The organism is Mycobacterium sp. BK086 (assembly GCA_004362315.1).
Taxonomy (GTDB): Bacteria; Actinomycetota; Actinomycetes; order Mycobacteriales; family Mycobacteriaceae; genus Mycobacterium.
Window position 1 is genome coordinate 1 of the sequence record SNWL01000005.1, and the last position, 115,343, is coordinate 115,343.

Below are 115,343 nucleotides of genomic sequence, written 5' to 3' on the forward strand. Positions count from 1 at the left end.
AGGCCTGCCGCCCCAGCGGCCAGACCTAAGACACACACAAGAGTGTCAAGGATCAACCGAACTAGATCCGTCAACCATCAACCCACTCTGAACAGCCCTACTCCAGACGTGTATGACCTCCGTCGATCCTTACCTGGCGGATAGGAAACCCTGCCCTCGCGTCCGCGGATTCTGGCTTCGCGGCGATTCCCCGGCCTATTTGTTGAGCGCGACTATTGCCGCACGGGTTGAACAACAAGGGAACCCACCTACCTCAAGGACAAGACCATGACAACCACCGATCAGAACCGTGCCTGTTGGCCCGGTCAAACCATCGCCGCGATCCTGCTGACCGTGGCCGCAACCGTCGTCGCAATGGTGGGCGCCGCTCCGCAGGCGCACGCAGCCAACCAGTACATCGCACTGGCTCTCGGATACATCAACGAGAATCCGCCCGTCACGATGGCCGGCGGCTCGGCGATCAGCGGCAGCCAGGATCAAGCGGCGCAGGGAGCGTTGACGAACTGTGCCAACAACGGCGGCGGCCACTGCGTGACCATGGTCATCGGCACGAACGAGTGCGCCGCGGCCGCGTCGAACAACTACGGCGAAGAGGTCGGTGCTACGGGCGCTTCGGTTGCCGCGGCTTCGAGCAATGCCAAAGCCAAGCTCCAGAACCAGACGGGCGCGAAGGTCATCGTGTCGGGTTGTGCGAATGGCTCCACCACGCCGCCGCCGAACGACCCGCCGCCACCGCCGCCCGCGCCGAAGCAGGGGCCGACCGTCTCGTTCAACAATGTCGTCGGTGGCATCGAGGCTCACATCACCGACCGCAGTGGAGTGTCGTCGCAGTGCACGTACACGACCGACAACTACAACCGCAGCTTCGCTCTGCCGGCCAACGCGAAGTACGACCTGAGGATCGTCCCGGCGATTCCGCGATTCCGGAACTGGACCGTCACGATCACATGTGACAACGGCACGAAGACGACGGCGACGACGTTCTTCTGAGGATCGGCGTTGCCGTTGACCCGACAGCCCGGGCCGTGATGACACGGTCCGGGCTGTCAGGGATCCGGCCCGCCCAATCAAGCCGGGAACATTCCGTTCGCCGTCCCGAGTTCCTATCGTTTGACCATCCGCGAAAACCAGGAACGAGGCGTCGACGATGACCGCAGAACTCCCTGATACAGCCCTAGAACTGCGCTCGCTTGTCACCTCCGCCGGCACCCTGGAACTTTCGCTCCACGAGGTCGACGTTCCGAAGCCACAGGACAACGAGGTTCTCGTCCGGATCGAGGCTTCGCCGATCAACCCCTCCGACTTGGGCCTTCTCGTCGCCAGTGCCGACATGACCAAAGCGGAAGTGACGGGCACGAAGGACCGTCCCGTCGTGACCGCGCCTATCGAATTATCACCAGCCCTGAAGACGAGACTCGACCAATCCCTTCCGGTCGGCAACGAGGGCGCGGGCACCGTGGTGGCCGCAGGCAAGTCCGACAAAGCCCAAGGCCTCCTTGGCAAGACGGTCGGCATCGCCGGTGGCGCCATGTACTCCCAATACCGAGCGGTCGACGCAAACATGGCTCTCGTCCTGCCCGACGGAGCAACCGCCCGAGAGGGAGCGTCGTCGTTCGTCAACCCACTCACCGCCCTCGGCATGACGGAAACCATGCGGCGCGAAGGACATTCGGCCCTCGTGCACACCGCCGCCGCATCCAACCTCGGGCAAATGCTCGTCAAGCTCTGTCAAGAGGACGGCATCCCGCTGGTCAACATCGTGCGCAAGCCCGAGCAAGAGGACATCCTCAAGAAACTCGGCGCCACCCATGTCCTCAACTCGACGTCTCCGACCTTCAAACACGATCTCGTAAACGCCATCGCCACAACGAAAGCCACGCTCGCGTTCGACGCCACCGGCGGCGGCACGCTCGCCAGCGACATCCTCAACGCCATGGAGGAGGCGGCCAGCGCGACGGCGGCCGAGTACTCCCGATACGGGTCCAGCGTGCACAAGCAGGTCTATATCTACGGCAGCCTCGACACCAGCCCGACGGTGCTCACCAGAAACTTCGGCTTGGCATGGGGGATCGGCGGCTGGCTACTGACCCCGTTCCTCGCCACCGCGGGCGTCGAGACCATCGGCAAGCTGCGTGCCCGGGTGGCCGCCGAACTCACCACCACCTTCGCGAGCAACTACACCCGCGAGGTGTCCCTGGCCGGCATGCTGCAGCCCGAGGCGTTCACCGAATACGTCAAACGGGCGACCGGGGAGAAGTTCCTCGTGACCCCGCAGGATGACTAAGCCGCCCGCAATCCGTTTGAGTTCTCATGACGGTCATCAGCCCGAGCAGACCGGAGGCCCGGCCGTCACTACGATCGACACCTGTGAACCTTCGTGGTCGCGACCGCGAATGCCGGGCCCTTGACGCGCTGATCGCCAATGTCAGTGAGGGCTCGCAGGTCCTGGTCCTGCGAGGCGAAGCGGGCGTCGGCAAGTCCGCGCTTCTCGACTACGCCGCGGCACAAGCGAACGACGCCAAGGTCCTGCGCGTCATCGGCGTCGAATCCGACATGGAGTTGGCCTTCGCCGGGCTTCAGCAACTGTGCGCACCCCTCCTCGACCACATCGACGACCTGCCGGAACCCCAAAAAGCGGCACTCAACGTCGCCTTCGGGCGCGGACTCGGGGCCGTTCCCGACCGCTTCCTCGTCGGACTCGCGGTGCTGGGTCTGCTGGCCGCCGCGAACCAGCCGCTGCTCTGCATCATCGACGACGCCCAATGGCTCGACCAGGTCTCGGTGCAGACCCTCGGCTTCGTCTCGCGCCGACTGCTGGCCGAGCCCGTCGCCGTCCTCTTCGCCGTCCGCGACCGCCCCGATGTCCTGGCCGGACTGCCCGAGCTCAACGTCGAAGGGCTGTCCGACGCCGACGCCCGCGACCTGCTCGACGCGGTGATGCTCGGCGGTATCGATCCCCGCGTCCGCGACCGCATCGTCGCCGAGACCCGCGGCATCCCGCTGGCCATCTTGGAGGTGCCGCGTAGCGCATCGGCGACCGAGCTCGCCGGCGGATTCTGGATCTCCGGCAAGCGATCGTCGACCGCCGCCATCGAAGAGGACTTCGTCCGCCGGATCAAGACGCTTCCCGCACAGACCCAGCACCTGATGGTCGTCGCGGCTGCCGACCCCACCGGCGACGCCGCATTGTTCCTGCGGACAGCCGCAGCACTCGGCATCGCGGTCGACGCCCTGGGGCCCGCCGAAGCTGCGGGAATCATCGAATTCGGTCCGCGCATGCACTTCTGCCACCCGCTGATGCGCTCGGCCGCCTACCGCGCTGCCGACCTCACCGACCGCCGCCGCGTCCACCAGGCGCTGGCCGCATCCACCGACCCGCAAGACCCTGATCGCCGGGCCTGGCATTCCGCAAACGCGGCGCTCGGACCGGACGACGACGTGGCCGCCGAACTGGAGGCCTCGGCAGGCCGGGCGGCGAGCCGCGGCGGGGTGGCCGCCGCGGCTGCCTTCCTCGAACGGGCGACGGCCCTGACCGCCGATCCCGAGTTGCGCGGCACGCGGGCCATCGCCGCCGCCCACGCCAAGCGGGAGGCCGCCGCGCCCGATGCTGCTCGCGATCTGCTCGCCATTGCCGAGCAGGCGCCGCTGTCCGAATTGCAGCGCGCGCAAGTGGTCCGGATGCAGGCGCAACTTCAATTCGCCCGCAGCCGGGCCGGCGAGACCGGCGCCCCCCAAACCGGTGAAGCCGCCGCGTTGTTGCTCGCCGCCGCCCGCGGGCTGGACGGCCTCGACGATGAGCTGGCCTGCGAGACGCACCTCGAGGCACTGGCCGCCGCCATGTACGCCGGGCGGCTGGGGGAGCCCGGTCTTCTGGCCGACGTCGCCCAGGCTGGGCGCGAGGCGATCGCGCGCATCGGGGAGCCGCGGCGCCCGATCGACTTGCTGCTCAGCGGGATGGCCACCCGGATACTCGACGGGCCCGGCGCCGGTTCTGCGCACCTGAGCGCGGCTCTGGAGTCGTGGAACACGAACGCGCGCAACGAAACCGGGCCGGTCCAGCACTGGCCGTTCCCGATCGCCCAGGAATCGGCCGCCCACGAGCTGTGGGACGACGCGGTGCTGCAGCAGATCGCCACCGACATGGTGCAACGGGCCCGCGACGGCGGCGCTCTGGCGGTGCTGCCCTCGGCGCTGGTGTATCGCGCGGGTGTACACGTCTACACCGGCGAATTCACTGCGGCGGCAGCACTTCTCGAGGAGGCCGACGCGATCACCGCCGCGATCGGCCACACGCCGATGAAGTACCACTCGCTGACCCTGGCCGCCTGGCGCGGCGTGGCCGCCGAAGCGGTCGAGCGGATCGAAGCGGCCGCCGCCGACGGCCTCGCCAAGGGAGAGGGCCGACTGCTCGGTGTCAGCGGGTTCACGGCGGCGGTGCTGTACAACGGCCTGAGCCGGTACGACGAGGCGCTCAAATCCGCCCAAAGATGCTCTGAATACGAAGATCTCGGGTTTCACGGCTGGTGCCTGTTCGAACTCATCGAAGCCGCGGTACACGTCGGCGACCGCAAGTCCGCGCAAGCCGCGCTGCCACGGCTCGAGCAGCGACCCGGGACCAGCGGAACAGACTGGGGGCTCGGCGTGGTGGCCGCCGCCCGCGCCCTGCTGGCCGACGACGACGATGCTGAGCGGCTCTTCGTCGAAGCCCTCGACCGCCTCGAGGCAGCGGGCATCGGTCCGCACGCCGCGCGCGCCCGGCTCTGCTACGGCGAGTGGTTGCGCCGGATGAACCGCCGCACTGACGCCCGCGCGCACCTGGGCGAGGCCTACGCCGCGTTCACCCGGATGGGCGCCCAGGCCTTCGCCGAGCGGGCCCGTCGCGAGCTCGCCGTCACCGGCGAGAAGGTTCGCAAGCAACCGGTCAGCTCGGGAACCGAGCTCACCGCGCAGGAGGCGCAGATCGCGCGGCTGGCCGCCGAGGGGCACACCAACGCCGAGATCGGCGCCCAGCTGTTCATCAGCGCGCACACCGTCGAATGGCATCTGCGCAAGGTCTTCGCCAAGCTCGGCATCACCTCCCGCAGGCAGCTGCGCCACACCGCGGCGGCCGGGTACTGATTTATGCAACGAATCTGTGAAATAAACTCGCCCGTCCACCTCGTCGTTTACGCTCACTCTGGCCCTCCAGCGGGGGGTGGCCAGATGGGAGCGCGCCCTTATGAGTCCTGTTCACACGCGAGGAATCGTTCGAGTGACGGCAGCGGCCGTCGCGCTCGGACTGGTCGTGGCCGGTTGCGGTAAGGACGAAGAGAAGTCCACGTCGACGAGCACGTCGACCTCGACGTCAACCAGCACGTCGACGTCCACCACCACCAGCGCCGCGGAGCCGACGCCTGCGGCTGCCGGCAACTACGAGTCGCTGCTGATCAAAGCCGCCGACATCCCGGCTATCGGCAACGCGCCCTGGACGGGTGATGCGCCGAAGACCACCCTGGATCCCGCGCCGCCGGACGTCACCCAGACCTTCTCGTCCGGGACCAACGCGATCAACGTGTCGATCATCATCGCCGACGACGCCGCGCAGGCCGCGACGGCGCTGACCGGTGCCGCGAACAGCGTCCCGTCCCAGGTGACCGGTTCGCCGGTGCCGCTGCCGGCCGTCACTCCCGACGCCACCGTCACCATCGGTACGTCGCCGGACGGCAAGTCAGCGATGGCGGCCCTGCTGTTCACTGTCGACCGGACCGTCGCGGTGATCGTGTTTGGCAGTGGGCCCGGCGATCTCAGCCCGGTCCCGCAGGACTACGCCGAGGCTGTCGGTAAGGCTCAGGTCGCCGCGATCCAGGCGGCCCTGCCCAACCTGAAGTAACACGTCGCGAAAAAAGGCCAGGGGCGTTGCGCCCCTGGCCTTTTCGCGTCTAAGTACCCAGCGAGTGTGCATTGCGATCCGCGCGCAGCGGCGTGTTGCGTACGAAACCGCACACTCGCGCTGTTCTAGATGCCCGACTTGGAAGGCCCGCGGAACCTGCGGAACCGCGCATTCAGGCTCGGCGGCAACGCCTGACTCAGGGGCGGATGCGGCGTCACCGGAATCGGCATCGTCCGGCCCCGCGCGCGCACGACGACCGGCACGTCCATCATGTTGCCCAGGACGCGGATCTCCCGTTTGGCTTGCTCGCGCGCGATGAACAACAGATCGAGCGGGTACCAGAGGCCGACCCACGCCACGACCAGGAACACCCCGTTTCCGAGTAGGCCGTGCACCACTTCGCCCATGACCGGGCGGGTGAACTCGTAGGACAGCGCGACGCCGATGAAAAACAGCAGCGAACCGCTGAGCAGCGCCCGCTTGCCCTGCCGCCAGATCAGGTTGTGTTCACGGATGGCCCGGCGCATGCGCAGTTGGCAGTAGCGGCGCACGGCCAACACCACGTTCGCGGCCGTTTCCTCGGGCACCTCGCCGGCGACGTTCAGCACGATGCGCTGCTCGGGCAATACCTGCCGCTGCGCCAAGAACCGCTCCACCAGCTCGTCCATCCCGCTGTCGATGCGGTGCGCACCGGACAGCAGATCGCGTGGATCGACGGAGAACAGCTCGTCCACGGTGTCGAGCTCAACCACCACATCAGTCGGGGGCACCCGCGGTGTGCCGAATAGCTTCATCGCGCCCCCTCAATAGCGTTGGCGCACGCCCTACTTGACGCTGAAGACGTCGAACATCGGCTCTTCGCGCTCGAAGACGAAACCGGCGTTGGCCAACTGCTCGCGCCACCACTCCTTGGGCCGGGTGGTCTTGCGCCACACGTCGGGCAGGTCCTGGCGAGTGCCCTCGTAAAAGATCGACGCCAGCAGATACCGCCGGGTCAGCCGGCGAAGGCCCGCCAAGACCTCGGGAATCTTGTCCTCGTCGACGTACATCAGCGATCCGAGCGAGAAGTTGGCGTCGACTTCACGTCCGCGGCCGTCGGCAGCCCCCTCGTATCCCATGACTTCGCAGGGCAGGCCGTTCTCCCGTGCGATCTCGACGGCGTACTCGCTGACGTCGTACCCGACGGCGTCGACCCCGGCCGCGATCAGCTCCTCGACGAGATACCCCTTGGCGCAGCCCCAGTCGTTGGCCGACGTCACATTGTTCTGCTCGCAGAACTCCCGGCCCGCCGCCCACGGCAGGTAGTTGTCGTCGCCGTTGCCGTCTTTGCGGTATCCGCGATAGCCGGTGGCTTTCAGGTCATCGAAATAGTCGAAGCCGAAGTCCGTCCGAACCGAGTCTTCCGAGGTCATGGGGGGCACGGTACCACCCGATGGGCGACAACATGTTTGACTTCCTGACGAATTCTCAGTGTGTCAGCAGCATTGCGCGGATCTTCTCCGCCAGCACGCTCGCCATCGTTTCCAGCGACTCGGGTCGGTGGTTCGGGCGCGTGTAGAACAGGTCGATCCGCAGACCGTCGTCCATCAACGACGCGTATACATGCTTGTGGAAATCGGCCGGATTGTCCGACCCGACGCTGTCCTGCATATCGGCGAGCCGGGCCGACATCGGCGGGGTGAACATCTCGCCGTCATAGCTGGCTTCCCAGATATCGCCGACGTAGTTGAGCAGGGTCGTGACCTGATCGAAGCGGGCCAGCTCGGCAACCCGCGGATCGTCGGAAAAGTACCGCAGCGCACTATGTCCCAGCCCGTGGTGCGGCACCGCCTCCCACTGCTCGGTCACCTGCTCGAGAATGCGCGGCAGGTCGTCGAGGGGACCGTCCGGAAGCCGGACGGTGATCGGCGTGTGCGTGACGAACCACCCGACGGTGCGCGACACGTCGGCGCCCGGGATGCAGGTCTCGCGGCCGTGGCCCGCCAGATGGAACACCAGGCTGCGCTGACCGGACATCTCGTGCGCCGTCAACGCCAACCCGGCCGTGATCGCGTGGATGGCGGTCGGGTGGAACAGCCCGCCGAGCCGATCCCGGGCCTCGTCGACCTCGTCGGGGGACAGCAGCGGGATCCGCAGGTGTGCCAGGTCGTGCTGGAACGCGACCGCGTCGGCATCGTCCTCGGGGAAGGGGGCGACATCGCGGGCCTGCTCCAGCCAGTACTCCCACTGCGCGTCGCCGGCCGGCCCCCGCGCATAGTCGATGAGCGCGTCGACCCACTGGAAGAACGGTGTCGACTGCGGCGGCAGAGCGGGCTCGCGTCCGCGCGCGCAGGCGATGTAGGCGGTCCGGAGATCTTCCAGAATGATCTCCAGCGACCTGCCGTCGTTGATCAGGTGATGCACGGCCAGGGCGAGGTGATGCCGGGTGCCATTGGGATCATCGAACAGGACCGCGGCGATCGTGGGACCGTCGTCGATATCGAGTGAATCATGCAGGCGCTCAACCTCATCGTGGATGACGTCGATCTGCTGGTCGTCGTCACCGGCGGGCAGCTTGACGGTGCGGACCAACACCTCCAGCTTGGCGGTGTCGAACTCGTGGCGGGCGTGCACCTGGCCGTCTGTCGTGCGGTGGAAGCGCAGCCGCAGAGCTGAGTGATGGTCGATGACGTATCGGAACGCGTCGCGCAGGATGTCGGGATCCAGCAGGGCAGGCAACCGCGCCACGAAACCGACATTGAATTTGTTGGGATTGACGCGGGCCCAGCTGAAGTAATACTGCTGCATGGGATTCAGCGGTGTATCACCTTGCGGTACAGGAAGATTGACAGCGGGCGGCGCGGAGCGCGCTCGCTCGGCCAGCTCCGCGAGCGTCACGTGGTCGATGAGGTCCCTCGGCGTCAGCCAGTAGCCGGCAGCCCTGGCGAAGATGCTGATCCGCGCCGCGAGAAGGGAATCCCCGCCGAGTTCGAAGAAGTCGTCGTGGATGCTGACGGCTTCGAGTCCCAGGGTCTCGCACCAGATCTTGGCCAGCGTCTCCTCGACCTCGTCGCGCGGGGCGATGAGGTCGTCGCGGATACCCTCCTGGGCTGCTGAATCCGGTGGCGGCCACGGCAGCGCGCCGCGGTCGACCTTGCCCGACGTGCGCACGGGCAACTCGTCGAGGCGGACCAGGCGTGGTATCAGTGCGGCGGGCAAGGTCTCGGCCAGCAGGCTGCGTACACCCGGCAGGTCGAATTCCGTTTCGGCACTGGCGATGTAGCCGACCAGCAGGGGAGTGCCGTTGGCGGTGTGGCGCACCGCCGAAGCGCCTGCGACCACGCCCGGCAGCCGCATCAGTGCGGCGTCGATCTCACCCAGCTCGATGCGGCGCCCGCCCAGCTTGACCTGATCGTCGGCCCGTCCGACGAAGTACAGCCCGCCGGGTTGCTGGCGCACCAGATCTCCGCTGCGGTAAGCCCGCGTCCAGCCCAGCGTCGGCATCGCCGCGTACTTCATGGCGTCCTGATCGGGATCGAGATACCGTGCCAACCCGACGCCGCCGATCACCAGCTCGCCCGTCTCGCCGTACCCGACCGGGTTTCCATGGGCGTCGACCACCGCCAAATCCCAGCCCGCCAGCGGCAGCCCGATACTCACCGGCCCCGCACCGTCGAGCCGCGCGGCGCACGCCACCACGGTGGCCTCGGTGGGACCGTAGGTGTTCCAGACCTCGCGACCGGCCGAGTTCGCGCCGGCCGCAAGCCGTTCGGCGAGCTCGGCGGGACACGCCTCGCCGCCGAAGATCAACAGCCGCACCCCGCTCAGGGCCGCACTCGGCCACAGCGCCGCCAGCGTGGGCACCGTGGACACCACGGTCACACCGCGGCCGGCCAGCCACGGGCCGAGGTCGGGGCCGCTGCGCACGAGGGACCGCGGCGCGGGCACCAGGCACGCACCGTGCCGCCACGCCAGCCACATCTCCTCACACGAGGCGTCGAAGGCGACCGACAGTCCCGCTAGCACCCGGTCGCCGGGCCCAATCGGGTTGTCCTGCAGGAAGATCTGCGCTTCGGCGTCGACGAACGCCGCGGCGTTGCGGTGGGTGACGGCGACACCCTTGGGCGTGCCGGTCGATCCCGAGGTGAAGATGATCCAGGCATCGTCCTCGGGTGACGGCGCCGCGGTGTCGTGGCGCGGGGATGCGCCCGCGATGCCCGTGTCGGTGACCACCGCGACGACGCCGGCCTCGCCGAAGACCAGCGCGGCCCGCTCGTCGGGATCGTCGGCATCGACCGGTACATAGGCCGCACCGGCGGCGAGGATCGCCAGGATCGCCACATAGAGCTCGGCCTTACCCGACGGCATCCGGACGCCCACCCGATCGCCCCGACCGACGCCGTGAGCGCCCAGACGTGCCACCTCGGCGTCGATGCGCCCGATCAGGTCGGCATAGCTCAGCTGCACCGTTCCGTCGTCGATCGCGGCGGCGTCGGGGTATCGCGCGGCGGTGTCGTGGAGGATCTCGATCAGGGTGCGAGGGGCCGGCGCGTGCGATGACAGCAGGTAGTGGGCTGGCACGTCAGGCGTCGGCACGCCTAACGCCGCTGGATGTAGACGAACTGCGTCTCATCGATCTGTTGTGGGGGGAAGACCGCCTCCAGCGGCGACCCCAAGCCGCTGGTGGTCGATCGGGTGACCGCCCCCAGCTCGAGGACCGATGTCGAGGTCTCGATGGCGATGCTGCAGTAGGACTCGAACGTGCCGCCCTCGGGTTCCTTGAACCAGAAGGCGCAGCCCGCGGGCCAACCCGTCAGCCAGGCATGTCGCCCGCCCTTGACTTTGGCCGTCCCACCGGGCGGGATCTCCATTCGCTCGAGGTGGTGGGCGGCGTCATCGGAGGTGACAGATTCCTTGACGACCTCTTGGTCGAAATGAACCTCGGTCAACGCAATGTCGACAATGTTGTCGTCCGCCGAGATCTTTCCCACGACGATCGGTTTGTCGTACTTGTTCACGATGGAAAATTCCCAGCCATCGGAATTCGAACCGAAAGTCATGTCCCGGTTGCCGACTCGTGTCAGGAGCTCGTTCATCGAGTCGATCGCCTCTGACGTCCATTGCGTGCCCTCGGCCATCACGGTCCTTCCTGTCGCGGGAAACCCCGCTGACAACCTACGACGCAATCACGCTCGGCGGGGAGATGGCCGCGAACTGGCATCTGATCAGCGCCAGAAATTTACTCCGGAGCCGCACCCAAACCCGGCATGGCTGCGGTACCTTCACTGCGAATCCGCAGGTGACGAGTCCGAAAAGGAAGCTCACATGACAATCGACCGTCCCAGCACCGACACCCTGGCGATCGACGGCGGCACTCCGATCCGGACGCAGCCACTGCCATGGGAGCTCCCGGGTGCCCATTGGATCGGTCAGGAAGAGCGCGATCTGGTGCTCAGCGTCGTCGACGCCCAGAGCCCGTTCCGCTTCTACGGCCCCGACCCGCAACATTGCGTGGAACGGCTGGAGTCGGCGTGGCAGGAGAAGTTCGGCCATCCCTATGCGCTGGCGGTGAACTGTGGCACCGCAGCCCTGCACATCGTGCTCGCCGCGATGGGCGTCGGCCCGGGCGACGAGGTTCTGGTTCCCGGCTACATGTGGGTGAGCTGTCTGGGCGCGGTCGTCCGGCTGGGGGCGATCCCGCGGCTGGTCGACATCGACGACACCTTCTGTATGGACCCGGCCGACGCCGAGGCCAAGATCAACGACCGCACGAAGGCGATCCTCTTCGTCAACATGTCAGGCGCGCCGGGCCGCAATGCCGAGATCGCCGAGATCGCCAGCCGGCGTGGGGTTTACCTGCTCGAAGATTGCGCCCAGGCGATCGGAGCCTCGCAGAACGGCAAGCCGGCGGGCACGTTCGGGGACGCCTCGATCTTCAGTTTCCAGCTCAACAAGAACATCACGAGCGGCGACGGCGGCATGATCGCCTGTAAGGACGAGGACCTCTACAAGCGCTGCTATGCCATCCACGATCTGGGCTATCCGCGCAACGACGCGGGCCGGCTGGACACCGTGGACCCGCGCTACCAGCTGTGGGGTGTGGGCGCCCGGATGTCCGAATTGCAGGGTGCGATGGTGCTGGCGCAGCTCGGCAAGCTCGACCAGATCACCCGTGCGATGCGCTCGGCCAAGTGGGACATCCGAAAGGCGTTGAGCGAGATCGACGGTCTGGGATTCCGCAATGTCATCGATCCGGCCGGGGACAGCGGACCGTTCCTGATCACCACCTACCCGGATGCCGAGACCTGTGAGAGGTTCACCGCCGCACTGCGGGCCGAGGGTATCGAAGGCCCACCCGGGAGCCTGACGTGTGTGCCGATGTCGGGCTGGGGGTTGCACTGGTACTTCAACAATCCCAGCCTGGTGCACAAGCGCTCGTTCTCTGAGCAGGGGTTCCCGTGGACCCATCCCGCCAACGCCTTCGCGGCCGAAATCGACTACAAGCGTGGGCTTCTGCCGGTCTGCGACGAGATGAGCGATCGCGCCGCGCTGCTCTCCATCGCGTCGAACCTGGCCGGTGGCGACGTCGACGACATCGTCGCCGCCTTCCGCAAAGTTGCGAGTGCCGTTCTCTGACTTGCCATTACCGCCGACCCCCCTCACTGACCGCTGGAAAGGTACATCGGAAGTGCACATCATGGAAAGCGTCGTCGAGAGCAGTCTGGACTCGATCGCGGCGGCGTCCGACAAGATCGACTGTCTGGTCATCGGCAGTGGCACCGCCGGTGTGACCACCGCACTCTCTCTGGCCAAACAGGGGCTCAGCGTGGTGATCCTCGAGGCCGGGCCGTGGGTACTTCCCCAGCATGTCGGCACCTCGCCGCTGCGCAGCCAGGAGGAGATCGTTCCGCAGATTCACCATCTGGTGAAGTACGGCACCGCCTGGCATGACAGCGAGACCATCGAGAACACGCGAGGCATCCTGCCGTCCAACAACAACGCGTGGTCGCTGGTCGGTGGCCGCACGGTGTTCTGGGGCGGCTGCACACCACGCTTCATCGAATCGGATTTCGCGGATTGGCCGTTCGATCTCGCCGAGCTCGAGCCGTATTACGAACGGGCCGAGGAGATCATGCACGTCTCCGGCAGCGGCGGCGACGACCGGCCGCCGTTCATGGACAGCCCGGCCCAGGCCCGGCTGCTGGACGCGCTCAACGATGGTGGCATCGAAGCCCGTCCGGTGCCGCTGTGCGTCGACACCGGTGCGGCCCGAAACGGCTACATCGCGCGCGGCTTCGACTGTTCCATCGACCGTCTGCTGCGCAGCGGTCGGTTGGTGCAGTTCGACGGCAGGCCCGGCGTCTCACTGGTGGCCGAGGCTGTCGCGACGTGCCTGCATCAGGATGGCGACCGCATCTCGGCGGTGACGGTGCTGGACCGGCGCCGGGACCGCAAGGTCGACCTGCACCCACGCCACATCGTGCTGGCCGGCGGCGCGATCCAGTCGACCCGGCTGGCCATGTACTCCGAACTCGACACCGGCAGCCCCGATCTCGGCAAGTACATCGACGACCACCTCTTCGTGCAGAGCGTGATCAAGCTCGACAAGCCACTGGAAAGTGCGGCGGCCTACCTCATGGTCGACCCCACCGACGAACGTCGGTACCACGTCCAGATGCAGGGCGCGTTCAAGGAGACGTGGTACTCGCCCTACCACGCCACGGTGTGGCTGGACACTGAAGAGGACGGCGAATACTTCCTCTGCTATTGCTTCGGCATCGCCGACAACCAGCGCGACAACCGGCTCGAGCTCTATCGCCAGGCCGATCCGACGTCGGGTGGCATGCGTGACTACCACGTCGTCTACGACCGTTCGCCCGGCGACGTCGCGCTGCTGCAGGAGATGCAGGACTTCATGCCGAAGGTCGCCGAGCTGATGGGCGGCAAGATCCACAAGATCCAGGTCAACAAGCCCGGTGCGGCGCTACACGAAGTCGGCGGGCTGCGGATGGGTGCGACCCGCGACGACGGCGTGACCGATTCGGCCGGACGGTTCTGGGGCATCCGCAATCTCTCGGCACACGACTCCAGCATCTGGCGCGGCCAGGGCACGGCCAACTCCTACCTGACGATCACCGCGGTCGCGCTGCGCTGCTCGGAGTACCTGGCAGCCGATCTCATCTCCGCCGGCTAGGACCGTCGGCCGTGTCGGTAGCGCCCCAATCCAGCCAGGGCCCAACGCGTCTCGCAGCGTTGCTCGCGGCGGTGGCGGCCATCGCTGGATTCCTCATCGGCTATCACACGGGAGTCATCGCGGGCGCCCTGGAATTCATCGGCGAGGAGTTTCATCTCGGGGACCTGGCCCGCGGCGCTGTCGTCACCGCCGTTCTGGTCGGCGGCCTGGTCGGTGGCATCGCGGGCGGTCCGCTCGCCCGGCGGCTGGGCCAGCGGCCCGCGCTGATGATCACCGCCGTCGTCTTCGCCGTCTGCGCGGCGGGCAGCGCGTGGGCGTCGGGTCCGTGGGTGCTGGGCGCATGGCGGTTCGGGCTCGGCCTGGCGGTCGGCGGCGCGACGATGGTGGCGCCGCTCTACGTCGCCGAGACGGCACCGAGCCGCTGGCGGGGTGCGCTGGTGTCGGCGTTCCAGCTGGCCATCACCAGCGGCATTCTGGTCAGCTACCTCGTCGGCCTGGCTTTCACCGGCTCGGGTGACTGGCGAATGATGTTGGGGCTTGGTCTGATTCCGGCCGTACTGCTGCTCATCGGCCTGGTCTTCCTGCCGGAGAGTCCGCGCTGGCTGCTGTTGGCCGGTCGCGAGGACGAAGCACGCAACGCCTGGAACACGCTGAGCCGCGAACCCTGGTCCGAGGACGACATCTCCGTCATTCGTGCCGGCGTCGGCCAAGGGCACGGACGGTTCCGGGATCTCTTGACCCGCCGCATGCGGCCCGCGCTGATCATCGCGGCCGGTCTGTTCGTATTCACGAATCTGTCTGGTATCGACGCGATCCTGTACTACGCGCCCGTCATCTTCCGGGAGGTCGGGTTGGGCGAGACCGGGCCGATCCTCGCGACGGTCGGCTTGGGCACCATCAACGTCGCCGCCACCGTGCTGGCCATGTGGCTGGTCGACCGGGTCGGCCGCCGGCCGCTGCTGCTGTGGGGCCTGGCGCCGATGGCGATCTCTCTGGTGATTATGTCGGCATGCCTGCTGCTGGATTCCAGCGTCGGCGGGCTCGCGACGATCGTGTGCCTGGCCATCTTCATCGTCGCGTTCGCGGTCAGCCTGGGTCCGCTGCCCTACGTGCTGATGTCGGAGATCTTCCCGTCGGCGGTGCGCCCACTGGGGATGGCGGTGGCCGCCGCCACCGCGTGGGGCGTCAACGCCGTTGTGTCCGTGAGCTTCCTGCCGCTGGCCGGCGCGATCGGCATGTCCGGCACCTTCTTCGTGTTCGCCGGCGTGTGTGCCGTCGCCTTCGTCTTCGTCTACCGGCTGGTGCCCGAGACGAAGGGTCGCACGCTGGAGGAGATCGAACGCAGCCTGCTGCACGCCGGCTGACTCACACCGTCGCGGGCACCCGCTCTCGCGCCGCCGTGCTGCGCATCTCGGCCCGCAGGGTGGTGAAGTCCGAGATCGTCTTGGCCGCAATGGTGGCCACCGGGCGCGCGTTGCGACTCGTCGCTTCGGTCTTCGACACCATGATCACGCTGTCGATGTAGGGCTGAATCGTGGTGGCGTTCTGCACGGTCGCCACAATGACGAGCTGGAAGCCGAACTTCCGGAACGCCTGCAGCGCCTGCTGGGCGAACTGCGGATCGGATTTGGAGAACGCCTCGTCGAGCATCAGCTGCGCGAAAACCGGCTTGTTGTCCGCGCTTTCCGGATTGGCGAGGTTGAAGCTGAGCGCACCCGCCAGGCAGAACGCCATCAGCTTCTCCTGCTCACCACCGGAGTTGTCACCGGCGTTGCTGTGCGTGCGGATCAGCTCCTCGGTGCGGACATCCCATTCGGCGCAGTCGAACGTGAAGCGGTTGCGGACGTCCAGCGCGTCCCGTGTCCACGCCTTGTCCTCCGGCGCCGTCGACGCGAGCCGGTTGCGCAGCCGCAGGATGTCGGCGTACTGGTCCAGGATCGCCTGCTTGTCACCCAGACCGACCTCGGCGATGCGCCGGGAGATCGCCCGCACGATCTCGGTCAGTTCGGCGACCGCGGTCAGGCTGCGGGGAGTGGCGCGCAACGTCAGCCGGGTGCCGCTGTTGAACTCGACCGCGCCCAGACCCGTGTTGACCCGGTCGATCTGCTCGCTGATCCGCCGCGTCTCCTGCTCGGCCACCCGATGCAGCGTGAGGATCGCGTCGGGCGCCTGCTCGGTGACCAGCCGCATCATCCGCTCGTAGGCCTCGGGCAGCTCGCGCTCGTCGATGTGGCGACACAGCGCCACGTAGTCGTGCACCCGCTCATCGAAGACCTCGCTGTCGTTCGGGATCGCGTCGGGAAACGCGGTGTCGAACGTGTTGAGGATCCGGGCCAATTCGTCATACGACCGCCTGCGGCTTTCCCGTAGTTGTTCGCGTTCCCGGCGGATCGTGTTGAACACCGCCTCGCGGTGCGGTTCGGGATTGAGCACCTCCAGCGACACCGGCACCAGCACGGCATAGCGGTTCAGCAGCTCGGTCAGCGGCTCGGAGACGAACGGGGGCGCCAGCCGGTCCTGCAGGTCGAGCAGCTGGGTGCGCCGCGCGTCCAGATCGTCGCGCCGGGTCTGGATGGCCCCGCGCCGTGTCATCAGCGTCTGGATGTCCTCCCACACCTCGTCGGCGCGGGCGTTGAGCGCCTCGATGTCGGGGTTGTCGGCGAGCAGCAGTTCGTACTGCTCGCGCAGCCGGTCGGCGTGCCCGTCGGCGGTGTCGATGTCGACCTGATTCCACTGCGGGAACTGATCGCAGATCGCCTTGCACGCCGCGGACCGGTCCCGCCACTGCTGCCGTTGTGCCGCAATATCATCGGCGGCCCGCCGCGCCTGCTGAAAGGCCTCTTCGGCATGAGCCAGATCGACAGTCAGGGCGTCGATCTTGGTGGCGAGCTCACCCTGGTAGATGTAATCGGACTGTTTGAGCGGACGCCGGTCGTCCTTGATGGCCAGCCGGTCGGAATCCTTGTACAGGCCGGCGTCGGTGACCGCACGCCGGAACCGGGAGAACACATCGGGGGTGTCCACGCAGATGTGGTCGCCCGCCGCGGCGATGACATCGGCCGCTTCGGCCGCGCACGGGTGGGTCGGGTCGACCAGAAACAGCTTGCCAGCCAACGTGTTCGGGTCAGCTTCGACCGGATCGGTGCCGACGAGCGAAGCGCGCACATGATGCAGCTGCAGCCGCCCGCCCATGTTGGTCTCGTTGACGAACCGCAGCACCGCGGAGTACTGCTCGTCGGGCACCAGCAGTCGCAGTCCCACGCCCCGCAGCACCTTCTCCACGGCCACCCGCCAGCGGCTCTGGTCGGGTCGCAGGTCCATGAGCTCGGCGATGTAGGGCAGCTCGCCGGGGTCGACACCGACTGCGGCGCAGATGTGTTCGCGCATGGTGATGGCGAACTCGGGCAGGGCCGAGCCGACGTGCTCGACCCGCTTGAGCTCCTTGGCGGCATCGTCGCGGGCGATCCGCGCGGCCTTCTGGGCGTACTCGGCGTCGGTGGACGCCTCGCGGCCCCGGTCCAGTTTGGCCAGCAGTTCGGTGACTTCGCCCGCGAGTTCCTCACGCAGATTCCAGAACTCGTCGGCATCGTCGGGCACGTCGATGTCCTGGGCGTTGAGCATCGATTCGTAGGCGGCCCGCCGGCGCGACACCTGCTCGGCCTGCGCCTCGGCGCCGGCCACCTGCGACTGCAACGGTCCCAGGTTGGCGCTGGATCCGCTGATCTGCGCGTTGAGCGAATCACCCTCGGCCTTCGCGAGATTCAGCTGACGGGTGACGTCCTCGTACTCGTTGCCGAGCTGATCGATGGTGGTGTCCAGCGAGGCGATCTGCGGCGAGCACTGTGCCAGCCGGACGTGGTCGGTGTAGGCCCGCACCATCGGCTGGTCCACCAGGTCGATAATGCCCAGATCGGAGGACTCCGAGGCGTAGCGCTGCTGGATCTTCTCGATATCGCCGAGGATCTTGCGCTTGCGCTGGGCGACGGCCAGCAGCTCGCGGGCCTCGACCAGCGGGTCGATCTGCTTGAGGGCTTCGGGCAGCCGGGTCAGGCTGCTGGGCTCGTCGAGCATGAATTCCCGGACGAACTGTTCCAGTCCACCAACGCTTTTCAGTGACTTGGCCTTGCCGAGCAGCTGCTGGGCGGCGTCGGAGGCGCGGATCCCGATGGTGGCGTACAGCTGGGCCAGATACTGCGATTCCACCTTGGTGGAGAACCGCCATTCGTCGTCCTTGAACACCCCGGAGTCGAAACGCCCTGCCGCCCAGCGGTTGCAGACGTCCTCGATATCGCGCGGTCCGTCGGCCAACACGAACCGGCTCGACGAATCCGAGCGCGATTCACCGGTGAGCCATTTCAGCACCAGCCCGGTCACGGTCCGGCCGGTGTTGGAGGTGTAGCTGACCGCGATGGCCGACCATGCGGTGCCTTCCCCGCGCAGGTACATCACCTTGCTGGTGCCGCCGTCGCTGCGCTGCCCCCACGCCCCGCGCACGTATTTGTCGACGGTGCGACGCCCCGCGCTGGAGCCGGCGGCGGTGTTATCGCCGGAGGCATTGAAGTTACGCCGGTTGAAGGGCAGGAAGCCGAGCGAAATCGCGTCCAGCAGAGACGATTTCCCGCTGCCGGAGGCGCCGGCGATCAGGGCGCCGCCGTCGCTGAACGGGATGTCGTGGTACCCGTCGAACACACCCCAGTTGATGACCTGCAGTCGCGACAAGTGGAACTGTTCAGCCATCAAGCTGGGTCTCCTGTTCGTCGCGCTCCGGTGTGGCGCCGCCGGACAGCAGCAGTTCGAACTGCTGCTGCAACTCGGCGATCACCGAAGCGGTCATCACGGCGTTGATCACCGGGCTGATGGTGTAGCTGTCTTCGTCGTCGCGGGTCTTGCGCAAGATGTCGAGCCCGGCAAGGCGGGCGATCGCGGCGTCGATGCGGGCGGTGAAGGTGACGGTGTCGCGGTCGACGTCGTTGAGCACGCCGGCGAACAGCCCGTGCACCTCGTCACGACTGATCAGCACGGCCTGGCCGCCTGCGGCGCGCATCATCTGCGCCAGGTGCAGCGCCAGGATGGAGTCGTAGGTACCCAGCGGTTCGCGGCGCAAAAGCTTGACGCCCCTTGCGGATTCGTAGCGCGCCTGTTCGATGAATGCGATATCGGTGCCGTCCACGATCCGCAGCATCAGATCGAGCTCGCTCAAGCGCACCGACAGCTGCGCACGGTATTCCAGCACCCAGCTGTACAGGTCCTGGTCGGCTTCGGCGCTGATGTAGCGGCGGGTGAGTAGCTGTTGCAGTGCCCAGCAGGCCCGGTCGGGCAGCTCGCTGACGTCGCCGTCGAAGCGCGGACGCCGTTGGTGCGGGGTGCGGGCGGTCTGGTCGACCTGGGGCAGCGCGTTGAAATCGATATCGGCGTCGGTTGTCGTCATGCGCTGGCTCCCAACAGGCTGGAGATCGGTTCGGTGAACACCAGGTGTGGAACCTCCATCTCGCGGTCACGTCCGTCCAGCGACTGGAACCGCACGGTGACCGACTCCGCCGGCGCCGCCGCGTCCGGTTGTTTGAGCGCCCAGGACCACAACACGATGACATGACCCAGATACGCGGCATCCAACATCTCCACAGCGTCGGGCAGGGACAGCCGCCCGCCCGCGTCGATCGCGGTGTTGATCATCTCCGACATCGCGGGCGCGTCGACCTGGGTGGTGAGCGCGGCGAAGCTGGACAGGTCGAGCTCGCCCTCCGCGGCCTGGGCGGGCTTGGGATTGGACAGGTCGCCGATCCGAAAGCTCAGTGCGCCAATCGAACTGATGGCGTGCCGGGCCAGCGGGAGCTCGATGTCGAGGCGCGAGTCGGTGAGCGAGCTCTTGAGAAGTGCTCGTGCGGCGCCGATCGCGTCGCCCAGCTGACGGGCCACCCCGCGGCTCTGTTCCAGGGTTCCGAACGCGGTGAACCGCTTGACCCGCTGGGCGCAGCGCTGCTGGATGCGCTCCACCTCGTCGATCTGCTGGCCGACGAGCTCGAAGAACCCGGCCATCACCTTGCGCAGCGCGGGGTCCAGCGCGGGCAGGGCGTGGGCGACGGCCAGGACGTCGGCCTCGAACTCGGCGCGCTGATCGGGATCGTTGATCATCCGCAGGAAGGCGCGGTGGCTGTCGCGGCCCTGGGAGTCCCAGGCGGCCTGGTAGTCGGCGTACATCTGCCGCTGCCGGTCGCGGTAGGCCAGGTTGGAGTCGATCGGCTCGTCCAGGGCTGCGGTGGCCCGCTCGATCATCGTGCCGTACTGGCCGATGTCGGTGATCAGCCGTTCCATCTGCAGGGCGATGGCGTGGGCTTCGTCGTACATGTCGGTCATATCGACGTCGGCGGAGCGATCGCCGAGGTCCTCGCCGCGTTCCAGGGCGTCGAGCTCGGCCTGCAGCGCCTCGATCTCGGCCTGGATGCCGGCGCGGATGCGGACCGGGTCGTTGCCGACGCGCAGGGCGATCTGCTTGAGCCGGGCGGCGATGCCGTTGATGGACCCACCGGTGGCGATGGTGTCCTGGCGGCGCAGTCCGCGCAGGAAGTCCAGGGCGCGTCGGGCGTCCTGGGTGAGGTAGCAGAGGTTGCGTTCGATACCGCTGCGCTGGTCGGCCACCCGGTGCAGCCAGCCCTGGCTGGCCCAGCTCTTGATCAGGCCGAGGCCGGACTGCTCACCGCCGGGGCGGCCGAGGTCGTCGAGGTCGCGTTCCAGGCGCACCACCAGCTCGGTCTCCGGGATCACGCCGTCGCTCAGATGGCGTTCCATCAAGGTGGCGTAGCCGCCGAGGTTGAGCGTGGCCAGCAGCCGGATCGTGGGGGAGCCCTGGATGTCGCGATTGATTTCGAGGAGGTCTGCGGCCGACAAGGTGGTGTCGTCGTCCACGCCGTTTCCCCCTCGATGTAGTTGGTCGGACGGTCCAACATAAGGGATCGCGGGGACATCGGACGACGCCCGTGGGCGGGTGTCGGGAGCGGATCTGGAAAGCTCTGTCACAGGTGTCTCAGGAGTCCGCCTGAGTCACCCTAGCCCCAGTTCTAGGTCAGTCGGTGAAGTCGATCCGAACGCTGATGGGGTCGGACTGCAGTGCCTTGAACGTGGCGGTCACCAGGGGCGTCAGCATCGCGGACGTGGCAAAGGTCCGTGCTCGCGCGGCCGGGTCGTCATCGGGAACGAAACGTGCTGTACCGCTTCGCCATCGATTGCCCTGCCGGATGCGGACATTCGGGTCGTCGGCAACATTGAGCGCCCATCCGGACCGCCGCCCGTGCTGGGAGATCACCCACGCGCCGGTCTCGTCGAAGCGTGCCGACACGGGCACCGGCCGCCACTGGCCCGACTTGCGGCCCATGGTCTGTAGTTCCGTCGCGAACGTGGTGCGCAAGCCAAGGCGTCCGAGCAGCGCGACAGTCGGGTTCGCGACGTAGCGACCGACGAACCGCTCGCGGCGAAACTTTCGTAGTGCCTGATTGGCCGTGCTCATGACGGTCTCCCTCTTCGATCAAGTAGACCGATCGATCTACTATGACTGTGAGGATAGTAGACTGATTGGTCTAGTGCAACGGACGGAGACTGCGATGTCTGCTCGACAACGCTTCATCGACACCACGATCGCGCTTGTGCGCCGGCGCGGAGTGGGCAGCGCGAGCGTCTCGCAGATCCTCGAGAACAGCGGGCTGGCGCGCCGGACCCTCTATCTGAATTTCCCCAATGGAAAGCCCGAATTGGTCGCAGCCGCAACGGAATCCGCTGCGGCTGGGTTTACCTCGATGCTCGAAGAGATGGTCGCCGATGGAGACCCGATCGCCTCCGTCGAGGCGTTCGTCGGGGCGTGGGAGGCTGCGCTGGCCGGCGATGATTACTGCGCCGGATGTCCGATGGTCGCCGCCACCTTGGGTGGTACAGAGGCGCCTGCGGCGGCTCAGGCGGCGGCGAATGCCTTCACGCAGTGGGTGCGCCTCATCGCCGGGCCGTTGGAACGAGCCGGACTCGAGCCGGAGTCCGCCGAGGACCTGGCCACCACCGTGGTCGCGACCATTGAAGGCGCGGTCATTATGGCGATCGCGGCTCGATCGGCAATCCCGTTGCAGCGTGCTGGGCGGGATCTGGCGACGCTGATCCGGGTCAAGCTCGCGGCCTAATTCGGCGCCGCGAGTGTGCGTTCCCATACGCCGGCAGCGGCGTGTCGCGTACGAAACCGCACACTCGTGGAGGGGGCCGCGCTGAGAGCTACCGCAGCAGCTTGCCGCTGTGCCGGGTGGCGAGCGGCCGGGGCCGCACGGTTCGCGGCCACCAGAACCAGCGGCCCATCAGCGCGGCGATCGACGGCGTCATGAACGCCCGCACCACCAGCGTGTCGAACAGCAGGCCCAGGCCGATCGTGGTTCCGACCTGAGCGACCACGATCATGCTGGACAGCGACATCGCCATCATCGTGAACGCGAACACCAGGCCGGCGGCCGTCACCACCGAGCCGCTGCCGCCCATGGCGCGGATGATGCCGGTGTTGATGCCGGCCGGTATCTCTTCCTTCATCCGGGCGACCAGCAGCAGGTTGTAGTCGGCGCCCACGGCCAACAGGATGATGACGGCCATCGCGATCACGACGAATTGCAGCGGCATCCCGAGGATGTGCTGCCACACCAGGATCGACAACCCGAACGACGTCCCCAGCGACAGCACGACGGTGCCGACGATCACCGCCGCCGCGACCAGGCTGCGGGTGATCAGCAGCATGATGATGAAGATCAACGACAGCGCCGCCAGCCCGGCGATCCGCAGGTCGTACTTGTTGCCGTCCTGCATGTCCTTGAACGCCGATGCGGTGCCGCCCAGATAGACCGTGGAGCCTTCCAGGGGCGTGCCCTTGATGGCTTCGAAGACGGCGGCTTTGATCGCGTCGATACGGCTCATACCCGCCTCCGACATCGGGTCGTCCTCGTGGGAGATGACGAAGCGGGTCGCGTGGCCGTCGGGGGAGATGAAGTTCTTCATGCCCCGTTTGATCACCTCGTTGTCGAAGATCTCCGGCGGGGCGTAGAACGTGTCGTCGTTGAGCGAGTTGTTGAACGCGGCAGCCATGGCCGAGGAATCCTCGTTCAGCGCGGCCATCTGATCCTGCATCCCGGACTGCGACGCCTGCAGTGTCAGCATCATGATCCGCATCCGCTTCATCGACTCGACCGACGACTTCATCAGCGGAATCATCTGGGGCATAACCGAATCGAGCCGATGCATGTCGGGAAGCAACTCTTGGATGTCGTCGGTCATGGTGTCGACTCCGTCGAGTGAGTCGAACGTCGACCGCACCGCCCAGCACAGCGGGATATCGAAACAGTGCGGCTCCCAATACAGGTAATTGCGGAGCGGGCGGAAGAAGTCGTCGAAGTCGGCGATGTGGTTGCGCAGGTCGGCGATATCGACGTACATGTCGTCGGTCTTGGCGACCATGTCGTGCATGGTGCCGCTCATCTTCTGCATCAAGTCGATCATCTGCGTCATCGTGTTGATGGTGTTCTGCATGTCCTCGCCCTGGACAAGCATGTCGGCCATCCGGTCCTGCATGTAGGAGCGGTTCATCGTCTGCAGCGACCCGCTGATGCTCATCTGAGCTGGAATTGTGCTGTATTTCAGCGGCTTTCCGTCAGGCCGGGTGATGGACTGCACGCGGCCGATACCGGGGACCTTGGCGACGGCCTTGGTGATCCGGTCGATCACCAGGAAGTCGGCCGAGTTGCGCAGATCCTGATTGGTCTCGATCAGCAGCATCTCGGGATTCATCCGGGCGGCGGGAAAGTGTCGCGCCGCGGCCGCCAAGCCCTGGTTGGCCGGCATATCGGCCGGAAGATACTTGGCGTCATCGTAATTGGGCTTGTAGCCGGGTATCGCGACAAGGCCGATCAGTGCGACCATGACCGTCGCGAACAGCACACCGGCGGGCCAGCGCACGACGAGTGCGCCGAGCTTGCGCCAGAACCGGATCCGCATGGCCCGCTTGGGTTCCAACAGTCCGAAGCGGCTGGCGACGGTGACAATCGACGGGCCGAGTGTCAGCGCCGAGAGCACCGCGACGACCATGCCGATGGCCAGCGGGACACCCAGCGTGCTGAAGTAGGGCAGCCGGGTGAAGGACAGGCAGAACGTCGCACCGGCGATCGTCATACCCGAGGCCAGCACCACATGGGAGGTGCCGCGAAACATGGTGTAGTAGGCCGACTCCCGGCCCTCGCCATCGGAGCGGGCTTCCTGGTAGCGGCCGATGAGAAAGATGGCGTAGTCCGTGGTCGCGGCGAGCGCGAGCGGCACCAGGATCTGCGTGACGAACGTCGTCAAGCCGATCACGTTGTGCCAGGCCAGGAATGCGACCGCACCCTGGGTCACCGACAGGCCCATGACGAGGATCACCAGCACGAGCCCGACGGTGACGACCGAACGGTAGAAGAACAGCAACATGAAGATGATGACGGCGATGGTGGCGATCTTCACCACCTGAATGCTCTTGGCGCCCTCCAGCAGCTGGTCGGCCTGCATGGCCGAGCCGCCGGTCACGAAGACCTTGACGCCCGGGGGCGGAGGCATGTCCTTGACGATCTTCTGGACCGCCGCCACAGACTCGTTGCCCAGGGATTCACCCATGTTCCCGCCGAGCGCGACCTGGACGTAGACGGCCTTCTGATCGGCGCTGAGCGCACCGGCCTCGGTGAGCGGATCGCCCCAGAAATCCTGGACATGCTTGACGTGGGTGGTGTCGGCCCGCAGGGCGGCGACCAACTCGCCGTAGTAGCGGCGCGCGTCGTTGTCCAGGGGGCGGTCGCCCTCCAACACGATCATCGCGGCGCTGTCGGTACTGGATTCCTCGAAGACCTTGCCCGAGCGCATCATCGCGATCACCGCGGGGGCATCCTTGGGAGACACCGACACCGCCCGCTCCTCGCCCACGACGTCCAGCGACGGGACGAACACGGTGAGAAGGCCGATGAGGACGAGCCAGCCCAGGATGATCGGCACCGCCAACCGGCGGATCCACCGGGCAACCCCCGGTCGCCGTGGCTGATCGGCGGAGAGCTCACCGTGCCGATGCGGCACCTCGGTGTCAGTCCCCACGGCGACAGTCATAGCAGACCGCGACGCGTCCCGGGGGACGTCGATCAGATCGTTAGCGCAGTTAGCGCAGTAATTCGCCGTGCGGACGCGTGGACAGCGGCTTGGGTCGCACGATCTTCGGCCACCAGAACCACGGCCCCATCAGTGCGGCGATCGCCGGTGTCATGAATGCCCGCACCACCAGGGTGTCGAACAGGAGGCCCAGGCCGATCGTCGTGCCCACCTGGGCGACCACCACCATGGCGCTGACCGACATCGAGATCATCGTGAACGCGAATACCAGGCCGGCGGCCGTCACCACCGAACCGCTGCCGCCCATCGCGCGGATGATGCCGGTGTTGATGCCTGCCGGTATCTCTTCCTTCATCCGGGCGACCAGCAGCAGGTTGTAGTCGGCGCCGACCGCCAACAGGATGATGACGGCCATCGCCATCACCATGAACTGCAACTCCATACCCAGGATGTGTTGCCACAGCAGCACGGACAGGCCGAAAGACGCCCCGAGAGAGAGCACCACGGTGCCGACGATCACCGCGGCTGCCACGATGGCGCGCGTGATGATCAACATGATGATGAAGATCAGCGACAGCGCAGCCACGCCGGCGATCAGCAGGTCGTACTCATTGCCTTCCTGCATGTCCTTGAAGGTCGACGCGGTGCCGCCCAGATAAACCTTCGAGCCTTCCAGCGGCGTGCCCTTGATGGCCTCGAAGACGGCGGCCTTGATCGCGTCGATCCGGTTGATGCCGTCGGCCGAGAGCGGGTCTTCCTCGTGGGAGATGATGAAGCGCGCCGCGTGGCCATTCGGGGAGATGAAATTCTTTATGCCGCGCTTGAATTCGTCGTTGTCGAAGATCTCCGGCGGCAAGTAGAAGGTGTCGTCGTTGAGCGCGTCGTTGAATGCACTGGCCATCGCCGATTGGTTCTGGCTCAACGCGGCCTGTTGATCCTGCTGGCCGGCCTGGGTGGCTTGCTGGGTCAGCATCATGATCCGCATCCGCTTCATCGACTCGATCGACGACTTCATCAGCGGAATCATCTGCGGCATCATGGCATCCAGCCGGTGCATGTCCGGCAGCAGCTCTTGGATGTCGTCGACCATGGTGTCGACCCCGTCGATCGTGTCGAACACCGATCGCGTCGCCCAGCACAGCGGGATGTCGTAGCAATGCGGTTCCCAGTACAGGTAATTGCGGATCGGCCGGAAGAAGTCGTCGAAGTCGGCGATGTGGTTACGCAGGTCGGCGATGTCGACGTACATCCCGTCCATCTGGGTCACCATGCCGTGCATGGTGTCGCTGAGCCGCTCCATCAAGTTGATCATCTGCGTCATCGTGTTGATGGTGTTCTGCATGTCCTCGCCCTGTTTGAGCATGTCGGCCATGCGGTCTTGCAGGTACGAGCGGTTCATCGTCTGTCCAGTGCCGCCCATGGCGATCTGGGCGGGAATCGTGCTGTACTCCAACGGCTTTCCGGCGGGTCGGGTGATCGACTGCACCCGGCCGATACCCGGCACCTTGGCGATGGCCTTACTGATGCGCTCGATGATCAGGAAGTCCGAGGAGTTGCGCAGATCCTGGTCGGTCTCGAGCAACAGCATCTCGGGGTTCATCCGCGCGATCGGGAAGTGCCGCTCGGCGGCGGCGAAGCCTTCGTTCGCGGGTAGGTCGGCGGGCAGGTACTGGCGGTCGTTGTAGTTCGGTCGGTAGCCCGGCAGGGTGATGAGACCGATCAGGGCGACCAAGATCGTCGCGAACAGAACGCCCGCCGGCCAGCGCACGACGAGCGCGCCGAGCTTGCGCCAGAACCGGATCCGCATGGCGCGCTTGGGCTCCAGCAATCCGAACCGGCTGGCCACCGTGACGATCGCAGCGCCCAGCGTCAGCGCCGAGACCACGGCGACCACCATGCCGACGGCGAGCGGAACACCCAGCGACTTGAAGTACGGCAACCGGGTGAACGACAGGCAGAACGTCGCACCGGCGATCGTCATGCCCGAGGCCAGCACCACGTGCGCGGTGCCGTGGTACATCGTGTAGTAGGCGTCCTCTTTGCTCTCGCCGATCGAACGGGCCTCTTGATATCGCCCGATCAGGAAGATCGCATAGTCGGTTGTCGCGGCTATCGCCAGTGTCACCAGCAGCTGGGTTGCGAATGGCGACAGGCCTATGAGGTTGTGATAGCCCAGGAACGCCACCGCGCCGCGGGTCACCGTCAGACCCAAGATCAGCATCACCAGAACGAGGACGACGGTCATGATCGACCGGTAGAAGAACAGCAGCATGATGAGGATGACGGCGATGGTCGTCATCTCGATGATGCGGATGCTCTTGTCACCGGCGAGCTGCTGGTCGGCCTGTAATGCCGGCCCGCCGGTCACGAAGACCTTGACGCCAGGCGGCGGCGACAGACCTCGAACGATCTTCTGGACCGCCTCCACCGAGTCGTTGCCGAGCGTCTCGCCCATGTTGCCGGCGAGGTTCACCTGTACGTAGACGGCTTTTTGGTCGGTGCTCAGGGCACCGGCCTCGGTGAGCGGATCACCCCAGAAGTCCTGGATGTGCTGCACATGGACCTTGTCGGCCCGCAGTTTGGCGAGCATGTCCAGGTAGAACTGGCGTGCGTCCTGGCCCAGCGGTTTGTCGCCCTCGAGGACGATCATCGCCGAGCTGTCGGAGTCCGACTCCTCGAAGACCTTGCCCGAGCGCATCATCGCGATCACCGACGGCGCATCCTTCGGCGACATCGAGACCGCCCGCAGCTTGCCGACCTCTTCGAGCTGTGGAACGACCACGTTCAGCACGATGATCAGGCCGATCCAGGCCAGGATGATCGGCACCGCAAGCCGGCGGATCCACTTGGCCAAAGCCGCACGCTGTGGCGGCTCGGTAGTGACTTCGCGCTCTACGGTGGGCGTGCTCACCAAGCCCCCTTGGCTCGACGTCCGGCAATTTACTTAGATAGTTTTACCAGACGCCCAGTCTTCTTTGTCAGGTGAGGTAACGCGGTTCTACCCGGCCCTGGCGCAGAGTTCGACGTCGAGTGGGCCGGCCCGGACCGCCGAAAGTGAAACCTCTGCGAGAAATCGCGCGAAATCTCGCAAGTCGTTCACACTCGCGGTCACGCCGCGGCGGCCTTGACGGCCCGGCTGACCTCCTGGCGCAACCGCACGTATTCGGCGCTGCGTCGCAGCTCGTCGGGGTCGATCCCGCTACGGGGCAGGTCGACCGAGAGGTCGAGGGCGACCCGCCCCGGGCGATGGGTCAGGACCACGATGCGTGAGCCGAGGAACGCGGCCTCGTCGGCACTGTGAGTGACGAAGACGGTCGTACGCCCCGACTCCGCGCTCACCTCACGGATGTCTTCCTGCAGGCGCTCCCTGGTCAGGGCGTCCAGGGCGGCGAACGGTTCGTCGAGCAACAGCAGCGAGGTCTCCGGCCGCTCGGACGCCAGCGCCCGAGCGATCGCGACGCGCTGCTGCTGGCCCCCGCTGATCTCCCAGATCTTGCGGTGTGCCATGTCTTCCAGCCCGACGCGGTGCAGGAGTTCATCGCGCCGTGCGGTCCGGTGCTCTCGGGGAGTGCCCGCGTACTTGAGCGCCAACTCGACGTTGCCGCCGACCGTGCGCCACGGAAACAGCCGCGGCTGCTGGAACACCACCCCGGCGGTCTGGCCGGGCACCGGTCGCCGACCGGACACCGTGATCTCACCGCTACTCGGTGATTCGAAGCCGGCGATCAGGCGTAGCAATGTGCTCTTGCCGCAACCCGATGCGCCGACCAGGACCAGGAACGAGCCGGGTTCGACGTCGAGATCGACCGGTCCCAGCGCCGTCGTCGTGCCGTAGCGGTGCTCGACGTGCCGAACCTGGATTCCGCCGTCGGTGTGCGCAGACGACACCGGCGCCGACGCGGCCGCCGTCCTACTGGGTGACGACATCCGGCAACCCCTGGGTATAGATGGCGTCCTGGAATGTCTTGAGGGGTGCGGCCGCCGGGATCTGCTTCTGGTCGGCCAGGAACTGCGACGCGCTCTGCAGGTTGGCCGCGATGTTGCCGGGGCTGCCCTGGCTGCCCAGCCACTGCGGGGAGGCCACTTCCTGCGGGGTCAGATACACGCCCTGCTTCAGCTGGCCCTCGACATCGGCTGGTGACAAACCGATTTCGGCGGCGATGGCCTTGGCCGCCGCGGCCGGGTCGTTGTGGATGACGGTCAGTGCCCGGGCCTGCTGCTTGCGCCAGACGTCGACGACCTCGGGGTGGTCCTTGGCAAAGGAGTTGGCCACCGCGGCCAGGTCCAGCGTCGGCTTGCCGTCCTTGGCCAGCTGACGGCTGGTGATCAGGTCCTTGCCGGTCTTGCGCAACTGGTCCAGCGTCGGCAGCCAGGTGTATGCGGCCTCGATGTCACCGCGCTCCCAGGCCGCGAGAATCGCCTGCGGCTGCAGGTCGATCAGCTGAACTTCGCTGGGCGACAACCCGTTCTGGGCCAGTGCGGCGAGCAGACTGTAGTGCGCGGTCGAGGCGAACGGGGTGGCGACCCGCTTGCCCTTCAGGTCGGCGATCGAATTGATACCGCTGCCGTTACGGGCGACGAGCGCCTCGTTGTCACCGGCGACGTCGAGCACGAACGCGACGCTGTAGGGGATGTTCAGCGGCGCCGACAGACCGCGAGCGACCGGGCTCGAGCCGAGGCTGCCGAAGTCGAGTTCCTTGGCGATGAACGCGGTGTTGACGTCGGCGCCCGAGTCGAACTTGACCCACTTGATGTTGTAGTCCGGCAGCGCGTCTTCCAGCCATCTGTTGTTCTTGACGATCAGATCGCCGCTGGGGAAGGTCTGATACCCGATCCGGAGCGTGGGCTTGCCCGCCTCCGACTTCGAGTGATCGACCGAGCAGCCGGCCATGCCGATCATGGTGACGGCGGCGGCAGCCACGGCGATGAGCTTGCTGAAGTTCATACCTTTCCTCTCCAAGGGACGGCGCGACGCTCGACAGCGCGCAGTAGACCGTCGATCACGAGCCCCGAGACGCCGATGGCGAAGATGCCGACGAGCACCACGGGAGTGTTGTTGTAATTGCTGGCGTCCTTGACCAGACCGCCGATGCCGGGAATGCCGTTGAACAACTCGGCGGCGACCACCGAGGAGTAGGCCATCCCGACTGCCAGCCGGATTCCGGTGAACGTCTCCGGAAGAGCCGAGGGAATGACGATGTCGCGCACCACATCACGTCGTGACGCGCCCAGCGCGCGGGCGGCCTCGACAAGGCTGACCGGCACGGCCACGACAGCCGCGGTGGTGGCGACCGCCGCCGGCGGCAGCGCGGCCAATGCCAGCAGGGTGACCTTGGGTGCCTCGTCGATGCCGAGCCAGATGACGAGCAGGAAGAAGTAGGCCAGCGGGGGCAGCGCCCGTAAGAACGTCAGCCACGGTTCGAGCACGCTGCGGACCCAGGGAATCGAGCCCATCAACAGGCCGAGGAGCAGGCCGGCGGCCACACCGATGACGACACCGGCGAAGACGCGACGCAGCGTCATGTAGAGGTGTTCGGCCAGAAGGTAACCCGCGTAGCCGCGCACCCCGTCGTGGGTGGTCGACACGTCGACGAAGGCTCGCCACACCGTGCTCGGGTACGGCACGAAGGTCTGGTTCCAGATCCCGCTGGCCGCCGCGAACTGCCAGACGCCGAAGAACACCAGCAGCGACAGGAGGGGAAGCGCGAGGCGAGTCAGCCACCCGGGCCACCTGCTGCCGCCGGGCGGTTTGGTGGCGCCGGCGGGCGCTACGTCGACGAATACGGACACTCGGATACCTTTGCCTGCTGGGAACCCGCTGTGAATGTCTACGCTCAGCGCGAATCAAATTCCGCGCACGTTAGTTGCGCTCACGCCGACGCTAAACCTTTTCCCCTCACCGGCCCACGGGAGAGTGTGGTGGCCACCCGACTTGATTCTCGTGTCCTAGGAGGCCCCGACAGTGACGCAGGTGCACGATGCCGAGGCGGAGCTGTTGCGCCGGCTGCATGACGGTTCGCTGACCGAGGTCGAGGTGGCCTGGAGCGACCCCTTCGGCCATGCCGCCGGAAAGCGCATCCCCGCAAAGCAATTCATCGACCGCGCCAAGCACGGATTCGCATTCTGCGAAGCGGCGCTGGGGTGGAACACCGACGGTACCGTGATCGACGGCCTGCGGCTGACCAACTGGGACGACGGCTATCCCGACGTTCACGCCATCCCCGATTTCTCCACCTACAAGCCACTGCCGTGGCGTGCCGGTGTGGGGCACGTGATTTCGGACATCGTTCGTCCCGACGGGTCGCCATCGCTGCTTGATCCGCGCGGGGTGCTGCGCAGGGTGATCGCGCGGCTGGGCTCGCTGGGCTTCACCGCGAAGGTGGGTGTCGAGTTCGAGTTCTATCTTCTGCAGCCCGACGGCTCGCCGATCCAGAACGACATCCAGGCCTACTCGCTGCAGAACGCAAACGGCTTGGATCCGTTGCTCTCCGACCTGCACGACACCCTCGGCGCGTTCACCCGCTTGGAAGGGGTCCAGACGGAATACGGGCCCGGCCAGGTGGAGACCAATCTGGTGTACACCGACGCGCTGGCCGCCGCCGACGACGGTGCCCGGCTGAAGTACGCCGCCAAGGAGGTCGCCCGAAAGCACGGCAAGGTGGCCAGCTTCATGCCCAAGCCGTTCTCGGACCAATCGGGAAGCTCTGCGCACCTGCACATCTCGTTGTGGCGCGGCGACGAACCGGCCTTCGCCCCGGTCGACGGCAAGGAGGGGGAGCTGACCCTGTTCGCCATCGCCGGTCTGCTCGACCACCTTTCGGCGATCACCCTGTTCGGCGCGCACTCGGTGAACGCCTACCGGCGCTACACCCCGGACTCATTCGCCCCCGACACGGTGAACTGGAGCCGGGACAACCGCAGCGCGGCCATCCGCTCACTGGTGGAAGAGTCACCGGGTGCATCCCGCATCGAATTGCGTTCGGGCGCTTCAGATGCCAACCCGTATTGGCTGATCGCCTCGGCGCTGGCCGCGGTGGTGGCCGGCCTGGAAGCCGGCCGTCCGCCCGCGGCTGCCGGGACGGGCAACCTGTACGGAAAGGGCACACCGCTGCCCGACTCGCTGGGCACTGCGCTGGCGCTCACCGAACAGGACGACACGATCCTGGAGATCCTCGGCAGGGACTCGGTGCTCGACTTCGTCGCGATCGCCCGCAGCGAATGGCAGGCCTACGCCAGTCACGTCAGTGACTGGGAGCGGCACCGCTACCTGACCACCTCATGAGCGGCCCCCGATTCGGCGTGTGGGCGCCGGTCTATGGCAATCACGGCGCTCGCCTGCACCCCGACGATCTGCCGGATGCCGGCTATCGGCGCACCCGCGATCTTCTGGTGCACGCCGAGAGTCGTGGCTACGACGCGACATTGGTGGCCCAGCACGTGATCCACCCCAGCGACACCGAGAACGACGTGCTGGAAACCTGGTCCACCTTGGCGGGTCTGGCCGAAGCCACCGAACGGATCGAGCTGATCGGGGCGATCAAGCCGCTGCTGTTCAATCCGCTGGTGTTCGCCAAGGTCGCGGCCAATATCGCCGAGATCTCCGGTGGGCGGCTGTCGATCAACGTGGTCAGCGGCTGGTTCCTGCCCGAACTCGAGGCGCTCGGCATCGATCCGCCGGCCCACGACGACCGCTACGCCTACACCCAGCAGTGGCTGCAGACCGTCCTGGATCTCTGGAGCGGTAAGCACGTCGATATCAGTGGGCCCGGGGGACAGCAGGCTCTGGTGCGACCCGTGCCCAAGGATGTCCCGCCGGTGTACGTCGGCGGCGAATCGGAACCGGGCCGGGCGCTCGGCGCCTCCCATGGCGACGTGTACTTCATCAACGGCAGGCCCCTTGCCGACACCACCGCCCTCATCGAGGACCTGCGCGCCCGGCCCCGCGACCGCGGGCCGTTGCGATTCGGGTTGTCGGCCTTCGTGATCGCGCGCGAAACCGAAGCGGAGGCCAAGGCCGAGGAAGCTCACCTGCAGGCGTTGATCGACGCCGAATCGCGCCCCGAGATCTCCAGTGGCACCGATCCGAACACCGCGATGTACAAGGTTCTTGCGGGCACCTCTCGCATCGGCTCCAACGGCGGAACGCTGGCCGGTCTGGTCGGCAGCTACGAGCAGGTGATCGAGCGCATCGACGCCTTCCACGCGGCCGGCATCGAGCTGTTCATGCTGCAGTTCCAGCCGATCGAATCCGAACTGGACCGCTTTGCCGACCACATCATCAGCCACTACCGGGGAGATTCATGAGCGAGGCAGTCCGGCCGGTGGCTCCGCGCCCGAGGTTCACCACTGACCCGCTGGACGGCACACCCGCCGACCGGCTCGACCGGCTCACTGCCGTCGTCGAGGAGCTGCGTGGCGGCGACGCCGCCGCCGAGCGAGACCGGGTGCTGCAGTACGACGCCGTCGAGGCGATCCGCCAGACCGGGGTGCTGGCCCTGCGGGTCCCGGCTCGCTACGGCGGTCCGGGAGGTTCGGTGCGCGACGTGCTGACCGCCGTCATCCGCATCGCGCGCGGCAGTTCCAATGTGGCCCAGGCACTTCGGCCGCATTTCGGCTTCTCCGAGCGACTGCTGAGCAACCGCGCCACCGAAGCCGAACGCGAAGAGTGGTTCCCGCGGGTCAACGCAGGTGTGGTCGTCGGCAACGCGATCACCGACGCGAAAGGCAAGACGCCGGCCGGGGCGGACACCACACTGCTCGCCGACGGTGCGGGCGTGCTGCGGCTCAACGGTTACAAGTTCTATTCCACCGGAACGCTTTTCGCGGATCTGATCGCGGTGTCGGCAAGCGACGTCGAGGGCCGCGACCTGCAGGCGATCGTGCCGGTCGACCGGCACGGCGTCGAACTCTTCGACGACTGGGAGGGTTTCGGCCAGCGCACCACCGCCAGCGGCGGCACCCGGTTCACCAATGTGGAGGTCCGCCCGCACGAGGTGACCACCGTGTCCGACGGGAAGCATCTGGGCCACAGCACGGCGTTCCTTCAGTTGTATCTGGCCGCGGTGGCCGCGGGTATCGCAGCAGCGGCCCGCGACGACGCCGTGTGGTACGTGCAGACCAAGGCGCGTCCCGCCTCGCATTCGCTGGCCGACACCGCCAACGCCGACCCGTTCACCCTGCACGCGGTCGGCGAGATCGCGGCGAACGCCTCCGCCGCCGAGGCGCTGGTGCTGAGCGCGGCCGACGCCCTCGACGCCGTCGTCGACTCGGGTCGCATCGGCGATGCCGACGAACTGGCCCGGGTGGCGATCGTCGTCGCCGAGGCACAGCTGATCGCCGAGAAGCTGACCCTGGCCGCCGCCGAACGGCTCTTCGACACCGGTGGCGCCTCGGCCACCGCCCGCGCACTCAACCTCGACCGGCATTGGCGCAACGTCCGCACGGTCTCCACCCACAGCCCGCTGGCCTACAAGGCCCACGCGGCAGGTAACTACGTGGTCAACGGCGCGTGGCCGCCGGCCAACGGATACTTCTGATCACAGGCTGCCGATGTCGTCGGGCACGTCGACGGCGTACTCCTGCAGGGTCTCCAACGGGACCACGTCCAGGGTCCGTTCGTGGGTGCAGGCCAACACCACGGGCGCGGCGTGGCCGTCGGTGTGGGCGCGCAACCAGTTCAGCGCGGTGACACACCACCGGTCGCCCGGCGTCAGGCCGGGGAAGCGGTACTGCGGCATCGGGGTCGACAGGTCGTTGCCGATCGAGCGCTGGTGTTCCAGGAACTCGGCCGTCACGACCGCGCAGATGGTGTGCCGCCCGGCGTCCTCGGGGCCGGTCGAACAGCAGCCGTCGCGGTAGAACCCCGTCATCGGGTCGGTTCCGCAGGGTTCGAGGGGACCGCCGAGCACATTGCGATCAGCCATGGGAGTCAGTATCGCGTGACGGGGGAAGCGATGAGGGACGTCGACGGTTATTAACGGCAATGGTTGACGTTTTGCGCGGCCGTGACTGCGAGCTGATCGCTGTCGCGGCCGTGCTACAGCAGGTAGAGGAGACCGGCCGAGGCGCGGTCATCCATCTGTGCGGCGAACCGGGAATCGGTAAGACCGCCCTGGTGCAGGCCATCGCCGCGCAGGCGGCCGACGCCGGCTTCGCCGTCGGATCCGGAAAAGCCGAGGAGCTCCACCAGATCGCCGCCGGGGCACCGCTGCTCGTCGCGCTGCGGTCTGGACCCAGCCCGCTGTTGGACGCCGACACCTTCATGGGACTGGCGCCGCTGCACCATCAGCCGCTGTGGCTCATCGACCGCATCGCCTCGGTACTCGAGGGCCTTTCGGCGCGTACACCCGTCTTGATCGTGATCGACGACGCCCAATGGGCGGACCAGGTGACCCAATTCGCCCTCGACACCCTGCCGGGCCGGCTCGCCGGATCCCCGGTCGTCTGGCTCATCGCGAGCCGCGAGGTTTCCCCCGGCAGCACCGACACAGTCGACCGGCACCTCCTGGTGTTGCGCCCGCTCAGCGATGCCGACCTGGACGAGATCGCACACGACTACCTGGGCGGGCCCGCGGAAGGCCTGACGCGCCAGCGCCTGTACGCCGTCGGCGGCAATCCGTTCCTGGCGGTTCAGCTGCTGGCCGGGGTGGCCGCCGGAGATGGTGCCGACGACATCCCGGCGTCATTCGCCGCCGCCATCGACGCCCGCCTGCACGGCCTCGGTGCGGGGACCGGCGAGCTGATCGAGCTCGCCGCGGTCTGGGGGCGGCCGCTGGATCTGTCCGACGCCGCCGAGCTGCTCGGCGAATCCTCGGTTGCGGTAATCGGGGCATGGCGACGGGAGGCGCATCAGCGCGGTCTGCTGGCCGACGATCGCGACCACATCGTGTTCGCCCATGACCTGATCCGCGAAGCGAGCTATCAGAATGTGCCCGCCGCACGGCGCCGCGAGCTGCATCTGCGCTGCGCGAAATATCTTGTCGCATCCGGCAAGGGCGCGGTGGCCGCGGCACCCCATGCCAGCGCCGGGGCCCGGTACGGCGATCCTGAGGTGGTCGAGATCCTGCGCGCCGCCGCCGCACAGACATCGCTGACCATGCCCGCGGTCGCCGCGGGGCTGATCGTCGAGGCATTCGAACTGCTGGATCCCCACGACAGTCGGCGGTTCGAGATCGGCGAGCAGTGCGCGGAGATTCTGATCCGCGCCCAGCGCGGCAACGATGCGGTCAGCGTTATCGATGCGCTGCTCGCCGCGACCTCCGACACCAACGCGCGAACCCATCTGCAATCGCTTGCCGCCCAGGCACTTTGGCTGACCGGTCGGCTCGCCGAGATCGACCGGCGAGTCGTCGAGGCGCGGGCCCGTCCCGGGCTGTCCCCACGCTGTGTGGCCCGTCTGGCGGCCGTCGAGGCGTTGGTGCTCACCCGCACCGGGACCGCGAGGGACGCCATCGAAGCGGGCGAGGCGGCGCTCGCACGCGGGCGTGCGCTCGGCGACGAACGCACGCAACTCCTGGCACTGCAGGCGCTGGCGGAGGCCGGCACCGCCGAAGGTAGACACGCATCGGCTCGCGGGCACTATCAGGCATTGCGGGCGCTCGGCGGCACCACCTATCTCGCGGGCGAGGTCCTGGCGCTGCAGCAGCTGGACCGCTTCGCCGAAGCCGAAGAGCTGCTTGTCCGCGCACACCAGGGGAGTCCCGGCGAGCACAACCTGCCGTCGCTGGCGTTCGCTCAGCTGTTGCAGGACTTCAAGCTCGGACGCCTGGCCGAAGCCGAGGCCGGTGCGCTGGCCGTGATCCGGCTCTGTGAACAGACCGGCACCTACGTCCACAATTTCGAGGCCTGGCTGATCGCCGGCATCGCGGCCGTGATTCGCGGCGATCTCGCGCTGGCGCGCGAGCGGCTACGTGCGGCCGAGGAGACCGGCCTCGCCGACGACGCCGTGCGCCAGCCGCCGATGCTGTTGATCAAGGGCCGGATCGCCGGCGCGGAAGGCCGGTACGACGACAGCGTGCGAATCCTCAAGCCGCTGATGGATTCACTGTCGCAGTCGCGGTCGTGGTGGCCGCGCAACCCCGAGCTGTTGCGGGTACAGGCCGGGATCGCGGTCGCCGCAGACGATTACGAATTCGCCCACCAAACCGTCCAGCGCGCCAAGCTCGCGGCCGAGCGCAATCCCGGCGTCGCCAGTTTCGAAGGGGTGGCGCTGCATGTCGAAGGGTTCGTCGCACGCGACCCGGACACGCTGCGCAGCGCCGTCAAGATCCTGCGCGAATCGCCGCGGCCTCTTCTGCTGGCCGGTGCGCTTGCCGACTACGGCTCGGTCCTGCTGGACGCCGGCGATCGGCACTCCGGCGTGGCGGCGTTGTCGGAGGCCTTCGATGTGTTCTCCGGGCTCGGTGCGAACCACTACCTGCCCGGGGTTGAACGCGATCTGAGCCGGGCCGGCGAATCCGCCGACGAGCACGAGCCATTGACCAAATCCGAAGAGCGGGTGGCGCAACTGGTGAGCGAGGGGCACACCAACCAATCCGTGGCGTCGGCGCTCGGGGTCTCGGTCCACACCGTCAACACCCATCTACGTGCGGTGTTCCGCAAGATGGGGGTTCGCTCGCGGGTTCAGCTCGCCAACGCGATGAGTGCCAGGGCGCCGCGGCGCTGACGATCTCATCAATTTGTGCGATAGCGACCCGAACTTACTCAGCAGTAGCTTCTCGGATTGTCAGTACAAATCCTCAACATTTCGGGACCCCTCATGCAACGTGCTGTTCGCTCCTCCGTCACGTCTGGCGTGGCGCTGCTCGGTGCCGGCGTCATCGCCGCCTCGCCGATCGCGCCGCCGGTACCTGACATCCACCTGCCGGCGATCCACATGGACGCAAGCCTCGCGGCAGCGGTTGGCCCCATCGACTTCTACAAGCAGGTCTTCGACACCGCGCGCACCAACCTGCAGGCCTTGGCCGATGCCGCCGACCCGGGCGCGGTCCTCAAGCAGATCGTCGCCAATCAGACCGCGAGCTTCACCGCGCTGGGCTCGGCGCTGGGTACCAGTGGCAACGAGCTGATCACCGCTCTCACCAAGACGGCACCTGAGCAGCTGCAGACCGTACTGACGTCGCTCGCGAGCGGCAACGTCGAAGCCGCCACCAACGCGCTGCTCTTCCTTCCGTTGGCGGTGGCACAGCCGCTGATCAACCTGCTGCCGGCGATCCAGGCATTCATGACCCAGCCGATCCAGAACCTGATCAACGTCGCCCACATCTTCAACGACCCGGTCGGCGACGCGATGATCGCGGTCGGTCTGCTCAGCCCGGTGATCGAGGGCCTCGCCGCGACCGGCACCGCGGTGCAGAACGTCATCGACGCGTCCCGCACCGGTGATGCGCAGAAGATCGCCAACGCCATTGTCGAAGGTCCGGCGACCATCATCGACGGCATCCTCAACGGTGGGTACGGTCCTGATCTCGGCCCGCTGGTTGGCGGTGGTATCTCTGTGCTGGCCGGTGGCCTGCTCAGCCAGTCGACGATCGTCTTCAACCCGGATGGCAGCTTCTTCATCAAGCTGGGCGGCCCGATCGGAACCCTGCAGACGCTGGCCACTCAGATCGTCAACGCGATCAAGCCGGCTGCCGTCAAGACCGCCGCTGTCAAGGCCACGGCGCTGCCTGCCGCGACGACGACCACCGAGGCGTCGACGACCGAGACCTCGGCCACCACCGACACCCCGGGCAAGTCGACCGAAGCCCCCAAGGCCGCGGCAAAGCCGGTGCACCACAGCGCCTCTGCGACGCCGGCGAAGGATGGCAACGACAGCAAGGGCGACTCGTCAGGCGGTCCGAAGCATCAGCACAAGGCCGAGGGCCGCGGCCACAGCGCCCGCTAGCCGGACGACCTGGGTCGGCGCGTTCGCCGCCAGCCGCGATATCCGCGGTGAGCGGCGAACGCGCCGATGATTGCCGTGATGCACCAGATCGCGACCGCGACGTAGGCCAACGGTGAGGATAGGTCCGAGATCGACGCTCCCAGTGCGGTATACACGAACGCCCGGGGTGCCGAGCCGATGAAGGCCCCGATCGCCATCTGCCACAACGGCATTCCGAAAGCGCCGAACGCATAGGACGCGAGCGCGTCGGAAATGCCCGGCACGAACCGCTGGCCCACGACCGCCCACAACCCGCGGCGCTGGATCTGGGCATCGATGCGCGCCGACCAGTCGGGTCCGATCACCGCCCGGGCGCTGTCGCGACCGGCCCGCCGTCCAAGCAGCGCGGCGATCACCGCCGTCGTCACCGTCGACCCCAGCGTCACGAACGTGCCGAGCACCGGCCCGAACAACACTCCGCTGCCCGCGGCGAGCAGCGGGCCGGGGACGAACACCGCGGCCAGCAAGGCCGACACCGCCAGGTAGACCAGGGGAGCCAACGGACCGGTCGAGGCCACCGCGCCGCGGATCTGCTCCACGTCGATGACCCGGGATACCGCCACCAGATAGAACAAGCCCAGCAGGAACGCGACGAACAGCGCGAGCCGCAGGATATGGGGCCACCGGCGGGCCGCCGGCGGATCGGTGGTGTCGGCCATTCAGTCTTTGTAGTAGACGATCTGGTGACTTGTCGCCAACAGGGTCGCGTCGCGGCCCCAGATCTGTGCGGTCTGGTCGAAGTAGCCGCGCGCGAAGCGCTGCGCGTGCGCGGTGGCCAGGACGTAATCGGTGCCCTGGGCGGCGAGCTCGGCACCGTCCACGTGGAAGTACGTGGTCAGCGAGATCGTGCCCGCCGGCAGCATGCGGCCGCGACGCAGGAACACCCTCGGGTAGAACACGTCGCTGAGCGCGGTCAGCGCCGCGAAGTCCAGTACCCGGGCGGGTCGCTGGCGCACCCACAGCGTCGTCGTGGACGACGTGCTTTCCTCCGGATCGGTGGGCACGCCGCCGGCCACGTAGTGCATGTCGTAGTTGCGCATCCACGGGACCGGTCCGGGAATCGTTGTGTGCGCGATGCTTTCGGGCTCTGGAACCGCTGGCATCAGGGCCTCGGTGTCGGACCAGGCCTCGCGACGCACCCCGAACACTGCCGTGGCGGTGGTGGTCGGGCCGTGTTCTTGGCTCACCTCGGCGGTCCAGTGCTGGTTGGTCCGGTTGGTGCGGACGGGCCGCACGACGATGTCGAAGTCGCCGTCGGTGACCGCGGCGAGATAGTTGACGGTCAATGCGACCGGTTCACCGATCCGCTCCGGGTGCCGCTCGATGGCCCGTACGATCGCCGCCGCCGTCACCCCGCCGAACGGGCCGACCATGTTCGCGTACTCCGGCGTGGTCTGGCCGGTATGGTGCCCGATCCCGTTGTCGGTCAAGCTGATTGCGGTGTCGAAGGTGTGAGCGGTGGTGGTGGTCATCGGATCGTCTTTCCGGTCTTGGCGGATCGCGCACCGGGGCCGGGTCGTGGCTCGGTGTCATAGGCGGTCAGGGGAGTCTGGTCGGCGCTGCAGCGCAGTGTGAGTTCGACGGGATGGCCGCAGTCGCGGTGGGTGACTTCGACCGGCGGGCCTGCCGCGTCGGCCTCCCACTTGTCGCCCCACTGCATCAGGGCGATCACCGCGGGCAGCAGATCGCGGCCCTTCTCGGTGAGGCGGTATTCATGGCGTTCGCGTTGGCCTGGCTCCTGATACGGCACCCGCCGCAGCACGCCGGCAGCCACGAGGGTGCCGAGCCGGTCGGTCAGGACCTGGCGGGGACAGCCGATGCGGGCCTGGAACCGCTCGAAACGCCGTGCGCCGTAGAACGCCTCGCGCAGGACCAGCAGCGTCCACTTTTCGCCGACCACGTCCAGTGCCCGTTTGACCGAACAGTTTTCGGCGCTGATCAGATCGCGGGCGGCGGACATGAGGGCCAGCCTAGCAGAGTCTGAATTCTGGACTCAGATAGGCGGTGCGCCGTGGCGCGATGAGCGAGGGGGCTCAGACCAGCGTGGCCTTGAGCGACGACAGGTCGGTCTTCATCAGGACGACGTTGTAGTTGCCCCACAGCGACATGTTCCAGTACAGCGTGCTGTCGTCAGGATTGCCGTTGCTGTCGACCAGCTTTCCGGTGCCCGACCACGGGTGGATCATCGGGGCGTACAGCCCCGGATACGTCGCCGAGGTCGCGACGGTGATCGGAGCGGACCACGCGCCGTTGGGCTCGTCGGCGTAGCGCATCTTGACGTTGTTGTTGCCGTCGGCGTACATCATCACGTACTTGCCGAGGTAGTCGTTGTACTGAACCGACATCTCGCTGACGTTGCCGCCCGTCTTCGCGCCGAACAGGCCGCCGAGCATGCCGCCCAACACGTTCGGGTTGTTGGCCCAGTCGATGACGGGGCCGAAAAGGCCTGCGGAACGGGTGGAGTCGCCGATGATCGGGGTGGCGGCGACGGGCTTGCCGGTCACCCAGTCGTTGCCGTTCCAATACTGATACTTGGCCAGATTGGTGACGTCATCGACCGCGACCCGGGACAGGTAGGCCGAGCCGGCCCGACCCGACGGAGTGCCAAAGGCGTAGAGGTACTGGGTCTCTCCGGGCGCGACCTGATCGGCGGGCTCCAGCACGAAGGCCGACTGCTGGAAGTTCTGGTTGCCGGGGACATACGCGTGCGAGGAGCCGAACCAGCTCGCCGAGCGGATCGTCGAGGGCGCCAGCACCCACTTGTCGGTGGCCTCGTTGTACACCGAGATCCCGGCGTAGTTGGTGGTCCAGCGGCCCGGGGTGTCCCACGACTTCACCGACATGTAGCTGACGTACTGCTGATCGAGCACCGAGATCGCCGAGGTCGGGATGTTGGTGACCTCGGAGCCGAAGAACGGGAACAGCGCACTGGGGGCGCTCGGGATGAACTGGTAGGCGTAGCCGGTCTGCAGCAGGCTCAGGCCGTTGGTGAGGTTCTTGTCGGTGCTCAGCAGCAGGACGTTGGAGCGCCAGTCGCCGGTCATGTTCGGCCCGCTGAAGGTGTCACCGAACGCCAGCTGGATCTTGCCGGTGAGGGTGTTCTCCCACATGATCCCGAGGTCGGTACCCCAGATCCCGAAGCCGGCGGTGTTGTTGGTCTGCGGCCAGCCGATGCCGGGATAGGCGGTGTTGGACTGCCCGGTCACCCAGCCGACCGGATACGAGGGGATGACGGTGGGCGCGGTGGTCACCACGGCGGCTGTCGAGACGGTGGCGGCCGCGGATGCGGGGGCGACCTCGCGCCGGCCCGATGATGCCAGTCCGGTGCCGACCAGGTTGAGACCGACAGCCGACAGCAGCCGGTTGGCCCCCTTCGCCGGGCTGGGTTTGGCGGCGGCCGCCGCCGGAGCCTTGCTGGCGACAGTGGTGGAAGAGACGCTCTGCACAGTGGGCTTCTTCGGGGTGCGGGCCGAGGATGCGGTGGACTTCGCCTTGGCCGGAGCCGACGAGCCGGTGCTCGACGCGGCGCCGCCGCTGCCGGAGTCCGACGGTGCGGCCCAGGCCATTCCGGCGCCGCTGAGGATCGCTGTACCGATGCCGAGGGCTACCGCCAGGCCGCCGAGGCGGCCCACATACGCCGAGGCATTATTCGTCGAACTCATGACCATCTCCCCTTGGTAATGAGGTGACGGTACCGCATCTGGCAAACCTCATGGCTCACTCTGGACACGAGTGCGCAAACAAATTCCCCGGTCAATTGATTGCGAGATGCCAGCGCGCCGATACGATCACGGCCCGCGCGGCACAACGTCGGCGAATCGTGACGCGACCGTGATCCCGGCGCGAGGAAACTCGAGGATATTGCCTTCGTCGTGAATTTCTGGAATGATCTCGTACTCGAACAGGCATTCAGGCCTATCTAAGGCCCCCGGCGAGGGCGAGTTCGCCACCTTTGAAAAGGAATCTCATGAATTCGCCCACTGTTGGTGCCCGTATTGCCGCCGTTGCCGGTGGCGCCGCTCTCATCGCCATGGCGTCATTTGTCGCCTCCTGCAGCAAGAGTGAGAACCAGGCTCCGTCCCCGTCGACCTCGACGGTCGCTCCGACGACGACGAGCAGCCCGCCTGCGACGCCCACCGAGAAGGTGCTCAGCCCCACCGACGGCAACAAGTTCAGCCCGACGGTGATCGCACCCCCGGCTCCGACCGAGTCGGGCGGCAACCACCATCACGGACTCAACGGGACGTCGTAAGCTCCCGCGCGATCGCGGCGTGATAGCGGTCGATGTTGGCGGGATTGACGATTCGAAAGAAGCCGTCAGGCATCGGTGCGTCCTTCGGCGCCTCGATGGTCATCGTGCGGGTGAACAACGTGACACCTTCACCGGGTGTGGTGAAGTGGTACTGCACGGTGATCCGGCCCTCCATGCCGCCGTTGCCCTCACGATCGTGGCCGAGCCTGCCCACCGAGGTGAACACCCACAGTTTGGGCCGCACGGCGATGGCCAGATGCCAGGTGAAGATGCGGTCGCCGTCGGGGCCGCCCTCTTCCCAGGTGTCGCCGACCGCCAGCGGCAGCGAGTCGAGCTTGCCCACGTAGTTGCTTCCGGGATACGTCTTGGTCCAGTTGGCCGGATTGGTGACGAAGTCGTAGAGCGTCTCCGGTGACTGGCTGAAGGCCGTCTCCGAGCTCGTGGTCACGATGCCCAATTGCGTTGCCTTTCTTGTCTGCTGTGTGGGCAGTTTACACATTCGCGTGATTTTGTAACTGCACGCGGTATGGTCCAACGGTGCGTTCGGTTGTGCGCTTCGGCGCCCATGTTGGCCGCGGTGTGCGGCGTCTCGCCCTTGACAGTGCGTTGGGACAGAGGAGGTCGTTTCCGCGCCGGATCGGTGACCTCACGCCCGAGGCGCTGTCGGCGATCCTTCGGCGGCCTGTCGAGTCGGTGAGCCATCTCGACGGCGCGGCGGGCACGTCCAGCCGGGCCCGGCTGGCGCTGCGCGGTGACGGCGTGCCGTCATCGGTGTTCGTGAAGATGTCGGCCGCCGGCGCGGGCATCCGGATGCTGGGGGAGTTGGCCGGCCTCGGCGAGACCGAGGCGCGGTTCTATCGCGAGCTGGCACCCGAACTCGGAGCGGGCATCCCGCGCTCGTACGGGTCGGCTTTCGACAGCCTGACGGGTCGCTTTGTGGTCGTTCTCGAGGACATGTCCACCACGCCGTGCCAATTCCCGGACACCTTGCATCCGCTGGCGGGCGATCAGATGGCCCAACTCGTCGAGGTCCTGGCCGGACTGCACGCGACGTTCTGGGGCAGGCTGCCGCAAAAGTCCAGCGGCGGAGGGCAATTCGGCTGGCTGATGGCACCGTCGGAGGACCCGGCCAATCTCATGACGCCGTCGGTGCTCCGGATGTCGGCCCGCCGGCTGGCGGGCACGATGTCGGTGCCGGAGCGGGCCGGCCGCTACATCCAGGAGAACTTCGCCGCCGCCGTCGCCGCGATCGACAGCGGGCCGCACACCGTGTTGCACGGCGACTCCCATCCCGGGAACACGTACTTCCGTGACGGGCGGGCCGGGCTGCTGGACTGGCAGGTGGTCCGGCGCGGACATCCCTCCCGCGACCTCGCCTACGCGATCGTGCTCGGCACGCCCGCCGCTGACCGCGCGCTTATCGAACGCGACCTACTCGACACCTATCGCAGCGCGCTGGCCGCGCAGGGCGGCCCGCAGCTGGATCGCGACGAGCTGTTCACGCGCTACCGGCAAGCCGTTGTGCACCCGTATGTTTCAGGCCTGGCCACCGCCGGCCTCGGGGGGATGCAGGACGACGGCGTGGCGCTGGAGGGTCTGCGCCGCGCGGTGACGGCCATCGAGGAACTCGATACCGTCGCCGCGCTACGAAACCCGCGCTGACGCTACTTGTCGCAAGTGACGGTGACGTAGGCGATGGCCTGGCTGCCCGCCGGTCCCAGCGTGTCGATATCGGTCACGGTGCACTGCGACAGCCCACTGTTCGGGACGCCGTTCTCGTATTGCAGGGACACGTCGTAGCCCGCGGCATCCAGGTCGCGAATGGTGGCAGCGGCCGATTCGGATCCCGGCTCGGGGATGCTCGGGGGATCGGCAACGGCCAACGGGGCCAGCACAATCGACGCACCGACGCCGATAGACAGCAACGCGATGTAGCGCAGGGGGAGCGACATCAGGGTCCTTCCTCGACGGCCGGCTCTTAGGGTCGCAGTCAAGGATGACAGCAAAGTCATGGCCGGACTTGCCACTGTGCGAACGGCAGCTGAACAGGTTTCGAACAGCCGACGACTCGTCAGGTCTGCGGAGGCGCGCTTGCCTCGACGGACGTGCGGTCCGTCGAATCCTTTGGCTCCGGCCATGGTTGCGGCACCGGACGCTGGCGCACCCGCTGGGGCCACCAGAACCACTTGCCGAGCAGGGCCGCGATGGACGGCGTCATGAACGAACGCACCACCAGCGTGTCGAACAACAGGCCCAGTGCGATCGTCGTTCCCACCTGGCCACCCACCCGCAGCGGGCTGATCGACATCGATGCCATGGTGAAGGCGAACACCAAGCCGGCCGAGGTCACCACGGACCCACTGCCCGCCATCGCCCGGATGATGCCGGTGTTGAGCCCGGCGTGTATCTCTTCCTTGAACCGGGCCACCAGAAGCAGGTTGTAGTCGGATCCCACCGCGAGCAGGATGATCACCGCCATGGCGATCACCAGCCAGTGCAGCGGCTGACCAAGGATGTGCTGCCAGAGCAGGACCGATAGGCCGAACGAGGCGCCGAGAGACAGCACCACCGTGCCCACGATCACCGCCGCCGCCACCACACTTCGGGTGAGCACCAACATGATGATGAAGATCAGGCACAGGGCCGCGACCCCGGCGATCATCAGGTCGTAGTTGGCCCCGTGCTGCATGTCCTTGTAGACCGACGCGGTACCGCCCAGATAGACCTTCGAGCCTTCCATCGGGGTGCCCTTGATCGCCTCGAAGGCGGCGTTCTTGATCTTGTCGATGTGCGAGATGCCCTCGGGGGTCGCGGGGTCTCCCTCGTGGGAGATGATGAACCGCACCGCTTTTCCGTCCGGCGAGACGAACATCTTCAGGCCGCGCTTGAACTCCGGGTTGTCGAACACCTCGGGCGGCAGATAGAACGAGTCGTCGTTCTTCGACGCGTCGTATGCCTGCCCCAGCGCGGTCGCGTTCTGCTGCATGGCGTCCATCTGATCCTGCAGGCCGCCCATCGTCGACTGCATGGTCAGCATCGTCGACTTCATGGTCTTCATGGTTGCGATCATCGGCGGCATGATCTCGACCATCTTCGGCATCAAGACGTCGAGTTTGTCCATGTCGACCACCAGCGCGCCGAGATCGTCACTGAGAGTGTCGATTCCGTCCAGCGCATCGAAGATGGACCGCATCGAGAAGCACAGCGGGATGTCGTAGCAGTGCGGTTCCCAATAGAGGTAGTTGCGGATCGGCCGGAAGAAATCGTCGAAATTGGCGATCTGGTCCCGGATTTGGTTGGTGTCGAGAACCATCTGCTTGGTCTTGCCCACCATGCTGTGGGTGATCCCGACCATCTCTTTGGTCAGGACCAGCATGCGTTCCATCGTGTCGATGGTGACCTGCAGCTCGTCGCCCATCTTCAGCATGTCCTTCATGCGGTCCTGCAGGTAGGACATGTTCATCGTCTGGTTGGTGCCCTGCATGCTGATGATGAACGGGATCGAGGTGTGTTCGATCGGGGTGCCCAGCGGGCGGGTGATGGTCTGGACCCGGCCGATACCCGGAATGTGGAAGACGGACTTGGCAATCCGGTCGACGACCAACATGTCGGACGGGTTGCGCACATCGTGGTCGGTTTCGATGAGTAGCAGCTCGGGATTCATCCGGGCCTGCGGGAAGTGCCGGTCGGCGGCCGCGTAGCCCTGGTTGGCGGGGATGTCGCCGGGCAGGTAATAGCGGTCGTTGTAGTTGGTCTTGTACGTCGGCAGCGCCAGCAGTCCGATCAGGGACAGGGCGATCGAGGCGACGAGAATCGGTCCGGGCCAGCGCACCACCGCGGCACCGACGCGCCGCCAGGTGTGGGTGTTCATCTTCCGCTTGGGCTCGAACAGCCCGAACCGGGCCCCGATCGAGATGACGGCGGCACCCAGCGTCAGTGCCGCGAACACCACGACCAACATGCCGATGGCCAACGGGAAGCCCAGCGACTGGAAGTAGGGCAGCCGGGTGAAGTGCAGACAGAAGGTCGCACCCGCGATCGTCAGGCCCGAGCCCAGAATCACGTGGGAGGTGCCGTGGTACATCGAATAGAACGCGGTCTCTTTGTCTTCGCCGGCTAGTCGCGCCTCGTGGTAGCGGCCGATGAGGAAGATCGCGTAGTCGGTGGCTGCCGCGATCGCGAGCGTCGCCAGGAGGTTCACCGCGAATGTCGACAGCCCGATGATCTCGTAGTTGCCGAGGAAGGCGATGACGCCGCGGGCCGCGGTGAGTTCGGTGAACACCATGACGAGCACGAGGATCACCGTCGTGATGGACCGGTAGACCAACAGCAGCATCACGAAGATGACCGCGATGGTGAGGCCTTCGATCATCTTCACCGCGGAGTCGCCCGCGTTGTGCTGATCGTGGCTCAGTGCCGTCGGGCCGGTGACGTAGACCTTGATCCCGGGCGGCGGGGGATTGTCCTTGACGATCTTGGAGACGGCGTCGATCGACTCGTTGGCCAGCGCCTCACCCTGGTTGCCGGCCAGGTACAGCTGCACGTAGGCGGCCTTGCCGTCGGCGCTCTGGGAACCGGCGGCGGTCAGCGGATCGCCCCAGAAGTCCTGGATGTGCTCGACGTGCTTGGTGTCGGCGCGCAGCTTCTGGATCAGGCTGTCGTAATAGTGGTGTGCCTCGGCGCCCAGCTGCTGGTCGCCTTCGAGCAGGACCATCGCACTGCTGTTGGAGTCGAACTCCTCGAACTTCTTGCCGACCTGCTTCATCGCCTTCATCGACGGCGCGTCCTCGGGCGCCAGCGACACGGTGTGCTCCTGGCTCACCTGTTCCAGGGACGGTACGGCGACGCTGAGGACCACGACGAGTCCCAGCCAGAGCAGCACGATCGGGACCGAGAACGCCCGGATGAAGCGGGGGATCAGCGGGTTCTTCTTCGGCGGGGACTGGAGGTCGGTCATGCGGACTTCACCAGGCAGAAGGTCTGGGCGTTAACACCGGTCGAGGTCTTCTCGTCCTTGAGCACACCGTCGACCAGAATCCGGCAGCCGATGGTGTCGGTGTCGCCCTGGGCCACGATGTTGGCGCTGGCGGCCGGCGCGGTCGTGGTCAGCGTGAGCGCCCACGGCAAGGTGACGTCACGCGCGATCTGCGGCTGTGCGTCGAGGTCTAGGTAGTTGATGGTTGCCACCGCGCCCTCGGGGCCGAAGATCTGATACGTCACCTGCTTGGGGTTGAACGGTTTGGTGTCATTGGCCAGCCCGCTACCGGGCCGGGTCAGCTCGGTCTTACCGAACACGCCGTGCAGCCGGAACACCCCGAATGCGGCGATGGCCACGACGATGGCGATAACCAGCGGGATCCATCCCCGCCTCAATAGCTTGACCATAGGATTCCCCGACGAGATTACGGCGCCGGCACGGACAGCGCGGTGACTCCTTCAGCGCCGTTCGTGAGCGTGGCCGTCCGTCTCATCCCAACCCCATTTTCTTCGCGTCGCGTCGCAACAGCTTAGCTGATTTAACGTAAGAGATTAGCTCACTTAATTGATCGGACGATACCCCCGGGTAGCTCCGAGATTCGATTCCCGTCGGGCAATCGTGGGTGAGGTCACATCCTTGTGCAATGTGACCCACGCATCACGCCATCAATTGTGCGGGATGCCTCTTGCGACAGTGTTTAGCTGTCCTACAATCTTGGCCATGAACGTTACGAGGCTTGCCATGGCCGCCATTGCGGCCGTCGCGGCGCCGATCGTCCTGGCCGCGCCGTCGCACGCCGATCCCGACACCGATTTCGCCAATCAGCTGCACACCTTCGGGATCTACGGGCCTCGCGACTACAACGCCTGGATCGGCAAGATCACCTGCAAGCGACTGGCCACCGGCTTGGACAAGGACACCTACGCGTCCGCCAAGTTCATCCTGACCAACCTGCCGCTGAACAGCACCCAGGGCCAGGCGATCCAGTTCCTCGGCGCGGCGATCGCCACGTACTGCCCGGATCAGGTCGGCGTTCTGCAGCGGGCGGCCGTTCAGTAGTTCGCCATGGCCGGCCCTGTCGATCGGGTTCTCGCGCAGGATGTGCCCGGCATGCCCGACGACGTTCGGGCTCACTACGTCGATCTGAACAACATCAGGGACGTTCACCCGCTCGTGGTGTCCGTCGAGACCCTGTCGCGTACCGATACCGGCGACGGCTATGTCCAGGTCTACCGGGTCCGTGACCGCATCCCGCTGGGGCCGTTGACCCTGCCGACCACCTATACCGCCCGGTTGGAGGTGCCGTCGGCAGGCCCGGTGCTCACCGAGGCCCGCCAGTTCCCGGCGGTCCGGCTGGACTCGGTGGTGTCCTTCGACCCGATACCGACCGGGACCCGGCTGACCGAACGGATCCGGTTCACCGCGCCGTGGCCGCTGCTGGCCATCACCGTGCGCCAGGCGGTCGAAGCCCACAGGGAGATGCTGGACGGTATCCGCAGGCACTTCGAGGCGGTCGGCTAGCCCGCGGTCTTGCCGTTGTCGACGTTGTACACGGCGCCGTGGATGGTGACCGCGTCGTCACTGGCCAGGAAGGCGATCACCTTCGCCACATCGGCGGGCGCCATCATCCCGCGCGGCGCAGCGATCCGCATGATCAGGTTCCAGTCGGCGTCATCGGGCGTCTTGAAGTCGGTGACCTGCGGGGTGAGCATTCCGCCCGGGCAGATCACGTTCACCCGCAGTTGCTCTTTGGTGTACTCGATCGCCAGCGCCTTGGTCATCCCGACCAGTCCGTGCTTGGCAGCGCAGTACGCCGACGAATACACCTCGCCCTCGATACCCGCGATCGAGGCCACGTTGACGATGTTGCCGCCGGCTTCCAACAGGTGCGGCAGTGCGGCCCGGATCAAGTAGAACGGCCCGTTGAGGTTGACGGCGAGGTCGTAATCCCAGTCCTCGTCGGTGACCGATGCGGTGTGCCGCATCTGGTGAAAGCCCGCGGCGTTCACCAATACGTCGAGCCGGCCGAACCGTTCGACGCACGCGGCGACCGCGTCGCGGCAGGCCTGCGCGCTGGTGATGTCGACCGACGCGTACCCGCCGCCGGGAACGGTCTCGAATACCGTCGCCATTCGGTCGGCATCCCGCGCGATGCCGAACACCGTGGCTCCTCGTTCGGCGAACAATTGCGCGGTCGCGGCCCCCAGGCCCGACGACGCTCCCGTCACCAAGGCGACTTTCCCGTCCAGCTGTGTCATTGCCCGACCCTTTCTGGTGGGCTAGACGTGTACGTCCCTCAGTCCCACCGCGTTACGCAGTCCCGAGCAGTTGTAGCACCCAACGCACCCGACGCAGTCGGTACATCTCACACAGCCGACACACGCCGTGCAGCGCTGGCAGGCGACGCAGGCAAGACAGGCCACGCACTTGCGCAACCGCACCGACAGAACCGAGAGCACGCTGCCGACGATGAGGGCACTGCCCGCGGTGGCGACCGACCCGACGACGAGGGCGCTGCCCGCGGTCGCGATGGAGCCGACGATCGCCGCACTGCCCGCGGTGGCGATCGAGGCGTTGACCGCCGCGCTGCCGCTGGTGGCGATGGATCCGGCGACGACGGCGCTGCCGGTGGTCGAGACCGAGCCGGCCACCACGACGCTGTCGGTGGTGTCGATCGAGCCGGCCACTGCGTTCGGTTCGGGGCGTTCGATGACGGCGAGTGTTTTCACACCGAGAGCATGTCAGCTCACGCGCGGTCGCGCCGGTGGTACGGCGGCAAGCAGCATGCGGGTGTACTCCTGCTCGGGCGCGGCGAGAAGGTCGGCGGCGGGCCGGTATTCGACCATGGCCCCGTCCCGCAGCACCAGGACCTCGTGGCTCATCCGTTCCACCACCGCCAGGTCGTGGGCGATGAACAGGTAGGTCAGCCCCAGCTCGCGTTGGAGAGCGGTCAGCAGATCCAGGACCCTGGCCTGGACCGAGACGTCCAGGGATGCCGTGGCTTCGTCGAGGATCACCAGCTCCGGCTCGACCGCCAGCGCGCGGGCGATGCTGACCCGCTGGCGCTGGCCGCCGGAGAGTTCGTGGGGATAGCGCGACGCGAACTCGACGGGCAGCCCGACCAGGTCCAGCAGCTCGGCGACCCGTTCGGTCCTGGCCTGGCGGTCGGGCCGGATCTTGTGCACGGCAAGGGGTTCGGTGATTGCCGCGCCGACGCGGGCCCGCGGGTCCAGTGCCGAGAACGGGTCCTGCAGGACGAGGCTGATCCGCCGTCGCAACGCCTTCTCGGCGCCACCGCGCACCCCGAAGATGTCCGTGCCATCCAGCGTGGCCGTGCCAGCCTTCGGCGTGACCAGTCCGGTCAGCGCACCGGCCACTGTCGATTTGCCCGAACCGGATTCGCCGACCAGACCCAGGGTGGTCCCGCGCCGGATCTGGAATGTCAGATCCTTCACGGCCCGCGTCCCGTCGAACTCGACATCGAGCGCCGCGACATCGAGCAGCACCGGGGCATCGGCCGGGGCCGGTTGCGGACCGCCGGCCCCGAGGAGCGGACGGGCATCCAGTAGCTGACGGGTGTAGGGCTCGCGCGGCCGGTCGAACACCTCGATGATCGGTGCCTGTTCCACGGCGAGACCGTCGTGCATCACCGCGACGGTGTCGGCCACCTGGCCCACCAGACCGAGGTCGTGGCTGATCCACACGACGGCGGCACCGAAATCTCGCTGGAGATCCTTGATCAGGTCGACGATCTGCGCCTGGGTGGTCACGTCCAGTGCGGTGGTCGGTTCGTCGGCGACGAGCAGTTCGGGGTTGCAGGCCAACGCGATTGCCACCATGACGCGTTGCCGCTGCCCGCCGGACAGCTGGTGCGGGTAGCTGTCCAGGCGCCGCTGCGGGTCGGGCAGCCCGACGGCCTCGAGCAGTTCGGCGGCTCGTTGCCGGGCCTGCCTGCGGGTGAAGTTGCGATGCGCCTGCAGCGATTCGGTGATCTGGCGCTCCAGGGTGAGCAGTGGGTTGAGCGAGGTGCCGGGGTCTTGGAAGACGAACCCGATCCGGCCGCCGTGCACGCCGCGCAGCACCCGGGGCTTCGCACCCACCAGCTGGGTGGTGCCCGAATCTCCTTTGCCGGCAAGCTCACTGGAGCCCGTGCTCACAGCGCCGGGGGTGTCGAGCAGCCCGGTCGCCGCCAGTGCCGTCATGGTCTTGCCCGACCCGGATTCCCCGACGATGCCCAGTGTCTGCTCGGGCTCGACGTCGAAGGATACGCCTCGCACGATCTCTCGCCGCCCGATCCGTACCCGCAGATCCCGCACACTCAGCACCGGTGTCATCGGCCGCGCCCCGCTTCGGTGGACGTGCGCTGTTTGGGGTCCAGCACATCGCGCAACCCGTCGCCCAGCAGATTGAACGCCAGCACGATCACGAAGATCGCCGCGCCGGGCACCACCGCCACCCACCATGCCAGCGTCACGAAACCCTGTGCGTCGAAGATCATCCGGCCCAACGAGGGTTGCGGTGGTTGCAGGCCCAGCCCCAGAAACGACAGTGCCGCCTCCGACAGAATCGCGAACGCCAGTGAGAGCGAGGTCTGCACGATCAGTGGCCCGGTGATGTTCGGTAGCACATGGCGGACGAGGATGTAGCGGTGCGGGCTGCCCATCGAACGGGACACCGCGACATAGGGTTCGACCCGAACGCCCAAAGTGCTGGCCCTGGCCACCCTGGCGAAGATCGGGGTGTAGACGATACCGATCGCCAGCATTGTCGTGCTCAGGCCGGGGCCGAGGATGGCCACGATGGCCAACGCCAGCAACAGAACTGGAAAGGCGAACATCACATCGACGCACCGCATGACGACGGTATCCAGCCAGCCGCCGCGATAGCCGGCGACCAGTCCCACGGTAACCCCGACGACCAACGCGAACGCGACACTGACGGCGGCCACCTGCAGTGAGGCCCGGGTGGCGACCAGCACCCGGGAGGCGATATCACGGCCCAGCTCGTCGGTGCCGAACCAGTGCGCTGCGCTGGGTGGTTGCAAGGCGTTCGGCACGTCGACGTCGTTGACCCCGGCCGGTGCCAGCCAATGGGCCCCGAGCGCGGCCACGATGATGGCCAGTAACAGCACGGCGCTCAGCGCGGTGACCGGATTACCAAGCAGCAGACGCCAATTCGACTGCCTCATGATAACCGGATCCGCGGATCGACCACCGCGTACAGGACGTCCACCACGAGGTTGATGAGCAGGAACAGCACCGCGATCAGCAGCACCGCGCCCTGGATCACCGGGTAGTCGCGCGCCGCGACAGCGTTGAAGGTCAATCGGCCCAGCCCGGGCCAGGCGAAGACCACCTCGACGACGATGACGCCGCCGAGGATCGTCGCCAGTTGGATGCCGGTGATGGTCAGCACCGGAACCAGAGCATTGCGCACAATGTGTCGCGACGTGACGACAACGGGGGCAAGCCCTTTGGAGCGGGCGGTGCGCACGTAGCCCGCCGCGGCCACCTCGAGCACGGCGGAGCGGACATAGCGGGTCATGATCGCGCCGGCCACCAGCCCGACGGTCAGCCCGGGCAGCACGATGTGCCGAAGCCAGCCGCCGGGGTCGTGCAGCAGCGGCCGGTAGCCGGACGTCGGTAACCAGCCCAGGGTCGACGCGAACAGCCCGATCAGCAGGATGCCCATCCAGAAATCGGGTATCGACACCCCGAATTGACTTGTCACCCGGACGATCCCGTCCCCGATGCGGCCGCGGTGCAATGCCGAGTAGATCCCGGCGGGCAGCGCGATGGCCAATGCGATCAGGATGCCCACCAGCGCCAGCGACACCGTGGCCGGTAGCCGTTCCAGCAAGGTGGCGGTCACCGGATCGCCGTTGCGGAAGCTCACTCCGAGATCACCGGTGAATGCCGAACCGGCATAGGAGAAGAACTGTTCGAGAAGTGGCCGGTCCAGGCCACTGGCCGAGCGCAGTGCGTCGTAGGCCTCCGGTGTGTAGCGCGTGCCCAGCGCGATGCGCACCGGATCACCGGGCACCAGGTGCACCAGTGCGAACACCACGACAAGGACACCGAGCAGCACCACCGCCGAGTACAGCACGCGGCGAAGCAGGAACCGGATCATGCCGCGCCTCCCGTCGTCAGCTGGGCGGTGCGGAAGCGGACCGCGCCGTCCCGGCGGGCCTCGTAGCCGGTCAGATTCGTCGTCCAGCCCTGGATGACCGACGGGTTGTACAAGAAGATGTAGCTTGCCTTGTCGGCGATGATCGTCGCGGCCCTGGCGTAATCATCCTGCCGGGCAGGCCGATTGATCTCGGTGCGGGCGGCGTCGAGTAACTGGTCGACTTCGGCGTCGGAGAACTTCTGGGCGTTGCTCGTGCCCCCGGTGTGGTGTTGGGCGTAGTAGAAATCGTCGGGGTCGATATTGCCCAGCCAGCCCATCATCAACATGTCGAAATGGCCGGTGTTCTGTTCGTCGAGCCACGTCGCGAAGTCGACGGTGCGAATGTTCACCGTGATGCCCACGGCCGCAAGGTTGTCGGCGATGATCTGCGCGGCGGTGACCGTCTCCGGGTACTCGCTGGTGACCAGCATGTCCAGGTTCTGGTGGTCGACCCCCGCCTCTCGCAGGAGGTCCTTCGCGCGTCCGGCATCGTGACGGTACCGGTCGTAAGGGGCGTACCACGGGTTACCCTGCGGAATTGCAAGCTGATTCGCGGTGGCCGTGCCGTAACTGGTGGCCTGCACGATTGCGTCACGGTCGATCCCGTAGGCGATCGCCTGGCGGACGCGCACATCGTTCCAGGGCTTGCGTGCCTCGTTGAGCGCCAGATACCAGTAGTCGTTGCCCGGGGTGACCGCCAGGTGGATCGAATCGTCGCCCTTCAACTGCTCGACCCGCTGCGGCGGAATCGCGTCGGTCCAATCGATTTCACCGGCCTGCAGTGCCGACAGCGCCGTCGACGGTTCGGAGATGAAGCGGAACGTGACGCCTGGAACTTTCGGTGCCCCTGCCCAGTAGTTCTTGTTCGCGGTCAAGGTGATCGAGTCACCGCTCTTACGGTCGGCGAAGGCGAACGGGCCGGTGCCCACCGGATGTGTTGCGATCTGCCCACTTTCGACATTGCGGCGTTGCACGATCGCCATACCTTTGAATCCGCCGAGGTTGGTGAGAAGGTTCGGTGTCGGCCGCGCCAGCGCGACGATGACGGTGCCCGGATCCGGTGCGCTGACATCGCGAACGGCACTGAGCTTGTCGTTGTTGGCCAGCTTCTCGTCGATGATCCGGCGGTACGAGTACACGACGTCGCTCGCGCCGAATGCGGAGCCGTCATGCCAGGTGACGCCGGGACGCAGCCGAAAGGTCCAGGTGAGCTGGTCGGGAGAGACCTGCCAGGACTGGGCGAGCGCGGGTCGCATCTCAAGGTTGTCGTCGGGCTCGACGAGCGTGTCGAACACGTTCTCCAAGACCTCGAACGAGAAATAGGCGGTGCTCTTCTGCGGGTCGAGCTGATCGGGTTCGCCCGCGATCGCCGCGGTCAGATTGCCCGCCGATTGCCCGCCCAGATCTACCCGCTGACCCGTCGAACACGCCGCCAGAAACAGAAGAAGCACGAGGGCAGCGGTCGATACCGCTGGTCTTCTCATCGCCGAACGAGTTTCCCGAACCGTTGATCTCCTAAACGCCCAGCTGCGATAATCGGCGCGGGTCAGGGTCCGGAGGGGACATGGTTACCGTAATTCGCTCGCTGGCCGCGGCGGTTCTGTTCATCGGCGCTGCGGTGGGTCTGGCCGTACCCGCGGCCGCTGACCAGCCGATGGAAGGCAGCTATACCTATTCCGAAGCGGGCCTGCCGTCGGCCACCTGGACGTTCTCGCCGACCTGCGTACCGGTATGTCCGGTCAGCAGCCCCGAGTGCACCAGGCCGTTCGGAGCGGGCGGTCCGTCCGGCTGCACCCTGCACATGTCCAGCTTCACGCCCGCGCAGGGCAACCGTGACGAGCGGGAGATGAACTTCGGCGGCACCGCGCGCATCGTGAACGGGATGTGGGGCCTGACCACCCCGCGCCCCGAGGGGGTGCGGTGCCCGGATGGCAGCTACGCACTGTCGACCGACACCTTCGCGTTCGACGACGCTACGTTGTCCGGCACCCACACCGTCACCTGGACCCCGCAGTGCGGTATGCCTGCCGGGATGACCAAAACGCCCTTCACCTTGTCGTTCCTCGCGCCGCTCGATGCGCCCGTGACGCGCTACCCACTGCAATGCAACCAATTCGGTGTCTGCCGCTGAGGCCTGATTGCGGCGGCGCTCGGCGGGGTATCGCCACCGGGTGCCCGCCAGACTGATGCGTACCGTGACGGGCGCCGCCGACCACGTCGTCGTGGTCGGTGCGGGCTTGTCCGGGCTCTCGGCCGCGCTGCAGCTGGCGGGCCGTGGCCGTTCGGTCACCGTCGTGGAGCGCTACCCGTTCCCGGGCGGTCGGATGGGCCAGGCCGATATCGCGGGCCACCGCATCGACACCGGTCCGACGGTGCTGACGATGCCCGACATCATCGACGAGGCATTCGCCGCGGTCGGCGCGTCGATGGCCGAGCATCTCGACCTGATGCCCGTCGAACCCGCATACCGGGCGACCTTCGCCGACGGCAGTGCACTGGACGTGCATCCCGATCGCGCCACCATGGTCGCGGCGATCGAGGCCTTCGCCGGGCCCGATCAGGCGGCCGGATATCTACGGCTGCGCGACTGGCTGACCCAGCTCTACCGGCTGGAGTTCGACGGGTTCATCGCCGCGAACTTCGCCTCACCGCTGTCGCTACTGACCCCGCAGCTGGCGCGCCTGGCCGCCATCGGCGGCTTCCGCGGGTGGGAACGGATGGTCAGCCGGTTCGTCACCGACGAACGACTGCAGCGGATCTTCACCTTTCAGGCCCTCTACGCCGGCGTCCCGCCCCAGCGCGCACTTGCCGCCTATGCGGTGATCGCCTACATGGACACCGTTGCCGGCGTGTACTTTCCGCGCGGTGGCATGCGTGCGGTGCCTGAGGCGATGGCTGCGGCCGCCGCCGCTGCGGGCGTGCGATTCCGGTACGGGGCGACGGTGACCGCGCTGGAGCGTGCCGGCTCGCGGGTGACCGCCGTGCGCACCGAAACCGACCGAATAGCCTGTGATGCAGTCGTTCTCACCACCGAACTGCCCTTGACCTACCAATTACTCGGGCGCACTCCGAGGCGGCCGGTCGCGATGCGGCCCGCTCCGTCGGCGGTCGTCGCCCATGTCAGCGTGCCGCAGGTGGGGGAGCGGCTCGCGCACCACAACATCAGCTTCGGCGGCAAGTGGGCGGGCACGTTCGACGAGATCATCCGCGACGGGGTGCTGATGAGCGATCCCTCGCTGCTCGTGACACGGCCGACCGCAGGGGATCCGAGCCTCGCCCCGCCGGGCCGGGACCTGCTCTACATCCTTGCTCCGGCGCCGAATCTCAAAGTGGGCGTGGTCGATTGGAATTCCGTCGGCGAGAGCTACGCGCAGGAAGTGGTGGCCACCGCCGCCGCGCGGCTGCTCCCGGGAGTCGACACCGAGATACTCGATGTCGTCACTCCGGCGGACTGGGCGCGCCAGGGCATGGCCGCGGGCACCCCGTTCGCGCTGGCTCACACATTCGCCCAGACCGGTCCGTTCCGGCCCGCCAACATGATTCGCGGTATCGACAACGCGGTGCTGGCCGGCGGGTCGACCGTGCCTGGTGTCGGTATGCCCACCGCCCTCATCTCCGGGCGGTTGGCTGCCGACCGTGTCACCGGAGCCGTCGTCAACCGCTCGGCCAAGAGCACCATCGTCAGCTCCGGAAGCAGGTCGCGATGATCCACACCGAACTACACGCCGCGGGTATCGACGATCCGCAACTGTGCGAGTCCTACCGCTGCTGCCGCCGCCTGAACGCCGAGCACGGCAGAACCTATTTCCTGGCCACCCGGCTGCTGGCGCCGTCGCAGCGGCCCGCGGTGCACGCGCTGTACGGGTTCGCCCGCTACGCCGACGACATCCTCGACGACATGGACGACGATGCCAGCACGGCCGAACGTGAGCAGCGGCTGGATCGGTTGTCGGCCAACTTCTTCAGCGGCACGGTCGACCAGACCGAGCCGGTGCTGGCCGCCGTGCTGCACACCGCCCGCACCTACCGGATACCTCTGGACCTGTTCGACGACTTTCTCACGTCGATGCGCATGGACCTGACCATCACCGACTATCCCGACCGTGCGGCCCTGAACCGCTATATGCGCGGGTCGGCGGCCGTGATCGGCCTGGAGATGCTGCCGATTCTCGGGACGGTCGGATCCGAGGACGAGGCCGCCCCGTATGCCGAGGCACTGGGCCAGGCCTTCCAGCTGACCAACTTTCTGCGCGACGTCGACGAGGACCTCGAACGCAACCGGGTCTACCTGCCCGCCGACGAACTGGCCGCGTTCGATGTGGACCGCGACGTGCTCACCTGGTGCCACCAAAACCGGCAGACCGATCCCAAGGTGCGTCGCGCGCTGGCCGCCCAGCACGACATCGCCCGCGCGGTCTACCGAGAAGCCCGCAAGGGGATCGCGTTGCTGGCCCCGCAGTCGAGACCCTGTGTGGCAACGGCATTCACGCTGTACTCGGAGATTCTCGATCGCATCGAGGCCATCGACTTCGCGGTGTTCAGCCAGCGGGCGTCGGTGAGCGTCGGGCGGCGCCTGCAGGTCTTCGTCTCCGGTTTGATCCGGGCCCGTAAGGCCCGCGGATACGGTGTGCTCTGATGGATCGCTGGCAGTACCTGATCGTGCTCGGCGCCTGCCTGCTGATCACCGCGCCGTTGGAGATCTTCGGGTCCGGGGTGTACCGCCAACCGGTGCGGCTGCTGTTGTCGGTCGTCCCTGTGGCGGTGGTGTTCGTGGTGTGGGACGCGATCGCGATCGCGGGGGGAGTGTGGACCTACAACCCGCGCTATATCAGCGGGATCGACGTCGGGTTCTCGATCCCGTTGGAGGAGTTGCTGTTCTTCCTCGTGATCCCGGTGTGCGGCCTGCTGACCTATTCGGCGGTCAGCGCGATCCTCGGCACGCTGCGAGGCCGCCGATGAGCGGTCTCGGGTACACCCTGCCTGCCGTCGTCGCGGTTATCTCCGTCGTCGCGCTCGAACTGGCGGTCCTACGCACGGGGCTGTTCGGCAAGGTCGAGTACTGGATCTCGATCGGAATCGTGGTGGCATTCCAGATCGTCGTCGACGGCTGGCTGACCAAACTCTCGGCGCCGATCGTCATCTACAACGAGCAGCACAGCAGCGGTGTCCGGTTCCCGTGGGACATCCCGGTGGAGGACTTCCTGTTCGGCTGGGCCATGGTCACCGCGGTGCTGCTGCTGTGGGAGAAGCAACGCCCCACCAACCGGGACCAGCCATGGCGATAGACGTCCCCAGCGCCTTCGACGTCGGCGCCCACGCCTACGACGCGTTGGTCGGGGCGAACCCCGGCTATCACGACCACCTGCGAATTTCCGCACGGCGCATGCGAATTCCGAACAGGGGTGCCGGGCTGCGGCTGCTGGATGCCGGCTGTGGGACCGGTGCGTCGACGGCTGCGCTGCTGGCGGTGGCCCCACACGCCGAGATCATCGCCGTCGACGCCTCGGCGGGCATGCTGGCCGAGGCGGCCGCGAAGTCGTGGCCTGACACCGTCCGCTTTGTGCACAGCCCGATCGAAAACATCGCCGACGCGGGCGTGCACGGGCCGTTCGACGGCATCTTCGCCGCGTATCTGTTGCGCAATCTCACTGATCCCGATGCGCAACTGCGCGAGTTTCACCGGCTTCTGCGCCCCGGCGGGACACTGGCCGTGCACGAGTACTCGGTGCGGGATTCACGTGCCGCGACGGCAATCTGGAATGCGGTCTGCTGGGGCATCATCATTCCGTCGGGCTGGCGGCAGACCAGGGACACCGCGCTCTACCGGCACCTGTGGCGCAGCGTCAACGGGTTCGACGGCGCCGGCGCGTTCCAACGCCGGCTGGTCGCAGCGGGTTTCACCGGCGTACACAGCGAGACGATGGGCGGTTGGCAGCGCGATATCGTGCACACCTTCCTGGCGGACACACCGCGATGATCGACGGCCGTCGTGTCACACATCCAGCGCCAGACGGGGCGCCGCATGCCAGGACGTTGCCGCGCAAACCGCACGTCGTGGTCGTGGGGGCGGGTATCGCAGGTCTGGCAGCGACCACCGGGCTCGCCGAACGTGGTGTCTCCGTTGAACTTCTGGAACGTCAGGAGTACCTCGGTGGGCGCGTCGGCGGCTGGACCGATCAGCTCAGCGATGGTACGCGCGTGGCGAACAACCGTGGCTTCCACGCGTTCTTCCGCCAGTACTACAACCTGCGTGCGCTGTTGCGTCGTGCCGACCCCGATCTCGAGCGGCTGCGGGCCGTCGAGGACTACCCGCTGGTCGATGCGCACGGTCGGCGCGACACCTTCCGCGGACTGCCCAAAACCCCGCCCTGGAACGCGCTGGCCTTCGCGCTGCGCAGCCCGACCTTCCGGATACGGGACCTGGTGCGGCTCAACGCCGTTGCGGCCGCGCCGCTCGCCGCGGTGTCGGTGCCTGACATCTATACCCGGCTCGACGACCTCGACGCCGAGACGTTCCTGACCGACATCAACTTTCCGGTGGCCGCCCGCCACCTTGCGTTCGAGGTGTTCGCGCGCAGTTTCTTCGCCAGACCCGAGCGGCTCTCGGCGGCGGAGCTGGCCACTATGTTCCACATCTACTTCCTGGGTTCCAGCGAAGGTCTGGTGTTCGATGTGGCCGAGTCGAACTTCGACACCGCCCTGTGGGAACCATTGGGCCAGTATCTGATCGGGCAGCGGGTGCGGTTGCGCACCGAGGTGTCCGCGGAATCGGTCAGCATCGGTGGAACCCGAGGTTTGCGGGTCCATGACTCGACAGGGGGCACCATCGACGCCGACGGTGTGGTGCTGGCCACCGACACCACGGCACTGCAACAGATCGTGGCCGCGTCACCGGGGCTGGGCGACGACGGCTGGCGCAGGCAGGTGTGGCGGATGCGGACCGCGCCGCCCTTTGCCGTGCAGCGACTCTGGCTGGATCGGCCGGTCGACTCCGACCGTCCGGCGTTCCTCGGCACCGGCGGTCTCGACCCCGTCGACAACATCAGCGTGGTCAGCAACTACGAATCTCAGGCCGCGGAATGGGCTCGCGCACACAACGGTTCGGTCATCGAAGTGCATTCTTATTCGGTCGGCGAGCCGCCGGACGCCGACGACCTGCGGCAGCGCATGCTGGCGCGCCTGCATCAGCTCTATCCGGAGACCGCCTCGGCGGGCATCGTGGGGGAGACGATGATGATCCGCGACGACTGCCCGCTGTTCAGTCCTGGCACCTTCGCCGACCGCCCGACGGTGGACACCCCGGTCGACGGTTTGCTCCTGGCCGGCGACGGCATCCGCATCGACCTGCCGGTGGCATTGATGGAGCGGGCCGCCACCACCGGATGGTCGGCGGCCAACCGGCTACTGGCCACCTTCGGACTCGGCGGGCACACCCTGCACACCGTTCCGGTGCGGGGCCGATCGCCGGTATTGCGCTGGCTGGCCGGCCTGGACAGGCGCGCGTCATGACCCTGCGATCACGGATGAAAACGATTCCGCTGCAGGTCATCCCGAAAGCGGTCTGGGCACGCCAGCGGCCCACCTATCAGGATGCGCAGCCCGCACTGATCCAGTCGGCACTCAAGCGGGCCGAGGCACGGCCCAGCGGCAACTGGTATGTCTTCGGTGCCAGCACTGACGTTCGCGCCGGTCGGCCGTTCGGCACCCGGGTCGGCGGGCGGGAGATCGTGGCCTGGCGCGATCAGCAGAGTGGGTTGCACGTCGGGCCGGCGGCCTGTCCCCATCTCGGCGCCGATCTGGCGACCGGAAAGGTCAACGGCGGCAGCCTTATCTGCCCCTGGCACGGCCTGCGCCTGGACGGTGGCCGTGAGTTCGGCTGGAAGCCCCGGAAGCCCTGGAAACCATTGCCCGCCTTCGACGACGGAGTGCTGGTGTGGGTCCGGCTCGACGCTGTCGGCGGGGAGCCGGTGCTGGACGCCCCGGTGATTCCGGCCCGGCCCACCGGCGCGCGGCTGGCTGCGGTGGCCAGGCTCGAGGGGGTATGCGAGCCGTCCGACATCATCGCCAACCGGCTCGACCCCTGGCATGGCGCCTGGTTCCATCCGTACTCGTTCACCCAGCTCGAGGTGCTCAGTGCACCGGCGGTCGACGCAGGCGAGGATGCCGACCGGTTCCTGGTGGCGGTCACCTTCCGAATGGGGCGCCTCGGTGTTCCGGTGATCGCCGAATTCACCGCACCCGAACCGCGGACCGTCGTCATGCGGATCGTCGACGGTGAGGGTGCCGGCAGCGTCGTCGAAACCCACGCGACCCCGCTGGGGCCGGGACCGGACGGCCGCCCGAGGACCGCGGTGATCGAGGCCGTCGTCGCCCAATCCGACCGGACCGGCTTCCGCCGCTCACTGCGCGCGGCACCGCTGATCACTCCGTTGATGCGTCTCGCGGCCACCCGGCTGTGGCGAGACGATCTGGCCTACGCCGAGCGTCTGTTCACCTTGCGCGAGAACAGATCCGGCTAGTCAACGGTCAGGATCGTCTTACCGGGCAGGCGGCCCGCGTCGGCGTCGGCGTGCACGATGGCGATCTCGGACAGGGGCCGGCGATCGGCGACGTCGATCCGCAGTTGCCCGGCATCCACCCGGTCGACCAACGTCGCGAGCTGTGCGGCGTCGCTGCGGACGAACACCCGCTGTGCCCTCACCCCGCGCACGGGAGTCTCAGGCCCGGACGTCATCGTGCCGATGTAGTGCCCGCCGTCGGCAACCATGTCGGCCAGTGCCTCGGTCTCCTCGGGTGCTGTGCTGATCAGATTGAGCACCACGTCAAATGGCGCTCCCTCGACGACCGGGGTCGCCGAATAGTCGAGGTATCCGATAAGCCGATCGGCTCCGTAATCTTCCAACCGCTCGGTGGCACCAGGTTTGGCAGTCGCGGTGACGACGGCGCCGGCGTGCTTGGCGAGCTGGACCGCATAGCCGCCGACCGCGCCGCCCGCACCGTTGATCAAGACAGTCTGCCCGGCCGTTAATCCGGCCACCTCGAACAGGGCCTGCAAGGCCGTGAGACCTACCGTCGGCAGTGCGGCAGAATCAGCCAGCGGCACCGACTTCGGGGCCGTAGCCAAGACCTCGGCCGGCGCCAGCACGAACTCGGCGGCCGCACCGCGCGCGGTCATCGGCAGCAATCCGACGACCGCATCGCCGATCTGCCACCGGCTGACGCCTTCGCCGATTTCGGCGATCGTGCCCGCCACATCGATGCCCGGCACATGCGGGAAGGCGATCGGGAAAACGTCCGAGAGGTAACCGCCGCGGATGCCGGCGTCGACGGGGTTAAACGATGTCCCGGCGACGCGCACCAGAACCTGACCGCGTGCCGGCACGGGCCGTTCGATGTCGTCGTACTGCAGAACGTCGCTGTCGCCGTAGCGGTGGTAGAGCGCTGCCTTCATGATGTCTCCTAGTCCTAGTGCTTCGAAGTCGAAGCAGTTACACGGTCTGCAACATGCTTCGAATTCGAAACATTCCCACTACGATGGGTGGATGGCCAAGGCACTCCAGCCCTCACAGATGCGCACGTACTTCGCCTTCACCGAGGCGGCCAGCCTGCTCCAGTACGCCGTGCAACAGCAGCTGCGGGCCGACGGCGGCTTGAGCTACGTCCAATTCGAGATTCTGGCCAAGCTCGTCGACGCCGACCGGCCGCTGACGATGACCGAACTGGCCGACGGGGTGGTTTACAGCCGCAGTGGCCTGACCCACCAGGCCGGACTTCTCGAAGCCGACGGCCTCATCACCCGGAAGGCGAGCGGCGTCGACCAGCGTTCCACCGTCGTCGAGATCACCAAGGCGGGCCGGGCCCGAGTCGCCACGGTGCTGCCCGGCCATATCGACGTCGTGCGCGGCCTGCTGTTCGCGCCGCTGTCCGATCAGGATGTGCGGGCCCTCGGCGACATCATGAGTCGGGTACGGAACCACATGCGCGACAGGCCGCCTCGCTCCGCCGCCGCACGGAAGGGCAGGGCGTCCGACCACTGAGACAACCGCCCTACCTCGCGCGACACCGCGCCTAGGCTGCGTCCATGGCGAAGCGAATCGTGATCTGGGGTACGGGTTTTGTCGGCCGGATGGTCATTCCTGAGGTCCTGGCGCACCCGGAGTTCGAGCTGGTCGGGGTCGGCGTCAGCAATCCCAAGAAGGTCGGTGTCGATGTCGGGACGATCTGCGATATCCCCGAGGTCGGACTTGCGGCCACCGACGATGTCGACGCGCTGATCGCGCTGAAGCCCGACGCCCTGGTGCACTACGGGCCGACCGCGGCGCACGCCGACGCCAACATCGACCTGATCTCCCGGTTCCTGCGGGCAGGCATCGACGTGTGCTCGACCGCGATGACGCCGTGGGTGTGGCCGAAGATGCACCTGAACCCGCCGAACTGGATCGACCCGATCACCCAGGCCTGTGAGGCCGGCCAGTCGTCGTGCTTCACCACCGGCATCGACCCCGGCTTCGCCAACGACCTGTTCCCGATGACTCTGATGGGCCTGGCTTCGCAGGTGAAGCTGGTCCGCGCCTCGGAGCTGCTGGACTACACGAATTACGAGGGCGACTACGAATTCGAGATGGGCATCGGGCGCGAACCCGAGTTCAAGCCGCTGCTGGAGAACTCCGACATCCTGGTGTTCGCCTGGGGTGCGACGGTGCCGATGATCGCCTACGCCGCCGGTATCGAGCTCGACGAGATCACCACGACCTGGGAGAAGTGGGTGACCCCGACCGAGCGCAAGACGGTCAAGGGCGTCATCCCGGCGGGCAACGTCGCGGCCGTCCGGTTCACCATCAACGGCGTCTATCAGGGCGAGACCCGGATCCAGCTGGAGCACGTCAACCGCATCGGCCAGGACGCCGCGCCGGACTGGCCGTCGGGCACCCAGGACGACGTCTACCGAGTCGACATCCAGGGCACTCCCAGCATCTTCCAAGAGACCGCGTTCCGGTTCACCGACGGCTCTGGGCGGGACGCCGCGACGGCGGGCTGTTTGTCCACTGGCCTGCGCGCTCTCAACGCTGTACCGGCCGTCAACGACCTCCCGCCGGGGTGGGTCACCCCACTGGATCTGCCCCTGATTCCGGGCCGCGGCACCATTCGCTGAGTAACGTCCTGCCGTTTCGGATCGACAAATTTTGTGAATCCGTAGACGGCTCTGGGGCCTGCCCGCATGCCGCGGGAGCCCGGATTGGACGACATGACAGACCCAACGAGGCCGGCGGTCGGCCTGTCGGTCGGTGCCACCACATTGGCCGCGGTCACACCCGACAACTCGGTCACTCGACCGCCCGTGGTGACGTTGCCGGGCGGCGTGGTGATCACCGACTTCGTCGACCGCGTCGGTGACCCGGTCGGCATCGTCGCCTCCGACGGCTCGGTGCACCACGCGGAGAGTTTGCTCGCCGACTCACTGCGGGGGCTCGCGTACGCCGCCACCGGTGGACGGCCGCTGCCGCCGACCGCGGCCATCACCTATCCCGCACACTGGCGGCCCGCTGCCGTCGAGGCGCTGCGCCGCGCTGTCCGGCAGATTCCGGAGTGGTCGGCCGACGAGCCGCTGCTGATCCCCGATTCCGCCGCCGCGCTGACCGCGCTGGCCGCCAATCCGGGCCTGCCGACCCGCGGTGTCGTCGCCCTGTGCGATTTCGGTGGCAGTGGCACGTCGGTGACACTCGTCGATGGCTCGCAACAGATCGCGCCGACGCTGCGGCACCACGACTTCTCGGGAGATCTCGTCGACCAGGGGCTGCTGGCCCATGTGGTCGCCGAGCTGTCGGCCGGCGGGAGCCTGGACGTCACCGGCACGTCGGCGATCGGGTCGCTGACCCGGCTGCGCGCCCAGTGCCGGGAGGCCAAGGAGCGGCTGTCGACCGTCACGGTCACCGCGCTGCCCGCCGAACTGCCCAACTTCCGCGGTGACGTGCGGCTCACCCGCACCGAACTGGACGACGCCATGGCACGTCCGCTCGCCGACTTCGTCGCCGTCCTGCGGGACACCATGGAACGGTCCGGGGTGCGACCTGCCGACCTCGCGGCCGTCGCATCGATCGGCGGCGGTGCCGCCATCCCGGTGATCACCACGACCCTGTCCGAGCACCTGCGGGTTCCGGTGATCACCACCCCGCGCCCGGCCTTCACCGGCGTCATCGGCGCCGCACTGCGTGCCGCGCGGGGCCCGGCCGACGATAGCGCCACCGCGATGGCGCAGGCGCCGGTGGTGCTCGCGGCACCCGTCGCCCCGATCGAACAGGGGCCGGCCACCGGCGCCGCCCTGGCGTGGTCCGAGGCGCCCGATATGCCAGACCTCGCGCCATTGGCCGAGCCGATGCCTGCTTCGGCGGCGCCGCCCAGCGCCCGCCCGATGATGGAGTTCGAGCCGGAGCCCGCCGATCCGTCGACCACCGGCGACAAGGCCCCGGCCTGGTACCGGCGCCCCATGCCGGTGGTGGCAGCCGCGCTCGGTGTGATCGTGCTGGCCGGCGCCGGAACGGCGGTGGCACTGACCGCCGATAGCAGCGACGCCCCCATCACGCCGACGCCGAGCATCACCTCCACCCCGCAGGCCGCACCGGCGTCGCCCGCGCCCAGCGCCGACCCGTCGGCGGCGCCCGTACAGAACCAGGCCGTACAGCAGGCGCCGGCACCGGCGCCGCAGACCGTGTACCAACAGGCGCCCGCACCGGTGACGCAGACCCAGGTCGTGCAGGCGCCCCCGGTGACTGCCGACGCGCCGCCACCGCCGGCACCGGTCACCGAGACGCAGACGACGACCGTCGTCAGCACCGAGGTGTCCACGCCGCCGCCGGTCACCGAGACCCAGACCGTCGCCCCGTCGCAGCCCCCCCAGCAGCCGCGCTACATCCCGACGATTCCGCCGATCCCGACGATTCCCGGTCTGCCGCAGATCTTCATCCAGCCGCAGTCAGGCTGAGCGACGCCGCTTCTCCAGCACGACGATGGCCAGCGGAATCGACATCGGTGCGGGTGCGGCCGTCAGCTGAGCGGCGACCGAGGCCGTCAGATCGTCGACGAACTGCCGGCGCCGCTTACTGCGCCGGTCCCGGCCCCGGGTGGCGTCGGCGTCGACGTCGACCGCGGCGGCCAGCATCGGAAACATCGAAGCACGAAGGAACTCAGCCCAATTCGTGCCGAAGGCGCGTTCGTCGTTGTCGCTCTGATATTGCGTCCAGAACCGGTCTTCTCCGTTGATCGTCTCGAAGTGTTCGATCTCGAGGCCCTCGAATCGTCCCGACGGATGGAACGGCGCCCGGAAGGCCGCCTCGTCGCGCCCGGTCGACGGGATCGACATGCGGCGCATTTCGTCGGCGGTGATCAGGCCGTCGGCGACGAATTGGGCCAGTGCAGTCATGATCGCATCGAACGCGGGCTTGAATCCCGAGCCGCCGTCGGGTTCGAGGCCGACGGTCAGCACCACCATCCGGCCCCCGGGCGCGAGTTCGCGACCGCGGAAGGCGATGAAGTCGCGCCAGTCGGCGGCGGCTTGCCGGGCGTAAGCGCGGCGGGCCTCTTCGTCTGTGCTGTAGGAGATCTCGACGTGATCGGGAATCGGCGTGGGGATCTCGCGCAGCCAGTGGATGGCCCAGGACGTCCAGCCCAGCGAGATGGTGTCCGACGGCAGGATCTGTGAGTAGAACGAGCGGCCCACCACCGAGGCGAAGGTGGCGGAGTCCTTCTTGAGGTAGCTGTCCTGGTCGTCGGACAGGGTGGAGAACAACGTCGTGAAGTCGTTGCCGGGCACATCGGTGTGGGCGACCAGGATGGCGTGGTCGGTGCGGGTGCGCTTGCGGATGACCGCGATCGCGGCGCCGATCGGCAGCAGCGAGTTGTACCCCGTCGCGGCGCCGTAGTCGGCGATGGCGATCGGCTGCGGCGCCCGCGGGATGGCGACGTTGCGGGCGGCTTCTTCGAAAATGGCTGTGGCAGGACGTAATCCGGCTGCCTGCAGCCGGGAGGACTCGGTGTAGGTGTGGCTGCCGATCGGTATCGGGCGCACCACGATGCTGGACTCGCGCATGTCAGTTCCTGCGGCGGCGGTGCAGCAGCAGTCCGACCACGATGCCCACGACCAACATCGCGGTCAAGAGCAGCCACATCGGGTATTCGACGGTGATCCACAGGACGTGCACTCGCTGGCGGGTGCGGTTCTGGGCGATGAATATCGCGGCCAGCACCACCAGGGTGATCGCTACCCAGTAGCGCAGGGCGAAACGCCGCACCGCACCCCCGGCGGGCTTGGCGACTTCCTCTGGGGCCATGACAACCTCCCGTTATGTCAGGAGATTGACGCTAGTCGCTGTCGGCTAATTCGTCGGATAACTCACGCCGGTGAGCTGTTCGGATAGCTGCCACAACCGCCGGCAGTCCTCGGCGTTGGCGGCGCGCCCGGGGATCTTCGCTTCGGTGACTCCGCCGCCGGCCAGTTCCTGGAAGCCACGGGGGCCGTAGAACTCGGCGCCGCGGGCTTTCGGGTCGACGGCCGCGTACAGCACGGGAATGATGCCGTCATCGACCTCCTGCCACATGAATGGCATGTAGCGCCAGCTGAACTGGTAGAAGCGGGCCATCGCCGTCGGCTTCTCGCGGCCGTGCGAGGGTCCGCTGATCTGCAGATTGGTCTTGCACAGGCCGGGGTGCGCGGCGTTGGACATCAGGCCCCAGCCCTGTTGGCGGCTGCGCCGGTCGAGTTCGAGGGCGAACATCAGCGTCGCGATCTTGGACTGGCCGTAGGACAGGTTGGCCGAATAGGTGCGCTCGAAATTGGGATCGTCGAAGTTGATCTGACCGAAGCGGGCGGCCAGGCTGCTCAACGACACGACGCGCGGGTTGTCGGCGGCGCGCACCAGCGGCAGCAGGTGCGCGGTCAGGGCGAAGTGTCCCAGGTGATTACTGCCGAATTGCAGTTCGAACCCGTCGGCGGTCGTGTCGCGCTGCGGGGGCTGCATGACGCCGGCGTTGTTGACCAGGATGTCGATCGGGCGGCCTTCGGAATTCAGTTCCTCGCCGAGCGCGGCCACGCTGGCCAGCGACGAGAGGTCCAGATTCTTGATGGTCAGCTTGGCGTCGGGGACGTCGGCCCGGATGTCGGCGATCGCCGCCTCGCCTTTGGCGCGGTTGCGAATCGCCAGCACCACCTCGGCGCCGGCGGCGGCGAAACGCTTGGTGACGCCGAGGCCCAGCCCGCTGTTGGAGCCGGTGACGACGGCGAATTTCCCGGAGAGGTCGGGGATCGAGAGGGCTAGATCAGTCATGCCAGCGACGTTAACAGAACAACGGTCTGATAACAAGAGAACGGTGGTCTGCTAAATTGTCTGCTGTGACCTCGACGTTTCAGCGCGCCCGGCGACCCGAGCAGTTGGCCGCTCGGCGATCGGCGATTCTGACGGCGGCCCGCGAGGCGCTGGCCGAGCGTGGCGTCGACGAGGTCACGTTGCGCGATATCAGCGAGCGGGTCGGCTTGGCGAAGTCGAATGTGCTGCGCTACTTCGACACCCGGGAAGCGATCTTCCTGGAGGTGCTGGCCGAGGAGGGGCTGGCCTGGCTGGTCGATCTCGAAGAACGTCTGGGTCCGCCTGAGGCGCGAAAGCCCGGATTCGCCAATGAGATTCGATTCGCGGACATCATCACCGACACGCTCGTGGAGCGGCGCCTGCTGTGCGAACTGCTCGGCGCGATGGCGGGGATTCTGGAACGCAACATCTCCGGTGACTTCGCCCGTGACTTCAAGCTGCGCGCCATGCGGAGCATCGTGGCGTTGTCCGAGCTCACGGCCCGGCAGCTGCCGTGGCTGTCCGACGAATTCACGACGTTCTTCGGCGAAGGGGTGTCCGGCCTGGTGGCGGGCATGTATCCGTTCTCGGTACCCACCGAGCCGGTCCGCCAGGTGATGGCCGAGCTCGATTTCCCCGACCCGCACGAGCGGTTCGTCGACGGGCTGCGGACCGGGCTGACGACATGGCTGATAGGAGCCGCGGCACAAAGCCCGGCGTGACACACTTCCGCCATGTCCGGCACCAAGACCGTCTCCCGCATCCTGATGGCGTCAGGGATTCTCATGATGGTGGTCGGCGCTGTCGGCTTCTTCGTCGTGATGATGCTCAACGCCTTCGTGCTCGACGAGTACGACGCGTACGGCGAAGTGCCGATCCCGGGCACGGGCGAGGTTCAGCTGCCGGCCGGGCAGGCGCAGATCAGCTTTCACACCGCGGTGACGGGATCACCGTCGAGCGGTTTCCCGCTGCCCGCGTTGAAGCTGAGCATCATCCCGCCCGAGGGTGTCGCGGATCCGGTGCTGACCGAAAACCACGGCACGCTAACGACTGTCAACAGCGACACCCACATTCGGATCTGGACCGCCGAGGTCCCCGAGGCCGGGACCTACAAGATCCGCACCGACGGTCAGGTGGGCGGGTACATCAATCCGCGGCTGGCCTTCGGTAAGGAGAGTGGATACGGCTATCTGCCGTGGGTGTTCGCCGCCGTGTTCGGGCTGGGGATCGTCGACCTGATCGTGTCGCTGTTCCTGCGCAGGCGGGGCCGCGGTGCCCAGACGGTCGGGCTGATCGCCAACGCACCGTTGGAGTCGTACACCCCGAGCGTTTCGCATGATCCGTACACGCCCACCGACCAGGGCGTGCGCCTGGAGCAGCTGAAAACACTGGCCGCCCTTCGTGATTCCGGGGCGTTGACGCAGGACGAGTTCGACGCGGAGAAACGGCGGATTCTCGGCGATTAACCGCGCCCGCCGTGACACACTTTCTCCCCATGGCCGGTACCAAATCCGTCTCGTATCCGATGGCATCAAGCGTTTTCCTGATGATCGTCGGCGCCATCGGCTTCTTCGCCGTGATGATGCTCAACGCCTTCGTGTTCGACGATTTCGACGCCTACGGTGAAGTGCCGGTCCCGGGTACGGGTCAGGTGCAGCTGCCGGCGGGCGAGGCGCAGATCAGCTTTCATACGTCGTCGGCGTCGAGGGGATTTCCGATACCTCCGGTGACGGTGAACATCGGTGCGCCCGAGGGCGTCGCCGATCCGGTGTTGACCGAAGACCGAGGCGGTCGGGCCAGGGTCAACAAGGACGCTCACGTTCGAATCTGGACTGTCGACATCCGCGACCCCGGCACGTACATAATCCGCGCAGACGGCCAGGTGAACGGTTATCCCGACCCGAGGCTGGCTGTGGGCAAGGACAGCGGCTCCGACTCCCTGCCCTGGGTATTCGGCGGGGTGTTCGCGCTGGGCCTGGTAGGCCTCATGGTGTCGGTGGTGCGACGGCTACGGCGCAGCTGAAAACCCCGACCGCCCTTCGTGATTCCCACCGGATTCTCGGCGAGTAAGCTGGGCTGACGTGAAGGCTGTCAGCTGTGTGCACGGAACATTGTCAGTGGTCGAGCTGCCCGCGCCGGAGCCCGCGGACGGCCAGCTGGTGCTCAACGTCGCCAGTTGCGGTATCTGCGGATCGGATCTGCATGCCAAGGACCACGCCGACGAGGTGAGTGGTCTCACGGCCGAGATGGGCTATCGCGACTTCATGCGCAGCGACACCCCGGTGGTGATGGGCCATGAATTCTCCGGTGAGGTCGCCGAGCGCGGCCGCAAAACCCCGAAGGAATTCAAAGTTGGCACCAGGGTGGTGTCCTTCCCGCTGGTTCGCGCCAACGGCGGCGTGCATCTGACCGGGTTGTCGCCACTGGCTCCCGGCGGGTACGCCGAGCAGGTTCTGGTCCAGGCGGCCATGACGTTTGCGGTGCCCAACGGACTGTCGCTGGACATCGCGTCGCTCACCGAGCCGATGGCCGTCGCCCTGCACGCGGTGAACAGAAGCGAGATCAAGAAGGGCGACACCGCGATCGTGATCGGCTGCGGGCCAGTCGGTTTGGGTATCATCTGCCAGCTCAAGACGCTCGGGGTGGAAACCATTGTCGCCAGCGACTTCTCGCCGGGCCGCCGTGCTCTCGCTACCCGTTGCGGCGCGCACGTCGTCGTCGACCCGAAGGTGGACTCACCGTACGAGAAGGCCGGATCCGCGGGTGCGGTCAGCGATGCCACGGCTCTCTACGAGACCGGCATGAGCGCCATGGAGAAGCTGCGCAAGGTACCGGGCTGGCAGCACGTCTACCGCGTCGCCGACGCTCTGGGGGCAGCAGGACCCAAGCGCCCGGTGATCTTTGAGTGCGTCGGTGTGCCCGGGGTGCTCGACGGCATCGTCATGGCCGCACCGCTGAACTCGCGGGTGGTGGTTGCCGGGGTCTGCATGGCTACCGACCAGCTCCGGCCGTCGATGGCCAATGCCAAAGAGATCGACTTGCGTTTCGTATTCGCCTATACGCCTTTGGAATTCCGCGACACCCTGCACATGCTGGCTGACGGCAAGCTCGACGCCTCGGCCTTGGTGACCGGCAAGGTCGGGCTAGACGGCGTGTCGGCGGCATTCGAGGCACTGGGTGATCCGGAGGTGCACGCGAAGATCCTCGTCGACCCGCAGAGCGTGGCGGCTGCGCCATAGCTATGTGACGAGTCGGACAGGTCGCAGCGGGATTACCGGCCGAGTTGCTGAATGTCAGCGAAGCGTGGTGCGTTCGGTTCGAGTGGTAGTCGAAGTCCGTTGACGAGATAACTGACCATGCGGTAATAGCCGGCGAGCATGAGCAATTCGATGATCGCCTCCTCCGAATGGATGTGAGTGAGCCGCTCCCACAGCTCGTCATCGACACCGCAGGAAGCCTGCAAGCTGTCGCAGAGTCTGATGAGGACCTGATCCTCATCGGACCAATGCTCTTCGTTCGCATCGCCTTTCACGAGTGACTCGATCTGCGGTGCGGTCAGCCCAGCGTTGGTCGCGTAGGCCGCTACGTGCACGCCCCACTCGTATTCGGCGTTGCACTGTGCGGTCACGCGGTCGATGACGATCTCGCGCTGCCGGATGGTCAGGTGTCCCTGATCCAGAAGTCCCGAGTTGAACAGCTTGAAAAACAGCCGACGATCACGAGCCAATGTGGTGAAGAGAACCAGCGGTTCCCTGCCTCGCATGACTGCGTCTATGGCGCCCTGGATGTCCGCGGGCAGCGGAGATGGGGCGGGGCGTACCCGTGCGCTATGATTCTTATAGCGTGTCATGGTTGCGACGATACCCATGCTTGCTACAAAATGTAAAGCATGAGTGTTCCCAGAGTCGGTCGGCCCGTACGCGGTTCGTCCAGCGGGCGCCCGATCATGGTCGTTCTCGATGTGCTCGGAAGGCGCGGCGCGCTGCGCGTGTTGTGGGAACTGCGCGACGGACCACTGACTTTCCGCGCGCTTCAAGAGGCGTGCGAAACCAATCCGGGCTCACTCAACGCGCGCCTGAAGGATCTACGCGAGCTTGGAACCATTGCCCACGAGGATGGTGGTTATCGCCTGAGCGAGGGTGGTCGTAGCCTGATGAAGACTCTCAACAGTCTGCAAAGCTGGTCTGAGCGCTGGGCCTCAGGGGCTCAGTCGAAAAGCTAACTGCCCTTCTTCACCCAGTCGTCGTAGTTGACCAGTTCGTCGCCGATGCGGGTGGTGTCGCCGTGTCCGGTGTAGACGACGGTGTCGGCGGGCAACTTGCCGAGCTTGTCCTTGATCGACCCGAGAATCGTCGGGAAGTCGGAGAATGAGCGGCCGGTCGCGCCGGGTCCGCCCTGGAACAGGGTGTCGCCGGAGAACACCGCACCCAGCGCCGGGGCGTAGAGACAGGTGGAGCCGGGGGAGTGTCCCGGAGTGGCGATGGCGTGCAGCTCGATGCCGTCGGCCTTGAGTACCTGGCCGTCCTCGATGGTGCGGAACTCCTTGTCGCCGTGCGTCATTCGCCACAACATGTCGTCGGCGGGATTCAGCAGCACCGGGGCGTCGAGATCGGCGGACAGCTGGGGCGCGACGGTGATGTGGTCGTTGTGGCCGTGGGTGCACACCACCGCGACGACGTGCCGGTTGCCGACGGCGTCCTCGATGGCCTTGGCGTTGTGGGCGGCGTCGATGACGATCACCTCGGAGTCGTCGCCGACGATCCAGATGTTGTTGTCGACTTCCCAACTGCCGCCGTCGAGTTCGAAGGTGCCGCTGGTGACCACCCGCTCGATGCCGGCCATCAGAGCACGACCACCGAGCGCAGCACCTCACCGGCGTGCATCTTGTGGAAGGCGTCTTCGATGGCGTCCAGCCCGATGCGTTCGGAGACGAATTTTTCGAGGGGGAGGCGGCCTTGGCGGTAGAGGCTGATGAGGGTGGGGAAGTCGCGTTCGGGCAGGCAGTCGCCGTACCAGGAGGACTTCAACGACCCGCCGCGGGAGAAGAAGTCGACCAGGGGCATCTCCAAGGTCATGTCGGGGGTGGGGACGCCGACGAGGACGACGGTGCCGGCCAGATCGCGGGCGTAGAAGGCTTGTTTCCAGGTTTCGGGGCGTCCGACGGCGTCGATGACGACGTCGGCGCCGAATCCGTCGGTGAGGTCCTGGATGGTTTCGACGACGTCGAGTTCACGCGCGTTGATGGTGTGGGTGGCCCCAAAGCCGCGGGCCCAGTCCAGTTTTTGGTTGTCGGTGTCCACGGCGATGATCGTGCGGGCCCCGACCAGGGCGGCGCCGGCGATCGCGGCGTCGCCGACGCCGCCGCAGCCGATGACGGCGACGGTGTCGTTGCGCCCGATCGCCCCGGTGTTGACCGCAGCCCCCAGGCCGGCCATCACGCCGCAGCCGAGCAGGCCGGCCACGGCGGGGTCGGCTTCGGGGTCGACTTTGGTGCACTGGCCTTGGTGGACGAGGGTTTTGTCGGCGAAGGCGCCGATGCCCAGGGCGGGAGTCAGTTCGGTGCCGTCGGTCAGCGTCATCTTCTGGGTGGCGTTGAACGTGTCGAAGCACAGGTGCGGGCGGCCGCGTTTGCAGGCGCGGCATTCTCCGCAGACCGCACGCCAGTTCAGGATGACGAAGTCGCCGACCTCGACATGGGTGACACCGTCGCCGATCGACTCGACGGTGCCGGCGGCCTCGTGGCCGAGCAGGAAGGGATATTCGTCGTTGATGCCGCCCTCGCGGTAGGTCAGGTCGGTGTGGCACACCCCGCAGGCGATGACCTTGACGACCACCTCACCCGGGCCGGGGTCAGGGATGACGATGTCGACCAACTCCACGGGCTGCTTCTTCGACCGGGAAATCACACCACGCACTGTCTGACTCATGGGCAAAACCCTAGCGCGACGGATGCCGAATGCGCCGTGCGTGTCCCGCTCGGAAGCTACGGTGAAGGCTTGCTTACCGCCAGAGTTGAAACCCAGACCGATCTGCTGGTCACGGCACGTGCCGCGTACCGCAGCGGCGACTTCGAAACCAGCTACGCGGCGTTCTCTCGCGCGGGTGCGGTGGGCCCGCTGGCCCTCGACGACCTGGACGCGATGGCGATTGCCGCGGGGCGCCTCGGTCACGGCCGGGAATCGATGCGCGTCGGTGAACTCGTCTATGTCCGGCTGGCACGGACCGACCCCAATGCGGCTGCGGGCAAGGCGGCCGAACTCGGTTCGGCGTGGCTGTCGCGGGGCGAATGGGTCATCGGCCAGACCTGGATCCGCCGGGCTCGCGCGCTGCTTTCCGATGCACCCGAGAGCCAGACGGCGCGCAGGCTGGTCTATCTGGAAGCCGTCGGCGCCGCGTTCGCGACCTATGCGGCAGCGATCTCGGCCACCGCCCGTACCGAGGTGCGCTTGGCGATCGCGGCGGCCGATCCGGCCGACGTGCCCCGGCTGCTGCGTGGCGCGATTCAAATCTCCTTGACGGCAGGCGATCTCGACGAAGCCGAGCGGTACCTCCACGATTCGGACGCCACCGTGTCCGGCAACGACGTACTGCGCGGCGCGGTCCTCGTGCGCCGTGGGCGCTACCGCGAGGCGCTGACGGTGTTACAGGCGGCGGTGCGGGAGTCGCGGTACGAGACAACCGAGGCGTACGCATGGCTCAACGAGGCGCACCGCGGTCTCGCGGAGAGTGGGTGACCCACGTGCAGGACGAGACGACTGAGGAATTCGCCGCCCGAATGGTCCGGGCAATCGACGAGTCGAGCGTGACGATCCTGGCCAGCATCGGTCACCAGACCGGGTTGTTCGACACCCTGGCGGGACTGTCGTCGGCCACCAGCCAGGAGATCGCCGACGCGGCGGGTCTCAACGAGCGGTATGTACGGGAATGGTTGGGCGGCATGGTGACTGGGGGCGTCGTGGACTACGACGCCGACTCGGCGACGTACCGGCTTCCCGAACACCGCGCGGCGGTGCTGACCCGGGCGGCCGGACCGGACAATCTATCCCGGCTGGCGCAGTTCATCCCGCTGCTCGCCGAGATCGAACAGAAGATAGTCGGCTGCTTTCACCAGGGCGGCGGCCTGCCCTACACCGACTACCCCCGGTTCCACGCGTTGATGGCCGAGCAGAGCGGTGAGGTGTTCGACGCCGCGCTGGTCGACGCGATCCTGCCCATGGCTGACGGCTTACCCGAGCGGTTGCGCGCCGGCGCCGATGTCGCCGACTGGGGCTGCGGCAGCGGTCATGCGATCAACGTGATGGCCCGGGCCTTCCCGGACAGCCGCTTCACCGGTATCGACTTCTCCGAGGAAGGCGTCGCGGCGGCGACGGCTGAGGCCGGCCGGCTCGGACTGGCCAATGCGGCATTTCTCCGCGGCGACCTCGCGGCTCTGGATGTCGCGGACGCCTACGACGTGATCACCGTGTTCGACGCCATCCACGACCAGGCACAGCCGGCGCAGGTGCTGGCCAACATCCATCGGGCGTTGCGGCCCGGCGGCGTGTTGTTGATGGTGGACATCAAGGCTTCGAGTCGGCTCGAGGACAATATCGGGGTGCCCCTGAGTCCCTATCTGTTCACCGTGTCGACGATGCATTGCATGTCGGTGTCGCTGGCCTACGGCGGTGCCGGGCTGGGCACCGCATGGGGCCGGCAGCTGGCGACCTCGATGCTGGCCGATGCGGGTTTCCCCGACGTCGCGGTTCACGAGATCGACACCGACCCGATCAACCTCTACTACGTCGCGACCAAGTGAGCCCACTCGACCTGATCGCCGACTGGCCGGTTCCGGGAGTCGCCGCCGCGGTGGTGGGTCCCCACGGAGTGATCGCCGAGTACGGCGACACCGCCGCACCGTTCCGGCTGGCGTCGGTGACCAAACCTCTCGCGGCGCGCGCGGCCCAGGTGGCCATCGAAGAGGGCGTGGTGGAACTCGACACCGCGGCCGGTCCGCCGGGCAGCACGATCCGCCACCTGTTGGCTCACGCGTCGGGGCTCTCCATGCATTCCGCCGAGGTGATGGCCGAACCCGGCAAGCGGCGGGTCTACTCGAACTACGGCTTCCAGGTGCTGGCCGAAGCGATCGAAACAGCAGCGGACATCGAGTTCGGCCGGTATCTGGCCGAGGCGGTCTTCGAACCGCTGGGGATGGCCGGGTCGCGACTGGAGGGCGGCGCGGCGGCGGCCGGCTACGGCGGCGTATCCACGGTGGCTGACCTGGCGGTTTTCGCGCAGGATCTGCTGGTGCCGCGAACGGTGTCGACGCGGCTCCACGATTGTGCGATCACGGTGCAGTTTCCCGGTCTCAGCGGGGTGCTGCCCGGTTTCGGGGTCCAGCGGCCCAACGACTGGGGGCTGGGGTTCGAGATCCGCGACGGGAAATCACCGCACTGGACAGGCTTTGCCAACTCTGCGCGCACCTTCGGTCATTTCGGCCAGACCGGGACGTTCCTGTGGGTCGACCCGGCGAGGGCATTGTCGCTGGTAGTGCTCACGGACCGGGATTTCGACGAGTGGGCCAAGCCGCTCTGGCCGGCACTCTCTGATGAAGTTCTGAGAGTGTACGGAGCGAACTAGCGCAACAGGGGCCTCACAAGGCACAATAAACACGCACGACACAATTGCATCTCCGGAAACACCAGGTCGTTGGGGAAGACGTCCCTCGTGGAGCCGAAGGAGCAAGGTGATGCGTGCGTCGAACCAGTTCGCCGATGCGACGACTGGCGTGGTGTATGTCCACGCCTCTCCCGCAGCGGTGTGCCCACATGTCGAGTGGGCACTCTCGTCGACCCTGAATGCCAGGGCGAACCTGAAGTGGACCCCTCAGCCGGCCATGCCTGGGCAGCTGCGCGCGGTGACCAATTGGATTGGTCCCGTGGGCACCGGTGCCCGGCTGGCCAATGCGCTGCGCTCGTGGTCGGTCCTGCGGTTCGAAGTCACCGAGGATCCGAGTGCCGGCGTGGACGGCGAGCGGTTCTGCCACACCCCGCAACTGGGTCTGTGGTCCGGTGCGATGAGCGCCAACGGCGACATCATGGTCGGCGAGATGCGGCTGCGCACGCTGATGGCCTCGGGTGCCGACACCCTGGCGGCCGAGCTGGACTCGGTGCTCGGCACCGCCTGGGACGAGGCCCTGGAGCCATACCGCGATGGCGGCGACGGCGGCGAGGTCAGCTGGCTGAGCAGGGGAGTGGGCTAGACCTGTCGTGAAATCGAGTGGTCCGGTACGCGTGTGTACGCGACCGGGCGGATGAAGAATTCACACCGCCCATCTTGTCGGAAGGCGGTTAGACATGGCCACTGTAAAGCGTCCCACCAAGGTCGAATCCACCGACTTTGAGGTTTTCACGCTCGAGCTGTCCGACGACGAGAAGCGCACGCTTCGAGCGGATCCTGAGGGGTACCTGCAGATGCTCCTCGGCGAAGACCACCTGATCAACGGTGTCACCATCGACACCAGAATCCTCAGGGACGAGACGTGCCCGGGTATCTGGAAGGTGGTTCATCTGCGCTCCGCGGAGAACTACTCGTGGCACTCTCTGCGGTGTATCCCGCTGCCGTAGGTACCGACGACAGATTCTCGTTCCGGGAGCGTTAGACCGCTTCCGGAGCAATGGCTTTCAGCGCTGCCGCAGGTCCGCTGCATACGTGGATACGTCAGAGTCGAGCACGCAATTGGCGTAGCGTCCGTCCGGCGATCGAGTAGTCGCTACTCATGTGCTTTGACATCGCGAGTCGTACGTTTGCGCCAATGCCTTCGATAGGCGGATCGACCACGGGTAGGGGCGATGTCATGGCCGAACCGATTGTGTCCAAGCTGCCGATCGAGGTCGAGCTCGTCGTCGACGTGATGCCGTGCCTCTCCATGCGGCAGACGTACGACTCGGCATCCGAACCACACCCGTGCGCCTACTTCGGCGAGTGGGGTTACTACCACAGCTACGACTATGCAAGTGCCGGGCCGCCCGAGCAGCCGAAGATCGACCTGCCGGTGGTGTACGCCGGCAAGCGCCAGGTGGTACCCGAACTGCTGTCGGGGTGTCGCAAGGCGCCGATCATGTGCGTCGGTATCAACCCGAACCTGCCGGGCTGGACTAGTCGGACCCGCAACGCAATTCACCCGTACTTCGAGGACATCCTGCAATACGCGCACTACTTCCGATACCGGACCCGCGACAAACTGCGTGTCCCGCAACAGGATTACGAGGAATTGCGGGGATCCGTCGACGACGACCCGTCGTCACCCCGAGCACTGACCGAGGTCGGTGCCGACATCCCCGTCGAGCCCTCACCCGTATTGATGTACGGCCAGTATCAACGGCTGCTCGACGGCCTTGCGCAACGAAAGGGGTGGGCGCAACACCAACTCGCCGTGGGTGAGGACATCGCTTACGCGAACATGGTTGCCTGCCCGTCGGCGCGGTGGGTGATCAGCCCGAACCAGGATGACCCAGCAATGCCTGTGATGGGACGGCCACGGGCCCAAGGGATTGTCGGCGAGTGCTTCGTCGAACGGCGATATTTTCTGCGTCAGTTGGTGCAAAGTCTGCCGGCCGTGATCCTGGTGTTCAGCCAGACGACTGCGCGCGAGTTCATTTCGGCGCTCGCCAACCGTTTCACCGTCGGTGATCCGCAGCCCAACGAACCGCTCCGGGATCTTTTCGACCGCGAGATCCGCCTCAGCTATGGGCAGCTGTCGGATGGTACCGAGCTTGATTCGCGGGTGATCTTCATGGCGCACGCATCGGCCAACCCGCACGATTTCGACGCGATGGTGAGCCGTTGCGTCGATTACCTGGTCGGGGAGGTGGATCGCGGGAACCTGATGTACCGCAACGAGACTGGCCATCTGCAAAGGGGTCGCGGATCGTGCGTGTTCTGCTCCAATTCGCTGTATCGGATCGGCAACTGTGACTATCAAGCGGAGCTGCAACCGATCGCGCCAGGAGGGATCGAACCCCTCGTCGCGGACGAGCCCGAAGCGCTGGTGGACAAATCCGAGCAGCTTCACCTCCTAGACCAAATCATGGGTTCGCCGGCGGAACGCCGAGCCGGCGAGGTGCCTCGGGTTGCGCCGCTCGCAGGCCAGCCCGCCGGCTCGCGGTTCATCCTGCACGGGACAGTCGTTCCGATGAACGGCGCTCCCATTCCCAACGGTGCGATCTATGTCGCCGACGGGCGAATCGCGGCGGTCGGCGAGGCGGGCGCGCCAGCCCCGGCCGGTTTTGATGGAGTCCGCACCGTCCAGACCAAGGGGATGATCTATCCCGGCTTGTTCGATATGCACAACCATCTTCCTTACAACATTCTCCCGCTGTGGCGGCCACCGCGCCGCTTCGATAATCGGGCAGGCTGGCTGGGTCTCCCGGAATACTCCCAGCACATCGGGGAGCCAATGAATGTGATTGTCGGCAGCGGTGTTAACGCCATCAAGGCGATCATCCGCTACGTCGAGGTCAAGCTATTGCTCGGCGGGGTCACATCCGCCCAGGGCCTGCGATCGCGGTTCGGGGGCAACGCGCTCTATCGAGGGGTGGTGCGCAATGTCGAGGCTCCGGACGATCCGAGCCTCGAGCCGCCGGCGGACTCACGCGTGATCGACATCGACAACCAGACCGTGGCCAACTTGAAGCAGGATCTCGACAGCGGAACCAAGGTGTTCTTTCACCTTGCCGAAGGCATCGACGCTCGCGCCAGGGAGCAGTTCAGGTTGGCTCACGAAAACTCAGCGGTGCGAGCGAATTTGGTCGGGATTCATAGCCTCGGATTGAAGGCGAAGGACCACCAGGCCATGCGATCGGCCGAGTCGTGGGTGGTGTGGTCGCCGTTGTCGAACTCGCTGCTGTACGGCGAAACGATCGACCCGCGCGTCCTGTTCGAGAAGAAGTCGCTGTTCACCCTTGGCAGCGACTGGACGCCCAGCGGTAGTCGCAACATCCTGATGGAACTCAAAGTGGCATGGCTTCGCGTGCAACAAGTTACCCCGGCAGCCGAGCGATTCGGGTTCGAGGATCTGGCCAAAGCGGTGACGGTGAGCGGGGCTGCGGCCGCCGGCTGGGAAGACCAGTTGGGAACGATCGAAGCCGGGAAACTGGCCGACTTCGTGGTGCTGGACGCCACGCACGAAGATCCTTACGAGAACCTCGTCCGGGCCACCGAGCGCGAGGTACGTCTCGTGGTGGTCGGTGGGGTTCCGCGATACGGCGACCACGACGTCATGCAGGCGGCCGGCATCTCGGCCGCGAGCGCAGAACGGCTTGTTGTCGGTGGCCGCAAGAAGCGCCTTCATCTACACCAGGACGATTCGCCGTTGGCAGGCCTCACTTTCGACGCGGCACGCGAGCGTCTGCGGGCAGCGATGTCCGACCTGGACGCCGTCCGCAATGCTCCGGCCCCGATATTCGAGCCACTCGGGAACGAACCGCAGATCGACCTCGAGCTCGATATGCAGCCAGAAGACGTCGCCGACCTCGGACCGATGCCACTGGCGGTTCTTCCACCCCTTCCGAAGCTGTCCCTCGACGCTCCGACGGTGGTCGACGACAAAACCTATTTCGACCACCTGGAATCCTTCGAGCCGCTGCCTGAGTACTTCAAGGGTGCGGACGGACTGCGCGGCTTCTATCAGAGCGGCTTATAGGGCACGCTCCGCAACGACCGACAACAGGGAGAGAAGATGCCGAAAATACAAGTGCTGCTTGAGGTGTCGCAATCGCAGGACGAAGCATTCGCGGCGTTCGACGCAGAGTTGGCGTCACCGTCGCTGGCCGTCGCCGCCAACGAGTCGGCGCTGGATAAACTCGCGGGTCTCGGGGTCGAGATGGCGACCGACCTGCCTCCGGTGCCGATGCTGAACATCAAGCCCGACACAGTGATCGCCTTGGAAGCCTTCGGTGTTGAGGAAGTCAGTCCCGACATGAGTGCCGACACCGTCGTCGTCGCCGCTGAAGTGGACGCCGGCCAGATCGACGCCCTGCAGAGAAGGCGCGGCGTCACGGTATGGGCGAATTCGCCGCTGGAATTCGTCGACGGCTGCCGTTGCGGAACGTCGCCGGACGTCGATGCCACAGAGTTGTTCGACCTGGCGTCCTCGGCTGGGGGTGTGGACTGCAGCCCGTTCCTGCCGGCGGTCACCGTTGAGGCCATCCGCACTCTGCTCGGCGTGAGGCGGATCTGGCACGACGGTTTTCGGGGCCAGAACGTGGTGGTTGGCATCATCGATGAAGGCGTCAACGGGATGAACTACCCCGTCGTTGGTGGATTCTCCCGACCCAACGCGCTTCGGCCAGGAACCGCCGACATCACCAGTCACGGCTCCATGTGTGCGGCCGATGTGCTGGTTGCCGCACCGGCGGCCAAACTGTACGACTATCCGTTCCTGGGCATCCAGAACTCCGGCGGAGCGCTGCAGATGTTCCAGGCCGCGCTGACGCAGCGGCATAGCGACGGGACCCCGCACGTGTTGAACAACAGCTGGGGATTCACCGCCGTCCCAGACCAACAAGCCGCTCCCAACCACGAAATTTGGAATCTCGATCACCCTCTGCATCGGAAGATCCGCGAAGTCATCACCTCCGGCGCCACCACGATGTTCGCGGCGGGCAACTGCGGTCAGGATTGCCCATCGGGTAACTGCCGGCCCTCCGGGATCGGCCCGGGCAGATCGATTCACGGCTCCAACAGCCTGGCCGAAGTCATCACAGTGGCCGCAGTCAATTCCCGCAATCAACGCATTGGCTACTCGTCTCAGGGGCCAGGCATGTTCGAACACGCCAAACCCGATGTTGCTGCCTACAGCCACTTCTTCGGCAACTTCGGGCCCGGCCGCCCCGGCGGCACCGCCCACTCGCCCTTCGACAACGGCACCTCCTGCGCAACGCCGGTGGCGTCCGGGGTGGCCGCGTTATTGCTGTCCGCGTTTCCGCAGCTCACGCCAGTCGATATCCGCAATGCGCTGATCGCGGGCGCCGTCAACATCGGGCCGCCCGGATTCGACGACCAAACCGGTCACGGTGTCATCAACGCTGCGGCGTCCTATGCGAACCTGCGGGCGAGTAGGTAGCCTGGGTGGATGAATTGGTTGGTCACAGTGCGTGATGACGCCAACCTGCAGGAGATCTCTCAGCGGCTGCGCGCTCTAGGCTGCACAACGGTCGATACCAAGGGCGCAGTGCCGATGTCTGACCACGAGCTTTCGATCGCGGTGGTGGGGCCGTCGGAGCTGCCCAAATCCGTGCAAGGCGACCCGCAGATCCTCGGCGTCTGGGAAAACAGCGACATCGTCCTGGCCTGACGGTTCAGGGCAGTCGAGGCGGCATCGCAGAAGAGTCGGCATCTAACTAACCTGAAGCGATGGTCCATCTCCACGTCGAGAAGACGATCTACGCGCCGCCCCAAGAAGTATTCGACTGGCTGGCCGATCCGGTGAACCTGAATGCGGCCCCGTTGATCGTCACGTCGGACTGGGCGAAGGACTCACCGGCGCCCGCCGGCCTCGGCGCGATGCGGACCGGCTTCGCTATCGGCCTGTGGTTTCGCGAGGAGATCACCGCCTATGACCCGCCGCACAGCTACAGCTATCTGATCGTCAAATCGGTACCGGCCTTCGAGCATGAGGGCGGCACACTCACCTTCACCCCGGACGGCGAAGCAACTCGCGTCGACTGGGACAGCACCTACACCCATCCGGCTCGCGGCGGCGGAAAGGCCATGGAGGCGCTCACGTCAAAGCTGCTGCCGTGGAACTTCCGTGCGATCCTCAATGGGTGCGCCAAGGCATTGGAGCGCTAGATCGGCTCCGGGACAATGATTTTCAGTGCGCCTGGGACCGCCGAGATCTCTGCGGGCAGCGGACACACGTAGTCGCCGTCGGCGTAGGCGTTGATGCCGGGGGAGTCGACGGTGATCGTGCGGGCCCGGGCGGTGGTGACTTCGGGCAGGTTCACGTGCGTGCCCTTGAACACCGTCGGGAACAACCGGATCAGCTTGACCCGCGACGACGCGCCAACCATTGTGATGTCGAGCATCCCGTCGGAGTGATCCGCGCCCGGGGTGATCAACATGCCCCCGCCGTAGCTGCGGGTGTTGCCGAACGCCGCCAGTGTCAGCTCGGTGACGATCTCTCGCTCGCCGTCGAGCACCATCCGAAAAGGCAACGGCCGCAACTGCGAAATCTCGGCGACCAGCGCGACGTTGTAACGCATCCGGCCGTGCGGCCAGCTCATCCGGTTCACCCGATCGCTGACCAGTGAGTCGAACCCCGTCGCGGCGACCGTGCCGAACCAGGTGCTCGACCCGTCGGCACCCTTGACGAGTCCGAGGTCGACGGTCTCGGTGTATCCGGCGGCGATCACGTCAACCGCGGCCACCGGATCGGCTGTCGGCAGCCGGTATTCGCGGGCATGGTCGTTGCCGGTGCCGGCGGGCACGATTCCCAGCGGAATGTCGGTGCGCGCCAACGCCTGCAGCGCCAGGCGGATCACCCCGTCGCCGCCTACCACGACCAACGCGTCAGTCGGGCGGGTCAGTGCATCGTCGACGAGTTCACGGGCATGAGCGGCATCGCGGCCGACGATCCCCGTCACGTTAATCCCGAGCTCCTGAAACCGCTTCACCGCAAGCTCGCCGGCATGTGGCGCGTTGCCGTGGCCCGACTTCGGGTTGGTCAGGACGGTGACGTGGGAAATCATGGAATCAGCTTGCCGGGGTTCAGGATCCCCGCCGGATCGACAGCCTGCTTGACCGCCTGCAACACCTTCACGCCGAGCTCGCCGATCTCCGCACCCATCCACGGCCGGTGATCGGCCCCGATCGCATGATGGTGGGTGATGGTGCCGCCGGTGCGTGAAATGGCATCGGAGGCGGCGACTTTGGCAGCCAGCCACTGCTTGGCCACGTCGCCGCGCTGGCCCGCCACCACGGTGAAGTACAGCGATGCGCCGGTGGGATACACATGCGAAATGTGGCACATCACCAGCGCCGGTGTGCCGCTTTCGGCGAGCGAGTTCGTCAGCGCCTCGGTGACCGCCGTCTTCAGAGCGGTCAGGTTGGACCACGTCGTCGCGGTCTCCAGCGTCTCGCACAACGCGCCGGCGGCCAGCAGCGAATCACGCAGGTACGGCGCGTCGAACCGGCCGTGCTCCCACGCTCGCGCAGGGGCCTCGCCCAGTGAGGTACCACCCTGGGCTTCCAGCACCGCACGGGTCTCGGCGTGCCGGCTCTCGGTGTGCGCCGGGCTTCCCTCGAACAGGGTGAGCCCCAAACAACCGCCGGTGATGCTCTGCTCACCGATGCTGCCGGTGGTCGCCAGGTTCACGCCGGTCTCGGCCTCATCGGACAACCGCACCACAGTCGGTCCGGTGCCGATCTGGGTGATGGCGCGCAGCGCGGCCGCGCCGGTGGCGAAGTCGGGGAACGACCATGCCTCGTAGCGGGTCGTCTCCGGGACGGGATGTACGCGTAGGCGCACCCGGGTGATCACGCCGAAGACGCCTTCGGATCCGGAGAACAGCTCCCGAAGGTCCGGGCCGGCCGCGGTCTCCGGGGCGCGGCCGAGGTCGAGGACGCCGACCGGGGTGACGATCGTCAGTCCCCGGATCATGTCGTTGAACCGGCCGTATCCCGCGGAATCCTGCCCCGAGGAGCGGGTGGCCGCGTACCCGCCGATGGTGGCGAACTTGAAACTCTGGGGGAAGTGTCCGAGGGAGAAGCCGTGTTCGCCGAGCAGGCGTTCGGCGTCCGGGCCGGTCACCCCGGCGCCCAGTTCGGCCTGCATCGACGTCTCGTCAAGTGAGTGCAGCGCATCGAGCCGGCGCAGGTCCAGCGAGATGACGGCGGCGAACTCGCCGCGGATCGGGTCGAGGCCGCCGACCACGCTGGTGCCGCCACCGAAGGGCACCACGGCGATGCCGTGCTGCGAGCAGTAGCGCAGCACGGTCGCGATCTCGTCCTCATTGCCGGGAAGCAGCACCGCGTCCGGAGCATCCTGGTGGGTTTGCTTGCGGCGCAACAGATCCAGCGTGGACTTGCCGCCCGCGTACCGCAGCCGGCCCTGGTCGTCGGTCCGCACGTAGTCGGCGCCCACGAATTCCGCGAGAGCATCGCGGTGCTCGTCTGCCAACGACGACGGCCGGACCTGAACCTCGTCGATGGACGGTGCGGGGACCTCGCTGACCGTGACCCCGAGTGCCTGCTCGAGCAGCGCTCGAATGCCGTCGGAGAGGGGCTTGGCGGCTTGGGGGTCGCCCCAGGCATTCCAGGCCATCGGGGGAACCAGGGTGCGGGCATCGTCGCTCATGCGTTACAGTATTACAGATGTTGTCAATCAGTAACGACGAATCGCTTAACGTCGGCGACCGGATCATGGCCGCCGCGGCCAGCTGTGTCCGCGATTTCGGGGTCGAGCGGGTCACGTTGGCCGAGATCGCCCGGCGCGCCGGAGTGAGCCGCCCGACTGTGTATCGCCGCTGGCCAGACACCAGCACGATCGTGGCGTCGTTGCTCACCGACCGGATCACCGGCACCTGGCGCGCGGTCCCGGCGGCTCACCCCGGCCGCACCGGCCTTGTCGAGCGGATCGTCGAGGTGGCCCGCCGCCTGCGCGACGACGAACTCATCACCTCGGTGCTGCGCTCCGCCCCCGACCTGGCGATGGTCTACATCGCCGGACGCCTCGGAACCAGCCAGCAGATCCTGATCGACCTCTTCGTCGACGCACTGCGCGCGGCTCAGGCCGACGGCAGTGTCCGGGCCGGCGACGTCCGTCAGATGTCGGCGATGGTGCTGCTCATCGGGCAGTCCGCGATCCAGTCCGCCCAGATCGTCGAACCCATTCTCGACGGCGACGCCCTGAGCGCCGAGCTGTCCCGCGCCCTGAACGGATACCTCGCCCCATGAGTGACCTCACCGCCCTGAACGCCACCCGGCGAAGCGCCGAGCTGGCCGAGCTCGGTGACGACGGCCGCGTCGACGTCGTCGTCATCGGCGCCGGCATCACCGGAACCGGTATCGCCCTCGACGCCGCCAGCCGCGGGCTGTCGGTGCTCCTGGTCGAGAAGCACGACCTGGCCTTCGGCACCAGCCGGTGGAGCTCGAAGCTGGTCCATGGCGGCCTGCGCTATCTGGCCACCGGCAACGTCGGTATCGCGCGCCGAAGCGCGGTCGAGCGCGGCATCCTGATGACCCGCAACGCCCCGCATCTGGTGAGCCCCATGCCGCAGCTGGTTCCGTTGCTGCCGTCGATGGGACGAGCCCAACGAGCTTTGATCCGAACGGGATTCGTCGCCGGTGACGCACTGCGAATCCTGGCGGGCACCAAATCGTCGACGTTGCCGCGATCGCGGCGCATCGGCGTTCAGCAGTCGGTGGCGATGGCGCCGACCGTGCGGCGCGACGGTCTCGACGGCGGCCTGCTGGCCTACGACGGCCAGTTGATCGACGATGCACGGCTGGTGACCGCCGTCGCCCGCACCGCCGCGCAGAACGGGGCACGGATCCTGACCCGGGTGTCCGCGGTCAGCGCGACGGGCACTTCAGTGCGCTTGCGCGACGAGCTGACCGGCGAGACGCTCGACGTGACGGCGCGTGCGGTGATCAACGCGACGGGCGTTTGGGCGGGTGAGGTGGATTCGGCGATCAAGCTGCGCCCGAGCCGTGGCACGCATCTGGTGTTCGATGCCGCGTCGTTCGGCAATCCGACTGCGGCGCTGACCATTCCGATCCCGGGCGAGATCAACCGGTTCGTGTTCGCGATGCCCGAACAACTCGGCCGCGTCTACCTCGGGCTGACCGACGAGGACGCGCCCGGCCCGATTCCCGATGTGCCCGAACCGACTCCGGCCGAAGTGAGCTTCCTGCTCGACACCGTCAACACCGCGCTGGGCACCGCGCTCAGCACCGCCGACATCACGGGTTCGTACGCGGGCCTGCGTCCGCTGATCGACACCGGGGAAGGCCGGACCTCCGACCTGTCGCGCGAACATGCCGTCATCGAAAGCGATTCCGGAGTGTTCAGCATCGTCGGCGGCAAGCTCACCGAATACCGGCACATGGCCGAGGATGCCCTCGACCGCGCGCTGGCGGCCCGCGCCATCACCGCCCAGCCGTGCCGGACCCGCAACCTGCCGCTGGTCGGTGCGCCCGCCAATCCCGTTGCCACCCTGCGTACGACCAGCCATCTGCCGAGCTCCCTTGTCGCCCGATACGGAGCCGAGTCGCCGAACGTCATCGCCTCCGCGCGCTGCGAACGGCCGACCGACCGGGTCGCCGACGGAATCGACGTCACCCGTGCGGAATTCGAGTTTGCCGTGACTCACGAGGGCGCGCTGACCGCCGAGGACATCGTGGACCGGCGCACCCGCATCGGCCTGGTCGACACTGACCGAACCCGGGCGTTGTCGGTGGCCGAGGACCTGCTGGCCCGCGCCTGACTCAGTACCGCACCGCGCTCTGCAGCAGCGGGGGATAGACCGTCGACGTCTCACCGTCCACGGTCGTGCCGGCGAACTGCAGCATCGAGCGGGTTGCCCCGTTCACGTCGGCGGGGTAGTTCAGCGTCGGGGCCGACACCTCGTCGAGGCGGCGCAGCTGCTCTGCGGTGAGCGTGACGTCGACCGCGGCCAGGTTGTCCTCCAGGTGTGCCATCCGCCGCGCCCCCAGAATCGGAACGACCGTGCCCTGCCGCGCCCGCAGCCAGGCCAGCGCCACCGCGGCCGGGCTGGCGCCGATCTCGTCGGCGACGGCGATGACGGCCTCGATGACCACGAACTCGTCGTCGCTGGGACCGCCGACATAGTCGGCACGCACCGAATCGTCGACGGCGGCGCCGCGGCGGTACTTGCCGGACAGGAAGCCGTTCTTCAGTGGGCTCCACGGCACCAGCGCCATGCCCTGGTCGAGGGCCAGCGGTGCCAGCTCGCCCTCGGCGGTGCGTGCCAACAGCGAGTACTCCACCTGCAGGGCGATCAGCGGCGTCCAGCCGCGCAGTACGGCCATGGTCTGCGCCTGGGCGGTGACCCAGCCGGGGGTGTTGGAGAACCCGATGTAGCGAATGGTGCCGGCACGCACCAGATCGTCGAGCGTGCGCAGAGTCTCCTCGAGAGGGGTGTTGCGGTCCCAGTTGTGCAGCCAGTACATGTCCAGATAGTCGGTATTCAAGCGGCGCAACGTTTCTCGCAGCTGGGCGAGGATCGCGGTACGGCCCGCACCACCGCCGTTGGGGTCGCCCGGGTGCAGGTTGGCGAAGAACTTCGAGGCGAGCACGACCCGGTCGCGCCGCCCCGGCCGGGCGGTGAACCAGTCGCCGAGGATCTTCTCCGAGTGGCCGTTGGTATAGAAGTTGGCGGTGTCAATGAAGTTGCCGCCGCGGTCCAGGTAGGCGTCGAGGATCCGCTCGGATTCCTCGACGCTGGATCCTGCGCCACCGGCATCTTCGCCGAAGGTCATGGCGCCGAGGGCGAACGGGCTGACGCGTAGGCCTGAACGGCCGAGGGTGAGGTAATGATCAAGTGGCATATCTCCATTCAAGGCGAATCCGCAGTTCAGAGGTAGACCGATCCGACCTACCTCTTGCACGATCCGCTCAATTTTGGTGGGATCCGGACATGGAGAGCCAGCTGGCCGAGATGCGTGCGCTGATCGCGGCTCACGCCACCGCGGACATGCGCACCGCGATCGACGGCCTCTTGCTGTCCGAGGAAGCGGCATCGGTGACGCCGGACTACTCGCTGACCGAACCGCTGGTCGTGGTGCTGGCCCAGGGCGGCAAACGCCTGCTGCTCGGCGACGAGGTCCACGAGTATCGCGCGGGGCAATGCCTGGTGGTGACCGCCGATCTCCCGGTGACCGGACACTTCATCGGTGACGAGCCGTCGCTGGGTATGGCGCTGGTGCTGCGGCCCGCGGTGGTCGCCGGTCTGGTGTTGCAGGCGCCGGCCGGGCGTTGGGCTCGGGGCACGGCCGGCCACTCGGCGATGTCGACAGCCGATGCCGATACCGAGCTGCTCGATGCGGTGCTGCGCCTGCTGAGGCTGCTCGAAAAGCCCTTGGATGCACCGATTCTGGCACCCATGATCGAGCGCGAGATCATCTGGCGACTGCTGACCGGGCCGCAGGGAAAAACCGTCCGACAGATCGGCCTGGCCGACAGCAATCTGTCCTACGTCAGCAGGGCGATCGGCTGGATTCGGGAGAACTACGCCGAGCCGATGCGCATCGACGAACTGGCGCAGGTGGCCGGGATGAGCCCGTCGACGTTCCATCGGCACTTCCGTGCCGTGACCGCCATGAGCCCCTTGCAATTTCAGAAGCGCATTCGGCTGCAGCAGGCGCGCTCGATGCTCGTCACCGCGCCCGCTGACATCGCGGGCATCGGGCATCGCGTCGGCTACGACAGCCCGTCGCAATTCACCCGCGAGTACCGCAGACTGTTCGGCGCCCCGCCGGGACGGGACGCCGAACGCTTGCGCGCCTGATTACAGCGGGATGTTCTTGTGCCGCCCGCGCCGGGCCGGGGCCTCGGCGAGCGCCTGAGTCAGCTTGCTGCGGGTATGTGCCGGGTCGATCTTCTCGTCGACCACGCCGATCTCGACCGCGCTGTCCACACCGCCGGCGATCCGCTCGTGCTCGGCGGCCAGCTCTTCGTGCAGGGCTTCCCGCTCGTGATCCGGTGCGGCCGCCAGCTTCTTCTTGTGCAGGATGCCGACGGCAGCCTTGGCGCCCATCACGGCGACCTCGGCGTCCGGCCACGCGAACACCTTGGTGGCGCCCAGCGACCGCGAGTTCATCGCAATGTAGGCCCCGCCGTAGATCTTTCGGGTCACCAGCGTCACGCGGGGGACGGTCGCCTCGCCGAAGGCGTGCAGCAGCTTGGCGCCGCGGCGCACAACCCCGCCCCACTCCTGGTCCACACCGGGCAGGTAGCCGGGCACGTCGACGACGACCACCAGCGGGATGCCGAAGGCATCGCACAGCCGGACGAAACGCGCCGATTTCTCGGCACTTTCAGAGTTCAGGCAGCCGCCGAGGCGCAGCGGGTTGTTGGCGATGACGCCGACGGTGCGGCCGGACAGCCGGCCCAGACCGACGACGATCGACGGTGCCCACTTGCCCTGGAATTCCTCGAACGGGGTGTCAGCGTCGAGCAGTGCTTCCACCAGCGGGTGCACGTCGTAGGCGCGGCGGGCCGACTCGGGCAGCAGTGCGTGCAGGTCCGAGTCACCGGCCTCGGCCTTGTCGCGGTCGAAATGACCCTGCTGGGAGAACAATCCGATCAACCGGCGTCCGCGCGCATAGGCGTCGAGCTCGGAGTCGGCGACGATGTGGCAGACACCGGACTTCTTGTGATGGGTGTCAGGGCCGCCGAGCGACGCCATGTCGACGTCCTCGCCGGTGACGCTGCGCACCACGTCGGGTCCGGTGACGAACACCCGGCCCTCCTCGGCCATGATGACGACGTCGGTGAGTGCCGGACCGTAAGCGGCGCCGCCGGCGGCGAAGCCGACCACGACCGAAATCTGCGGGATGTAGCCCGATGCGCGGATCATCGCCTCGAAGACCTGGCCCACCGCGTGCAGCGCCTTGACGCCCTCGGCCAGCCGCGCACCGCCGGAGTGCCAGATACCCACGATCGGGCTCTGCTCCTCGATGGCGGTGTCGTAGGAGTTGACGATGTGCTGGCAGCCCTCGACTCCCATGGCGCCGCCCATGACGGTGCCGTCGGTGCAGAAGGCGATGGTGCGTACGCCGTTGACGGTGCCGGCGGCGGCCAGCACACCCGACCGGTCACGCTCGTGCAGCAGTTCGACGCTGCCGTCGTCGAAGAACGTCGACAGCCGCAGCAGCGGGTCGCGTGGGTCGAGTGATTCGCCGACAGTCTCAGGGGCGATAGCAGTCATCTAAACCTCCATTGTGTGCAACGCGGATGCGCTTCGAGACGTTCAGTACTTCCCGAAGGCGATCGCGACGTTGTGACCACCGAATCCGAATGAGTTGTTGATCGCGTACTGGTAGTTGCCTGACCGGGGTTCGCCGGCCACCACGTCCAGATCGATCTCCGGATCGAGGTTGCGCAGGTTGAGCGTGGGCGGCACGATGCCGTCACGCAGCGCCAGCACGGTGAGGATCGACTCCACCGCGCCCACGGCACCCACCGAGTGGCCCAGCGCCGATTTGGGCGCGTAGACCGGCGGACGGTGGTTGCCGAGCGCATTGTCGATCGCCTTGGCCTCCGCGACATCGCCCACCTGGGTGCCCGTCGCGTGGGCGTTGACATGATCGATGTCGGTGGGCTGCAGACCCGCGAGCTGGATTGCCCGCGTGATCGCGTGACCCGCCTGTTCACCGTTGGGATCGGGTGCCACGATGTGGTACCCGTCCGAGGTGATGCCTGCCCCCATGATGCGCGCGAGGATATTGGCCCCGCGCGCCTTTGCGTGCTCTTCGGTTTCGATGATCATCATCGCGCCGCCCTCACCGAAGACGAACCCGTTGCGGTCCTTGTCGAACGGTCGGCAGGCGCCGGCCGGGTTGTCGTTGGTGGTGGACAACACAATTCGCATCTGGGCGAAGCCCGCGATCGGCACGGCCTCGATCTTGGTCTCGACGCCACCGCAGATCGCGATATCGGCTTCGCCGAGGACGATCTGCCGCCACGCCTGCGCGATGGCCTCCGAGCCAGAGGCACAAGCCGAGACCGGAGTGATGACCCCGGCCTTCGCCTTGAGTTCCAGCCCGACGGCCGCCGCGGCGGCGTTGGGCATGTACATCTGGACCGCCAACGGTGACACCGCTCGTAAACCCTTGGCGCGCATGGCCTCGTAGGCGTACAGCAGCTCCTCGGAGGAGCCGATGCCGGTGCCGAGGGCCACCATCAACCGCTTGCCGTCCACCTCCGGTGAGCCGGCGTTCTGCCAAGCCCGCCGTCCGATGACGGTGGCCATCTTCTGCAGATACGACATCCTGCGCAGTTCGACCCGCGTCAGCTCACCGTCGAAATCTTCGAGAAGGTGTCCTCCGATGCGGACCGGCAGGTCGTACAACTCGACGAAGTCGTCGTCGAGAAGCCGAATCCCGCTTTGACCGTCCAGCAACCGTTTCCAGGTGCCTTCGGCGTCGGATGCCAGGGCGGTCGTCATCGCAACTCCGGTGACGACCACGTTGGGGAAGCCATTCCCCGTTGACAATTTCGTCAACCCTGCCATTGCTTCCTGCTTGTCCTTTCCCCCCGGAACGGTCAGTAGCGCCCGAACGCCAGCGCTACGTTGTGTCCTCCAAACCCGAACGAGTTGTTGATCGCGTACTGGTAGTCGCCGTAACGCGGTTCGCCCGCAACGACATCCAGTTCGATCTCCGGATCAGGCGTCTCATAGTTCAGTGTCGGAGGGATGACGCCGTCACGCAGTGCGAGCACCGTGAGCGCCGACTCCAGAGCGCCGACGGCACCGATGGAGTGGCCCAGCGCCGACTTCGGCGCATAGACCGCGGCCTTCTCGCATCCGGCGACCCGAAGCGCGTTGGCCTCGGCCGTGTCACCGATCGGGGTGGCCGTTCCGTGTGCGTTGACGTGGTCGATGTCCGCCGGCGACAAGCCCGCCGTCTCCATCGCCCGCTTCATCGCCGCGCCTGCGCGCAGACCGTCCGGTGACGGAGCCACCATGTGGAAGGCATCCGAGGTGATGCCCGCACCCATGAGCCGGGCCAGCGGCTTGGCGCCACGGGCCTTGGCGTGCTCCTCGGTCTCGATGATCATCATGCAGCCGGCCTCGCCGAAGACGAACCCGTCGCGATCTTTGTCGAACGGGCGCGACGCACCCGCGGGATCGTCGTTGCGCGTCGACATCGCGCGCATCATCGAGAACGCCGCGATCGGCAACGCCTCAATGGTGCCCTCGACACCGCCGACGACGGCGAAGTCCGCGTCGCCCATGACGATCTGCCGCCATCCGTGCGCGATGGCCTCCGACCCGGACGAGCACGCCGACACCGGGGTGATGACCCCGGCGCGGGCGCCCAGTTCCAGGCCGGCGACCGCGGCCGCACCATTCGGCATGACCATCTGAACGGCCAGCGGCGAGACCTTGCGGATCCCGCCCTCGTTCATCGCGTCGTAGGTCTCGACGATCTTCTCGCCGCCACCCAGACCCGTGCCGATCACCACCGCGAAGCGGTCCGGGTCGACCTCGGGCTTACCCGAGTTCTCCCACAGCCGTCGGGACAGCACCAGAGACATGCGTTGCACGTAGGAATTGCGACGCAGTTCGACACGGGTGAGGTGGGTGTCCATGTCCTCGACGAGGTGGCCGCCGATACGGACCGGCAGGTCCCACTTGTCGACGAACTCGTCCTCGAGAATGCGGATGCCGCTGTCGCCTGCCAACAGGCCCTTCCACGTGCTCTCGATGTCCGTGGCGAGCGCCGTGGTGGCCTCGACGGCGGTCACGACAACGCTAGGGAAACCGCCGTTAGCAGTGGAAGGCCTGCTCATTCGCCCGCGAACTTCTCGCGCAGGGCGGCAGCAGCCTCCGGGTTCTCTTCTTCGAGCTTCTGGATGTAGGAGACGACGTCACCCACGGTGCGCAGACCGGCGAGGTCCTCGTCCGGGATCTTCACGCCGTACTTGTCCTCGGTCTGGACGGCGATCTCCACCATCGACAGCGAGTCGATGTCGAGGTCGTCGACGAACGACTTCTCCGGGGTGACCTCGGAGGGCTCGATACCGGTCACTTCTTCGATGATCTCGGCGAGACCGGCGATGATTTCATCCTGAGAGGCGGGCACAGTGGCTCCTTCGTAATTGGTTGTGTTGCTTGGTGTTACGTGTTTTATGTGGTTGTCCTGGTCGGACGCCGGCTGGGTTACAGCTCGGTGAGTCCGTCCAGATCTGCGGGGGTCTTGATCGCACGGTTGGCGACCCCCCGAAGTTCTCGTTTGGCGATTCCGGCCAGAGTCCCCGCGGGCGGGAACTCCACGATCGCCGAGCCCTCTGCGTTCTCAAAGAGCTGCCGCATGGTTTCGGTGCACAGATCCCAGCGCACCGGGCGGGTCAATTGCGCGACGAGCTTCTCCATCGCGTCTGCTGCAGAAGTTACCGGCTGACCGTCGGCGTTGCTCAGCAGCGTGGTGGTCGGCTCGCCGGTGGCGACTCCGGCCGCCGCGGCAGCATAGCCGTCGAGCGCGGAGGCCATGTAGTGCGTGTGGAAAGCACCTGCGGTGGCCAGCTGGCGCACCCGGGCCTTGGCGGGCGGGTCCTCGGCCAGCTTCTCCAGGGCCGCGACCGCTCCGGCGGCCACGATCTGGCCGGCGGCGTTGCGGTTGGCCGGGACCAGGTCGAGGGCTTCGAGGCGGGCCAGCACTTCGGCCTCGTCGCCGCCCAGGATGGCCGACATGCCGGTGGGCTCGACCGCGCAGGCCTTGGCCATCTCGGCGCCGCGAACGGCGGCCAGCTTGACCGCGTCGTCGGCGGAGATGACGCCGGCGATGGCGTAGGCCGCGATCTCGCCGACAGAGTGGCCGGCGACGACGGTCTTCTTGTCGGCCAGCAGACCGCGCTTGACCAGCTCGGCGTTGGCCAGCAGGGTTGCGGCCACGACCAGGGGCTGGGTGACCGCGGTGTCGGTGATCTCGTCAGCCGTTGCGGTGGTGCCCAGCCGGGCGAGATCCAGGCCGGCGATGTCCGACCAGGTCTTGATCTGATCGGCAGCGCCGGGCAGCTCGAGCCATTCGGCGAGCATTCCGGGGGTCTGCGAGCCCTGCCCAGGGGCGAGCAGTGCGATCACGGGTTCTTGAGGCACTCATTAAGAAAACATTGTGAAACCGGATTTGCGCGGTGTAAGAGATTATGAACCTTGTCTTATGTTTTTGTGGAGGTCCTACAAAAGTGCATGTGATGCGACTCCGCTGATACCTGGCCGCAATCTTGGTCGGCTCTTAATTGACACCTGTGGTACCGACCAGCGGCGGTGTGAGCTGTGCAACAGAACTGTTTGCCGTGGTGTGGGCGGGCGCTGGGTAGCCAAGGCGACCCACCGTGGAGGCCACCCTCAGGACGTACGCGTCGCGCGGCAGGGTGGGATCGCGGCCGGTGAAATCGGCGATCCGGCGCAGTCGATAGCGAACCGTATTTGGATGAACGAACAGTTTTCTGGCGCAAGCTTCGATCGCACCGCCGCTGTCGAGGAAGGCGTCCAACGTCTCGCTGAGCGCGGGCCCGGCGTCGGCGAGCGGCCGCATGATCTCGGTGTGCAACGCGGTGACGGCCGAGGGGTCGCCCAGAAGTGCGCGCTCGGGCAACAACTCTCGGGCCAGGACCGGCCGCGGTGCACCGCTCCAGCCGGCGACGGCGTTCATCCCTGAGATCGCCTCGGTGGCGCTGTGATGGGCCGCGGTCAGCATCGGTGCGGTCGGCCCGATCACGACCGGGCTGTCGGCGAAAGCGTTGATCAGGTCGTTGAAGAACTTGTCGGTCGGGGCGAGCGGGCCGGAGATGATTCCGATCAGCCAGGTGCCGTGCACGTCGGCCAGTGCCGAGCGGCCGTGCCGGGCGGCGATCTCGCGGACGTCTTCGCCGGCCAGTTCCTCCCGGCCTTCCGGCGGGGTGCCGACGACCACGGTGGCCGGGGCGGTCGTGTCCCAGTTCAGGGCGGCGGCCCGGGACAGTAATTCCGGGCCGGTGTCGCCGCGGACGACGGCGTCGACGACGCTCGCCTCGATCCGGCTGTCCCAGGATCCGCGGGCCTCGGCGGCGTCGGCATACGAGGATGCGGCCGCGAAGGCCAGATCGCGGCTGTAGCGCAGGATGCCGACCGACAGGGCGACCCGCTGCTCCTCGTTGCGGCCCAACGCGGGCACGGCCGCCTCGAAGTACTCCATGCTGACGCGCACCATGTCGACGGTCTGGGCCAGCGCGATGCGACGGGTCAGCTCCTGGGGGACCAGCGCGAACGCCTCGGCGGTGTAGCCCACGTTGCTCAGCGGGTTGCGCACCCACTCGGCGAAGTTGACGACCGCCGTCTGCAGGACGAGCTGGACGCTGGCGCGCTGTGAGGCCTCCAGCTCGGCGAAGAACGGCAGGTGCTCGGTCATGGCCTGGACCGCCTCGGTGGCCAGCCGGCCGGAGTGCTGCTTGAGCCGTCGCAGCGTGGACTCCGGCACGTTCTCGAGGAGCGCCAGGGGCGAACGCGGCTCCGCGAGGGGCTCGTTGTCACGCACCCCTAAAACTTACGCTGTTTTTCTGGTCGTTCTCACCAAATGTGCTGGCCTAGGCGCTCCCGGTATCGACGTAGGAGACCTCGGCCGCCATCACGTCGTCGATCCGGTACTCCCGCGCCGCGGCGATCGCCACCGACGGATCGATCTCGCCGTCGCGGGCCAGCGCCTCCAGGACGGCCACCACCACCGACTCGGCGTCGGTGTTGAAGTAGCGGCGCGCCGCGGGACGGGTGTCGGAGAAGCCGAACCCGTCGGTGCCCAGCGTGACGTAGGTGTTGGGCACCCACGCGCGGATCTGCTCGGGCACCGCGCGCATCCAGTCCGACACCGCGACGACGGGGCCCGCGGTATCGGCGAGCGCCTGCGTCACATAGGGCACGCCGGCGGGACGGTCCGGGTGGCGCAGCAGCTCCTTCTCGACCGACACGCCGTCGCGGTTGAGCTCACCCCAGCTGGTCACCGACCACACGTCGGCGGCGACGTCCCAGCGCTCGGACAGCAGGTCGGCCGCCCGCAGCGCCTCGGGCATCGCCACCCCGGAGGCCAGGATCTGCGCGACGTTCGTGCGCTTCTGGCTCGCGGCCCGGTAGCGGTAGATGCCGCGCAACAGCCCCTCGGGATCGAAGTCGGCCGGCTCAGCCGGCTGAGCGTAGGGCTCGTTGTAGATCGTCATGTAGAAGAAGATGTTCTCGGGGTTCTCGCCATACATCCGCGCCAGGCCGCTCTCCACGATGTAGGCGATCTCGTAGGCGAAAGCCGGGTCATAGGCCACCACAGCGGGATTGGTCGACGCCAGCAGTAGCGAATGACCGTCGGCGTGCTGAAGGCCCTCGCCGGTCAGCGTGGTGCGACCGGCGGTGGCGCCCAACACGAAGCCGCGGGCCATCTGGTCGCAGGCAGCCCACAGGCCGTCGCCGGTGCGCTGGAACCCGAACATCGAATAGAAGATGTAGATCGGGATCATCGGCTCGTTGTGCGTCGAGTACGAGGTGCCGACGGCGGTGAACGACGCCGTCGACCCGGCCTCGTTGATGCCCTCGTGCAGGATCTGGCCGATCTCACTTTCCTTGTAGGCCAACATCAATTCGGCGTCGACGGCGGTGTACAGCTGGCCGTTGCGGTTGTAGATCTTCAGGCTAGGGAACCACGAGTCCATGCCGAACGTGCGCGCCTCGTCGGGAATGATCGGCACGATGCGCGGCCCGATGTTCTTGTCCCGCAACAGTTCTTTGAACGTGCGCACGGTGGCCATGGTGGTGGCCACCTGCTGCTGGCCGGAGCCCTTCTTCAGCGCCTTGTACACATCGCGCGGGGGCAGGGTGAGCGCCTTGGACTTGGTGCGCCGCTCGGGCAGGAAGCCGCCGAGCGCGCGGCGCCGGTCGATCAGGTAGCGGATCTCCGGAGCCTCCGGGCCGGGGTGGTAGTACGGCGGCAGGTACGGGTTCTCTTCGAGCTGCGCGTCCTTGACCGGGATCCGGGTGGCGTCGCGGAATTGCTTAAGGTCCTCCAGCGCAAGCTTTTTCATCTGGTGAGTCGCGTTGCGGCCCTGGAAGTGGGCGCCCAGTGAGTAACCCTTGATGGTCTTGGCCAGGATCACCGTGGGCTGACCCTTGTGCTCCATGGCCGCCCGATAGGCGGCGTAGACCTTGCGGTAGTCGTGCCCGCCGCGCTTGAGATTCCAGATCTCGGAGTCGGTCATCGGCTCGACGAGCGCCTTGGTGCGCGGGTCGCGGCCGAAGAAGTGGTCGCGTACGTAGGCACCGTCGTTGGCCTTGTAGGTCTGGTAGTCACCGTCGGGCGTGGTGTTCATCAGGTTCACCAGCGCGCCGTCCTTGTCGGCGTGCAGCAACGTGTCCCATTCGCGGCCCCACACGACCTTGATGACGTTCCAGCCGGCGCCGCGGAAGAAGGACTCCAGTTCCTGGATGATCTTGCCGTTGCCGCGCACCGGTCCGTCGAGGCGCTGCAGGTTGCAGTTGACGACGAAGGTCAGGTTGTCCAGGGCCTCGTTGGCGGCCACCTGGATCAGGCCGCGGCTCTCGGGCTCGTCCATTTCGCCGTCGCCGAGGAATGCCCACACATGCTGATCGGCGGTGTCCTTGATGCCGCGGTCGTGCAGGTAGTGGTTGAACCGCGCCTGATAGATGGCGTTCATCGGGCCCAGGCCCATCGACACCGTCGGGAACTCCCAGAAGTCGGGCATCAACCGCGGGTGCGGATAGGACGGCAGACCGCCGCCGGGGTGGCTGTGCTCCTGGCGGAAGCCATCGAGCTGGTCGGCGGTCAGCCGGCCCTCGAGGAAGGCGCGGGCATAGATGCCGGGGGAGGCGTGGCCCTGGATGAAGACCTGATCGCCACCGCCGGGGTGGGCCTTGCCGCGGAAGAAATGGTTGAAGCCGACCTCGTAGAGCGCGGCAGAGGAGGCGTAGGTGGAGATGTGGCCGCCGACGCCGACACCGGGGCGCTGCGCGCGGTGCACCATGATCGCGGCGTTCCACCGGATCCAGGAGCGGTAGCGGCGCTCGACCTCTTCGTCACCGGGGAACCAGGGCTCCAACTCGGTGGGAATCGTGTTGACGTAGTCGGTCGAGGTCAGCGCGGGGATTGCGACGCGCTGCTCACCGGCGCGCTCGAGCAGGCGCAGCATCAGATAGCGCGCACGGGCCGGGCCCGAGCGGGCTAGAAGTTCGTCGAACGACTCTAGCCACTCGGCGGTTTCCTCGCCGTCGATGTCGGGCAGATAGGACGCGACGCCCTCGCGGATCACCCGGACACGATCGGATTCGCTTTGACTGCTTGAGTTTTGGGCCAGATCGTGGCGCGCGAACTCGGTGGTCAACTTCAGCTCCTTAGTAGGAGGTGCAGGTTTTGCACCGTCCGCCTCCTATCGTGCCGCAATCAGGGCCGTACCGACGAGTAGTCAACTAGGGGGTTGGTGAATTCCCGGCGCCGCGCCGAGCAGGGCGGTTACCCGGTAACCTCCGGTGCTGTGCTGATCGGAACTGCGCGCGCGCTGCGGATTGGCGGTCTGCTGGTCGGTGGCGCCGCCGCGGTGATGGCCGTCGTCGTCGGCTGCACCTCCGTGACCGGGGGCCAAGCGGGGGTCAATGCCCGCGACGCACCCGCCTACCGGACGTCGATGTCGGTATCGATCTCGGAGTCGGCCGCGTCGTCCAGCGAGCGGGAGTCCGAACGCCAGGCGTCGCTGACCACCCAGGCCATGCACGACACCTGCGAGACGCTGTCCACCTCCAGCGCGGAGGCGATCGACGCGGTCAATGCCTACGTCAGCGCCTTCAACGCGAACTCCGCGGATGTGTCGGCCACCGAGGGCCCTGCGGTGGATTCGCTCAACAAGAGCGCCGATGCCGTCGCCGGTAGCGTCACCGACGCGATCCCCGACGAGCTGAAGGCCGCGTTCAAGGACTGGGTCGACGGGGCCCACGCCACGGCCAGCGCGATCCTGGCCCACGCGGGGCCCGGAGAGTTCAACAGCACCATCCAAGCTCTCAACGACACCAGGTCGAATGCCCTGAGCCTGTGCGACGCGACGTATTGATTCCTACCGCACGGCGAGTATTCGTCGCTGTCGTGCGACGATAGGCCTAGACAGCCGACCCTGATGTGAAGGAGGTTCCGACGGTGGTCGCGGAGGGCGCCCCGAGCTACGCCCAGAAGCTGGGCATCCACAAAGACCAGGTCGTGCAGGAGCTGGGCTGGGACGAGGACACCGACGACGAGATTCGGTTCGCCGTCGAGGACGCCAGCGGCGGGGAACTGCTCGACGAGGATGCTGACGAAGTCGTCGACGTGGTGCTGCTGTGGTGGCGCGACGGTGATGGTGACCTGGTCGACCGGCTGATGGACGCGATCGCGCCGCTGGCCGACGACGGCATCATCTGGGTGGTGACGCCCAAGACCGGCAAGCCCGGCCACGTGCAACCGGCCGAGATTGCCGAATCGGCGCCCACCGCGGGGCTGATGCAGACCTCGTCGGCCAATCTGGGGGATTGGATCGCAAGCCGGTTGGTGCAGCCGAAATCGAAGGCGGCCGGGAGGCATTCGTGACGGTTGGGGTCGGCTCGCCAGCCCCTGACTTCACGCTGAAAGACCAGAACGGCCAGCCCGTCACGCTCAGCTCCTTCCGTGGGGCCAAGAACGTGCTGCTGGTGTTCTTTCCGCTGGCGTTCACCGGAATCTGTCAGGGCGAACTGGATTACGTTCGCGACCATTTGTCGGTGTTCGACAATGACGAGGTGGCGACGCTGGCGATCTCCGTCGGGCCGCCGCCGACGCACAAGATCTGGGCGACGCAGAGCGGATTTCTGTTCCCGGTGCTCTCCGATTTCTGGCCGCACGGCGCGGTCGCCCAGGCCTACGGGGTGTTCAACGAAGCCGCCGGCATTGCCAACCGCGGCACGTTCGTGATCGACCGCGACGGGGTGGTGCGGTTCGCCGAATGCAAGGAACCCGGCGAGGCGCGCGATCAGTCGGTTTGGACGCAGGCGCTGGCTGCCGTGTAACCTGCCCGGGCACGGGCGCGTAGCTCAGTGGTAGAGCTCTGGTTTTACACACCAGCGGTCGGCGGTTCGATACCGTCCGCGCCCACCAAGATTTGCAAGTCAACGCGTCGTCATGCGAGTTGCCGTCTTATTGCGATCGAGGTTCACTACTGATCCATCGATCTAGCATCCGGCGTAGTTTGACTGGCGCCCATCTGGCGGCGCCGCCGACGAAAGTGCAGACGTGTCGCGCAGTTAGTGTCGACTACCCTCCAACGTGCCCCTGTGCTTTGCCTCGGGTGGCGGAATTCGCGCAGATCGCCGGCAAAGCGGACATCCCCGAGTTTGCCGATTGGAATCCTTCTCTGCCCACCGGTCAAGCCCCTTATGCTTGTCCGGCTGCGTCGTGAAGAGGGGCACATCTGACTCGACAACCGTTCGGAGATGCGGGTTTAGTTAGTACGCTTGCGCGATGTCGATTTACGGCGACCATGCCGAGTGGTTGTGGCGGAATATTGCCGCAAACCAAAACCCTTTCCTGCTTGTCGTTGGCGCGGTCGATTCGGGAAAATCGACGTTCTTCCGGGGGCTCGCGCGGGACCAGCCACATCGTGATGGCGGTGTCGTCTATTGCTACTGGGACCTGCTGGAGGCCCCCGGAGCTACGACGCCTGAGAAATTTCGAGAAAGGCTGACAGATGTCCTCGATCTTGATGACCAAATTCAACCGATAGCGACTATGGCAGACCTCGCCGAGCGACTTGAGAAGTGTTATCCCGGCATGCGCGTCGCCCTCGTCCTAGATCACTGGGATCAAGCCCGCGAGTCGGCTGAGTCCTGCATCGACGTCGACTCGTTGGAAGAACTGCAGAACTACGTCGACCGAAGTCAACGGCATTTTGGTAACCGGTTCACTTCGAGGCTCGGTTTGCTTCTCGTATCGCGCATGCCGAGCGCGGCGGTGCTGCTCGACCACGTCAGGGCGAACCACGAACGGCCGGGATTCCTCCGACTATCGCGTGACCTCGACAGGAGGCTGCGTCATATTGTCACCTTTCCCTTTCTGACGAAGGCACACGCTGCCGAGTTGCTCGCGGAGCGCGGACACGGAGCCGACGGCGATCTTCTTGAACTGTGCGGCGGCTGGATTGGTCTGCTGCTGGCGGCGGTCGACAGCAGCGAAGTTGGTGATCCCGACGGACTGGCCTCCGCCGTGAGTCGGCTATTGACCAAGTCGGTACTGCCCGCGGTTGCGGCTCGTACCCAGCTGTCGCAGCGGGAGGCATGGTCGTTCGTACTGCGCGATATCGCTTCTGGAGCCGACCAATTCAGTAAGTACGCCCTGCCTTCCCGGTTCGCGACCGGCGCCACACCGAGCCGGTTGAGCCGACTTCCCGCCGCGCTGCTCAATTACCAGCACCCAGCACCTCTCATGATCGTCGACGTGCTGTGGCTCAACGATCTCGTAGAGAGCCTCGACGTTGACAAGCAACGGCGCGGTGACATCACCTTGACCATCGTCGATACGGTCAGAGACCGCTACGGCATTTCTGTCGAGATGGTTCAACATTGGGCGCCGTTGCAGCCGGCGATCGTCATTTCTGACATTCGCACGAAAGTTGTCGTCCTATCGAATAGATGGTCGTCGATAGTGTCGAATTCGCGGCAATTTGAGGACTTGATCGTTGTAACCGCTTCCAACGATCTTGCGATCGGAGTGGCAGGAGCTTTGGCCGAAGCGTTCGGGGTCGACGGGATCGACTTGCTGGCGTACAGCACGTCAACCCTCTTACCTGCCAATGCCAACTTGGAAGGAAAAGAATGACTGAACGGCATCGGAAAACCAACTCTCCGTCCGGTATTCGACGTGACGATGTCGGCCTTTGGTTCTTCCGCTTGAGCCGCAGACGGCGGGAGAAATTCAACTACACACCGTCGCGACAACGAAACGAAGGGCCCTTTGTCACCGATGCGCAGTGCATAGGTGTCCACGACGCGTCGAAGAATCGCGTAGTGCTCGTCGAAACTGAATCCGGGGTATTGGCCGGGCACCGCTTCCGGAAACCGGGTGAGGACAGGGATCGCATCCACAACAATTCGGTCGTCGAGCACCTCACCAAGACCATCCGCAACCTCGAGGCGAACGTCGACGCCGGGACGCCGTCGTGTCGCGTGTACACGAGTCATGACAACGAATGGCGCAGCGCCAAGATCGTCGACCTGGATGATCGATTCGTCATCTCCGATATCGCAATGCAAATCGCGGAAGCAGATCCGACGACCTTTCACATCGAGATCGAAATCTCCTTCACGCCGGACAGCAGGGTGGTTGTCTCATATTGGCCGCGTGGGGCGACGCGAACGTATTCGTTGGAGAACTGCATCGACGACGTGTTGTACCACCTTGGGACGCTCGATTTTATTCCCAAGCTGACCGTGCTCGGTACCGTGGTTATCGACGTCGAGCCCGATAGCCTAGACCTCGACGACGCTCGCGCGTCGACGACCGAGTTGTGCGGAAACCTCCTCGACGATCCTACGGAAGCCGATGACGGGTATGAGGACGCGCTTCTGTTGATTCAACAATTGTTGATGCAACCACTCGATGACAATCGCGTCTCCTGGTTGACCCGCACTTACCGGCCCGACTTCGCTCGGATGGTTGGCCTGCGGCAGGGCGAGCCCGTGGTAGGGATCCTCGCTGCCGAGCAGCTAGTGCAGGTCGCCTCCAGTGGGATGGCGACGGATCCGGAAGTTGACAATGTCGACGCATTCGCCGCGGCGCTGACCCACTACCTCTGCGCGCACGCTGCGGCACATGCTCGGACCGGCCCCGCAGTGATTTCCAGGGTGTGCAACCTGATGACCGAATGGACGACTAGGGAGTCCGTTCGTCCGTACCAGACGAGACTGGCCGTTGACGCCACAAGGCTGTCGCCGGAGGCGATGGATCGCCTTGATGCTCTGGTGATCCGTGCGCCTTGGCTCGAGTCCCTGGTTATCAACCGGCCGCGAGGGCGTGAGGTCCGCATCGAACTATCTGACGACGACCTCGTTGTCACCCTCGCACTCATCCGCCCACGGACCACTTACGTGCGGGCCGGTCACAATGTGAGGAAGGGAGGTACGCCGATCTTCCATGAGCGGTTCGCCACACTCGCTGCCGATGCACTGACGCAACGCTACAAATTGTCGGCCTCGGTGGCGGAAAGCGCTGAGGAACACCCCTGGCTGATTGACTATTTGGCGCGCACCTGTGAGCGTCTTTTCTTCCTGCCGACCGAGGCGAGGCGGGCATTGCAGGTGCTGGCTCCACTTATTTCAGCAGCTGAAGCAGTCGAAAAATACTGTGCCGAAGCGGAATCCAAGATGGCGGTGCTTTCGGACATCGTCACCCTCGTCGACCATCCGCCGAGCTATCCGCCGCGTCTGGTGCTTGTTAACACCAATGCGATGTCGCGAATTGCAGTGGAATGTGGTGGTGTCCCTGCAGAACTCGCCGAGTTTGCTCCAGATGTCGATCTAGCAACCAAGTACGTATCGACTACCCTCCTGCCCCTAGAGTGGAAAACCGCTCCGCCAGAGGTCGAACTGCGGACCTCCACCCAACGGCAGCATGTCGACGTGCCGATACGTGGGTCAATGAGTACGGGAACGCAGGCGGACACCGAGTGGATCGACCCGGCGTTGTTTCGAGGCCGACGCGAGCAACTGGTCCGGTTGCAAAGCGTGATGCGTATGGATCGAACGCTTCGGCCGCCAACCGCCATCTTCGGGCCAAGACGTGCTGGGAAGACCACGCTTGCGGTGCATTCGTGCCGTCTCGGAGTGAAAGGTGAGTATCTTGCCGGGTTCGTCGTTATAGACATGTATAACGACGTGGACGGCACCCGCCCGGATGGTTACAGCAAACGGTTTTCCGCGCTATTGGGTGCTCGTCTGACCGAGGAAGTGGGCGTCGAGTTCAGTCTTACTTCCGATGATCCAATCGACGCGCTCGTCGAACTAGACGCGGCTTTGGCCGGCGCTCTGCCGATTGGCATCGTCCTTGACGAGTTCGACACACTCCTGAGCGCCGAGCCTGATTCCGAATTCCGCAGGCTAGCAACTCGTTTGGGCGGGAGACGCTGGACGAATCTTGTGGTGATCGCGACGGTTCAACGGTTCCATCGCTCGGCCTCAGACTTGCACACGTGGGAATTCGTCGAGTGCCGCGAGGACCTGAGTTGGCGTGACGCGCTCACGTACTTCTGCCCGCCGATACTGGATTGTGAAATCGGCGCACGGGGTGCCTTCTCGCTTACTGCTCCTATCATGTTGCCATCGCTGCTGCGCAGCGTCGTGGAACGAGTGGGTCACCGACCCTATTTCTGGGGTCGAGTACGCAACCAAATCGAAAATCATTTCGTCGCCGAGGGTGGCTACGCGGTGGTGGCCGCAGACCGAGCGCACGAGATCATCGATGCCATCGTGACCGCCGATCCGTTCCTTGCGCTACCTCTTCAGGACACGACTGGAATCCCGCTGGCCGAGTGCCGCCGGCGAGATCTGTTCAGTGATGGCGAGCGTCGCATTCTCGCGTCCTTCGCGTCCGCCGCGCGCCGAGGAATACCACTGACCAGCGCGCAGGAGATTGGTGGTCCGGAGGCGGCGCAGGAGCTCCTAGACCGCGCCTACGTGAAGATGGAAGGTCAGCAGATCGCGATCGCCGTTCCGCTCTTCGCGGAGTTCCTCGCAGTGCACGCCAATGAGTTCGCCTTGTTCGCAGCTGCAGGCGCGGGGACTTCATGACCACCACGTGCGCCGTCGCACTGTGCGGCGCCGATGTGCCGCTCGACGGGGATCGGTGCGTCGTCCATGGTGAGCCGCGGTCGTGGAACAGCTTTCTGAAGACAGTCGCAGACCGCATGCCCGTCACTGGACTGCGCGGCTGTCGGATTGACGACGCGCACTTTCGTGAACTCATGCGTCGCTTGCCTCGCCGGGGCGACAGCCGTGAGATGGTCGATGCGGACTTTACCGGGACGGTATTTGAATCCGCTGCCGAGTTTAACGGGGTCACGTTCACTCGTCACACGAAGTTTGACGGTGCACGCTTTGAAAGCGGCCTGACGATAATCAACTCCAGCATCGCCGACCTCGAGCTCCAAAACGTTGTCGTCATGGATCATTTCGTCGTAGAGCGCCTGGACGCGGAGAGGCTAAACGGCGGAACTCTGACCGTCGATGGATCGGTCGACGTGAAAAAACTCAAGGTCGCGCACGAGTGCATCCTGCCGTCGGTTGCGTGCACAGGTGATGCGGTCATCGAAAAGCTCCATATCGGAGGAACTTTCGATGCGCCCAACGTTGAGGCCCGGTCGTTGCGTATCCAGGGCGTTTTCGAGGGCCGTGCCTCGTTGAGCCTGGCCGCGCCAACCGCCGACCTCAGTAGCTGCGAGTTCTCGGCGCGCGTCGAAGTCTTGGTGCGATCCGGCAGTCTGAACTTCAGCAACGTCAAACTCACTGAGAAGAGCAGCATCTCGGGCGTTTACGGTTCTTCAGAATGTGCAATCGTCGCCATTGCTGGAGTCGACGCATCCAAGCTCGTGCTGCGGAACCTCGACGTCGGGTCCTGCACTTTTGCGCTTGCCGAAAAACTTGATGTGATCACACTTGACGGTGTGCGTTTCGCGCGGGTCAAGAATTGGGGGCGCTCGGGACGCGCGATTGTCGGTGATGAAAAGGCGTGGCGCGTTGCCGGCGGTGCCAATTCGTCGGCGGGTAGCGTTGCGTCGGTCTACGGCGCCTTGCGTACGTCGCTCGAGTCCACGAAGGACGACGCAATCGCGAGCGACTTCTACTACGGCGAAATGGAAATGCGGCGGGCGCAACGGCGCTCTGACGCGTTCTCCAAGTCAGGCGGCAACGGCGCGCGTTCGGCCGCGTTCCTCGACACCGTTCTCATGACGGCCTACTGGCTGATCTCGGGCTACGGCTTGCGGGTTGGGAGAGCGCTGAGCGTCTTCATCCTGCTGGTTATCGGATGCGGCATCTTGATCGCGTTGGTCGGTTATCCACCCGTGAAGGATGCCTATGTGCCCGATGGGATCGCACCCTCCGGTGAGCTAATGTACCGACTCGACCATCCTCACCAGAACTCCGCCAGGGAGAACATTCCGCAGGCGCTGAACTTGGCCGCGCAGTCCTCCGTTTCGCTGCTGACCTCGACAGCAAATGCCCTGACCCCGGTTGGAAGCTGGATCGTGCTGTTACTGCGCTTCGCTGGGCCGATCATCCTGGGCCTGGCGCTGCTCGCAGTGCGCAATAAATTCCGTCGTTAGGGCAGAACTGGTCTGACGCGCCGACCAAGATTTCAGGTCGGCGATAGCATCCGCATCATGCGGCTCGATCACGTCGTCTTGTGGGTCAAAGACTCCGACGTCGCCATGGACTTCTACACCCGTGTCGTCGGACTCGAGCCTGTTCGCTTTGACGAATTCCGAAATGGCGAGGCGCCGTTCCCCAGCGTGCGGGTGTCCGAGGATTCGATCATCGATCTGTCGCCCGTCGATAAGGCCGCCGGCACCGAGACCATGACCCACGTCGCGGGCAGTGCCGGACACACCGTCAACCACGTCTGCCTGGCGATGACCAAGGCCGAATACGACGCACTCGATCAGCGCCTGCAGGCCGAGGGCATCGACACCAGCGCCCGGCTGGCCCCCACCTTCGGTGCTCGCGGATGGGGGCCAGAGGGCATGTACTTCCCGGACCCCGACGGCAACGTCATCGAGGCCCGTTACTACGACTAGTGGCCCATCCCCGGCATGCTCGCCGCCATCGGCTGGCCGAGCGTCGGCACCACGGTATTGGCCACATTCGCTGGATCGACCACACCCCGGAAGCAGCCCACCGAGTACGGATACTCGCTGTTGAGCACGTAGTGATAGATGTTCTGGATCTTGCCGTCCCACATCACCGGTGACGTCGTGCCGTGGCATTCGTCCAACTGGGCGTTGGTGATCTCCTTGCCGTCGGCGCCCCGCGGCCCGTAGATGCCGAACCCGTCCAGCGCGTAGCCGAGCAGCGGCGACGGGCCGCTGGTCCCGTTCGGCAGGCACTTCCACGAGAACGCGTGCAGGTGATACTGCTGGCTGTACGGATGCCCGAAGCATTGATCCAGCGGCAGAATCGAAATCGGGTTGTACCAGGCTGTGCCCGATGCATTTGCGATTTCGGCATGCCACACCGTTCCGGTGAGCGTGACACCGGTGATCAAATACTGGATTGCCTGCGGGGTGCTCAAGTACTTCGGCGCGATGGGCACTTTGATGTCGAGATTATAGGGAGAAATGCCAATGGCAGCGGCATTCGGATAGGGCTGCCCAAATCCGGGTGTGCCCGGTGTGGTGTTAGTGCCACCGGGTGCTCCCGCGTAATAGGGATAGGCCGGAGTGCCGGACTGCACAGGGCCGAATTTTCCCATCGGCGTACTGGGCAGGCCATTGCCCTTGAAGTAGCGATAGTTCTTGTCCGAGGTGACCTTGAAGACGCTGCCGCGGGGATCGATGTCCTTGGCCGTCACATTTCCGCTCACCGTGGGCAGCTTCGCGATCACGATCGAATTGCTCGCCGAATCCACCCAGGGCAGGGTGCTGGTCTGCAATGTGGTGCCCGGCGGGATCACCACCGAGAACAGTTGGCCCCCAACGTAAATCCCGCCCTTCTGCGGTGTGAAGATGCTGAGGTTGGGTGCGGAGTTGCCCACCGAAATCGGGGCCACCGCGGATGCCGGCGCGGCCGCCGACGTGGCAGCGACCAGCACTCCGGTGAACAGCGCAGCGGTCGCGCTCTTACTGCGAATCATCATGGGATCCTTTCGATTTACGCACTGATCACCGACACCACCCCGCCCAGGGTGGTGATGTAGACGTTGCCCTCGTTGTCGCCGGTGGGGCTGATCGCCACCCCGTAGGCGAAGGCACTGATATCGATGTTGTTGATCACCACGCCGTCGGGGTTGATCACCGCCACCGTCCCGTTACCGCCGTTGGTCACGTAGGCGTAGCCGGCCGAACTGATGGCCACAGCTTGTGGATTGGAGCCGACGGCGATGGTCTTGACGACGTTGCCGGCCGGGTTGATCACTGACACCGTCCCGGCTCCGCTGTTCGTGACGTAGACGTAGCCGGTCGAACTGGCCGCCACCCCTTGTGGATTCGCGCCGACGGTGATGGTGTCGATCACCGACCCGGCGGCGTTGAGTACCGACACCGTGCCACTGTTGAAGTTGGTGACGTAGACATTGCCGCTGGGGCCGATAGCGATGCCGCTCGGGCTGTCGCCCACGGTGACGGTGTTGACGACGTTGCCCGCCGCGTTGATCACCGACACCGTGCCGTCGATGTTGTTGGCCACGTAGGCAACACCGGTGGAGCTGACCGCCACCGCGCTGGGGCCGTTGCCGACGGTGATCGTGTTGATGACGTTGCCGTCGGCGTCGAGCCACGACACCGAGTTGTCGCCGCTGTTGGTCACGTAGATGTCACCAGTTGGGCCGACTGCCACGCCATTTGGGCCGTTGCCCACCGCGATGGTGGTGACGACGGTGCCGGTGGGCGTGATGTAGGGGAGTGTCCCGAGGAAGTCGGCGAGGTAGATATTGCCGGCATTGCTGCCGCCCGCCCCGGCCGCGCCGACCCCGCCGAGGAAACCGCCGACGTCGATCGTCGACACCAGGAAGGTGCCGCCCGCACTGCCGTCGGTGCCGGCACTCCCGAACAGGCCCGCCGTGCCACCGTCACCGCCCGCACCGACGACCCGCGTGACCTCAGACCCGCTGGACCCTGCGGCGCCGGCACTTCCGCCGTTGCCGCCGTCGCCACCGCCGCCGAACAAGGCCCCGGCGCCGCCGGCGCCGCCGTTGCCGCCGGTGCTCACCGAACTGGTGCCAACGTCGGTCGTGTACACACTGCTGTTGCCGCCGAAGCCGCCGGCCCCGCCGATCGCGAATGCGCCGCCTGCGCCACCGTCACCGCCCGCACCGGCGGTCGCGTTGCCGCCGTCGCCAGCACTGGACGAGCCCGTTGAGGCGTTGCCGCCGAATCCACCTGCGCCACCGTCGGCCAACAGTGAACCCGCGCCGCCCCGTCCGCCGGAGCCGCCCGCCGCGGCACCCGCGCCGTCAGCTTTCGCGGCGCCACCGAGACCGCCCACACCGCCGGTGCGCCCGAGGGCACCGGCCTGGCCGCCGTCGCCGCCGTCACCACCGGTGGCCGTCGCCGTGCTGCTGACCAACGACTCCGCGAATCCGCCCGCACCGCCGGCACCACCCGCGGCCCCGAGCGATCCGCGACCGCCGTCGCCGCCATTGCCGCCCGTCGCCGACTGGTTCGCGGTAGCCGAGCCACCGGCACCACCGGCTCCGCCTGTGCCACCGGTGATCACGTCACCGAAGAGTCCGCTGTCGCCGCCGGCGCCACCGTTACCGGCAATCGTCACGCCCTCACCGAGGTTGATCGCGCCATTGCCGGGGAATTGCAGGTCGGCGTTGCCGCCGTCGCCGCCCCGGCCGATGAACAAGGCCGAACCGCCGCGGCCACCGGAACCGCCTGTGGCGGTGCCGGTTCCCGACGAGCCTTGGCCGGCGTCGCCGATATTGGCCGACGCGCCGCCGCCGCCCGTCCCACCGTTACCGCCGGGGCCGACCGTGCTGTCGCCGCCGGCACCTCCGTTGCCCGCGGTCGCGGCGCCGTAGGTGCTGAATACGACGCCCTCCCAAGCACTTCCGCCAACCCCGCCCGCGCCCGCGAGCAGTCCGCCTCGTCCGCCGTTGCCGCCGTTGCCGCCCGTCGCCGCGCCCGCGGCTCCGTCGGCGTCCACACCGTCCCAGTTCTGGGTGGCCGCACCGCCACCGCCGCCGGCGCCGCCGTTGCCGAACAATCCGGTCAGGCCGGCGTTGCCGCCGTTGCCGCCCGTGGCGTAGCCGTTCACCCCGAAGGACACGTAGCCGCCGACACCGCCGTCACCGCTGTTGCCCGATAGCAGGCCGCTGTTGCCGCCGTTGCCGCCGTTACCCGCTTTGGCCCCAAACCAATTCACGTTGCCGTTGTCGGCGCCGCCGTACCCGCCGTCGCCGCCGTCGCCGGCCAGCAGCCCCCCGTTACCGCCACGTCCGCCGTTGGTGGCCGCCGAGCTCAACAGCCCGGTTGTGCTGTCGTACACCGCATCGGTGCCGTTGCCGCCTGCGCCGCCGTTACCGAACAGCATGGCGTTGCCGCCGTGGCCGGCGTTGCACGCCGGGCCCACGCAGCCCGCCGCACCGCCGGCACCATTGCCGGGTTTGAACACGGTGCCGAAGAACAGCCCGGCGTTGCCGCCGTTGCCGCCGTTGTATCCGTTACCGCCCGATCCGAGCAGCAGCCCGCCGTTGCCGCCGTGGCAGATGACGATTCCGGTGCACTGCACATCGGTCGAGCTGTAGCTGTAGCCGTTACCGACCAACAACCCCGCGTTCGGATGATCGGCGGTGCCGTTGGACACGAAGATCGAATAGATGGCGTTGGCGATGAGGCCCGGCTGCCACACCGGGAGTGCCGATGCCGAAGGAAGCTTGAAAGCCGGTGGCGCACTTGGTGGTTTGGCGACGATGGCCGCCGGCCGGTCCGCCGCCTTTCCGGACGAGGTTTTCTTTCCGGACACGCGTGGCGAGACTGCTTTTTTCCCAGGCGATTTGGTGGCAGGCTTGGGCGCGTGTGAAGCTGTCGAGCCGGTGCCGGAATTGGTATCCGCGGCGGCGACGCCCGCCCCGCCGGTCAGCGCGGCGCCGGCCAATGCCGCGCCCACGCCGAGACTGAGCGCGCCAATTCCAAGCCAGGAATACGTGCTGGATTGATCCATCGGTGCGGCCCTTCCGGCAAGCAGCAAATTCACAGGTAGTACCGATTTTAGGAATTTGCGTGTGCGAAAGTCGGAAGCGACGCGCCGTTGTTTTGTTCCGCAATGCGGACTTATATGTAAATGGTCCGCATTGCGGATTTAGCGGGCGCGCAATTCATTTGAATTTAAAGTGACTTGTTCCGGAAGTTCGCCGATCAGCTCGTCGAGAAAACCGCCGGCCTCATGTCCGGCGCGTTCGGCGTCGTGTTCGGCGATGGCCTCGACCAGATCGGTGTGCCCGATGTGGTGCATCGTGCTGGTGATCGCGACGCTGTCGGCGACCGCCTCGGTCAATCCGCGGTACAGCTCGATGAGTACTTCATTGTGCGACGCGCGCACCACCGCGAAATGCAGGTCGGCATCGGCGCGGGAAAACTCGGCCCGGTCGGCGCCCGCGTGCAGGGTGTCACGGCGTTCGAGCAGCTGACGCATCTCGACGAGGTCATCCTCGGTGCGTGCGGCGGCCGCCAAGCGCGCACCTTCGACTTCCAGGCAGCGCCGAACCTGCAGCACTTCGCGCAATTTCGAGTCGCACATGCGGCTCAGTGCCCCCGAGATCTCACTGGTAGCGCGGACATAGGTGCCATCGCCGCGGCGGACCTCGAGGATCCCGCTGTGTGCCAGCGCGCGCACGGCCTCTCGGACGGTGTTGCGGCCGACCCCGAGTGCTGCGGCCAGACCGGGTTCCGTGGGGATACGCGTTCCCACCGGCCATTCACCCGACGTGATGGACAGTCGCAGCTGCTCGATGGCGTGATCGACCAGCCCGGCGGGGCGTGCGGCGGCGAGCGGCATGCAAGAACCCTTTTCATCCGATCATAGGATGTATGCAAGGATAGCGCGGTGAGCCGCTACGAGCACGATCTGACGCTCGAACTGGACGGCGCCGTCGAAGTGTCACCCGCCGGGCGGGTCGCCGCCGGTGCTGTTCTGATCGTGGCCGTCGTACTCACCGCCCTCAATTTGCGCCCCGCGGTCACCAGCGTCGGGCCGGTCCTCGGCGATATGCAGCGAGCCCTCGGCGCCTCGGCCATCTGGGCCGGCGCGCTGACGACCCTGCCCGGACTGTGCTTCGCGGGTGCCGGCTTGGCGGCGGCGGCACTGTCCCGCCGATTCGGGCTGGGCCGCTCGATCAGCATGGCGCTGGTCGTTCTGATCGTCGGACTGCTGGTGCGCGTGCTCGACGGCCCCTATGTCGTCATCGGCGGAACGCTGGTCGCCACCGCGGGCATCGCGGTCATCAACGTCCTCATCCCGGTGGTCATCAAGCAGTCGTTCCCGGCTCAACTCGGGTTGATGACCGGCATCTACACCGCGGCGCTGCAGGGCGGCGGGGCGCTGGGCTCGGCGATCACGCCGCCACTGGAGAACCTGTTCGGCGGCTGGCGACCCGCCTTGGTCGCGTGGGCTGCTCTGGCCGTGGTTGCCTTGGTGGCCTGGCTGATCGCGTCGCGCCGTGTCGGCGGTGGCACCGAGGATGCGCCCGGGACCGGCGAACACCGATCACTGTTGCGAAATCCGTTGGCCTGGACCGTGACATTGTTCTTCGGGACGCAGTCGATGCTGGCCTACATCATGATGGGCTGGCTGCCCGAGGTGTTCATCGACAACGGTGTGCCCAAGACCTCGGCGGGATTGCTGGTCGGTCTGCTCTCGGTGATCGCGGTGCCCATCAGCCTGATCCTCGCGCCGATGGCCGCTCGGACGACCCACCAGAGCGGCTGGATCGCCGCGCTGGGTGTGTGCGGTGTCGCCGGTGTGGTCGGCCTGCTGGTCGCCCCGGATTTCAGCCCGCTGCTGTGGAGCGTGCTGGTCGGCATGGGCATGAGTGTGTTCTCGTTGGCGCT

At 66.5% G+C, this 115,343-nt stretch carries 101 protein-coding genes and 1 tRNA gene (1 of these 102 running past the window's edge); 54 read left to right on the plus strand and 48 right to left on the minus strand.

Annotated features, from left to right (window positions below):
• Positions 1 to 267 precede the first annotated feature (267 nt).
• The 4 genes from EV580_RS16390 (at position 268) to EV580_RS16405 (ending at position 5,869) form a co-directional block, all read left to right on the plus strand.
• Complete coding sequence (locus EV580_RS16390) at positions 268 to 990, plus strand: DUF4189 domain-containing protein (protein ID WP_133692280.1); 723 nt, start codon at positions 268 to 270, stop codon at positions 988 to 990.
• Positions 991 to 1,147: 157 nt separating this feature from the next.
• Complete coding sequence (locus EV580_RS16395) at positions 1,148 to 2,284, plus strand: zinc-binding dehydrogenase (protein ID WP_133692281.1); 1,137 nt, start codon at positions 1,148 to 1,150, stop codon at positions 2,282 to 2,284.
• 26 nt (positions 2,285 to 2,310) lie between these two features.
• Positions 2,311 to 5,118, plus strand: coding sequence for an AAA family ATPase (locus tag EV580_RS16400; RefSeq protein WP_133692282.1), 2,808 nt, complete (start codon positions 2,311 to 2,313; stop codon positions 5,116 to 5,118).
• 133 nt (positions 5,119 to 5,251) lie between these two features.
• Positions 5,252 to 5,869, plus strand: a complete 618-nt coding sequence (locus EV580_RS16405; RefSeq protein WP_133692283.1) for a hypothetical protein — start codon at positions 5,252 to 5,254, stop codon at positions 5,867 to 5,869.
• Positions 5,870 to 5,994: 125 nt separating this feature from the next.
• On the opposite strand, the gene EV580_RS16410 is transcribed toward EV580_RS16405, so the two are convergent.
• From EV580_RS16410 to EV580_RS16425, 4 genes are read right to left on the minus strand one after another with little or no spacing between them, the layout of a single operon-like run.
• Entirely contained in the window at positions 5,995 to 6,663 is a 669-nt protein-coding gene (locus EV580_RS16410; RefSeq protein ID WP_133692284.1) for a hypothetical protein, read from the minus strand.
• 30 nt (positions 6,664 to 6,693) lie between these two features.
• Positions 6,694 to 7,281, minus strand: coding sequence for a methyltransferase domain-containing protein (locus EV580_RS16415; protein WP_133692285.1), 588 nt, complete (start codon positions 7,279 to 7,281; stop codon positions 6,694 to 6,696).
• 55 nt (positions 7,282 to 7,336) lie between these two features.
• Positions 7,337 to 10,444 carry a non-ribosomal peptide synthetase gene (locus tag EV580_RS34645; RefSeq protein ID WP_133692286.1) on the minus strand — a complete coding sequence of 1,036 codons (3,108 nt, stop codon included), beginning with the start codon at positions 10,442 to 10,444 and terminating at the stop codon, positions 7,337 to 7,339.
• 2 nt (positions 10,445 to 10,446) lie between these two features.
• Positions 10,447 to 10,986: a hypothetical protein gene (locus tag EV580_RS16425; protein ID WP_133692287.1), complete on the minus strand. Its 540-nt coding sequence runs from the start codon at positions 10,984 to 10,986 to the stop codon at positions 10,447 to 10,449.
• 187 nt (positions 10,987 to 11,173) lie between these two features.
• On the opposite strand from EV580_RS16425, the gene EV580_RS16430 reads away from it, so the two are divergent.
• From EV580_RS16430 to EV580_RS16440, 3 genes are all read left to right on the plus strand, one after another.
• A complete protein-coding gene (locus EV580_RS16430) occupies positions 11,174 to 12,484 on the plus strand; it encodes a DegT/DnrJ/EryC1/StrS family aminotransferase (protein ID WP_133692288.1) in 1,311 nt (436 codons plus the stop codon).
• Between the two features lie 61 nt (positions 12,485 to 12,545).
• Entirely contained in the window at positions 12,546 to 14,042 is a 1,497-nt protein-coding gene (locus EV580_RS16435; protein WP_133692289.1) for an FAD-dependent oxidoreductase, read from the plus strand.
• Between the two features lie 11 nt (positions 14,043 to 14,053).
• Positions 14,054 to 15,406, plus strand: coding sequence for a sugar porter family MFS transporter (locus tag EV580_RS16440; RefSeq protein WP_166654748.1), 1,353 nt, complete (start codon positions 14,054 to 14,056; stop codon positions 15,404 to 15,406).
• A 1-nt stretch (position 15,407) separates the two neighbouring features.
• On the opposite strand, the gene EV580_RS16445 is transcribed toward EV580_RS16440, so the two are convergent.
• The 4 genes from EV580_RS16445 to EV580_RS16460 all read right to left on the minus strand — a co-directional run bounded on the left by EV580_RS16445 (position 15,408) and on the right by EV580_RS16460 (position 21,543).
• Positions 15,408 to 18,779 carry an ATP-binding protein gene (locus EV580_RS16445; protein ID WP_133692291.1) on the minus strand — a complete coding sequence of 1,124 codons (3,372 nt, stop codon included), beginning with the start codon at positions 18,777 to 18,779 and terminating at the stop codon, positions 15,408 to 15,410.
• Positions 18,772 to 19,470 carry a DUF4194 domain-containing protein gene (locus tag EV580_RS16450; RefSeq protein ID WP_133692292.1) on the minus strand — a complete coding sequence of 233 codons (699 nt, stop codon included), beginning with the start codon at positions 19,468 to 19,470 and terminating at the stop codon, positions 18,772 to 18,774. Before EV580_RS16450 ends, EV580_RS16445 begins: the two co-directional genes overlap by 8 nt.
• Positions 19,467 to 20,945 (minus strand): DUF3375 domain-containing protein, encoded by a 1,479-nt coding sequence (locus tag EV580_RS16455; RefSeq protein WP_133692293.1) that lies wholly within the window; start codon positions 20,943 to 20,945, stop codon positions 19,467 to 19,469. Before EV580_RS16455 ends, EV580_RS16450 begins: the two co-directional genes overlap by 4 nt.
• 157 nt (positions 20,946 to 21,102) lie before the next feature.
• Positions 21,103 to 21,543: a nitroreductase/quinone reductase family protein gene (locus EV580_RS16460; RefSeq protein WP_133692294.1), complete on the minus strand. Its 441-nt coding sequence runs from the start codon at positions 21,541 to 21,543 to the stop codon at positions 21,103 to 21,105.
• 94 nt (positions 21,544 to 21,637) lie between these two features.
• Between EV580_RS16460 and EV580_RS16465 the strand changes: the two genes are divergently transcribed.
• Positions 21,638 to 22,201: a TetR/AcrR family transcriptional regulator gene (locus EV580_RS16465; RefSeq protein WP_166654749.1), complete on the plus strand. Its 564-nt coding sequence runs from the start codon at positions 21,638 to 21,640 to the stop codon at positions 22,199 to 22,201.
• Between the two features lie 88 nt (positions 22,202 to 22,289).
• Here EV580_RS16465 and EV580_RS16470 read toward each other — a convergent pair whose 3' ends face one another.
• The 5 genes from EV580_RS16470 to EV580_RS16490 all read right to left on the minus strand — a co-directional run bounded on the left by EV580_RS16470 (position 22,290) and on the right by EV580_RS16490 (position 30,965).
• Positions 22,290 to 25,175: an MMPL/RND family transporter gene (locus EV580_RS16470; RefSeq protein ID WP_286171601.1), complete on the minus strand. Its 2,886-nt coding sequence runs from the start codon at positions 25,173 to 25,175 to the stop codon at positions 22,290 to 22,292.
• Between the two features lie 49 nt (positions 25,176 to 25,224).
• Entirely contained in the window at positions 25,225 to 28,086 is a 2,862-nt protein-coding gene (locus EV580_RS16475) for an MMPL/RND family transporter (protein ID WP_133692296.1), read from the minus strand.
• A gap of 197 nt (positions 28,087 to 28,283) precedes the next feature.
• Positions 28,284 to 29,102 (minus strand): ABC transporter ATP-binding protein, encoded by an 819-nt coding sequence (locus EV580_RS16480; RefSeq protein WP_133692297.1) that lies wholly within the window; start codon positions 29,100 to 29,102, stop codon positions 28,284 to 28,286.
• Positions 29,086 to 30,120 (minus strand): taurine ABC transporter substrate-binding protein, encoded by a 1,035-nt coding sequence (locus EV580_RS16485; RefSeq protein WP_133692298.1) that lies wholly within the window; start codon positions 30,118 to 30,120, stop codon positions 29,086 to 29,088. Before EV580_RS16485 ends, EV580_RS16480 begins: the two co-directional genes overlap by 17 nt.
• Positions 30,117 to 30,965 carry an ABC transporter permease gene (locus EV580_RS16490; protein ID WP_133692299.1) on the minus strand — a complete coding sequence of 283 codons (849 nt, stop codon included), beginning with the start codon at positions 30,963 to 30,965 and terminating at the stop codon, positions 30,117 to 30,119. The genes EV580_RS16485 and EV580_RS16490 overlap by 4 nt, the downstream gene beginning before the upstream one ends.
• A 172-nt stretch (positions 30,966 to 31,137) precedes the next feature.
• On the opposite strand from EV580_RS16490, the gene EV580_RS16495 reads away from it, so the two are divergent.
• The 3 genes from EV580_RS16495 to EV580_RS16505 are packed head-to-tail and all read left to right on the plus strand — an operon-like array spanning position 31,138 to position 34,711.
• Complete coding sequence (locus EV580_RS16495) at positions 31,138 to 32,457, plus strand: glutamine synthetase family protein (protein WP_133692300.1); 1,320 nt, start codon at positions 31,138 to 31,140, stop codon at positions 32,455 to 32,457.
• Entirely contained in the window at positions 32,454 to 33,479 is a 1,026-nt protein-coding gene (locus EV580_RS16500) for an LLM class flavin-dependent oxidoreductase (RefSeq protein ID WP_133692301.1), read from the plus strand. Before EV580_RS16495 ends, EV580_RS16500 begins: the two co-directional genes overlap by 4 nt.
• Positions 33,476 to 34,711 (plus strand): acyl-CoA dehydrogenase family protein, encoded by a 1,236-nt coding sequence (locus EV580_RS16505; protein WP_133692302.1) that lies wholly within the window; start codon positions 33,476 to 33,478, stop codon positions 34,709 to 34,711. The genes EV580_RS16500 and EV580_RS16505 overlap by 4 nt, the downstream gene beginning before the upstream one ends.
• On the opposite strand, the gene EV580_RS16510 is transcribed toward EV580_RS16505, so the two are convergent.
• Complete coding sequence (locus EV580_RS16510) at positions 34,712 to 35,098, minus strand: DUF2237 family protein (protein ID WP_133692303.1); 387 nt, start codon at positions 35,096 to 35,098, stop codon at positions 34,712 to 34,714.
• A 59-nt stretch (positions 35,099 to 35,157) separates the two neighbouring features.
• Between EV580_RS16510 and EV580_RS16515 the strand changes: the two genes are divergently transcribed.
• Both EV580_RS16515 and EV580_RS16520 read left to right on the plus strand, forming a co-directional pair.
• Positions 35,158 to 37,839, plus strand: coding sequence for an AAA family ATPase (locus tag EV580_RS16515; RefSeq protein ID WP_133692304.1), 2,682 nt, complete (start codon positions 35,158 to 35,160; stop codon positions 37,837 to 37,839).
• A 93-nt stretch (positions 37,840 to 37,932) separates the two neighbouring features.
• Positions 37,933 to 39,060: a hypothetical protein gene (locus EV580_RS16520; protein ID WP_133692305.1), complete on the plus strand. Its 1,128-nt coding sequence runs from the start codon at positions 37,933 to 37,935 to the stop codon at positions 39,058 to 39,060.
• On the opposite strand, the gene EV580_RS16525 is transcribed toward EV580_RS16520, so the two are convergent.
• The 4 genes from EV580_RS16525 to EV580_RS16540 form a co-directional block, all read right to left on the minus strand.
• Positions 39,057 to 39,758: a TVP38/TMEM64 family protein gene (locus tag EV580_RS16525; protein WP_133692306.1), complete on the minus strand. Its 702-nt coding sequence runs from the start codon at positions 39,756 to 39,758 to the stop codon at positions 39,057 to 39,059. The genes EV580_RS16520 and EV580_RS16525 overlap by 4 nt on opposite strands.
• Complete coding sequence (locus EV580_RS16530) at positions 39,759 to 40,571, minus strand: acyl-CoA thioesterase (protein WP_133692307.1); 813 nt, start codon at positions 40,569 to 40,571, stop codon at positions 39,759 to 39,761.
• Positions 40,568 to 41,059 carry a winged helix-turn-helix transcriptional regulator gene (locus tag EV580_RS16535; protein ID WP_133692308.1) on the minus strand — a complete coding sequence of 164 codons (492 nt, stop codon included), beginning with the start codon at positions 41,057 to 41,059 and terminating at the stop codon, positions 40,568 to 40,570. The genes EV580_RS16530 and EV580_RS16535 overlap by 4 nt, the downstream gene beginning before the upstream one ends.
• 73 nt (positions 41,060 to 41,132) lie before the next feature.
• Complete coding sequence (locus EV580_RS16540; RefSeq protein WP_133692309.1) at positions 41,133 to 42,761, minus strand: glycoside hydrolase family 183 protein; 1,629 nt, start codon at positions 42,759 to 42,761, stop codon at positions 41,133 to 41,135.
• A gap of 305 nt (positions 42,762 to 43,066) precedes the next feature.
• Here EV580_RS16540 and EV580_RS16545 point away from each other — a divergent pair, with 305 nt between their 5' ends.
• A complete protein-coding gene (locus tag EV580_RS16545) occupies positions 43,067 to 43,351 on the plus strand; it encodes a hypothetical protein (protein ID WP_133692310.1) in 285 nt (94 codons plus the stop codon).
• Here the strand turns inward: EV580_RS16545 and EV580_RS16550 are convergent.
• On the minus strand, positions 43,335 to 43,808 hold the full coding sequence (locus EV580_RS16550; protein WP_133692311.1) for an SRPBCC family protein: 474 nt from the start codon (positions 43,806 to 43,808) through the stop codon (positions 43,335 to 43,337). The two genes, EV580_RS16545 and EV580_RS16550, sit on opposite strands and share 17 nt — an antisense overlap.
• Positions 43,809 to 43,888: 80 nt before the next feature.
• Here EV580_RS16550 and EV580_RS16555 point away from each other — a divergent pair, with 80 nt between their 5' ends.
• Positions 43,889 to 45,013, plus strand: a complete 1,125-nt coding sequence (locus tag EV580_RS16555; RefSeq protein ID WP_133692312.1) for a phosphotransferase family protein — start codon at positions 43,889 to 43,891, stop codon at positions 45,011 to 45,013.
• A gap of 2 nt (positions 45,014 to 45,015) precedes the next feature.
• Here the strand turns inward: EV580_RS16555 and EV580_RS16560 are convergent, their stop codons facing one another.
• The 3 genes from EV580_RS16560 to EV580_RS16570 form a co-directional block, all read right to left on the minus strand.
• A complete protein-coding gene (locus EV580_RS16560; RefSeq protein WP_133692313.1) occupies positions 45,016 to 45,303 on the minus strand; it encodes a hypothetical protein in 288 nt (95 codons plus the stop codon).
• Between the two features lie 119 nt (positions 45,304 to 45,422).
• Positions 45,423 to 48,308 (minus strand): MMPL/RND family transporter, encoded by a 2,886-nt coding sequence (locus EV580_RS16565; RefSeq protein ID WP_133692314.1) that lies wholly within the window; start codon positions 48,306 to 48,308, stop codon positions 45,423 to 45,425.
• On the minus strand, positions 48,305 to 48,736 hold the full coding sequence (locus EV580_RS16570) for an MmpS family transport accessory protein (protein ID WP_133692315.1): 432 nt from the start codon (positions 48,734 to 48,736) through the stop codon (positions 48,305 to 48,307). The genes EV580_RS16565 and EV580_RS16570 overlap by 4 nt, the downstream gene beginning before the upstream one ends.
• Before the next feature lie 313 nt (positions 48,737 to 49,049).
• Between EV580_RS16570 and EV580_RS16575 the strand changes: the two genes are divergently transcribed.
• Together EV580_RS16575 and EV580_RS16580 are read left to right on the plus strand one after the other, a co-directional pair.
• A complete protein-coding gene (locus EV580_RS16575; protein WP_165934468.1) occupies positions 49,050 to 49,388 on the plus strand; it encodes a DUF732 domain-containing protein in 339 nt (112 codons plus the stop codon).
• 6 nt (positions 49,389 to 49,394) lie between these two features.
• Complete coding sequence (locus EV580_RS16580; RefSeq protein ID WP_133692316.1) at positions 49,395 to 49,850, plus strand: SRPBCC family protein; 456 nt, start codon at positions 49,395 to 49,397, stop codon at positions 49,848 to 49,850.
• On the opposite strand, the gene EV580_RS16585 is transcribed toward EV580_RS16580, so the two are convergent.
• From EV580_RS16585 to EV580_RS16610, 6 genes are read right to left on the minus strand one after another with little or no spacing between them, the layout of a single operon-like run.
• Positions 49,847 to 50,587 (minus strand): SDR family NAD(P)-dependent oxidoreductase, encoded by a 741-nt coding sequence (locus tag EV580_RS16585; protein ID WP_133692317.1) that lies wholly within the window; start codon positions 50,585 to 50,587, stop codon positions 49,847 to 49,849. The two genes, EV580_RS16580 and EV580_RS16585, sit on opposite strands and share 4 nt — an antisense overlap.
• A 21-nt stretch (positions 50,588 to 50,608) precedes the next feature.
• Entirely contained in the window at positions 50,609 to 51,058 is a 450-nt protein-coding gene (locus EV580_RS16590) for a hypothetical protein (protein ID WP_133692318.1), read from the minus strand.
• 12 nt (positions 51,059 to 51,070) lie between these two features.
• Positions 51,071 to 52,663 carry an ABC transporter ATP-binding protein gene (locus tag EV580_RS16595; RefSeq protein WP_133692319.1) on the minus strand — a complete coding sequence of 531 codons (1,593 nt, stop codon included), beginning with the start codon at positions 52,661 to 52,663 and terminating at the stop codon, positions 51,071 to 51,073.
• Positions 52,660 to 53,517, minus strand: a complete 858-nt coding sequence (locus tag EV580_RS16600) for an ABC transporter permease (protein ID WP_133692320.1) — start codon at positions 53,515 to 53,517, stop codon at positions 52,660 to 52,662. The genes EV580_RS16595 and EV580_RS16600 overlap by 4 nt, the downstream gene beginning before the upstream one ends.
• Positions 53,514 to 54,458: an ABC transporter permease gene (locus tag EV580_RS16605; RefSeq protein WP_133692321.1), complete on the minus strand. Its 945-nt coding sequence runs from the start codon at positions 54,456 to 54,458 to the stop codon at positions 53,514 to 53,516. The genes EV580_RS16600 and EV580_RS16605 overlap by 4 nt, the downstream gene beginning before the upstream one ends.
• On the minus strand, positions 54,455 to 55,981 hold the full coding sequence (locus EV580_RS16610; protein WP_133692322.1) for an ABC transporter substrate-binding protein: 1,527 nt from the start codon (positions 55,979 to 55,981) through the stop codon (positions 54,455 to 54,457). Before EV580_RS16610 ends, EV580_RS16605 begins: the two co-directional genes overlap by 4 nt.
• A gap of 80 nt (positions 55,982 to 56,061) precedes the next feature.
• Between EV580_RS16610 and EV580_RS16615 the strand changes: the two genes are divergently transcribed.
• Genes EV580_RS16615 through EV580_RS16650 form a run of 8 tightly spaced genes read left to right on the plus strand, consistent with a single transcriptional unit; the run spans position 56,062 to position 63,016 of the window.
• Positions 56,062 to 56,628, plus strand: a complete 567-nt coding sequence (locus EV580_RS16615; protein WP_133692323.1) for a hypothetical protein — start codon at positions 56,062 to 56,064, stop codon at positions 56,626 to 56,628.
• Positions 56,629 to 56,683: 55 nt separating this feature from the next.
• Positions 56,684 to 58,204, plus strand: a complete 1,521-nt coding sequence (gene crtI / locus EV580_RS16620) for a phytoene desaturase family protein (protein ID WP_133693095.1) — start codon at positions 56,684 to 56,686, stop codon at positions 58,202 to 58,204.
• Entirely contained in the window at positions 58,201 to 59,133 is a 933-nt protein-coding gene (locus EV580_RS16625; protein WP_133692324.1) for a phytoene/squalene synthase family protein, read from the plus strand. Before crtI ends, EV580_RS16625 begins: the two co-directional genes overlap by 4 nt.
• A complete protein-coding gene (locus tag EV580_RS16630; protein WP_133692325.1) occupies positions 59,133 to 59,456 on the plus strand; it encodes a lycopene cyclase domain-containing protein in 324 nt (107 codons plus the stop codon). The genes EV580_RS16625 and EV580_RS16630 overlap by 1 nt, the downstream gene beginning before the upstream one ends.
• The gene (locus tag EV580_RS16635; RefSeq protein WP_133692326.1) at positions 59,453 to 59,782 is read left to right on the plus strand and encodes a lycopene cyclase domain-containing protein; all 330 of its coding nucleotides are present in this window, start codon (positions 59,453 to 59,455) and stop codon (positions 59,780 to 59,782) included. Before EV580_RS16630 ends, EV580_RS16635 begins: the two co-directional genes overlap by 4 nt.
• Positions 59,773 to 60,474: a class I SAM-dependent methyltransferase gene (locus EV580_RS16640; protein ID WP_133692327.1), complete on the plus strand. Its 702-nt coding sequence runs from the start codon at positions 59,773 to 59,775 to the stop codon at positions 60,472 to 60,474. Before EV580_RS16635 ends, EV580_RS16640 begins: the two co-directional genes overlap by 10 nt.
• On the plus strand, positions 60,471 to 62,006 hold the full coding sequence (locus tag EV580_RS16645; protein ID WP_133692328.1) for an FAD-dependent oxidoreductase: 1,536 nt from the start codon (positions 60,471 to 60,473) through the stop codon (positions 62,004 to 62,006). Before EV580_RS16640 ends, EV580_RS16645 begins: the two co-directional genes overlap by 4 nt.
• Complete coding sequence (locus tag EV580_RS16650; protein ID WP_133692329.1) at positions 62,003 to 63,016, plus strand: Rieske (2Fe-2S) protein; 1,014 nt, start codon at positions 62,003 to 62,005, stop codon at positions 63,014 to 63,016. Before EV580_RS16645 ends, EV580_RS16650 begins: the two co-directional genes overlap by 4 nt.
• Here EV580_RS16650 and EV580_RS16655 read toward each other — a convergent pair.
• The gene (locus EV580_RS16655; protein WP_133692330.1) at positions 63,013 to 63,948 is read right to left on the minus strand and encodes an NADP-dependent oxidoreductase; all 936 of its coding nucleotides are present in this window, start codon (positions 63,946 to 63,948) and stop codon (positions 63,013 to 63,015) included. The genes EV580_RS16650 and EV580_RS16655 overlap by 4 nt on opposite strands.
• A gap of 91 nt (positions 63,949 to 64,039) precedes the next feature.
• Between EV580_RS16655 and EV580_RS16660 the strand changes: the two genes are divergently transcribed.
• From EV580_RS16660 to EV580_RS16670, 3 genes are all read left to right on the plus strand, one after another.
• The gene (locus tag EV580_RS16660) at positions 64,040 to 64,534 is read left to right on the plus strand and encodes a MarR family winged helix-turn-helix transcriptional regulator (RefSeq protein WP_133692331.1); all 495 of its coding nucleotides are present in this window, start codon (positions 64,040 to 64,042) and stop codon (positions 64,532 to 64,534) included.
• Between the two features lie 44 nt (positions 64,535 to 64,578).
• Entirely contained in the window at positions 64,579 to 65,649 is a 1,071-nt protein-coding gene (locus EV580_RS16665) for an NAD(P)H-dependent amine dehydrogenase family protein (RefSeq protein WP_133692332.1), read from the plus strand.
• A gap of 93 nt (positions 65,650 to 65,742) precedes the next feature.
• Positions 65,743 to 67,476 (plus strand): Hsp70 family protein, encoded by a 1,734-nt coding sequence (locus tag EV580_RS16670; RefSeq protein ID WP_133692333.1) that lies wholly within the window; start codon positions 65,743 to 65,745, stop codon positions 67,474 to 67,476.
• Here the strand turns inward: EV580_RS16670 and EV580_RS16675 are convergent.
• Genes EV580_RS16675 through EV580_RS16685 form a run of 3 tightly spaced genes read right to left on the minus strand, consistent with a single transcriptional unit; the run spans position 67,468 to position 69,814 of the window.
• The gene (locus EV580_RS16675; RefSeq protein WP_133692334.1) at positions 67,468 to 68,580 is read right to left on the minus strand and encodes a class I SAM-dependent methyltransferase; all 1,113 of its coding nucleotides are present in this window, start codon (positions 68,578 to 68,580) and stop codon (positions 67,468 to 67,470) included. The two genes, EV580_RS16670 and EV580_RS16675, sit on opposite strands and share 9 nt — an antisense overlap.
• A 1-nt stretch (position 68,581) precedes the next feature.
• Positions 68,582 to 68,821, minus strand: coding sequence for a Loki-CTERM sorting domain-containing protein (locus EV580_RS16680; protein WP_133692335.1), 240 nt, complete (start codon positions 68,819 to 68,821; stop codon positions 68,582 to 68,584).
• Between the two features lie 45 nt (positions 68,822 to 68,866).
• The gene (locus EV580_RS16685; RefSeq protein ID WP_133692336.1) at positions 68,867 to 69,814 is read right to left on the minus strand and encodes an SDR family oxidoreductase; all 948 of its coding nucleotides are present in this window, start codon (positions 69,812 to 69,814) and stop codon (positions 68,867 to 68,869) included.
• Positions 69,815 to 69,879: 65 nt separating this feature from the next.
• Between EV580_RS16685 and EV580_RS16690 the strand changes: the two genes are divergently transcribed.
• The 4 genes from EV580_RS16690 to EV580_RS16705 are packed head-to-tail and all read left to right on the plus strand — an operon-like array spanning position 69,880 to position 73,071.
• Complete coding sequence (locus EV580_RS16690) at positions 69,880 to 70,554, plus strand: TetR/AcrR family transcriptional regulator (RefSeq protein WP_133692337.1); 675 nt, start codon at positions 69,880 to 69,882, stop codon at positions 70,552 to 70,554.
• 12 nt (positions 70,555 to 70,566) lie between these two features.
• A complete protein-coding gene (locus EV580_RS16695; protein WP_133692338.1) occupies positions 70,567 to 71,298 on the plus strand; it encodes an SHOCT domain-containing protein in 732 nt (243 codons plus the stop codon).
• Between the two features lie 29 nt (positions 71,299 to 71,327).
• Positions 71,328 to 71,855 (plus strand): SHOCT domain-containing protein, encoded by a 528-nt coding sequence (locus tag EV580_RS16700; RefSeq protein WP_183505767.1) that lies wholly within the window; start codon positions 71,328 to 71,330, stop codon positions 71,853 to 71,855.
• A 58-nt stretch (positions 71,856 to 71,913) separates the two neighbouring features.
• A complete protein-coding gene (locus tag EV580_RS16705; protein WP_133692339.1) occupies positions 71,914 to 73,071 on the plus strand; it encodes a zinc-binding dehydrogenase in 1,158 nt (385 codons plus the stop codon).
• A gap of 32 nt (positions 73,072 to 73,103) precedes the next feature.
• On the opposite strand, the gene EV580_RS16710 is transcribed toward EV580_RS16705, so the two are convergent.
• The gene (locus EV580_RS16710) at positions 73,104 to 73,682 is read right to left on the minus strand and encodes a carboxymuconolactone decarboxylase family protein (protein WP_133692340.1); all 579 of its coding nucleotides are present in this window, start codon (positions 73,680 to 73,682) and stop codon (positions 73,104 to 73,106) included.
• A 96-nt stretch (positions 73,683 to 73,778) separates the two neighbouring features.
• On the opposite strand from EV580_RS16710, the gene EV580_RS16715 reads away from it, so the two are divergent.
• Complete coding sequence (locus EV580_RS16715) at positions 73,779 to 74,054, plus strand: winged helix-turn-helix transcriptional regulator (protein WP_255496974.1); 276 nt, start codon at positions 73,779 to 73,781, stop codon at positions 74,052 to 74,054.
• Here the strand turns inward: EV580_RS16715 and EV580_RS16720 are convergent.
• Both EV580_RS16720 and EV580_RS16725 read right to left on the minus strand, forming a co-directional pair.
• Positions 74,051 to 74,674, minus strand: a complete 624-nt coding sequence (locus EV580_RS16720; RefSeq protein WP_133692342.1) for an MBL fold metallo-hydrolase — start codon at positions 74,672 to 74,674, stop codon at positions 74,051 to 74,053. The genes EV580_RS16715 and EV580_RS16720 overlap by 4 nt on opposite strands.
• A complete protein-coding gene (locus EV580_RS16725) occupies positions 74,674 to 75,759 on the minus strand; it encodes an S-(hydroxymethyl)mycothiol dehydrogenase (protein WP_133692343.1) in 1,086 nt (361 codons plus the stop codon). The genes EV580_RS16720 and EV580_RS16725 overlap by 1 nt, the downstream gene beginning before the upstream one ends.
• 69 nt (positions 75,760 to 75,828) lie before the next feature.
• Between EV580_RS16725 and EV580_RS16730 the strand changes: the two genes are divergently transcribed.
• From EV580_RS16730 to EV580_RS16770, 9 genes are all read left to right on the plus strand, one after another.
• Complete coding sequence (locus tag EV580_RS16730) at positions 75,829 to 76,566, plus strand: hypothetical protein (RefSeq protein ID WP_133692344.1); 738 nt, start codon at positions 75,829 to 75,831, stop codon at positions 76,564 to 76,566.
• Between the two features lie 41 nt (positions 76,567 to 76,607).
• A complete protein-coding gene (locus EV580_RS16735) occupies positions 76,608 to 77,627 on the plus strand; it encodes a class I SAM-dependent methyltransferase (RefSeq protein WP_370581636.1) in 1,020 nt (339 codons plus the stop codon).
• Positions 77,624 to 78,448 (plus strand): serine hydrolase domain-containing protein, encoded by an 825-nt coding sequence (locus EV580_RS16740; protein WP_133692346.1) that lies wholly within the window; start codon positions 77,624 to 77,626, stop codon positions 78,446 to 78,448. The genes EV580_RS16735 and EV580_RS16740 overlap by 4 nt, the downstream gene beginning before the upstream one ends.
• A 109-nt stretch (positions 78,449 to 78,557) precedes the next feature.
• On the plus strand, positions 78,558 to 79,070 hold the full coding sequence (locus tag EV580_RS16745) for a DUF3145 domain-containing protein (RefSeq protein ID WP_005144711.1): 513 nt from the start codon (positions 78,558 to 78,560) through the stop codon (positions 79,068 to 79,070).
• A gap of 94 nt (positions 79,071 to 79,164) precedes the next feature.
• Entirely contained in the window at positions 79,165 to 79,434 is a 270-nt protein-coding gene (locus EV580_RS16750) for a hypothetical protein (protein ID WP_133692347.1), read from the plus strand.
• A gap of 809 nt (positions 79,435 to 80,243) precedes the next feature.
• Entirely contained in the window at positions 80,244 to 82,511 is a 2,268-nt protein-coding gene (locus EV580_RS16755) for an amidohydrolase family protein (RefSeq protein ID WP_166654750.1), read from the plus strand.
• A 36-nt stretch (positions 82,512 to 82,547) separates the two neighbouring features.
• Positions 82,548 to 83,933 (plus strand): S8 family peptidase, encoded by a 1,386-nt coding sequence (locus tag EV580_RS16760; protein ID WP_133692349.1) that lies wholly within the window; start codon positions 82,548 to 82,550, stop codon positions 83,931 to 83,933.
• Between the two features lie 9 nt (positions 83,934 to 83,942).
• Positions 83,943 to 84,164, plus strand: coding sequence for a hypothetical protein (locus EV580_RS16765; RefSeq protein ID WP_133692350.1), 222 nt, complete (start codon positions 83,943 to 83,945; stop codon positions 84,162 to 84,164).
• 59 nt (positions 84,165 to 84,223) lie between these two features.
• Positions 84,224 to 84,661 (plus strand): SRPBCC family protein, encoded by a 438-nt coding sequence (locus EV580_RS16770; RefSeq protein WP_133692351.1) that lies wholly within the window; start codon positions 84,224 to 84,226, stop codon positions 84,659 to 84,661.
• Here the strand turns inward: EV580_RS16770 and EV580_RS16775 are convergent.
• Both EV580_RS16775 and EV580_RS16780 read right to left on the minus strand, forming a co-directional pair.
• A complete protein-coding gene (locus tag EV580_RS16775; protein ID WP_133692352.1) occupies positions 84,658 to 85,560 on the minus strand; it encodes a diacylglycerol kinase in 903 nt (300 codons plus the stop codon). The genes EV580_RS16770 and EV580_RS16775 overlap by 4 nt on opposite strands.
• Positions 85,557 to 87,134 (minus strand): FAD-binding oxidoreductase, encoded by a 1,578-nt coding sequence (locus EV580_RS16780; protein ID WP_133693096.1) that lies wholly within the window; start codon positions 87,132 to 87,134, stop codon positions 85,557 to 85,559. Before EV580_RS16780 ends, EV580_RS16775 begins: the two co-directional genes overlap by 4 nt.
• Positions 87,135 to 87,184: 50 nt before the next feature.
• Between EV580_RS16780 and EV580_RS16785 the strand changes: the two genes are divergently transcribed.
• Complete coding sequence (locus EV580_RS16785) at positions 87,185 to 87,766, plus strand: TetR/AcrR family transcriptional regulator (protein ID WP_133692353.1); 582 nt, start codon at positions 87,185 to 87,187, stop codon at positions 87,764 to 87,766.
• Complete coding sequence (locus EV580_RS16790; RefSeq protein WP_133692354.1) at positions 87,763 to 89,298, plus strand: glycerol-3-phosphate dehydrogenase/oxidase; 1,536 nt, start codon at positions 87,763 to 87,765, stop codon at positions 89,296 to 89,298. The genes EV580_RS16785 and EV580_RS16790 overlap by 4 nt, the downstream gene beginning before the upstream one ends.
• Position 89,299: 1 nt before the next feature.
• Here the strand turns inward: EV580_RS16790 and EV580_RS16795 are convergent, their stop codons facing one another.
• Complete coding sequence (locus EV580_RS16795; RefSeq protein ID WP_133692355.1) at positions 89,300 to 90,382, minus strand: aldo/keto reductase; 1,083 nt, start codon at positions 90,380 to 90,382, stop codon at positions 89,300 to 89,302.
• 89 nt (positions 90,383 to 90,471) lie between these two features.
• Here EV580_RS16795 and EV580_RS16800 point away from each other — a divergent pair, with 89 nt between their 5' ends.
• On the plus strand, positions 90,472 to 91,341 hold the full coding sequence (locus EV580_RS16800) for an AraC family transcriptional regulator (protein WP_133692356.1): 870 nt from the start codon (positions 90,472 to 90,474) through the stop codon (positions 91,339 to 91,341).
• On the opposite strand, the gene EV580_RS16805 is transcribed toward EV580_RS16800, so the two are convergent.
• The 7 genes from EV580_RS16805 to aceE all read right to left on the minus strand — a co-directional run bounded on the left by EV580_RS16805 (position 91,342) and on the right by aceE (position 100,913).
• Entirely contained in the window at positions 91,342 to 92,763 is a 1,422-nt protein-coding gene (locus EV580_RS16805; protein WP_133692357.1) for an acyl-CoA carboxylase subunit beta, read from the minus strand. It abuts the gene before it with no gap.
• A gap of 42 nt (positions 92,764 to 92,805) precedes the next feature.
• Positions 92,806 to 94,068, minus strand: a complete 1,263-nt coding sequence (gene kasB / locus EV580_RS16810) for a 3-oxoacyl-ACP synthase KasB (protein ID WP_166654751.1) — start codon at positions 94,066 to 94,068, stop codon at positions 92,806 to 92,808.
• 32 nt (positions 94,069 to 94,100) lie between these two features.
• Positions 94,101 to 95,351 (minus strand): 3-oxoacyl-ACP synthase KasA, encoded by a 1,251-nt coding sequence (gene kasA, locus EV580_RS16815; protein ID WP_133692358.1) that lies wholly within the window; start codon positions 95,349 to 95,351, stop codon positions 94,101 to 94,103.
• Complete coding sequence (acpM, locus tag EV580_RS16820) at positions 95,348 to 95,644, minus strand: meromycolate extension acyl carrier protein AcpM (protein ID WP_005144687.1); 297 nt, start codon at positions 95,642 to 95,644, stop codon at positions 95,348 to 95,350. The genes kasA and acpM overlap by 4 nt, the downstream gene beginning before the upstream one ends.
• Before the next feature lie 77 nt (positions 95,645 to 95,721).
• Entirely contained in the window at positions 95,722 to 96,642 is a 921-nt protein-coding gene (locus EV580_RS16825; RefSeq protein ID WP_133693098.1) for an ACP S-malonyltransferase, read from the minus strand.
• A 151-nt stretch (positions 96,643 to 96,793) separates the two neighbouring features.
• Positions 96,794 to 98,074 (minus strand): PucR family transcriptional regulator, encoded by a 1,281-nt coding sequence (locus EV580_RS16830; RefSeq protein WP_133692359.1) that lies wholly within the window; start codon positions 98,072 to 98,074, stop codon positions 96,794 to 96,796.
• A 49-nt stretch (positions 98,075 to 98,123) separates the two neighbouring features.
• Positions 98,124 to 100,913, minus strand: a complete 2,790-nt coding sequence (gene aceE, locus EV580_RS16835) for a pyruvate dehydrogenase (acetyl-transferring), homodimeric type (RefSeq protein WP_133692360.1) — start codon at positions 100,911 to 100,913, stop codon at positions 98,124 to 98,126.
• Positions 100,914 to 101,009: 96 nt separating this feature from the next.
• Between aceE and EV580_RS16840 the strand changes: the two genes are divergently transcribed.
• From EV580_RS16840 to EV580_RS16875, 8 genes are all read left to right on the plus strand, one after another.
• Positions 101,010 to 101,633: an Rv2240c family protein gene (locus EV580_RS16840; RefSeq protein WP_133692361.1), complete on the plus strand. Its 624-nt coding sequence runs from the start codon at positions 101,010 to 101,012 to the stop codon at positions 101,631 to 101,633.
• An 83-nt stretch (positions 101,634 to 101,716) separates the two neighbouring features.
• A complete protein-coding gene (locus EV580_RS16845; protein WP_133692362.1) occupies positions 101,717 to 102,142 on the plus strand; it encodes a DUF3052 domain-containing protein in 426 nt (141 codons plus the stop codon).
• Positions 102,139 to 102,597, plus strand: a complete 459-nt coding sequence (locus tag EV580_RS16850; protein ID WP_133692363.1) for a peroxiredoxin — start codon at positions 102,139 to 102,141, stop codon at positions 102,595 to 102,597. Before EV580_RS16845 ends, EV580_RS16850 begins: the two co-directional genes overlap by 4 nt.
• A 13-nt stretch (positions 102,598 to 102,610) precedes the next feature.
• A tRNA-Val gene (locus EV580_RS16855) sits at positions 102,611 to 102,685 on the plus strand.
• A 363-nt stretch (positions 102,686 to 103,048) separates the two neighbouring features.
• Positions 103,049 to 104,401 (plus strand): hypothetical protein, encoded by a 1,353-nt coding sequence (locus EV580_RS16860; protein WP_133692364.1) that lies wholly within the window; start codon positions 103,049 to 103,051, stop codon positions 104,399 to 104,401.
• The gene (locus EV580_RS16865) at positions 104,398 to 107,367 is read left to right on the plus strand and encodes an ATP-binding protein (RefSeq protein WP_133692365.1); all 2,970 of its coding nucleotides are present in this window, start codon (positions 104,398 to 104,400) and stop codon (positions 107,365 to 107,367) included. The genes EV580_RS16860 and EV580_RS16865 overlap by 4 nt, the downstream gene beginning before the upstream one ends.
• Complete coding sequence (locus EV580_RS16870; protein ID WP_133692366.1) at positions 107,364 to 108,899, plus strand: pentapeptide repeat-containing protein; 1,536 nt, start codon at positions 107,364 to 107,366, stop codon at positions 108,897 to 108,899. The genes EV580_RS16865 and EV580_RS16870 overlap by 4 nt, the downstream gene beginning before the upstream one ends.
• A 57-nt stretch (positions 108,900 to 108,956) precedes the next feature.
• Positions 108,957 to 109,370 carry a VOC family protein gene (locus EV580_RS16875; RefSeq protein WP_133692367.1) on the plus strand — a complete coding sequence of 138 codons (414 nt, stop codon included), beginning with the start codon at positions 108,957 to 108,959 and terminating at the stop codon, positions 109,368 to 109,370.
• Here EV580_RS16875 and EV580_RS16880 read toward each other — a convergent pair.
• The 3 genes from EV580_RS16880 to EV580_RS16890 all read right to left on the minus strand — a co-directional run bounded on the left by EV580_RS16880 (position 109,367) and on the right by EV580_RS16890 (position 114,291).
• Entirely contained in the window at positions 109,367 to 110,425 is a 1,059-nt protein-coding gene (locus EV580_RS16880; protein ID WP_166654752.1) for a YHYH protein, read from the minus strand. The two genes, EV580_RS16875 and EV580_RS16880, sit on opposite strands and share 4 nt — an antisense overlap.
• A gap of 17 nt (positions 110,426 to 110,442) precedes the next feature.
• On the minus strand, positions 110,443 to 113,457 hold the full coding sequence (locus tag EV580_RS16885; protein WP_133692369.1) for an NHL repeat-containing protein: 3,015 nt from the start codon (positions 113,455 to 113,457) through the stop codon (positions 110,443 to 110,445).
• Positions 113,458 to 113,595: 138 nt separating this feature from the next.
• Positions 113,596 to 114,291 (minus strand): FadR/GntR family transcriptional regulator, encoded by a 696-nt coding sequence (locus EV580_RS16890; RefSeq protein WP_133692370.1) that lies wholly within the window; start codon positions 114,289 to 114,291, stop codon positions 113,596 to 113,598.
• A gap of 48 nt (positions 114,292 to 114,339) precedes the next feature.
• Here EV580_RS16890 and EV580_RS16895 point away from each other — a divergent pair, with 48 nt between their 5' ends.
• Positions 114,340 to 115,343, plus strand: partial view of a CynX/NimT family MFS transporter gene (locus EV580_RS16895; protein ID WP_133692371.1) — the 5' portion only. It continues 220 nt past the right edge of the window; only the first 1,004 of its 1,224 coding nucleotides appear in the window; it begins with the start codon at positions 114,340 to 114,342; the stop codon falls past the right edge of the window.

Excerpts from the sequence above, each read along its gene's own strand:
- EV580_RS16435 (WP_133692289.1), top strand. The coding sequence starts at position 12,546 with ATGGAAAGCGTCGTCGAGAGCAGTCTGGACTCGATCGCGGCGGCGTCC.
- EV580_RS16580 (WP_133692316.1), top strand. The coding sequence starts at position 49,395 with ATGGCCGGCCCTGTCGATCGGGTTCTCGCGCAGGATGTGCCCGGCATG.
- EV580_RS16875 (WP_133692367.1), top strand. The coding sequence starts at position 108,957 with ATGCGGCTCGATCACGTCGTCTTGTGGGTCAAAGACTCCGACGTCGCC.
- EV580_RS16700 (WP_183505767.1), top strand. The coding sequence starts at position 71,328 with ATGGCCGGTACCAAATCCGTCTCGTATCCGATGGCATCAAGCGTTTTC.
- EV580_RS16795 (WP_133692355.1), bottom strand. The coding sequence starts at position 90,382 with ATGCCACTTGATCATTACCTCACCCTCGGCCGTTCAGGCCTACGCGTC.
- EV580_RS16660 (WP_133692331.1), top strand. The coding sequence starts at position 64,040 with ATGGCCAAGGCACTCCAGCCCTCACAGATGCGCACGTACTTCGCCTTC.
- EV580_RS16470 (WP_286171601.1), bottom strand. The coding sequence starts at position 25,175 with ATGACTGTCGCCGTGGGGACTGACACCGAGGTGCCGCATCGGCACGGT.
- EV580_RS16860 (WP_133692364.1), top strand. The coding sequence starts at position 103,049 with ATGTCGATTTACGGCGACCATGCCGAGTGGTTGTGGCGGAATATTGCC.
- EV580_RS16525 (WP_133692306.1), bottom strand. The coding sequence starts at position 39,758 with ATGGCCGACACCACCGATCCGCCGGCGGCCCGCCGGTGGCCCCATATC.
- EV580_RS16665 (WP_133692332.1), top strand. The coding sequence starts at position 64,579 with ATGGCGAAGCGAATCGTGATCTGGGGTACGGGTTTTGTCGGCCGGATG.
- EV580_RS16600 (WP_133692320.1), bottom strand. The coding sequence starts at position 53,517 with ATGAGGCAGTCGAATTGGCGTCTGCTGCTTGGTAATCCGGTCACCGCG.
- EV580_RS16505 (WP_133692302.1), top strand. The coding sequence starts at position 33,476 with ATGAGCGAGGCAGTCCGGCCGGTGGCTCCGCGCCCGAGGTTCACCACT.
- EV580_RS16805 (WP_133692357.1), bottom strand. The coding sequence starts at position 92,763 with ATGACTGCTATCGCCCCTGAGACTGTCGGCGAATCACTCGACCCACGC.
- EV580_RS16760 (WP_133692349.1), top strand. The coding sequence starts at position 82,548 with ATGCCGAAAATACAAGTGCTGCTTGAGGTGTCGCAATCGCAGGACGAA.
- EV580_RS16500 (WP_133692301.1), top strand. The coding sequence starts at position 32,454 with ATGAGCGGCCCCCGATTCGGCGTGTGGGCGCCGGTCTATGGCAATCAC.
- EV580_RS16675 (WP_133692334.1), bottom strand. The coding sequence starts at position 68,580 with ATGCGCGAGTCCAGCATCGTGGTGCGCCCGATACCGATCGGCAGCCAC.
- kasA (WP_133692358.1), bottom strand. The coding sequence starts at position 95,351 with ATGAGCAGGCCTTCCACTGCTAACGGCGGTTTCCCTAGCGTTGTCGTG.
- EV580_RS16415 (WP_133692285.1), bottom strand. The coding sequence starts at position 7,281 with ATGACCTCGGAAGACTCGGTTCGGACGGACTTCGGCTTCGACTATTTC.
- EV580_RS16785 (WP_133692353.1), top strand. The coding sequence starts at position 87,185 with ATGTTGTCAATCAGTAACGACGAATCGCTTAACGTCGGCGACCGGATC.
- EV580_RS16775 (WP_133692352.1), bottom strand. The coding sequence starts at position 85,560 with ATGATTTCCCACGTCACCGTCCTGACCAACCCGAAGTCGGGCCACGGC.
- EV580_RS16750 (WP_133692347.1), top strand. The coding sequence starts at position 79,165 with ATGGCCACTGTAAAGCGTCCCACCAAGGTCGAATCCACCGACTTTGAG.
- EV580_RS16410 (WP_133692284.1), bottom strand. The coding sequence starts at position 6,663 with ATGAAGCTATTCGGCACACCGCGGGTGCCCCCGACTGATGTGGTGGTT.
- EV580_RS16635 (WP_133692326.1), top strand. The coding sequence starts at position 59,453 with ATGAGCGGTCTCGGGTACACCCTGCCTGCCGTCGTCGCGGTTATCTCC.
- EV580_RS16395 (WP_133692281.1), top strand. The coding sequence starts at position 1,148 with ATGACCGCAGAACTCCCTGATACAGCCCTAGAACTGCGCTCGCTTGTC.
- EV580_RS16510 (WP_133692303.1), bottom strand. The coding sequence starts at position 35,098 with ATGGCTGATCGCAATGTGCTCGGCGGTCCCCTCGAACCCTGCGGAACC.
- EV580_RS16445 (WP_133692291.1), bottom strand. The coding sequence starts at position 18,779 with ATGGCTGAACAGTTCCACTTGTCGCGACTGCAGGTCATCAACTGGGGT.
- EV580_RS16735 (WP_370581636.1), top strand. The coding sequence starts at position 76,608 with ATGGTCCGGGCAATCGACGAGTCGAGCGTGACGATCCTGGCCAGCATC.
- EV580_RS16595 (WP_133692319.1), bottom strand. The coding sequence starts at position 52,663 with ATGACACCGGTGCTGAGTGTGCGGGATCTGCGGGTACGGATCGGGCGG.
- EV580_RS16570 (WP_133692315.1), bottom strand. The coding sequence starts at position 48,736 with ATGGTCAAGCTATTGAGGCGGGGATGGATCCCGCTGGTTATCGCCATC.
- EV580_RS16655 (WP_133692330.1), bottom strand. The coding sequence starts at position 63,948 with ATGAAGGCAGCGCTCTACCACCGCTACGGCGACAGCGACGTTCTGCAG.
- EV580_RS16710 (WP_133692340.1), bottom strand. The coding sequence starts at position 73,682 with ATGACACGCTATAAGAATCATAGCGCACGGGTACGCCCCGCCCCATCT.
- EV580_RS16715 (WP_255496974.1), top strand. The coding sequence starts at position 73,779 with ATGGTCGTTCTCGATGTGCTCGGAAGGCGCGGCGCGCTGCGCGTGTTG.
- EV580_RS16610 (WP_133692322.1), bottom strand. The coding sequence starts at position 55,981 with ATGAGAAGACCAGCGGTATCGACCGCTGCCCTCGTGCTTCTTCTGTTT.
- EV580_RS16430 (WP_133692288.1), top strand. The coding sequence starts at position 11,174 with ATGACAATCGACCGTCCCAGCACCGACACCCTGGCGATCGACGGCGGC.
- EV580_RS16770 (WP_133692351.1), top strand. The coding sequence starts at position 84,224 with ATGGTCCATCTCCACGTCGAGAAGACGATCTACGCGCCGCCCCAAGAA.
- crtI (WP_133693095.1), top strand. The coding sequence starts at position 56,684 with ATGCGTACCGTGACGGGCGCCGCCGACCACGTCGTCGTGGTCGGTGCG.
- EV580_RS16645 (WP_133692328.1), top strand. The coding sequence starts at position 60,471 with ATGATCGACGGCCGTCGTGTCACACATCCAGCGCCAGACGGGGCGCCG.
- EV580_RS16520 (WP_133692305.1), top strand. The coding sequence starts at position 37,933 with ATGCAACGTGCTGTTCGCTCCTCCGTCACGTCTGGCGTGGCGCTGCTC.
- EV580_RS16485 (WP_133692298.1), bottom strand. The coding sequence starts at position 30,120 with ATGAACTTCAGCAAGCTCATCGCCGTGGCTGCCGCCGCCGTCACCATG.
- EV580_RS16640 (WP_133692327.1), top strand. The coding sequence starts at position 59,773 with ATGGCGATAGACGTCCCCAGCGCCTTCGACGTCGGCGCCCACGCCTAC.
- EV580_RS16515 (WP_133692304.1), top strand. The coding sequence starts at position 35,158 with ATGGTTGACGTTTTGCGCGGCCGTGACTGCGAGCTGATCGCTGTCGCG.
- EV580_RS16720 (WP_133692342.1), bottom strand. The coding sequence starts at position 74,674 with ATGGCCGGCATCGAGCGGGTGGTCACCAGCGGCACCTTCGAACTCGAC.
- EV580_RS16890 (WP_133692370.1), bottom strand. The coding sequence starts at position 114,291 with ATGCCGCTCGCCGCCGCACGCCCCGCCGGGCTGGTCGATCACGCCATC.
- EV580_RS16390 (WP_133692280.1), top strand. The coding sequence starts at position 268 with ATGACAACCACCGATCAGAACCGTGCCTGTTGGCCCGGTCAAACCATC.
- EV580_RS16465 (WP_166654749.1), top strand. The coding sequence starts at position 21,638 with ATGTCTGCTCGACAACGCTTCATCGACACCACGATCGCGCTTGTGCGC.
- EV580_RS16880 (WP_166654752.1), bottom strand. The coding sequence starts at position 110,425 with ATGATTCGCAGTAAGAGCGCGACCGCTGCGCTGTTCACCGGAGTGCTG.
- EV580_RS16425 (WP_133692287.1), bottom strand. The coding sequence starts at position 10,986 with ATGGCCGAGGGCACGCAATGGACGTCAGAGGCGATCGACTCGATGAAC.
- EV580_RS16605 (WP_133692321.1), bottom strand. The coding sequence starts at position 54,458 with ATGATCCGGTTCCTGCTTCGCCGCGTGCTGTACTCGGCGGTGGTGCTG.
- EV580_RS16790 (WP_133692354.1), top strand. The coding sequence starts at position 87,763 with ATGAGTGACCTCACCGCCCTGAACGCCACCCGGCGAAGCGCCGAGCTG.
- EV580_RS16460 (WP_133692294.1), bottom strand. The coding sequence starts at position 21,543 with ATGAGCACGGCCAATCAGGCACTACGAAAGTTTCGCCGCGAGCGGTTC.
- EV580_RS16885 (WP_133692369.1), bottom strand. The coding sequence starts at position 113,457 with ATGGATCAATCCAGCACGTATTCCTGGCTTGGAATTGGCGCGCTCAGT.
- EV580_RS16725 (WP_133692343.1), bottom strand. The coding sequence starts at position 75,759 with ATGAGTCAGACAGTGCGTGGTGTGATTTCCCGGTCGAAGAAGCAGCCC.
- EV580_RS16685 (WP_133692336.1), bottom strand. The coding sequence starts at position 69,814 with ATGACTGATCTAGCCCTCTCGATCCCCGACCTCTCCGGGAAATTCGCC.
- EV580_RS16575 (WP_165934468.1), top strand. The coding sequence starts at position 49,050 with ATGAACGTTACGAGGCTTGCCATGGCCGCCATTGCGGCCGTCGCGGCG.
- EV580_RS16680 (WP_133692335.1), bottom strand. The coding sequence starts at position 68,821 with ATGGCCCCAGAGGAAGTCGCCAAGCCCGCCGGGGGTGCGGTGCGGCGT.
- kasB (WP_166654751.1), bottom strand. The coding sequence starts at position 94,068 with ATGGCAGGGTTGACGAAATTGTCAACGGGGAATGGCTTCCCCAACGTG.
- EV580_RS16585 (WP_133692317.1), bottom strand. The coding sequence starts at position 50,587 with ATGACACAGCTGGACGGGAAAGTCGCCTTGGTGACGGGAGCGTCGTCG.
- EV580_RS16530 (WP_133692307.1), bottom strand. The coding sequence starts at position 40,571 with ATGACCACCACCACCGCTCACACCTTCGACACCGCAATCAGCTTGACC.
- EV580_RS16450 (WP_133692292.1), bottom strand. The coding sequence starts at position 19,470 with ATGACGACAACCGACGCCGATATCGATTTCAACGCGCTGCCCCAGGTC.
- EV580_RS16870 (WP_133692366.1), top strand. The coding sequence starts at position 107,364 with ATGACCACCACGTGCGCCGTCGCACTGTGCGGCGCCGATGTGCCGCTC.
- EV580_RS16535 (WP_133692308.1), bottom strand. The coding sequence starts at position 41,059 with ATGTCCGCCGCCCGCGATCTGATCAGCGCCGAAAACTGTTCGGTCAAA.
- EV580_RS16545 (WP_133692310.1), top strand. The coding sequence starts at position 43,067 with ATGAATTCGCCCACTGTTGGTGCCCGTATTGCCGCCGTTGCCGGTGGC.
- EV580_RS16630 (WP_133692325.1), top strand. The coding sequence starts at position 59,133 with ATGGATCGCTGGCAGTACCTGATCGTGCTCGGCGCCTGCCTGCTGATC.
- EV580_RS16780 (WP_133693096.1), bottom strand. The coding sequence starts at position 87,134 with ATGGCCTGGAATGCCTGGGGCGACCCCCAAGCCGCCAAGCCCCTCTCC.
- EV580_RS16565 (WP_133692314.1), bottom strand. The coding sequence starts at position 48,308 with ATGACCGACCTCCAGTCCCCGCCGAAGAAGAACCCGCTGATCCCCCGC.
- EV580_RS16540 (WP_133692309.1), bottom strand. The coding sequence starts at position 42,761 with ATGAGTTCGACGAATAATGCCTCGGCGTATGTGGGCCGCCTCGGCGGC.
- EV580_RS16480 (WP_133692297.1), bottom strand. The coding sequence starts at position 29,102 with ATGTCGTCACCCAGTAGGACGGCGGCCGCGTCGGCGCCGGTGTCGTCT.
- EV580_RS16695 (WP_133692338.1), top strand. The coding sequence starts at position 70,567 with ATGTCCGGCACCAAGACCGTCTCCCGCATCCTGATGGCGTCAGGGATT.
- EV580_RS16670 (WP_133692333.1), top strand. The coding sequence starts at position 65,743 with ATGACAGACCCAACGAGGCCGGCGGTCGGCCTGTCGGTCGGTGCCACC.
- EV580_RS16765 (WP_133692350.1), top strand. The coding sequence starts at position 83,943 with ATGAATTGGTTGGTCACAGTGCGTGATGACGCCAACCTGCAGGAGATC.
- EV580_RS16625 (WP_133692324.1), top strand. The coding sequence starts at position 58,201 with ATGATCCACACCGAACTACACGCCGCGGGTATCGACGATCCGCAACTG.
- EV580_RS16865 (WP_133692365.1), top strand. The coding sequence starts at position 104,398 with ATGACTGAACGGCATCGGAAAACCAACTCTCCGTCCGGTATTCGACGT.
- EV580_RS16400 (WP_133692282.1), top strand. The coding sequence starts at position 2,311 with ATGACGGTCATCAGCCCGAGCAGACCGGAGGCCCGGCCGTCACTACGA.
- EV580_RS16650 (WP_133692329.1), top strand. The coding sequence starts at position 62,003 with ATGACCCTGCGATCACGGATGAAAACGATTCCGCTGCAGGTCATCCCG.
- EV580_RS16745 (WP_005144711.1), top strand. The coding sequence starts at position 78,558 with ATGCGTGCGTCGAACCAGTTCGCCGATGCGACGACTGGCGTGGTGTAT.
- EV580_RS16560 (WP_133692313.1), bottom strand. The coding sequence starts at position 45,303 with ATGTCGCTCCCCCTGCGCTACATCGCGTTGCTGTCTATCGGCGTCGGT.
- EV580_RS16800 (WP_133692356.1), top strand. The coding sequence starts at position 90,472 with ATGGAGAGCCAGCTGGCCGAGATGCGTGCGCTGATCGCGGCTCACGCC.
- EV580_RS16615 (WP_133692323.1), top strand. The coding sequence starts at position 56,062 with ATGGTTACCGTAATTCGCTCGCTGGCCGCGGCGGTTCTGTTCATCGGC.